Here is a 115,343-nt window from a genome sequence, read left to right as displayed (position 1 = left end):
CAGAAACGCCAGCCGCACCGATAAGTGGGTTGATGTCTTCTTTTGAGAACTTGTTCAGCAACTTAGCCATTAGCACACCAGCACCCGTGCCAATACTAAACGCAACCGCACCAAGCCCTAGAATGCCTAATGTTTCTAAGTTCAGGAATTGATCCGCTTGCAGCTTCGAGCCAACCCCTAAGCCCAAGAAGATCGTCACGATGTTGATCAGCTCATTTTGTGCGGTTTTCGATAGACGATCGACCACACCCGCTTCACGCATTAAGTTACCAAGACAGAACATACCGACAAGAGGCGTTGCTGAAGGTAGGAAAAGAATCGTCATGAGTAATACTGCCATCGGGAACAATACCTTTTCCCATTTACCCACGTGACGCAGTTGCGCCATTTGAATCTCACGTTCTTCCTTAGTGGTTAGCGCCTTCATGATTGGCGGCTGAATGATTGGCACTAAAGCCATGTAGCTGTACGCGGCTACAGCAATCGCACCAAGCAGGTCTGGTGATAACTTACTTGCTAAGAAAATCGCCGTTGGGCCATCCGCACCACCGATGATGGCGATAGACGATGCATCCGCCATGGAGAACTCCATACCAGGTACATAGTTGAGCAAAATAGCGCCAAACAGTGTCGCAAAAATACCAAACTGAGCTGCCGCACCTAGCCACAACGTTTTTGGGTTTGCGATCAAAGCACCAAAGTCGGTCATCGCCCCCACACCCATGAAGATCAACAACGGGAACACACCCGATTCAATCCCAATGTAGTAAACGTAGTAGAGCAAGCCGCCAGGCTCAGTAAAGCCAGCATTTGGAATATTCGCCAAGATAGCACCAAAACCAATCGGCAATAACAGTAAAGGCTCAAAGCCTTTTTTGATTGCCAAAAACAGCAAGGTACAACCAACCAGCATCATACAGATTTGGCCGAACTCGAAGTTAGCGATCCCTGTTTCTGCCCAAAGGGTTAACAATCCGTCCATGATACTCCCTTACGCCAGGCTCAACAGAGGCGCACCTACTGTGACAGCATCGCCTTCTTTAACGTTCAACTCTTGGACAACACCACCACGCGCCGCACGCACTTCTGTTTCCATCTTCATAGCTTCAAGGATGAGTAGTACATCGCCTTCAGCCACTTCAGCGCCAGGCTGAACATTCACTTTAAAGATGTTACCGGCAAGAGGAGCAGGCACCGCTTCAGCAGATGCGCTAGAAGGAGCGCTAGGTGCCGTCGATTTTGCAGGCGCCGCAGAAGGAGCGACAGAGGTTAGCTCGCCTTGAGGACCAACTTCCACCTCATACACCTGTCCGTCAACACGTACGCTATAAGTTTCTACGCCGCCAGTTGCTGGTTGCGCCGCAGGTACGGCAGGCTTCGCGGCTTCTAGCGTTGGTGCAGGTTCAAATGCTTCTGGGTTGTCACGATTCTTAAGGAACTTGAGACCAACTTGAGGGAAAAGCGCATAAGTAAGTACATCATCAACACGCTCACTTGCTAGCTTAATACCTTCTGATTTCGCTTTCTCCATCAGATCAACAGTAAGCGTCTCCATTTCAGGCTCAAGCAAATCGGCAGGACGACAAGTAATAGGCTCTTTGCCATCAAGTACTTTAGCTTGCAGCTCTGCATTTAACTCGGCTGGCGCTTGACCGTATTCGCCTTTCAATAGACCAGCGGTTTCCTTAGTTATGCTCTTATAGCGCTCGCCAGTAAGCACGTTAATCACGGCTTGCGTCCCGACGATCTGCGAAGTTGGAGTCACCAATGGAATGAAACCAAGATCTTCGCGTACACGAGGGATCTCTTCTAAGACTTCATCAATGCGATCCGCAGCGCCCTGTTCTTTCAACTGGCCTTCCATGTTGGTCAGCATACCGCCAGGCACTTGAGCAATCAGGATGCGAGAGTCTACACCTTTCAACTGACCTTCCCACTTCGCGTACTTCTTACGTACTTCACGGAAATACGCGGCGATAGGTTCTAGTTGCTCGAGCTTCAAATTCGTATCTCGCTCGGTTCCTTCTAGCATCGCGACTACCGTTTCCGTCGGCGTGTGGCCATAGGTACAACTCATTGAAGAAATCGCTGTATCGAGAATATCAATACCAGCTTCAACTGCTTTTACCGCTGTCGCAGTAGACAAGCCTGTCGTCGCGTGACAATGAAGTGCTAATGGCACATCACAAGACGCTTTGATACGCGTGATAAGCTCTTCCGCTTCATAAGGCTTGAGTAAGCCAGACATATCTTTAATACACAGTGAATGACAACCTAAATCCTCTAGGCGTTTTGCCAAGTCAACCCAAGTGTCTGCGTTATGCACAGGGCTTGTTGTGTAAGACAGCGTACCTTGAGCATGTGCGCCAACATCGACCGTTGCTTTAACAGCCTTCTGGAAGTTTCGCACGTCATTCATTGCATCAAAGATACGGAATACGTCCATACCGTTAGCATGTGCGCGTTCAACGAACTTCTCTACTACGTCGTCGGCATAATGGCGGTATCCTAAAAGGTTTTGACCACGCAGTAGCATTTGCATTGGCGTATTAGGCATCGCTTTTTTCAGCTCACGTAAACGCTCCCAAGGGTCTTCCCCTAAGAATCGAATACAAGAATCAAACGTTGCGCCACCCCAAGTCTCTAGAGACCAGTAACCAACCTTATCCAACTCAGCTGCGATAGGCAGCATATCCTCAATACGCATACGCGTGGCAAATAGTGATTGATGGGCATCACGAAGGACCACATCTGTAATAGCTAGTGGTTTAGACATGCTCTTAAACTCCTTTTTAATCCTGGTTCGGCTACTTCGCGAATGAGGCGCGATGTTTATGAATCGCAGCCGAGATCGCCGCCACTACTTGTGGACTAACAGCTGAAGAGGTTGATTGAATATTAGTATTTGTTTTTGGTGCTGCGATCGGCTCTGGTACTTCTTCTGGTACCAATTTCGACATTAGCCAAACGAGATAAACAAGAATAGTGAGGAAAATAAATACGACCGCCATCCCCGTTAGCATCAGGGTGGCCGCATCTACTAGCAGGCTTCCTATATTAGTCATGTTGCTTCCTTTCTTTGTCATCCTGACAACGTGCAGGACTTTAATAGCGTCAAATCCCGACCAATGGATTATCTCGATTGGTTAAATTTTGTCAATTTTGTTTAAGGAAGGTTTGTAATAATCCTGATAAATGATTATTTATTCACTACCCAGATCACAGTTCATGACAAAATAATTACTGCGAATCTGCTATCTCCTTACGAACAGAGTAAAGGAGGACATAAATAAAAACTGCGATTTGGATTTCAAAACCAAATCGAGATTTACACATAAAAACTAATAAAAACAAAAGGATGCCATTTTATAACAATTAATAAACAAATAAAAAACAAAGAAGTTACATACAAACAATTGAAGTGAAAGAAACGGAAATTAATATACAGGAGAGATAGTAAGGATGGATTCACAAACTACAGCAGAAACTTTATTCCAAATTGCTTAGATAAGCACATATTCGCTTTTGGAAAAGAAGGGCCTCGCCTCTAACAACTCTAGGCTATAGTTCCTGATGTCCAGATACAAAAAAAGCCTCGCAATTGCGAGGCTTTTTTTGTAAGTGGCGCGTCCTGGAGGATTCGAACCTCCGACCGCCTGGTTCGTAGCCAGGTACTCTATCCAGCTGAGCTAAGGACGCGCAGTTTTCGATATCGACTTTCGTCAACATCAGGGCAATACCCTTTAATAAGTGGCGCGTCCTGGAGGATTCGAACCTCCGACCGCCTGGTTCGTAGCCAGGTACTCTATCCAGCTGAGCTAAGGACGCGCAGTTTTCGATATCGACTTTCGTCAACATCAGGGCAATACCCTTTAATAAGTGGCGCGTCCTGGAGGATTCGAACCTCCGACCGCCTGGTTCGTAGCCAGGTACTCTATCCAGCTGAGCTAAGGACGCGCAGTTTTCGATATCAACTTTCGTCAATATCAGGGCAATACCCTTTAATAAGTGGCGCGTCCTGGAGGATTCGAACCTCCGACCGCCTGGTTCGTAGCCAGGTACTCTATCCAGCTGAGCTAAGGACGCGCAATAATCTTATTTTACTTTGTATAACCCGTTTATCAAACGAATTATTAAATAGTGGCGCGTCCTGGAGGATTCGAACCTCCGACCGCCTGGTTCGTAGCCAGGTACTCTATCCAGCTGAGCTAAGGACGCGCAGATCTTCTTGCTAGGAAGTTGTGAAGCAAATCACATTCATTTCTTACGAAACAAAAAAAAGGCCATCGGGCCAGTCAATGAATGGCGGTGAAGGAGGGATTCGAACCCTCGATACGGGATAAACCGTATACTCCCTTAGCAGGGGAGCGCCTTCAGCCTCTCGGCCACCTCACCGTTTTCATTGTTATATCTCAGAAGAGATATGGCGCGTCCTGGAGGATTCGAACCTCCGACCGCCTGGTTCGTAGCCAGGTACTCTATCCAGCTGAGCTAAGGACGCGCAATAATCTTATTTTACTTTGTATAACCCGTTTATCAAACGAATTATTAAATAGTGGCGCGTCCTGGAGGATTCGAACCTCCGACCGCCTGGTTCGTAGCCAGGTACTCTATCCAGCTGAGCTAAGGACGCGCAGATCTTCTTGCTAGGAAGTTGTGAAGCAAATCACATTCATTTCTTACGAAACAAAAAAAAGGCCATCGGGCCAGTCAATGAATGGCGGTGAAGGAGGGATTCGAACCCTCGATACGGGATAAACCGTATACTCCCTTAGCAGGGGAGCGCCTTCAGCCTCTCGGCCACCTCACCGTTTTCATTGTTATATCTCAGAAGAGATATGGCGCGTCCTGGAGGATTCGAACCTCCGACCGCCAGGTTCGTAGCCAGGTACTCTATCCAGCTGAGCTAAGGACGCACTTTTTTGTTGATTTCTCAACATTGCAAGAATGGCGGTGAGGGAGGGATTCGAACCCTCGATACGGGATAAACCGTATACTCCCTTAGCAGGGGAGCGCCTTCAGCCTCTCGGCCACCTCACCGTCTTGCGGAGGCACATATTACGTTTTACCGAAAATATGTCAAACACTTTCTTTGAAAAAATCCACGAAACTGACTTAACCGTTGCTGATTTAATCAAAGTGACTATTAAACGAACTTTACCACTCTATTATGATGAAAAAAAAGAGAGTCTTCTCTGAAAAAAAGACATTTATTTTCAAACAACTTCCTGGTGTTCGATTCAACAATATTGACGGATTCGCAGCCACACTCAACACAATGGTTTCCGCAAATCTTCAAAAACATTAAAGACTAAAAAGGCCAACCCTTCGGTTAGCCTTTTTCATTCAAACTAAGCTCTGTAAACAGGAGCGACTTAGTAGTTACCTGAAGCAACGTTGCCATTGCCTTTTTCAGCTTGAATGCGCATGTAGATTTCTTCACGGTGAACTGAAACCTCTTTCGGAGCGTTAACGCCGATACGTACTTGGTTACCTTTCACACCTAGTACAGTTACAGTCACTTCATCACCAATCATCAGTGTTTCGCCTACGCGGCGAGTCAAAATTAGCATTCTTTGCTCCTTGAGTAATCTCTAAATTTTCTTGCTACAAAGCTATTATCCAACAAAAGTTATATTTTCGTAAACTACCTTGTTAGCGAAAATCAGCCTAAAAAGGCATGTTTTTGTTGAATGTTTAATGCTTCACTAGACGTAATGTAAGCATCATGCAGAATGTTTGCTGCTGTATCCACACATTCGGGTGCTAAAACTAGCATCATAGTGAGTGCATTCGTTGCGCTGAAATTGATCTCAATATCTCGCTTTGCCAACAAATCGCATGCGTGCTCTACCATTCCATTGGCCTCAAGCCCCACTGCGGTCAACAGGCTTACCACTTCACTATTACGGATTTTGTCGCTGAACACCAGATCGAACTTGGCACATGCATCTTGTTTTATCATGATACCTGCCCGTTCTGCTTCCTCGATCACATTCCAAATGTCTATACCCAGCATCTGACATTGTTTTGTAGCACTAGATAAATGTTCTTTATCGACTTCGATAATGGCAAGGTCACGTTGAATGGCTATACCAGAGACGGCTTGATTGCCTGACTCCCCCTTTACCAAACTGCCTTCATTAACATCAAATGTCGAAAGCACGCGTAGTGGCACATTATTCTTCCATGCAAATTGCACTGAAGGTAAATGTAATACTTTTGCTCCTCGGCTTGCCATCGCTTCCATTGAAGGAAAATCGATAACCGCCAATTTGCGCGCATTTTTCACTACACGTGGGTCACAAGTATAAATACCATCAACGTCGGTAAAGATTTGACACTCGTCAGCGCGCAATGCGCCCGCCAGTGCCACAGCGCTCGTATCTGAGCCACCTCGACCTAATGTGGTGATATCCCCGTTCTCATTCACACCTTGAAAGCCCGCAACAATCACGATTTGGTCTTGCTCAAGCAATCCCATAATTGTCGTGGTATCAATGTGTTTAATCGTTGCGTCATTGTGTTGATTATCCGTCACAATATTCGCCTGTGCTCCGGTAAGCGAGCGCGCAGCATGACCCATTTTATTCAAAGTCATGGCTAACAGTGCCATTGACACTTGCTCACCAGCAGAGAGCAAAACATCAAGTTCTCGAGCTGTAGGTACGCTATCTATCTGTTTAGCGAGATCCATCAGTCTGTTTGTTTCGCCTGACATTGCAGACACGACAACAACAACTTGATTGCCATCATTTTTCGCCTTAATGATGTGTTCAGCGACTTGGTGGATTCTTTCAATTGAACCCACAGAGGTTCCGCCAAACTTTTGCACGATAAGGGGCTTTTTCACCAGTCTTCACCTTCCCAAGACCGAAGTCTCTTTAGAACTGCTTACATCTTAAATATTTCCTTTGAGAAAAATTATATAAGCAGTAGTTACAACAAAAACCAAGCAGCTTAAATGACTCGGTTAACTTTTGGTCAATAAAACCACTTGGTTGCTAAAAAAAATTACGCTCAATCAAAGAAACTTGATTGAGCGTAATTTTATTAGTTAAGAGCTTATAAACGCTCTTCTAGCCAAGGCTGAACTGTTTTGATTGCCTCTGGTAGTGCTGAAACATCAGTACCACCGGCTTGAGCCATGTCTGGACGACCACCGCCCTTACCACCGACTTGCTCTGCAACCATTTTAACCAGATCACCTGCTTTTACTTTACCAGTGAGATCTTTAGTCACACCAGCAATCAAGCCAACCTTGTCACCCGTTACGTTTGCAAGCAGTACAACACCAGAACCCATTTGATTCTTGATGTCATCAACCATGGTACGTAGGTTCTTGCTATCAGCACCTTCAAGGGCCGCAACTAGAACTTTTGTGCCATTTACTTCAACCGCTTTGCCCATGATGTTAGCGCTTTCTGCGGCTGCCATCTTATCTTTTAGCTTCTGCACTTCTTTCTCTAGTGCTTTTGCTTTCTGTGCAGATTCTGCCAGTTTCTCTTCGTACTTCGCATTTTGAGCTTCAATGGCGTCTAATGCCGCCTCGCCTGTTACCGCTTCAATACGACGAATACCGGCTGCAATACCGCTTTCTGATGTGATTTTGAATAGACCAATATCACCCGTGCTTGATGCGTGAATACCACCACAAAGTTCAGTGGAGAAGTCGCCCATAGACAGTACGCGAACTTCGTTATCGTACTTCTCACCAAACAATGCCATTGCGCCTTTCTTCTTGGCAGACTCAATGTCCATCACATTGGTTTCAATCGTGTGGTTACGACGAATTTGTGCGTTTACTAGACGCTCAACTTCTTTCAGCTCTGCTGCAGTTACCGACTCTAGGTGTGAGAAATCGAAACGTAGGCTGTCAGCTTTCACTAGTGAGCCTTTCTGAGTTACGTGCTCACCAAGAACTTGGCGTAGTGCTGCGTGTAGCAAGTGCGTCGCTGAGTGGTTAAGAGAGATAGCTGCGCGACGCTCTGCGTCAACGATGGTTGCCACTTCGTCACCTTTCGCTAGCACGCCTTCTGCCATTACACCGTGGTGTGCAATTGCGTTACCGAGTTTTTGAGTGTCTTCAACGCGGAACACACCAGACTCAGTACGGATTTCACCCGCGTCACCACACTGACCGCCTGACTCTGCGTAGAATGGCGTTTCACCAAGCACGATGATGGCTTTATCGCCTGCAGATAGTGAATCTACTTCGTTGCCTTCAACAAACATCGCAGCGACTGAACTAGAACCTTTAGTACCAGTGTAACCACAGAATTCTGTTTGCGTATCAACTTTGATTGCTGCGTTATAATCTGTACCGAATTGACCAGCTTCACGCGCACGTTGACGCTGCTCTTCCATCGCTTTTTCGAAACCCTCTTCGTCGATCGCGAACTCACGCTCACGTGCAACGTCGTTAGTGAGGTCTGCTGGGAAGCCGTAAGTATCGTAAAGCTTGAATACCGTTTCGCCGTCTAGCACTTTGCCATCTAGGTTATCTAATGCTTCGTTAAGAATTACCATACCGCGCTCAAGTGTACGACCGAAGTTTTCTTCTTCGATACGCAGCACTTTTTCAACCACTGCTTGTTGACGCTTCAGCTCTTCGCCTGCTGTACCCATCACTTCTGCTAATACGCCAACAAGCTTATAGAAGAATGCACCTTGTGCACCTAACTTGTTACCATGACGTACAGCACGACGAATGATACGACGTAGTACGTAACCACGACCTTCGTTTGAAGGCATCACACCATCAACAATCAAGAATGAACATGAACGGATGTGGTCAGCAATAACGCGTAGCGATTGGTTCGATAGATCTTCATAACCAATGACTTCAGCTGCTGCTTTGATAAGAGTTTGGAATACATCGATTTCGTAGTTTGAGTGAACGCCTTGCATGATTGCAGAGATACGCTCGATACCCATACCAGTATCTACCGATGGTTTTGGTAGCGGTTCCATAGTGCCGTCTGCGTGACGGTTGAACTGCATGAATACGTTGTTCCAGATCTCGATGAAACGGTCACCATCTTCTTCAGGCGTGCCAGGACGACCACCCCAGATGTGTTCACCGTGATCGTAGAAGATTTCAGTACATGGACCACAAGGACCAGTGTCGCCCATTTGCCAGAAGTTATCAGACTCGTAAGGCTTGCCACCTTCTTTGTCACCAATGCGCACGATACGATCAGCAGGCACTCCAACTTTTTTGTTCCAGATGTCGAATGCTTCGTCATCGGTTTCGTAAACGGTTACCAATAGACGATCCGCAGGCAGTTTAAGAACTTCGGTTAGGAATTCCCAAGCAAATGAAATCGCATCTTCTTTGAAATAGTCGCCAAAGCTGAAGTTGCCTAGCATTTCAAAGAATGTGTGGTGACGAGCGGTAAAGCCAACATTTTCCAGGTCGTTGTGTTTACCACCAGCACGTACACAACGTTGAGCCGTAGTCGCTCGAGTATAGGCTCGTTTTTCTAAGCCTAAGAAACAATCTTTAAATTGGTTCATACCTGCGTTTGTGAACAGCAGGGTTGGGTCGTTATGTGGAACTAACGATGAACTTTCTACGATTTGGTGTCCTTTGCTTTCAAAGAACTTGAGGAACGCGTTACGAACCTCGTCAGTGCTCATGTACATGCAGCTCTTCCTGAAAATAGTCGAGTTAGAATTTTGCCGTATTGTAGATCATGCAAACAGCTGAGACTAGTTTTCTTGAGGAAAAGAGGGAGCAGAAGAAAAAATTTGAAGCAAAACAAAAATCAGCGCAATTGGATCAACGCTAATCTTGGTCTTCAAAGGCAAGCGCATAGCTAATTTGGTCGAAACTGTAGCCTCGGTATTGTAGAAAACGGACTTGTTTTGCGTATTCTTTTTGGTCCTTGGCTTTGACGCCTTTGAATTTCTTTTCTGCCGCCTGCTTAGCAAGTTCAAACCAGTCTTGTGGTTCTTCAGCCATGGCTTGCTCAATCACTGATTCCGCAACACGTTTCTGGTTTAACTCTTGGCGAATTCGACGCTCTCCATGTCCTTTGTATACATGCTGCCGAATTTGGCTCTTCGCATAACGTAAATCATCTAAATAGTTATGGTCTAAGCAAAAATTAATCGCGATTTCGATGTCTGATGCTTCATAGCCTTTCATCGACAGTTTTTGGTACAGCTCATACTGACCATGATCGCGACGGCTAAGCAGTTGGATAGCCGCCTCTTTGCTCGATAATGTTGGTGTCTGGCGCTTTTGGTACATGGTGATCCTAAAAGTATTTTTGCTGTACAGACTCTCAATGGCCTTTGTGATGATTCGATTTTTGATGTCAATAAATACAACAAAGCCCCGCATTGCAGGGCTTTATCACTTTTTAATCTGTGAAGGGATTAAAACTCTTCAGCTTGCTCAGGCGCCTCGCCTGCTTCAGGAGCTTCCGCAAGGGCTGGCGCTAACAACATTTCACGCAATTTAGTATCGATGGTTTTAGCCACTTCAGGATGCTCACGTAGGTAGTTGCATGCGTTCGCTTTACCTTGACCAATCTTATCGCCTTGGTAGCTGTACCAAGCACCAGCTTTTTCAACCAGCTTGTGCTTCACGCCTAGATCTACCAGCTCACCTTCGCGGTTAAAGCCTTGACCGTACATGATTTGCGTATTGGCTTCTTTAAACGGTGCAGCAATCTTGTTCTTAACCACTTTGATGCGAGTTTCATTACCAACGACTTCGTCACCTTCTTTGATTGCGCCAGTACGACGAATATCAAGACGAACAGAAGCGTAGAATTTAAGTGCGTTACCACCCGTGGTCGTTTCTGGGTTGAATGTATGATTACGTAAAGCGAGTAATTCTGTTCAAGTCGGTAATGAAAGACTACAACACCTTACAAAAGAAATCCACTCAGCTTCCAATTGCAATCAAAATCTATTCAGAACATATACCCACTCACTGAACAACTGACTAAAAATCAAACAATGGTCAAACAGTTCAGATTACAACCCCCTTACTAAAGTGTAGTATTTACAGTTACACAACAGGAGGTTCCATGGCTGTAAAAGAAAGATTAATAGACATTTTTAACAGTAAGGCGGCAGGCCCATTCCTTTTTCTTGGTTCTGGATTTTCAAGAAGATATTTAGGCTTGGAAGATTGGAAAGGTTTACTTAATCGCTTTTGTGTTGCTGGAAAGCCATTCGAGTACTATCTAGCTTCTGCCGATGGAAATTACCCCAAAATAGCAAGCTTACTAGCGAAAGATTTCAATGAATATTGGTGGACTGCTCCACAGTATTCAGCAAGTGTTGAAAGGTACAAGTCAAAGATCGTCGATCAAACTTCAGCCTTGAGAATTGAAATAGCAAATTACTTATCAACATTAAACCAAGATAGAGCAAAAGAATCAGGATATCAGCAAGAGGTTGAACTACTAGCCAACCTTAATGTTGACGGCGTCATCACGACCAATTGGGATATGTTTATTGAACAGCTTTTCCCTGAATATACCACTTATGTTGGTCAAGAGGAGCTGCTTTTCTCTAATCCTCAAGAGATTGGAGAGATCTATAAAATCCACGGTTGCTCGACTAACGCTAACTCTCTCGTATTAACAGATTCAGATTATGTTGATTTTAATGAAAAAAACACATATCTCGCTGCAAAGTTGATCACGCTATTCGTGGAGCATCCTATAGTCTTCATTGGTTATTCTATTTCCGACGAAAACATTAGCAGCTTGTTGAAGGCAATCTCAAATTGTATCGGTAAAGACAATATAGAAAAACTGCGTCAAAACTTAATTTTCGTACAACGTTTAAATGCCAATGAAGAACCAAACATTTCTGATACTTACCTGTCAATTGATGGTATACAGATACCGCTTATTTTGGTTAAAACTAACGACTTTTCTCCAGTTTATGAAGCTATAGACGCAACAAAGAGGAAAATACCTGCTAGGGTTCTCAGGTATTGTAAAGAGCAACTTTATGAACTTGTCCAGTCGTCTGAGCCTGAGAAAAAAATATGTGTCGTTGATATTGATGAAATAGAGAGCAAGGATGATGTTGAGTTTCTCGTTGGGGTTGGTGTTGCATCAACAGAACCTGTCGGGCCATCGAGTCTTGGCTATGAACAACTATGTGCCGCCAACTTATATAGAGATATTCTTCATGGTGATTGTGAGTATGATAGTGAACAAGTACTCAAACATGTTGCACCGAGAGGTTTAAAAAGTTCACCAAATATCCCCGTATTTAAATACCTGAACCAACTGGGCATAACTACGCAAGCTGATTACGAAGCATCAGGCTATGCTTTAGGTAAAGCTATAAGTAGGGACTTCAAAAAGCTTGGAGTCGCCTCATATAAAAAATCCTTTTTTAGAAACTATCGTCACTCTTCCCTACAGGACATTATCGATAAATGTACTGTCGAAAATGCTTCAGCTTACATTCCTTACCTATCATCGGATAAAATAGACTTAGATTTACTACATCAGTTTTTACTCGATAACGAAGAAAAGCTTGATTATAAGGTTTCTAGTTACGCTAGCAACTTCAAGAAGCTAGTTTGCTTATACGACCGTTTAAAGTGGGGGTGGAAGTGATCTACAGGATGGCGTAAGTAATGTAGAATCTGCAAAGGTGGAGGGTAATACGTACACCTTTGCAGTGTTTAACTTACGGTTTAGTTTACTCGCCATAAAGGAGCCTAAAGTGGAGGAATTTGTTCGGTATATTGATAAATTAAACTCTGAAGACAGAATGAACTTGTTTCATGTAGTAAATGCCAGCCTTGGTGAAAAAGGGTGTGAGCTAACTTTATCTATAAAATCGTCAGAACCAGAGTTATCTAGCGATTGGTTGATTTCGTGCAAGGACTGCTTGAAGGTGAACATAGATAGAACAAATATGCCTGCCCATGAGATCACTATCAAATATGGGATAATACTAATCGGAAGCTCTTATATAACAGGCTCTTATTTTAAAGCTGTAAAACTACACACATCCCACATGTGATTGCTCAGCTCACACCGCTAGCAATGAAAGAAAATGCAGATAGTCTATTGACATTTCATGGAATAGTTATAAGTAATCCCTAGGCCGCGAGTGATATTTACTAACTCTAGGGTATCTTCAAACTCACGCTTTGAGGAATTCACCGAAAAAGAATCTCTTCTAATTAAACGCACAAGCTTATGGCCTTTTATTCCTTCTCCTCCGTACACAGCCCCTGCAATGTACTTGCTATCTGTAGCCCTTACATCATATTCCTCAGCAATATCACTAAACTTTGAACGCACAAAAATCGTTCCCTTACTAACAAATGCTGTATATAAACCATCAGTGGTCAAGCATGAGTTAGGATAACTCTCGTCATTAGCTAGAGCTGACATGGCAGCAAAGCTAAACAATGTAAGCAAAACTAGTTGTTTCATTTATTCTCCTTCGGATTTTATTTTAATGTGCTTGCCAAATGGTTGTTATATTTTGATTTTTGATAGCTATACACTCCCCAAAGTTCGACCGCTTTCTAACTTAAAGATCAATTCGATAACGCCTTCAAAAGGGCAAGGTTCACAGTTCGTCAAAAGACAATAACCTTGTAACTTTTCCGAGGAGAGACCTAGTTCTGAAGTCAATTCAGAGACATTATGTTGATTGATTAGATCGCAAATAATTTTATCTGACTGAACTTGAAGTAGTTTATTAAGTCTGCTCATTGTTTGTTCTCCTTAAGCTAATAAACCGAGAATACTCCTATAGTATGGTGAGACGCTTTTATCTTACCGCAAAGCACTAATCATATTCTTCATGATTTTAAAAGGTTACCTCCAGTCGGAAGCTTACATGCATCCAAGTTATTGCTCAGCTCACACTGCTAGCAATGAGAGAAAATACTCGGATAGCCCTATCCGAAACTGTCGAGTCGAATTCGCCGCATTTTTGTAAATACTGCCTTTAGCATCCAACTCCATTACCGAGCACCTTTTCCAGTGTGAAGCGTTCTTGCTGTAGTCTAGCTGGCCTAGCTCTTTACCTGCGGTACTTAATTCGGTTAGTGACGCGCCATTGTTCACTAAGTGATGGATTGTGAGGCCTATTGCTTGCCAAACTTGAGGAGATAAATGGTAACCAGAGCGATTATGCACAAACGCTTCCTTCAATGGTTCAAGCCAAGCTGCTAAGAAGGTGGCAATATTACTTACATAACCTTCTGATAATATAGATGAAAGACTATCGCCACTCGATAAAGTAACGTCTTTCGACATCTTACTGTACTCTTGTGTTCCTCCCCCAGCCACGGCACCAACAATTAATTTGAACAATATATACTGTGTGGTGATGCTGCTCTCTGATACTTTCACATGCTTAGAATTAAAGTTAACACCACCATAATGTTCAATCTTCGCTTCTTTTATTAGCTGATTTATATAATCTTTTAGTGGGAAGTCATCATTCGGTAGTAAGTTTTTTCCTTCACTCAGATGAGGCAGGTTCAATGATGAGTCAAAAATGCTACTTTTTTTAAACAGGTCGATAGCATGACTGGCTTCCAACCCCTTCTCGTCATCAAATACAACTCGTACCTCCACGTTTTCCATAGCTAGGCGCTGCCTAAGCTCGCTCTTCTGATTAGCCTCTTTAACACTTAGCCTTGAGCTAAACAAAAACGTTTTTAAGCCCAGAATCTTACAGATTGCTACCAGCACTAAAACGTTCCCCACAATATGAGTATCCGAGGGGTTGTAACTCAGTGTGGGCAGAGAACGAGCTGCATGATGAAGGTGTGGCTTTCCGATAACCGCGAATGTTAGTGACAACGGCATGCATACCGATTTATCAAACAGGATACTCTCTAGCTCAGCTTGAATTTCATGAACCTTGTCAGCGTTTTTAGCATTAACAGCGGCATCGGCTGCCCATTTTAATTCGGGCAATAAGTTTCCTACCGAAAAAAAAGCGGCGACTTCAAACACAGGCATAGTTGCAATTAGTGTTTTTTGCGTTCGTCCTTCCGAAGAGAGCAATATCCCACTGATTTTTTTATCCGAAAGTATCAAGTTTTTTCATCCAGTTATCTGAAAAGCGCAGTCTAAAACAAAATTAAAATTTGATCCGACATGCATGTCGGATCAATAATGGTAATTATCTAAGGCAGGTGAATGCCTAGTCATTATATTGCCACAAGTAATACAGAGAGGTCGCAAATGGCAGATAACAAAGAAAACGCATTTGATGAAATATCAGATCAGGAATTAGAAACATCGATAGTTGACACGTTGGTAGATAGATATGATGACAAAGAAAGCTCTAGTTATTTAGCAAGTTCTAAAAAACTTTTAGCTAATTCCAGCTCTGTTCTATCGTCCGACCAACTTAAAGATATTTTTAAGTCCAACGCACGCTACTACTCCGGGGTAAAACAAGTAGAAACGAGTCTAAAACACACGGTCATTTACATCACACCTCAGTTAGCCAGAGACATGTTGAAGTTTTCTCGGCGCGGAGCCATAAATGACAACAATAAAAATAGAAAATTGAGCAAGGCAAAGATCAGGAAATACGCGGAGGCTATGGCGAAAGGCCAATGGTGCCTTACTGGTGAACCACTCATTTTCTCTGATGAGGGAGAAATTTTGAACGGACATCATCGTCTAGAAGCATCCTATGAATCAGGGGCTGGATTTATTGCGCCCGTAACCTATGGAGTCACTGACGATCTGTCCTTCGCGCACATCGATGTAGGCAACCTGAGATCTAGATCTCAGGTTTTAGAAATGGCGGGGGTTAAGGTCAACGCGAACGTATTGTCTCGAGTAGCGATGTTAGCGAAGGCATTTGATAAAACATCTAATCCTTATGCGTTTAGGGGGACTCAAGGAACCTCATTTCAACCCGCTGAGATTTTGGCATATGTGGAAGAAAATGAAGAGCTAGCGTTATCGGTGCATTTTGTTGCAACTGTAGTAAAGCGCCATCGACTGGAGAGCCAAGTTTCTGAGGCAATTTATGCGTTTGCACACTATCTGATTACGCAAAAACTCAAAGAAACTTCACTTAATGATACTTTGCCTATGACACCAGAAACTTATCTTACTCGTATCATTTCATCATTGGGTTTAGAGTCGGAGGATGACATCGAGTATCAGGTACGGAACTATCTTCAGTCACTCGTTCATGAGTCCACCTCGTACTCACTGTTGTGCAAATTATCTGCAATTTTCAAGGGGTGGAACATGAATCTTGGTATTGCGGTTACAGGAAACAAAATTAGCGTGCGAAGGGTTGCACGATACAAAAAAGATGCGGATGGAAACAAAATCCAACTTCCTGCTGCTGGTAATATTAATGAGGCCTTTACTATTCCTTGCTTACCTAAAGGAAGGACGCCAAAAAACATTCAAAAACAAGGTAATGTTCAGCTCAAGAGCGCTTGATAAAAGTAAGGGGTGAGCATGTCCGCTCACCTCTGCTTCCCATTCTTTCCTCTACCTTTGAACCATGCGTTTATCCAACCACAACACCGCCACCTAAAGTACGAATATTGCCAAGGAAAAATACGTGTTCGTTACGTATTTTTCCTCTTCTTTAGTGATAGAATTACAGCAACAAACATAAATAACAATGAAACTCCTTTTTTGCTAAGTCACTGAATCTTTGATTGTAAACATTAGCTAATGTTGGTTTCGATTTGATATTCACCATTATTCAAGAGCAAGTAGTAAATGCCCCATACTAATATTAGTCAAGATGCAATAAACAAAGCCGTCTGGGCTGCCTGTGATACTTTCCGAGGCACCGTTGATCCGTCGATTTACAAAGACTTTATCCTAACCATGTTGTTCTTAAAGTACATTTCCGATGTACATAGAGATAAAGTAGCCGAACTAACGGTTGAATACGGGGATGAACCAGAGCTGATCGCAGCAATGATGGAGAGCCAGTCTTTTAAAGTTCCAACAGGCGCAACTTTTTGGGATCTATACGAAGCTCGTCATGAAGCAGGTAACGGATCACGTATCGACCAAGCTCTGCACGCTATCGAAGAAGCCAACGGCACCAAGCTAAAAGGCGTGTTCCAAGACATCAGCTTTAACACCGATAAACTTGGTGATGAAAAGCAAAAGAACGAAATCCTTCGCCACTTACTGGAAGATTTTGGTAAAGAGACGTTAAACCTTCGCCCTAGCCGTGTTGGCTCATTAGATGTGATAGGTAATGCCTACGAGTATCTAATCAAACACTTCGCGGCAAGTAGTGGCAAATCGGCTGGCGAGTTCTATACACCACCAGAAGTCTCTGATTTACTCTCTATCATCCTTGAACCACAACAAGGCGACAGTATTTGTGACCCCGCCTGTGGCTCAGGCTCACTATTGATGAAGTGTGGTAAGCAAGTTCAAAAGAACTTTGGCGGTTCGAAGCAGTATGCTTTGTTTGGTCAGGAGGCAATTGGTTCAACTTGGTCGTTGGCGAAGATGAACATGTTCCTGCATGGTGAAGATAACCACCGTATTGAGTGGGGGGACACCATACGTAACCCTAAGCTACAAGATCAGGAAGGTGGATTACTGCACTTTGATGTGGTTACCGCCAACCCTCCATTTTCCTTAGATAAATGGGGATACGACATCGCGAGCAATGATCACTTTGGTCGTTTCCGTCGTGGTGTACCACCAAAAACCAAAGGTGACTATGCGTTTATCTCGCACATGATCGAGACGTTAAAACCACAGACTGGTCGTATGGGTGTCGTTGTACCTCATGGCGTGTTATTCCGGGCATCATCAGAAGGTAAAATTCGTAAACAACTGATTGATGAAAACTTGCTAGATGCCGTCATTGGTTTACCTGAGAAACTGTTCTTTGGTACAGGTATCCCAGCCGCCATCCTGATCTTCAAAAAGCAGAAAAACGATAACAAGGTACTGTTTATTGATGCCTCTCGTGAGTTCAAATCAGGTAAGAACCAGAACCAGCTAACTCCTGAGAACATTCAGAAGATTGTAGATACCTATAAAGCTCGTCAAACCACCGACAAATACTCATATCTCGCTTCTCTCGAAGAGATTGCTGAGAACGACTACAACCTCAATATTCCTCGTTATGTCGACACGTTTGAGGAAGAAGAAGAGATAGATTTAGTTGCGGTACGAATTGAACGTCTAGCATTGCAGAAGGAGTTAGCCGATCTAGAAGTAGAAATGGCAGGTTACCTAGAGGAGCTGGGTTATGGTGCCTAATGGTTGGGAGCGTAAACCTCTTGAGAAAGTAGCTGAGATTAGAACTGGCGTAGCAAAGGGGAAAAAGGGATTAAAAGATCCTATTGAAGTACCATACCTTCGGGTTGCTAATGTTCAAGATGGGCATATTGACCTTTCAGAAGTGAAGACGATAAAAATAGAACGCCACCAACTAGAAAGATATTCACTACAAGTTGGCGATGTCTTAATGACTGAAGGGGGAGACTTCGATAAGTTGGGGCGTGGAGATGTTTGGCAAGGTCAAATCACACCATGCCTAAATCAAAATCATGTTTTCGCTGTACGTCCCAATAACCAAATATTGCTTCCATATTTTTTGGCTGCTTTATCTGGGAGCAATTATGGAAAAACATATTTTTTAAGCTGTGCAAAGCGAAGTACTAACCTTGCAAGTATAAACTCTACTCAGTTGAAAGAGTTCCCTGTTCTGCTTCCCCCACTCCCAGAGCAACGCAAAATCGCCAAAACCCTATCAACATGGGACAAAGCGATTGCTACCACAGAAAAGCTAATTGAAACCAGCAAGCAGCAGAAAAAAGCCCTAATGCAGCAGCTTTTGACGGGCAAAAAGCGTTTGGTGAATCCTGAAACGGGTAAGGCGTTTGAGGGGGAGTGGGAAGAGGCAACTATTGCATCTCTGTTTAATATTTCCACTGGAAAATCTAAGTCTAAGTTCATTTCTGAAGAAGGGAAATTTTTAATCGTAGACATGGGGTCTATTTCAAGAGAAGGAAAGTTAATTGCCTCCAAAAAAACATCTCACGAAGGTGACTTTTTATCACTAGGTCAACTCGTTATGCCAAAAGATGATATTGGTGGAGGGCAAATCATTGGTCGAACCGCTTATATTCCAGAAAACGGGCAGTTTGTTTTATCTGATCACGTCTATTTATTAACACCTAAATCAGTTAATTCGTTATTTGCTACATATCTCATTAATAGCTGGGGAATTAACAAGCAATTAAGAAGTAAAGCAAATGGGACAGCACAACTCGGTCTTGGAAAAAAAGATGTAGAGAAACAAAAATTAGTAGTACCTACGCTACTACAAGAACAACAAAAAATCGCCTCAGTGCTAACCGCTGCCGATAAAGAAATCGAAGTGCTTGAAGACAAACTTGCTCACTTTAAACAAGAGAAAAAGGCACTAATGCAGCAATTGTTGACGGGTAAGCGTCGTGTAAAAGTTGACGAAATGGAAGCCGCATAATGAATAAAAGACCTCGCACCATCCAGATTTTTCTACCTAGTGGAGATCCGTCGGGTATTCGCATTGCCGAACAAACCACTTCAATAATTCGCTTGATTGAAGTGCCGCGCAGTGAAATGGCCGAGTTTGTTAAAATGCCAGAATCAAAGCAAGTTGGTTTGTATTTTCTTGTTTCTGGTGACAACAAGGAAGAATGTTATATCGGTCAATCTGGTGATGTAGGGTCTCGGTTAATGCAGCACCATAAAGATGAGAAAAAAGATTGGGAACGAGCCTTAGTTTTAATTTCTCTTACTAATAATTTGACTCAGACCCATGTGCTGTATCTGGAATCTCTTTCGATTGAAAAAGCAAAGTCCTGCCAGCGTTATGACCTGCTCAATGGAAATGGTGGGCAAAAACCTCATACTCCTATCCCTTTAAAAGCAGATTGCGACGAAATCCATGATATTGGTAGTCTGCTATTGGCAACATTGGGTTACCCGATTTTCGAACCGCTTACTGAACCAACAACGGAAAAGGCGGAACAGACCTTTATCTGTAATCGCGCTGGTGTTGATGCAAAAGGTATCTACACAAGTGAAGGGATGGTCATCTTAAAAGGCTCGTCGGCACCGATGACGACAAAAAGAAAAACCGATCAACGCTTTTACGATAAGCGTGATGCATTACTCGCCAAAGGTATCGTGATAACTGATGGTCAACGTTTTGTCTTTCAACGCGACTACCTATTCAGAACACCAAGCGGTGCATCCATGTTCCTGTTGCTCGCCACTTCTAATGGCTGGGTAGATTGGAAAACAGATAAAGGTGTCACCTTGCATGATTATCAAGGACGAACGCTTGAATCAGCCAGTGAACAAACGATGAATTAAAACTAAAAACAAAGGCTAGGCTTTATGAACATCACATTTAATGAGCGAGATGAATTTCAACGTAAACAGATTGCAGAGAAAGCCATTCAACTACTAAGAGCAGACATAGATATCTCACCTATGGTGATTGATGGCAGTTGGGGAACGGGGAAAACGGAGTTTTGCCATAAGTTAATTAACCTTATGGCTGAAGATGAGACACATCACTTGATCTATGTAGATGCCTTTCAAGCGGATCATGCTGATGAGCCTCTCTTAACTGTACTAGCAGAAGTTATTAATATTCTACCTTCAGAAGAAGCTCAAGAAAGCTTTATTCAGAAAGCCATACCTGCGGCAAGATACGGTTTGAAGACTCTAGCAAAAGCTGGCGTAGCGCATCTACTTCGCCAAGATGCCGCCGATGTAGTTGACGACTTCGACAAAGAAATTCAGCAAGCAGCCAATAAGGCCATTGATGCATCGGTAGAGTCGGTACTGAAAGATCACGTAAAGGCATCTGAAAGCCTAAAAGCGCTTCAAGAGACACTGCAAGAGATAGCTCAGGAAAAACCTATTATACTGTTTGTCGATGAACTAGATCGCTGTAGACCAGACTTCGCAGTTAACATGTTGGAGATCATCAAGCATACATTCAACGTTGAAGGTGTACAGTTTGTATTAGTAACCAATACTCAACAGCTTAGGTCTTCTATCAATCACTGTTATGGCAAGGCTGTTGATGCGCAAAGGTACTTGGATAAATTTCTCAAGTACTCCTTCAGCTTACCTCAAACACAAGGGCTTAACACACACCAAGAAACCGCTGTGTCATTGAGCCATTACAAAAATTTAGTTAGAACCAGCGATGTACTCAATATATTAAACTTACACGAGTGCGGTTCAGTTCGAATTATAGAACAAATAATAAAAATCAATAACTTATCGTTAAGGGAAGTTGAAACCCTTGTGCGTCACCTAGAGGTATATGCAATACTCTCTCAGCAAGGGTATCTGGGTAATCGAGCAGTATTCGGCTACAAAGTTCTTACTGTTCTCGCCATTGCAATCTATTCAATAAGACCGACGTTAGGCAATTCCATTCTATCTCAAACATTTGATGCAAAAGATGTTGGAAGTATTTTAGGTAAAACAGAATTATCCGTAATCAATGAGCGGACTCACCCAGACGAGATGGAACTTTTGTGCTATCTGATATGCTCAAATAATTGTAAAAACTCAGATCTCTTTACTCCTGAAGAAGAAAATAAAAGGTCATGGGAGCATGTTGCCGGAGAATACTTTAGAGGAAGTTACTTCAGACCACATGAGGGCTATGTATCGATTTGCAAAGAAGCATTAAGAGTAATGTCTCTTCACTAAAGGTGCTGAAAATATGAACTCTAATTTACCTAATTTTCGCGAAGAACAAAGTGCAAAAATCCCAGCCCTTACGTTACTTACCAATCTTGGATACAAGTTCATTCCTCCGAGTGAATGCCTAGTCAAACGTGGTAGCCTTTCAACGGTCATCCTACCGGATATCCTGCGTAGCGTACTTCGTCATAAAACTTACTCGTTTATGGGGAAAGAGCATACGTTATCGGAAGCTGCTATCGATAAAATCATTCACGAGCTGGCTAACCCAGCCATGAATGAAGGGTTAAAAGCCGCCAACGAAAAAATTTATGATGCTTTAACTTATGGCATCGGTGTTACAGAGTTTATTGATGGCAAAAAAGCCAATCCAACCATCAATGTGATTGATTGGCAAACTCCAGATAATAATCAATTTCACTATACTGAAGAACTGATCGTAGAAAACGCTCATGGCACCGCAAATCGTATTCCTGATATCGTCTGCTTTGTGAATGGCTTGCCTTGGGTAGTCATAGAAGCCAAGCGCCCAGACTCATCTCATGAGGGTAAGCCAACGGTAGCTGAAGGTATTTCTCAAAACATTCGCAACCAAAAAGTGGATGAGATCCCACATCTTTTCGCTTATAGCCAATTATTACTGTCAGTGAATGGGCACGATGGCTTATACGGAACATGTGGCACCCCTGAAAAATTCTGGGCTAAGTGGAAAGAAGAAGAGATCACTGAAGCGACCTTTGAGCGCTTGAAGAATACTCCACTTACTCAAGATGAATTGGATCTTATCTTTAATCACCGTCCTGCTAAGGTTCAAGATGAATACCTTTCGCTTATCGCAGGCGGTAAGCTTGTAGTCACCGATCAAGACCGTCTATTGGTGTCGTTATTGCGCCACGACCGTTTACTCGAAATGACTCAGCTATTTACTTTGTTTGATAAGAAAGTTGGTAAAATTGTTGCTCGTTATCAGCAAGTTTTTGGTATTAAAGCCTTGATTGAACGGGTAACTTCTTTTGATGAAAAAGGTGCTCGCAACGGCGGCGTGATTTGGCACACTACTGGCTCTGGCAAATCTTTTACCATGGTGTTCTTATCTAAGGCTCTGATTTGGATAAAAGAGCTAGCTAAGTGCCGTGTTGTGGTCGTAACCGACCGTGTCGATTTGGAAGATCAGCTCTCTAAAACATTTGCCTCTGGAGGGGCACTATCTGAAAAAGATCGTGAATCAGCAAAGGCAACCACAGGCCGACGCCTAGCCGAGCAAATAGGTAAAGGAAACGAGCGGATTATATTCTCTATTATCAACAAATTCGGCACAGCGATTGAGTTGCCTGAGTGTTATAACGATAGCCCAGACATTATCGTTCTGGTTGATGAAGGTCATCGTAGCCAAAACGGTGAGAATAACATTCGCATGCAACAAGCTTTACCTAAAGCAGCTTATGTTGGTTTTACGGGTACACCACTGTTGCAAGATGATAAGACCGAGAATAAGTTCGGTAAGATCATTCACTCTTACACGATGCAGCAAGCAGTGGAAGATAAAACTGTTACTCCACTGTTATATGAAGAGCGTATTCCAGATCTCAGTACCAATGACAAAGCAATTGATGCATGGTTTGACCGCATTACCGATAAGCTCTCAGAAAAACAGCGTACCGATTTGAAAAGAAAATTTTCTCAGAAAGGTCAAATTTATCAGACAGAAGGACGCATAGAGCTTATTGCGCATGATATCTCTGATCACTTCCAAAACTTTAAGAACCAAGGTCTGAAAGGGCAACTTGCGTGTGACTCGAAAGCTTCAGCTATTCAGTATAAGAAGCTGTTAGATCAAATTGGCAAGGTAACCTCTGTGGTTGCCATGTCGCCACCGGATACCCGTGAGGGGCATGATACGATAGATGGTGAGAGCAAAGACATCGTACAAAATTGGTGGAAGGAAAATGTAGGCAACCAAGACGAGAAAGCTTACACCCAGCACATTATCGATGAGTTTGGTAAAGACGATGGCCCAGACATCATGATAGTAGTGGACAAGCTACTCACTGGGTTTGATGAGCCGAAAAACACCGTGCTTTATATCGATAAACCACTTAAGCAGCATAACTTGATTCAAGCCATTGCCCGAGTAAACCGCCTGCATCAAAAGAAGCAGTTTGGCTATCTGATTGATTATCGAGGCATCTTGAAAGAGTTAGATGCATCTATTGCGAGTTATCAGGAACTAGAGGAACGCATCAAAGGTGGTTTTGATATCGATGATCTGAAAGGTCTCTACAGCCGCATGGATACCGAGTACAAGAAGCTTCCGGGTTTCTACAGTGATCTGTGGGCGATTTTTGAAGGCGTACAAAATAGGCAAGACGGTCAGGCGCTACGCCAAGCACTTGCACCTAAGATTGATACCATTGATGGTCAGCTAACTGATACTAACCAAAAGAAACGTGAAGACTTTTATTCAGCTCTCACCGCATTCTCAAACTGCCTGAAAGTGGCTTTGCAGTCTGCAACTTATTTCGAAGATAAGAGCTTTGACGACAGGCGCGAACTCTACAAAAAGACGCTGAAATCCATGTCTGAACTGCGTAAGCAAGTACGTGAAGATGCAGAAGAGACTGTCGACTACGATGAGTATGCAGAGAATATTCGCACCATGCTGGATAAGCACATTGGTGGTGTCGAAATTCAAGAGTCAAAAGGCGCGTACCTTGTCGGCAATATGGGTAAGAACGTTAAGCCAGAAGAGTTGACGGACGATGAAGCACGCAACAAGAAGGATGCTATCACTGGTCGTGTCACTAAAATGATTGAACAGGACTTGGCAGACGACCCATATGCTCAAGAATACTTTTCAAAGCTACTTAAACAAGCGATTCAGCAAGCTAAAGATATGTTCGATGCGCCTGTAAAACAGTACCTTCTATTTGCCGACTTTGAAGAGCAAGTAAAGGAACGCAATATCGATGGTATACCCACCGACCGCTTCGCTGAACTCGACCCTAAGGTTAAGCGACATGTTCAGGCGTACTTTGGGCTGTTCTTAAAACACTTGTCAGATGTAACGAGTCTCAGTGAAGAAGATCGCTTCAACTATGCGATGCAAATTGATGAGGTAGTAACGGCTTCGGTTGCGGAGTTCTCAATTAACCCACAAGAAATTGAGAACCAAATTCGCCGTAAGTTGTTGCCTGTTTTATTTAAAGCCATTGGCATGGATACAGCCAAGCTCATCATCGCTGACGTTATCCAAATTACTCGCCTTGGCGTTGCAGGTCATCACTAATGACGGCAGTTGTATCTACTGAGCACAACAAAGAGGAATACAGCTTTGTCTATGGGGATGAAGCTGTCACTTACGAAGTTGTGCGAAAGGCTCACCCTGAAGGTAAGAAAAGGAAAATTACCATCAAGGTTCATCCTAACTGTGATGTCATCATTTCTGCGCCAGAAGATGCCGAGCGTAGCGATATTCATGAAGCTGTTATGAGGCGTGCTAAATGGATTTATGACGCACTGAAAGAGTTTCGTAGTCATTTGGAGTACGTGCAGCCAAAGCACTATGTCAGCGGTGAGATGCAGTTTTACCTTGGTCGGCGCTATGTCCTTAAAATCGTAGAGGACGCTGAAGCTTTGCCAACTGTAAAAATGACTCGCGGCAAGCTACTTGTTACCTTGACTCGGTTTAACAACGACAAGACAGCCATGGTTAAAGCTTTAGTGCGCAACTGGTACAAGGTTCGCGCTGAACGCATTTTCCATGAACGTTTGTCTGAGCTACTGCCTCAAGCTACATGGGTTGACGGAATACCTAGCTTTCGAGTTTTACCCATGAGCAAACAATGGGGAAGCTGCTCTGCTAAGGGCACTTTGATGCTCAACCCACACCTAATCAAAGCACCTAAAGAGTGTATTGATTACGTGATATTGCATGAGCTTTGCCACATCGCTGAGCACAACCATAGTGACAGGTTCTGGCGGTTGCTAACCAGCGTAATGCCTAACTGGAAAGAAGTGAAAAGCCGTTTGGATGGAATGGCGGAGTTGTATTTGAATGAGTGAGGACAACTTCCCAACTTTTGCAATATCAGCTACACAATAACAAGTTTGTCAGCGCTGTTGACCACCATTGACCACGCATGGTCAATGGTGGTCAATACTTAAATATGTAGTCTGCAAGACGGCGGACTTGATAACAAGCCTCTATAGAATATCTTGGGATACACTCCCTGACAGACGCATCTTCAATTCATCATTCTCTCGTTTGAGTCTGGCTATTTCATTTTCTGCATCACTTAGCTCACATTTCAACGTTGCTGGATTTTCCATTTTCGCTAAATTTAAATCCCTTAACGCATCTAGGTAATGTTTACGTATAGTCGAGCCATCAGACTTACTAGAGTGCCCAGCATGCTCAGATAATAACAAGAGTATATCACCTTCACCAAGACCTTGATTCAAAAGCCCCATAGCCATTTCCGAAAGAGAGAGCATTCGGTTTAAATGTGGGTTAATGCCATACTCTTTAAAAATCCCATTAACTGAAGTTCTTGTGAGCGCCTTACCCGTTTTCTTTGATGGAAATACAGGGTCTGTAGGAGATGGTTGCAAACCCTTCATTGCTTTTGGGAGTATTTGCTTCCTGAACATCTTGATAAATCTTCGGATCTGCTTATCAAGCATTGCAGGAATCTCTACATACCTACGCACCTTGTGTTTACCCTTTGTCTCTGATGTTCGTATCCAGACCTTGTTGCCTTCTATGTTGTATTCAGGCTCCCCTTCAAACTGAGATAACTCAAGAGTTATATCCTCGATATTTCGCAGAGAGCCTTCCCTCATAACTCTCAGGATTAACAAATTTCGAAAGTGTAGCGCCATTTCTTTAGGAGTTGCTGAAGAATCCCTTTTGATCTGTAGATTTGTGTACGCATCATCGACCTTCTTTTTGACTCCGTAGCCATTCCTCCTACCTTGATCTTCCTTGTTTAACTGATGAGGGTTACTGTATTCATGGTACTTGTTTTTTTTAGGCTCTAAGGCTACCGAGAACTCGTTATCACCATGAACACCGCGATCATTAATTCCCGTTAGCCAACGACTGTATTTTTTCTTTTCTGCCCACCAAAGAAATGCAATAAAGTCACCCATCTTGCGATTTGTCGTGGAGTTTAGATTTGGGCTTGTCTGCTCGCTATTATTTAGCATTAGAGAAATTAAGGCGTCTGACGCTGATAGCCACGTTCTGTGAAAATCATCGCCATAAAGTTCAAAATCAAAACTCAAGTCAAGCTCATAGTTCATAAAGGACAATGCATTTTGCACTCGTTCCTCTTCTTCCTTTTTCTGTCCAATTTTATCGGTTGAGATGAAGGTTTGACTTAGTTGATTAAACTGGCTTGCAATATTTCTAGCAGCAGCAAGAGCCGTAGTGGAGTCATTCTTTTTATTGAATACATGGTACTCTCGTAGAAACCTGTTGATTATCACATGAGGGTTTCCATATTTATCCATGACAAATGGAAACTTAGGTAATTTCTTTCCGTCTAACTCAAAATCTGAGGACAACGGCATTACAACCAATTCGTTCATGCGGCTTACCCCTTCGGGTTAAAAGGAACGACATCAGCTTTACTCTGAAGCTGATCATGTAATCGCTTATTGGCTTGCTGACTTGCTTCTAGCATACTTTTGAGGCGTGACACTTCGCGGCTAAGCTTCTGGTCTAATTTATGATTCGCCTCCATTAGGTTAGTATTAATTAACACAAGCTCATCAATCCTTTCATTAAGTGCGCTAATCTCACCATCCATCTGTTTAGGATTTTTGATGCGCTTAAAGAGGCCGTTAAGCCTCTTTTCAAACTTATCAATGTTCCACTCTTGGTAATAGGTTCCACGACTAAATGTCATCGACTCCAGATCAACATCACCCACAATCCAATCGTTGCTATCAGTGAACTCTTTGAGCTTGGTAGGAAGCCCTTCCATGCTGGCCAATCTAGTTTCTCGTTCACTGATGAGATTTTCAAGAAGGCTGATACGTTTATCAATGCGAGCTGTAGCCGCCGCTTTTTTCTCTTCCGAGTTATCGACATTCTTGTGACCTTTATTGACCTTCTTGTCTGACATCTTATCCAGCCTTCTGTGTTAAGTTTTTCAATATCGCAGACTCCCCGCATGCTCTCATTGGCCTCATCTCGCCCTTGGCTATCTCTGGGACAGTTACTTGTGCAGGGCAACCTTCGCACATCTCACTAGAAGCATCGTGCTGCATTACAAAGCCATCTCTAAAGCAGTTGCAGCGTTCAGAGAGCCAAGGAGTGTTGCCAAGACACAGGCCACTTGGAATAAAGTCAAAGACAAGGTTGTTGGCCTCAACAGTCTCGATGGCAATTTCACGCATCATCTCGGGCATAGATGAGACAGTTTCTTCAAGCTTTTCTTTAAGCAGGGGAAAACCTTCACCACCTAAGTCATCTCTAAGCGAATAGTCAACCAATCTATTCGATCGAGCCTTGTTATATTGTTGATGTAGTTTCCTAAGAGCAGCTCCTGTTTTTTTCTCGATAAGATAGCGGACGGTCATGCTCCAGTCGACGTGTGCCAGTTCATGCATAAGGGCATCAGCGTCAGCTTTCTCATAGCGGTAATAAAACATGATCGCGAAGAAGCGACGGAACTGGTGCTCTGATAATTTCCAATGCTTACCGTCATTACCACGCTCTATACCAATGAAATCGAAGAAGTCATCCGCAATTCGGTTGATTGTTCTCATTGTTGTAGGTGGGCGGTCAAAGGTGTCGTCAAATACGAAAATAGAATCCGAATTCTTTTGTTGGCGCCCCTTCTCGCTCAACCGTTCAAGTATGGAGACCGCTTTTTCAACCAAAGAAACAGTTGTGAAATCATCGTGTTTCTGCAAGGTTTTTGCGACAAAGCTGTTTAGCCATAGCAAGCCGTCTAGGTCTTTTTTGATGCACCCAACCTGTAAGCCAAACACCTCGGATTCCCGCCTTGCTGTTAAGGCGAAAATGATGATAACGCAACAAAATGGTAGGAAATGATATAGAGCTTTATGCAGCGAAATTTTCTTAGTCTTGTTCGCTAAAATAGACAGCCTTATTGAGTTGTATTGTCCACGGGTTAACTTAAAATCTTCCATGGACTTTTTCCGTGAAACCCCAACTGCCATGTTGTTAGCTATGGCTTCGTAGACATTATCAGAATGTTTACGGTTGCCCTCTCTATTCTGGGCATGTTTATAAGCAGACATCGGGAAAGGTGAGTGCAACCTATCATCGTCAGTCCTGTAGTTCCTGACTAGTTTATTCGTCCGTTTACCAGCCTGATAGTCATCACCCTGAACCAAGTCAAGTTCACGGTTGTATATAGCTTTAAAGTGCTTTTCAGCTTCAAATAAATCGTCAGCGTAGTCCAAGACGAAACGAGCTGCACCATCCATCATGTCTAAAAAGAGCATGGGAGGTATATCTCGTGTTCGCTCCGCCAAATCCAACATCTCATTGAAGTCGGGGTATTCGTAATTGGTATCTGCCTGAATGTCTTCGACGTCAAACGGAATGAAGTTGTAATTAAACAAACTACCGTAAACAGACTTAGCCTGAGAGTATGCTTTCAGCGTGGCTAAATAGTCCTTGTAAGACTTTTCATGCCCCATCTTCCTTTCATTTTCCTCAGTTAAAGTTTGGGAGTATAAAACCTCAAATCTTTCACTACTGTAGTGCCTTTGCAGTTCAAGACTTTTTAGTGCGACGACTCTTTTGGCGCTTTCGTAGTTGTTGAAAGCGTACTCATTGATTCCCAATTCCTTGAATATTGAAGTTGTGTCTATTTTAGTTGGCTGCTTCTTACCTTTACTTCTAAGTATAGGAATTTTATATATATCCATATCTTCAAAGTAATCTTCCAGTATCTCAACGTACTTCAGGTTGTAGCCAAGTTTGTTGCCAGCGTTTTGAATTAAGTCGAAAAAATCACCATAAGATAAATCTTCAAGGTTGGTGATATACGGAGTTGAGAGAGCCTCAGAGACATAACGCTTAAGAGAGTCAACAAAGACTTTAACACGACTGTTTGATCCTAGGGTTATTGTATTATTGAAGTTGGCAGTAATTGTAATGGCAACAAGCAACTTCATATCATCAATAAGCCTTTGATTGTCTGACAGACGACCTCCGCCTAAAACGACAGTATCAAAGTGGACGTTTAGTTCCCCTGATGGTCTCTTTGAAGCAGAATCCTTGTTCGGCATAGATACGCGCCAAATGTTTTCTTTATAGTCATTCAGTAGCCAAGCGTAGTCATGATCAATTAAATCAGAGGGCTTTGTAAATCCGCCAGCCGCTAACAAAGACTCCTTGTCTGTTGGACTAAGGGAAAGGTAATCAGTAAGCGATATTTTGCTTGAAAGCATCAACTAATCTCTTTGAAATCAATTAATAGGTATGGATTATCGTGTTTTGACTTTTGATTCTTTGCATCTTCGACCAGCGCCTGTTTATTCTCAACAGGAGAGTCAGTCAATCGCGACAGCATGGTCTGAATAAATTTGAACCAAAAGTGCCAGTTCAAGTCCGTTGCATCAATTTGGTTCTCATCATTGGCTTTAGTTAGGGCTTCTTCCCACATAAGCAGGTGCATAACATTATCGACCGTTTCAATAAACACGTGCTCTTTGCTCTGGCAGGTTAGGCAGCGACCTACCTTTGTGCATAACTCACCTTCTTCAACATCTGGTTGCGTTCCACCAGTTGGATTAGAGCAAGCTATTCCACCAAAACCAGAATCAATAATTTGTTCCAAACGCTTCTGGTATTCGTTCGAATCTACACCTAGCTTTTCTGCTGCGTTGTCAATACGCATAGTGATTAAGGTTTGTAACCACTCCTTAAATTCTCGCATAACTGCGTCATGCTTAGCCTTCATGGCCGCTCGGTCGGCATAGGTTGTAGAAGTCTTGCCTTTCTTGTGCTGCGCTTCATCTTTGAGTTTTGATACACCACCATTCATGGCTGACAGAAGTAGAACACTCTTCCTCACCATTTCTGCTGTTGCAAACCATTGACCATGACTTATTTCGGAAAGAGTGGCTTTCATCTGCTCAGTAAAAGTTTGATCATCTGGTTTTCTAGGGAGCATGTCATCTACTCTCTTGTCCATAGTATTTGCATACGACAAGAACAGCTTTTCCTTGTCATCAGGCATGATATCCATATCCCTGTATGGCTGAGTCACCCTTCTGACATGCCGAACAACATCAAAACTCGATACTTTGAGCTTGCTGCTTATCGCTTTAAATAGATTACTTTTGGCTCGGCGCTTGTACCATTGAATCTCATGACCATTAACTATTTGTTGTTTCTTTATACAGTCTAGGGGAAGGTTAGTTGCAGACGAGACATTCATACTGTTGTCAAAGATTAACAACAATGCTGCTGGGGCGTATAATCGTGATGTGCAGCCAAGGCGATCAGCAAACCATAAGTCATTCCAGCCATAGACTTTTACATCCAAGCCTTCCTTTTTCCGAAGTTCGTTTAACCGCTTAGCCGCTGTACGATAAATATTCCCGTCTTTGTCCTTTAATTGAATTTTACCGTTGTGATACCAGAACCAAGCAAGAAGCCCATTCCGAAGTTCGTCATAAGTAAGATTTCGAATGTCTTTTAGCCTTGGGCTAGTTCTGCCACTGCCACCTGCAAAATTAAGGTATTCATCGATAAGAGGGCACAAGTGGCGATGGTTACGAATGGCAACAAGCCCCTTGGCTCTAATTTCCCTAGCCTCAAGAAACTTACCTTCAAGCGCCAGCCTTATCCCAGACAAGCGTTTTGTTAACAGCCACTCTGCTTTTTTATCAAGTGCGAGTTCATTGAAATGCTCAGGGAGTTGATATAACCCCATAACCTCAACAGCTTTCACGTTTGCAATTAGCCGACTCATTTCAGAGTGGTTGTCTTTCTTGGAGCCTCCAATTGCATCAAGAACATAAGGGGGCAACATCGCGTCAGCAACGGTAGCTGGCTTCTGGTCACCACTACCTCCACCGAAAGAGTTCAATTGATAGAGCCTAGGAATCTTGTTTTTATGCGCAAGCAGACCCGTCCAAAAATTCATTCCAGATAGATAATTATTCTTGTTCGACGGTGATTTGTAAGTTTGATCTACATATTCACGAAAGGAGATCATTGCCGACTGCCAGTGCTCGAAAGAACCATAGTCATTGAAAGGGGAGTCAGTATGGAGGTGTTCGAAAAGAGAATGGTTAATTCCCTCAATATGTTTAAGGAAACTTTTGAGAGCCATCCAGTTGATATTAAAGGTGCTTTCGCTGACCTCGGAGAACTTAGTTAGCCAGCACAGAGTATCGATAAACTCAGAGTGGTAATGGGCGGTGAACCCATCTTTATTAAAACAATATTCACCGCCATACAACATGAAGTTGCTTCGCATCATTAAAATGCATCATCCTCAGCAACATCTTCTTTTTCGGTTTCTTCTGGCTTTTCTACTACTGGAGTTAATAGCAACTCACGCAACTTCGCATCAAGCTCCTGAGAAATATGACTATTTTCTTCAATAAACCGACACGCATTCGCTTTACCTTGACCAATCTTGTCGCCATTGTAGCTATACCATGCACCAGCTTTTTCTACAAGTTTGTGTTTCACGCCTAAGTCAATCAACTCACCGAAACGATTAAAGCCTTTACCATACAAAATTTGAGTATTAGCTTCTTTAAATGGGGCTGCAATTTTATTCTTAACCACTTTGATGCGAGTTTCGTTACCTACAACCTCATCACCTTCCTTGATAGCACCTGTACGACGGATATCAAGACGGACTGAAGCGTAGAATTTTAATGCGTTCCCGCCTGTCGTTGTCTCGGGATTCCCGAACATCACGCCAATTTTCATGCGAATTTGGTTGATAAATATGCACATGCAATTTGAGGCTTTCAGGTTACCTGTAATCTTACGCATAGCCTGAGAAAGCATACGTGCCTGAAGACCCATATGACTATCACCCATCTCACCTTCAATTTCTGCTTTTGGAGTCAAAGCTGCTACCGAATCGACAACCATCACATCAACAGCACCAGAGCGAGCTAGAGCATCAACAATTTCTAGGGCTTGCTCACCAGTATCTGGCTGAGAGACTAATAACTCATCAATATTAACACCAAGCTTTTTAGCATAAATAGGATCGAGAGCGTGCTCTGCATCGATAAAAGCACAAGTTTTACCAGCTTTCTGAGCAGCAGCAATAGCTTCAAGAGTGAGGGTTGTTTTACCGGAAGATTCTGGGCCGTAGATTTCAACAATACGTCCCATAGGCAAACCACCTGCACCTAACGCTATATCTAAAGCAAGAGAGCCAGTTGAAATAGTTTCTACGTCCATTGTGCGATTATCGCCCAACTTCATTATGGAGCCTTTACCAAACTGCTTTTCAATTTGACCTAGTGCAGCAGCTAGTGCTTTTTGCTTATTCTCGTCCATCGTATACCTTCAATTCTTTGAAATTTGTAAACTGATTATTAGGTTCTTTGCCAACCCTTTGTCAAATCTTAATTCCAGACCAAGACAAAAAGCACCGACTCAAACTGTTCGCATCGGTATTATCATTAAAAACCGCTTTAAATACAATAACAATACCGATACAAACAATTATGCAATAGCACATTCGGGATTACCGAACATCACACCAATCTTCATACGGATTTGGTTGATGAAGATACACATACAGTTAGACTGTTTTAGGTTACCAGTTAGCTTACGCATCGCTTGAGAAAGCATACGTGCTTGAAGACCCATGTGGCTGTCGCCCATTTCGCCTTCAATTTCTGCTTTTGGTGTTAGCGCCGCAACTGAGTCAACAACCATTACGTCGATAGCGCCAGAGCGAGCTAGTGCATCACAAATCTCTAGTGCTTGCTCACCAGTGTCTGGCTGAGAAACCAAGAGCGCATCGATATCAACACCAAGTTTCTTCGCGTAGACAGGGTCCAAAGCGTGCTCTGCATCGATAAACGCACAAGTTTTACCTTCACGTTGCGCAGCAGCGATAAGCTCAAGCGTTAGTGTTGTTTTACCTGAAGATTCTGGACCGTAGACTTCTACGATACGACCCATTGGCAGACCACCTGCACCCAAAGCGATATCAAGAGAAAGAGAGCCTGTTGAAATCGTTTCTACGTCCATTGCGCGGTTATCACCAAGGCGCATGATAGAGCCTTTACCGAATTGCTTTTCAATTTGACCTAGCGCAGCGGCGAGCGCTTTCTGTTTGTTCTCGTCCATTACTTTCTCCGATTTATTCATCTTCTTTGGGCGACGAATAGTAATTCATTTTTCTTAAGCAGCTAACCTGCTCAGCAATGAAAGTTATTATACTGTTGATTCATACAGTGTCTATACCTGTATAGAAAAAATTTAGTTAACTGCTTCTAAGGATTGGCTCTAACCCTTATCAATTCTGGGCTAAGACAGTGTAAGAAATTCTAAATTAAATGTTGATGCAATCGAGTCAATGCATGCATCACCGCTTGTTGACGAACTTCCGCCCTGTCACCAGAAAAATGCATGGTCTCAACAAAGAGCCAGTCGTGCTTATCCGCAAAAGCAAAGCAGACGGTTCCAACCGGCTTTTCATCACTGCCTCCTCCCGGTCCAGCAACACCACTGATGGAAACCCCAATAGTGGCATTCGAGTGTTGAAGCGCACCTTGCACCATTTCAATCACAACAGGCTCACTCACGGCACCATGTTCCTCTAAGGTTTCCACTCTCACACCCAGCATTTCCATTTTGGCTTCGTTGCTGTAAGTGACAAAAGCTCTATCTAACCAACCTGAACTGCCTGCAATATCAGTAATAGCGGTCGCAACACCGCCACCCGTGCACGATTCTGCCGTTGTTAAAACATGACCATACTTTGCCAATAATGCGCCTAAATCTGCGCTCAATTTTGTTGTTTTTTCCATAGCCAAAATGCCCTTTTTCTCTTTTTACTTGATAGGGATTCACGTATCCTAAGCCGCTACGGAAATAAACAAAAGAACTTACCTGTGAAAGCTGAACAAAAACACACTCCGATGATGCAGCAATACCTCAAGCTAAAAGCTGAGAACCCTGAGATTTTGCTGTTCTACCGCATGGGCGATTTCTACGAACTCTTTTACGATGATGCAAAGCGAGCGTCCCAACTGCTTGATATTTCGCTAACTAAGCGCGGTTCGTCAGCTGGAGAGCCTATTCCTATGGCGGGAGTGCCATTTCACGCAGTAGAAGGCTATCTAGCAAAACTTGTTCAGCTTGGTGAATCAGTCGCAATCTGCGAACAAATTGGCGATCCAGCCACCAGCAAAGGTCCGGTAGAACGTAAAGTTGTGCGTATCGTGACACCAGGTACTGTGACGGATGAAGCACTGCTTTCTGAGCGTGTCGATAACTTAATCGCAGCAATTTACCATCACAACGGTAAGTTCGGTTATGCGACGCTGGATGTCACTTCTGGTCGCTTCCAACTGACAGAACCAGAAACCGAAGAAGCGATGACAGCCGAGCTTCAGCGTACCGCACCACGTGAGCTACTATTCCCAGAAGATTTTGAACCTGTACATTTAATGGCGAGCCGCAACGGTAACCGTCGTCGCCCAGTATGGGAATTTGAGCTTGATACGGCTAAGCAACAACTCAATCAACAGTTTGGCACTAAAGATCTGGTTGGTTTTGGCGTAGAACATGCGTCCTTAGGGTTATGTGCTGCTGGTTGTTTGATCCAGTATGTGAAAGATACGCAACGCACTGCTTTGCCTCATATTCGCTCTTTAACGTTTGATCATCAGGACCAATCCGTCATCCTTGATGCCGCTACCCGACGCAACCTGGAAATTACTCAAAATCTAGCAGGTGGAACCGATAACACACTCGCTGCAGTACTCGACCATTGTGCGACGCCGATGGGCAGCCGAATGCTTAAGCGTTGGTTACATCAGCCTATGCGTTGCATTGAAACGTTAAACAATCGTCTTGATGCGATTGGTGAGATTAAAGAACAAGCGCTGTTTGCCGATCTTCAACCAACATTAAAACAAATTGGTGATATTGAACGTATCTTAGCACGCCTCGCACTACGTTCTGCTCGCCCTCGCGATATGGCTAGACTTCGCAATGCCATGCAGCAGCTACCAGAGCTAGAATCTGTCACCGCTTCTTTGACCCATCCATATCTAGCAAAACTGGCGCAATACGCAGCTCCGATTGACGAAGTATGTGATCTGTTAGAGCGTGCAATTAAAGAAAATCCGCCAGTTGTTATTCGTGATGGTGGCGTGATCGCTGAAGGCTATAATGCCGAGCTCGATGAATGGCGCAAATTAGCAGACGGTGCAACAGAATACCTTGAGCAGCTTGAGCGAGATGAGCGTGAACGACACGGCATCGATACGCTTAAAGTCGGCTACAACAACGTACATGGCTTCTTTATTCAAGTGAGCCGTGGCCAGAGCCATTTGGTTCCACCGCACTATGTACGTCGCCAAACACTAAAAAATGCCGAACGCTATATCATCCCAGAGCTTAAAGAGCACGAAGACAAAGTACTTAACTCGAAATCGAAAGCGCTGGCACTTGAAAAGCAGCTGTGGGAAGAACTGTTTGATCTATTGATGCTAAATCTGGAGAAGCTGCAGAATTTAGCTTCTGCTCTGTCTCAACTCGATGTACTACAAAACCTAGCAGAGCGTGCAGATTCGTTGGATTACTGCCGACCAACGCTTGTGAAAGACGCTGGCATTCACATTCAAGCGGGTCGTCACCCAGTCGTAGAGCAAGTAACAACAGAACCGTTCATCGCGAACCCAATAGAGCTTAACCCAGCACGTAAAATGTTAATCATCACCGGTCCAAACATGGGTGGTAAATCCACTTACATGCGTCAAACTGCGCTGATTGCATTGATGGCACATATCGGCTCTTATGTACCTGCAGAATCTGCACAAATTGGTTCTTTAGATCGTATATTTACTCGTATTGGAGCGTCAGATGATCTTGCATCTGGTCGTTCGACCTTCATGGTAGAAATGACGGAAACCGCTAATATTCTGCACAATGCAACTAAAAACAGTTTAGTGCTAATGGATGAAATCGGTCGCGGTACCAGTACTTACGATGGCCTATCTTTAGCTTGGGCAAGTGCGGAATGGCTCGCAACACAAATTGGTGCGATGACACTATTTGCAACTCACTACTTCGAATTGACAGAGTTGCCAAACCAACTGCCAAACTTAGCGAACGTTCACTTGGATGCCGTAGAACATGGTGACAGCATTGCCTTTATGCACGCAGTTCAAGAAGGTGCGGCAAGTAAGTCTTACGGCCTAGCTGTTGCGGGCTTAGCCGGCGTACCAAAAACGGTCATCAAAAATGCGCGTAACAAACTATCTCAGCTAGAGCAACTAGGGCAAAACAGTGACGCACCACGTCCAAGTGCAGTAGATGTGGCTAACCAATTGAGTCTAATTCCAGAACCTAGCGAGATCGAACAAGCCTTATCTGGTATTGATCCTGATGATTTGACTCCACGCCAAGCACTTGAAGAGTTGTATCGTTTGAAGAAGATGCTTTAAATCGATTCACTTAAGCGAGCACAAAAGAAAAAAGGCTATGGATAACCATAGCCTTTTGCATATCTACTGAAGTACGGATTATTTAATCATCTTCGACGTTAAATAAGTTTTCCATATTCAAACCTTGCTTGATTAAAACCTCACGAAGACGACGTAAACCTTCTACTTGGATTTGACGTACACGCTCACGTGTCAAACCAATCTCTCGACCAACTTCTTCAAGCGTCGAAGGCTCATAGCCTAGAAGACCAAAACGTCGTGCAAGTACTTCTTTCTGTTTTGGATTCAACTCTTCTAACCAATGAATCAGCGATGATTTGATATCGTCATCTTGAGTCGAGACTTCTGGATCGGAGTTGTTTGCGTCGGGAATAATATCCAACAGCGCTTTTTCACCGTCACCACCGATTGGTGTGTCGACAGAACTGATACGCTCATTGAGACGTAGCATTTTGCTTACATCTTCGACTGGAATATCTAACTGAGCAGCAATTTCTTCTGCGGTAGGTTCGTGATCGAGCTTCTGAGAAAGTTCACGCGCAGTACGCAGATAAATGTTCAGCTCTTTCACGACATGAATAGGTAGACGGATCGTACGAGTTTGGTTCATCAACGCACGTTCGATCGTTTGTCGGATCCACCAGGTCGCATAAGTAGAGAAGCGGAAACCACGCTCTGGATCGAACTTCTCGACCGCACGGATCAAACCAAGGTTACCTTCTTCAATCAGATCGAGTAGTGCTAGGCCGCGATTACTATATCGACGAGAGATCTTGACCACCAAACGTAGGTTACTTTCGATCATACGTTTACGTGCCGCTTCGTCGCCACGCAGGGCTCGTCGAGCATAAAGCACTTCTTCTTCGGCAGTAAGTAGAGGTGAGAAGCCAATTTCACCTAGATACAACTGAGTTGCGTCTAAGCTTTTACTGCTCGCGTCAAATTCTTCACGCGCAGCCGTTTTGCTTTCTGTGGATGATGATTTTTCGAGTTCGTTATCAATGGTCTTCACTGACGCATTGTCAAATGCAAACTCTTCAACTTTGGTTACTGTGTTGCTGATACTCATAACGCCTCCCCCTGGCGAGTTAGCAAGACATGACAACTCAATATGTCGCTAAATGATGTCGCAAGTTGTTTTTCAAAGTTTTAAGGCAAATAGCGTTTTGGATTCACCGATTTACCTTGATAGCGAATTTCAAAGTGTAGCTTGACTGATTTTGCACCTGAACTACCCATGGTGGCGATTTTCTGTCCGCTTTTTACACTTTGTCCTTCTGATACCAGCAGTTTGTCATTATGTGCATAGGCGCTTAAATAATTGTCGTTATGCTTTACTATAATTAAGTTGCCATAACCTCGTAGCGCATTGCCTGAATAAACAACGGTGCCGGCTGCGGTTGAAACGATAGGTTGACCACGCTGTCCTGCGATGTCGATACCTTTATTTCCCTGTTCTCCCGCCGAAAAGTTCTTGATTACTCTCCCTTTTGTTGGCCACAACCACTTAGAAACTTTATCACTCTTCGCCGTGGTAACTGGCGCTTTTTGCTTCACTTTTTGGTTATCTTTTGAACCAACATACTCCTTTGTTTTCGATTGTTCAACCTTCTTTGGAGGCTGTTTTTGTACGACTTTAGGCTTAGTCTCTGTAGGTTTTTGACTAGAGTTTTTACTTGAATTTTTCGGTTTAGAGGCTGTTGATGTTTTCGTCACTGGGGCTGGTGGCGTCGTAACAACAGGAACCACAACGGGTTCAACTTTTTGGCCATATTTAGGGGCGACATATTTCGGAGCCCAAAGTTTTAGCCTCTGTCCAGGGTAGATGGTGTAAGGCTGAGTTAACTCATTGTAACGGACAAGATCATTTACATCTTTATCTGTGACATAAGCTATGAAGTAAAGTGTATCGCCTTTTTTTACCTCATAATAACTCCCTCTGTAACTTCCTCTTTCAAGGCTTGAATAGTCTTTCTTTAAGCTAGAGACAGGTGCAGGAGAATGCGCTGCACAACCAACTAGTCCTGCAGCAAACACAAAGCTAATACCAATATGACGTAATAACTTACTCACCTATCCCTAACCCTTAAGCTAAATCACCCGCAACCAGAGGTACAAATCGAACCATTTCCACAACAGTAGAGAGATATTCATCTCCCTTACGTTCAATTTTTAGTAACTGTTGCTCCTTATCTCCAACAGGAATCACCATCTTACCGCCATCTTTTAATTGTGCGAGAAGTGCTTGGGGGATCACTTCTGCAGCTGCAGTAACAATGATGGCATCGAAAGGACCACGAGCTTCCCAGCCTTGCCACCCATCAGCATGCTTGGTTGAAACATTGTAGATATCCAATTGTTTCAGACGGCGTTTTGCTTCCCATTGCAACGATTTAATTCGCTCAACGGAGTATACATGGTCAACAATTTTCGCCAGTACTGCGGTTTGATAACCGGAACCCGTTCCGATTTCCAGTACGTGACTCGTTGGCTCTAGTTCGAGTAACTCGGTCATACGAGCAACAATATAAGGTTGAGAAATAGTTTGTCCCTGACCAATCGGTAACGCATTGTTATCGTAGGCTTGGTGCATCATCGCTTGAGAGACAAAGCTTTCTCGTGGTAAGCGTTGGATAGCATCCAGAACTCTTTGGTCTTTGATGCCACTGGAGATAAGAAACGCTATCAACCTGTCAGCATGTGGGTTACTCATTACTTCTCTTCCTTTAACCAACTATCCATTGCACGCAGCGACTCATGAGCAGTGAGATCAACTTGCAGAGGCGTCATTGAAACTCGACCATGTTCAATCGCATAAAAGTCAGTGCCCTCCCCCGCATCTTGCTCTTTTCCTGGAGGCCCTAGCCAATAAATATCATGACCTCTCGGATCTTTCTGCTTAATCATATTCTCTGCGTGATGACGCGCACCTAAACGCGTGACTTCGATTTTGCCCAGGTTTTCTGCTGGTAAGTCAGGCACGTTTACGTTCAATAACCGATTCGTTGGAATCGGAGACGCTAAATGCTGTTGCACAATTTGACGTGCAATTTTTGCGGCAGATTCGAAATGACGCTTACCCACCAGCGAAAAAGCAACCGACTGAACACCAAGGAAATGCCCTTCCATTGCTGCAGCTACCGTTCCTGAGTAAAGAACGTCATCACCCAAATTTGCACCATGATTGATGCCTGATAAAACAAGATCGGGCAAATCATCTTTCATCAGCTCATTCAGCGCGAAATGTACACAATCTGTAGGCGTTCCTTGCACTGAATAGATATTTGGGGCAATTTCAGTTACGCGTAATGGTTGCTCTAGTGTCAGTGAGTTCGAAGCACCTGAACGATTTCGGTCAGGTGCGACAATAGTCACTTCAGCGATATCTCGCAACTCATCAGCAAGTGCATGAATCCCTTGCGCATGTACGCCATCGTCGTTGCTGATTAAGACTCTTAGGGGCTTCGCGTTTAGTGAATCCTGTTCCATTAGTATTCTCTTTCTACTTCAACCTCATTAACTAACTCACGAACGATAGAGGTTGCAAAAGATCCCGCATCCAGTGAGAAAGTCAGCGTAATATTATTACCTTCAACCGCCCAAACTAAGTCTTTTGGTTTAAGTGCAATATCTCGACGGTCGTGGCGCATGCGATTACCACGAATCAGCGCCATGAGATCAGGCTCTTCATCTAAGAACGGTTGTTCTAAAGTAAGCGCATCCGCTTGAGTTGGAAGCGCATTATCACCTGCTAGGGCCGCGGTAATTGCCACTTCACCAGCAGCAAATTGTGCTTGTAGATCTGCGATATTGCTTGCATCAACCAACTGAGTGCCAGAACTTGTCTGTGCAATATCACCATCGATGAATTTATCAAACACACCATTTTCTAGACGAACAGAAACGATACGGTTGAAGATCCACGAACGCGCCGCTGATAAATACATGCTGCGCTTATTTTGATTACGGGTACGAACGTTTTCGCGTCCCCATCGACGTGCTTCTTCAAGGTTGTTGCCATCATTGCCAAAACGCTGACTACCAAAGTAGTTTGGCACACCAACTTGTTTCACTTTTTCAAGGCGTTGCTCTACATCTTCAACGTCAGTCACTTCAGACAAAGTGACAACAAACTCGTTCCCTATTAAGTCTCCAGGACGCAGTTTTTTGTTGTGTCGATCAGTCGCTAAGATCTCAATACTCGGATATTGAGCTAGGAATGCCGAGAAGTCCGGCGTTTCCCCTTTCGGTAAATGGACACTCAGCCACTGTTCCGTCACCGCATGGCGGTCTTTAAGGCCTGCCCAGCTAACGTCTTTCGACTTTACTCCACAAGCTTTCGCCAACTCATTCGCAACAAAACTGGTATTTTCTCCAGTTTTTCGAATACGCACCATTAGGTGCTCGCCTTCGCCCGTAAAGGCAAAACCTAAATCCTCACGAACCTGAAAATGTTCTGGTTGCGCTTTGATTTTTGCCGATGCAACAGGCTTACCCGTTAGATAAGCCAATGAAGATAAAATATCTGACATGATGTTTTTCCGCTGTTTACACAGCATTAAGGAGCAAGTTGGTTAATTATTGCTTGAACAGAAGCACCACGGCTTCCGTTGCAATGCCTTCTTTGCGTCCAGTAAAACCGAGACGCTCTGTCGTCGTCGCTTTTACGTTAATGTTACTAATATCGGTTTCTAGGTCTTCCGCAATCGCCGCACACATCGCGTCAATATGAGGTGCCATCTTAGGTGCTTGTGCCATGATGGTGACATCGGCATTACCAAGGCGGTAGCCTTGCTCTTTGACACGACGATAAACGTCTTTCAACAATTCGCGGCTATTAGCCCCTTTCCATTTATCGTCGGTATCCGGGAAGTGACGACCAATATCACCCGCAGCAATCGCGCCGAGTAGCGCATCAGTCAAAGCATGAAGAGCAACATCACCATCTGAGTGGGCTACTAAGCCCTGCTCGTAAGGGATAGCAACACCACCGATAATGACCGGGCCTTCACCACCAAATTTATGCACGTCAAAACCGTGACCAATTCGAATCATTTTTTATCCTTTCTTTTTTAGCCGCGCTCACGGCTCAGATAAAACTCGGCTAACGCGAGATCTTCTGGCTGAGTAATTTTTATGTTATTCGCATTACCCTGGACTAAAGCAGGCGTTTCGCCCAACCACTCTAAAGCCGATGCTTCATCCGTGATGGCTACGCCTTGTTCTAATGCGTCAGCCAGTGCTCGAGTCAGTTGTTGAGTTTTAAACATTTGTGGAGTTAATGCATGCCACAATGCTTCTCTCTCTACCGTATGACCGATATCTTGTGCTGCATTTGCTCGCTTCATTGTGTCTCTCACTGGAGATGCGAGGATGCCACCCGTTGGGTGAGCGCAGCAAACATCAATCAAACGGTCAATGTCGGATGTTAATACACATGGCCTTGCAGCGTCGTGGACCAATACCCACTCGCTTTCCAGATGTTCATTGACATAGTTTAGCCCTGAAAGTACGGAATCAGCGCGCTCTTTGCCACCCGCGACTTGAATTACATCGGGATGGTTCGCGATGGTTAACTCAGGGAAATAAGGGTCACCTTCGGTAATGGCGACAACCACTTTCGAAATTCGTGGGTGCGACAGCAACTTTTCTACAGTGTGTTCCAGCACCGCTTTTCCGTCGATCAATAAATATTGCTTAGGGCGGTCAGCCTTCATTCGACTACCGATACCGGCAGCAGGAACAATTGCGACATGCGATGAGTTCACATCCAACATTTTAATGGTTTTCCTCACCTATAATGCGGTAGAAAGTCTCGCCATCTTTAACTAAACCAAGCTCATGACGCGCACGTTCTTCAATCGCATCAAGACCTTGCCTTAAGTCATCAATCTCAGCAAACATTTCATTATTGCGAGCTTGTAGCTTGCTGTTCACTTGTTGCTGAACTTCAATTTCATCTTTTACTGTGTAGTAGTCAGACACTCCGTTTTTACCAAACCATAGAGTGTATTGAAGCAAGCCAAACAGTAGCGTAAGGGCTATAACAAAGATTCGCATATCGCTGCTAACATTCTGTACCGGAAGGAATTAGATAAGGTGACATATATAGCATAAATGCGAGGTTGCCTCTAGGGGAGAAAGGGAGACTCACACGCTCCTTACAAGAAATAAGCAGCAAAATGGAACAAAGACATATGAAGCTATTCTTAGCACTCACCAAAGTAAAACCAAGAAATACAAGCCTATAGATACAAAAACACCCCGCAAAATCAGGGTATTTCAAAGCTTCAACCTAAGCGGTTAATCCAATGAAGAACTAAGCTTGAGCTTCTTTAAGACCGCTTCTTTGAAACATGGAGGAGCGTGCTCACCTAGAGCTTCCTCGATGCAGATAAATGGGTTGCTTTCTTTAGGTATGGCAGCAACACGGCCAGAACGGCTCATCGCTCTTAAATAAAAAACGCCCCACCGAAGTGGAGCGTTTCTAGAAAGCTATTTAGCTAAACTTATTCAATTAAGAATTAAGCTTGACCTTTAACTTCTTTAAGACCGTTGAAAGGAGCGCGCTCACCTAGAGCTTCCTCGATACGGATTAGTTGGTTGTACTTAGCAACACGGTCAGAACGGCTCATAGAACCAGTTTTGATTTGACCTGCAGCAGTACCTACCGCTAGGTCAGCGATAGTTGCATCTTCAGTTTCGCCAGAACGGTGAGAGATTACTGCTGTGTAACCTGCGTCTTTAGCCATCTTGATTGCAGCTAGAGTCTCAGTTAGAGAACCGATTTGGTTGAACTTGATAAGGATAGAGTTAGCTACGCCTTTCTCGATACCTTCAGCAAGGATCTTAGTGTTAGTAACGAATAGGTCGTCACCTACTAGTTGAAGTTTGTCACCTAGTAGTTCAGTTTGGTGCTTGAAGCCATCCCAGTCAGACTCGTCTAGACCGTCTTCGATAGAAACGATTGGGAATTGGTTAGCTAGCTCAGCTAGGTAGTGGTTGAACTCTTCAGAAGTGAAAGTTTTACCTTCGCCTTTCATGTTGTAGATGCCAGCTTCTTTGTCGAAGAACTCAGATGCTGCACAGTCCATAGCTAGAGTAACGTCTTTACCTAGTTCGTAACCAGCAGCTGCAACAGCTTCTGCGATAACTTCTAGAGCTTCAGCGTTAGATTTAAGGTTAGGAGCGAAACCACCTTCGTCACCAACTGCAGTGCTGTAGCCTTTAGACTTAAGAACTTTAGCTAGGTTGTGGAATACTTCTGCACCGATACGTAGACCTTCTTTAAGAGTCTTAGCACCAACTGGTTGGATCATGAACTCTTGGATGTCAACGTTGTTGTCTGCGTGCTCACCACCGTTGATGATGTTCATCATTGGTAGAGGCATAGAGAACTGACCAGCTGTACCGTTTAGTTCAGCGATGTGCTCGTATAGAGGCATGCCTTTAGCTGCAGCAGCAGCTTTAGCGTTTGCTAGAGAAACAGCTAGGATAGCGTTAGCACCGAATTTAGATTTGTTTTCAGTGCCGTCTAGTTCGATCATTACTGCGTCGATTGCAGCTTGGTCTTTAGCGTCTTTGCCAACTAGAGCTTCAGCGATTGGGCCGTTTACAGCTTCAACTGCTTTAAGAACACCTTTACCTAGGAAACGTGCTTTGTCACCGTCACGTAGCTCAAGAGCTTCGCGAGAACCAGTAGATGCGCCAGATGGAGCTGCCGCCATACCTACGAAACCGCCTTCTAGGTGTACTTCAGCTTCTACAGTTGGGTTACCACGTGAGTCGATGATTTCACGACCTAGAACTTTAACGATCTTAGACATTAATGTTTCCTCTCGTTTCAAATATAAATGTCAATTTTAAAGGGCAGCAGCACAACCTTCGCCGCCGCCCGTATCCTTTTACTTCTCGAATTCGCCGCGTGCGTTTTGGCCCGCAGCCTTAACGAAACCTGCAAACAATGGGTGGCCATCGCGAGGAGTCGATGTGAATTCTGGGTGGAACTGAGCCGCTACAAACCATGGGTGAGCTGGGTTCTCAATCATTTCCACTAACTTCTTGTCCGCTGATAGGCCAGAAACTTTCAGACCTGCTTTTTCGATTTGCGGACGAAGCACATTATTCACTTCGTAACGGTGACGGTGACGTTCATGGATCGTCGCGCTACCGTAAAGTTCACGAGCTTTCGTCCCTTTCTCTAGGTGACATAGCTGTGAACCAAGACGCATCGTACCACCTAGGTCAGACTTTTCAGTACGCTCTTCTACGTTACCTGACTCGTCTACCCACTCTGTGATCAAACCTACCACAGGGTACTTAGTCTCTTTGTTAAATTCTGTTGAATGTGCACCTTCCATACCCGCAACGTTACGCGCGTATTCAATTAGTGCAACTTGCATACCCAAACAAATACCTAGGTAAGGCACATTGTTTTCACGTGCATATTGAGCCGCACGGATCTTGCCTTCAATACCACGATCGCCGAAGCCACCTGGAACTAGGATCGCGTCTAAGCCTTCTAGCAGCTCAACGCCTTTTGTTTCGATATCTTGTGAGTCTACATACTTAATTGTGACACTTAGACGGTTTTTCAAGCCAGCGTGTTTAAGCGCTTCGTTCACAGACTTGTATGCATCTGGCAATTCAGTGTATTTACCAACCATACCGATGGTTACTTCACCAGTAGGATTTGCTTCTTCGTAAATAACCTGTTCCCACTCAGAAAGGTCAGCTTCAGGAGCTGTGATGCCAAAGCGAGCACACACAAGATCATCTAGACCTTGAGACTTGATCAATTGAGGAATCTTGTAGATAGAATCTACGTCCTTCATTGAAATTACTGCTTTTTCTGGAACATTACAGAATAGTGCGATTTTCTTACGTTCATTCGCTGGAATAACGCGGTCGCTACGGCAAACTAGGATATCTGGCTGAATACCGATAGATAGAAGTTCTTTTACAGAGTGTTGAGTCGGCTTAGTTTTCACTTCGCCCGCTGCCGCTAGGTAAGGAACAAGTGTTAGGTGCATGAACATTGCGCGCTCACGGCCTAGTTCAACGGCTAGCTGACGAATCGCTTCCATAAATGGTAGTGATTCGATATCACCAACGGTACCGCCAACTTCAACGATAGCCACATCATGGCCTTCAGAGCCAGCAATTACACGGTCTTTGATCGCGTTAGTGATGTGAGGGATAACTTGAATAGTTGCGCCTAGGTAGTCACCACGACGTTCTTTACGAAGTACGTCGGCATAAACACGACCTGCAGTAAAGTTGTTACGCTTGGTCATCTTGGTACGGATGAAACGCTCGTAGTGACCAAGGTCAAGGTCAGTCTCTGCGCCATCTTCTGTAACGAACACTTCACCGTGCTGAGTAGGGCTCATTGTGCCCGGGTCAACGTTGATGTAAGGGTCAAGCTTCATCATAGTCACTTTAAGACCACGAGCTTCTAGAATAGCCGCAAGAGATGCTGCTGCAATACCTTTACCTAGAGAGGATACAACCCCGCCAGTAACAAAAATGTAATTTGTCGTCATGTTTAACCTGAAATTGGTTGAATGAGGGAAATGGAGTGCTTCTGGACGGGAGATAAATATACCAGAAGCTCCTTACCGCCACAACGTGAAATCTATCACACCGTAATTTTTTATTTTTTGCTTCAAATCAAAGTGAGCAAAGACAAACCAAAGTCCGTTTTCGTGTTAAGAGGCAAACTGGCCTCATATTGTATATTCCGCTTATTTCCCCCTATCTCGACTCTTCTCGCTTTACTTCATCCCAGAAATCGTCGAGCTCTGATAAAGAACAATCTGTAAGCGCTTTGCCTGACTGCTGGACCTTTCCTTCAACTTGCTTAAAACGTCTCGCAAACTTTAAGTTTGCTTTACCTAGTGCGACTTCTGGATTTTTATCAAGATGGCGTGCCAAATTGACGGTCGCAAATAGCAAATCGCCGAGTTCCAACTCCACTTTTTCTTCATCAGGCTGAACTTGTAGTGCTTCTTCCATGACTTCATCAATTTCTTCTCGCACCTTATTGACGACCGGGCCAAGAGAGTCCCAGTCAAATCCATATTTCGCACATTTTTTCTGTATCTTTGTAGCACGAGAAAGTGCCGGCAAAGAGTTTGGTATTGAGTCTAGGATACTTTCTTCCGCTTTGCCTACCTGCGCTTTTTCTTTTGCTTTTTCCGCTTCCCAGTTGGCGTTGATTTCCTCGTCCGATTCAAACTCAACATCTGAAAAAACATGAGGATGACGGCGAGTCAGTTTTTCATTCACGGTTTCGACGACATCCGAAAAGTCGAACAACCCTTGCTCTTTCGCTAGCTGACTGTAAAAAATCACCTGAAACAACAAATCCCCTAGTTCTTCTTTTAGATTGGTCCAGTCTCGATTTTGAATCGCGTCCACCACTTCGTAAGTTTCTTCGATGGTGTGCGGAACGATGGTGTCAAAGGTTTGTTTTAAGTCCCAAGGGCAACCGTTTTCTGGGTCACGCAACTTCGCCATGATTTGTTCTAATTGTTCAATTGGATGACTCATTTTTTGTTCCTTTAAACCTTTCTACTAAAGAAAAAGGTGAGCAGCCAAAACCACTCACCTTCTACATTATATTTTCTCAGCAGCTTTCACTAAGTAATTGTTACTTTGACAAGGCAACAAGTTTTCGCGACTCCTGAGCATAGCTCGCCTATGTGATGGAGCAAGAAAACGCAGTTAACGCAGTAAAAGTGACAAGTACGACGTGAAAGTTAGCCGAGGCGTTTCACCGTCATGACATCCTTTATTTGTTCTACCCGCTTCGAAACACGAGAAAGCACCTCAATATTGGTGACTTCTAGGTCAAAGTCCATGATGGCAAGTTGACGTCTGTAATCGACTCGGTTCTTCATACTGGTCACTTTGATCTTTTCGTTGGCGAACAGTGTCGTAATGTCTTTGAGTAGACCACCTCGCTCCATCGCTTCAACACGGACGGTGAGGATGTATGACCCGACGAAGCCGCTGCCCCAGACAGTATCGATGATACGCTCTGGCGCGTGATGGCGCAGTTCTTCTAGCTGTTCACAGTCACTACGGTGTACTGAAATCCCTCGGCCTTGCGTGATGTAACCACAGATATCGTCACCTGGAATTGGCTGACAGCAACGCGCTAGGTGCGTCATTAGATTATCGACACCTTCTACAACGACGGCGTCTTTTTTCGGTCGGCTTTGCGCTGGTGATTTGTGCTCTGCTTCTTGCAGTTTTTCCAGTGCTTGCTGGTCTTCTTCTTCTGCCGTTGGCTTGTTAACGAGCGCATTAATATGGTTAATGATTTGGTTGATACGCAAATCACCGCTACCAACACCAACGTAAAGCTCATCTGGTGTTTTGACGTTAAACCGTTTGAGAGCGTAATGCTCAGCATCTTTTAACGTTGCGCCAATTTTTGCTAACTCATGTTCAAGAATTTCACGACCCGCTTCGAGGTTCTTCTCACGGCTTTGCTTTCGGAACCAGGCGTTAATTTTGGCACGCGCGCGGCCAGAATGAACAAAGCCTAATGATGGGTTTAACCAGTCTCGCGATGGGTTAGGCTCTTTCTGAGTGATAATCTCAACCTGATCACCCATATGTAGTTTATGAGTAAACGGTACGATGCGGCCTCCGACTTTGGCGCCGATACAACGGTGTCCCACTTCGGAGTGAATATGGTAGGCAAAATCTAGCGGCGTTGCCCCCATTGGCAAATCGACAACATCACCACGTGGTGTAAAGGCATAAACACGGTCATCAAAGACTTGGCTACGTAGCTCATCAAGCATTTCGCCAGAATCTGACATTTCTTCTTGCCAATCCAGTAGCTTACGCAGCCACGTGATCTTCTCATCATAACCGCTTCGGCTGCTTGCCCCTTCTTTATATTTCCAGTGCGCGGCAACACCCAGCTCCGACTCTTCATGCATTTGCTTGGTACGAATCTGGATCTCGATGGTTTTGCCTTCTGGCCCTAGAATTACGGTGTGGATCGATTGATAACCGTTTGGTTTAGGGTTAGCAACGTAGTCATCAAACTCGCTCGGTAGGTGCTTGTATTTGGTGTGAACTACACCCAAAGCCGCGTAACAGTCTTGCAGTTTGTCTGCGATGATACGTACTGCTCGAACATCAAACAGCTCATCGAATGCCAAACTCTTCTTCTGCATTTTTCGCCAAATGCTGTAGATGTGCTTAGGTCGACCACTCACTTCGGCGTTAATACCTGACACTTCCATTTCGTGCGTAAGGTCTTCAACAAAGTCTTTGATGTACTGTTCACGAACGATGCGTCGCTCAGAAAGCTGCTTGGCAATTTGTTTGTAAGTTTCCGGTTGTTGGTAGCGGAAAGCGTAATCTTCAATTTCCCATTTAAGCTGACCGATGCCTAATCGGTTTGCTAGCGGCGCATAGATGTTGGCACACTCTTTTGCCGCCGCACGTCGCACTTCATCTGGCGCTTTTTTAACTTCAATAAGATTACAAATTCGTTCCGCGAGCTTGATAACCACGCAGCGGAAGTCATCCACCATGGCAAGCAGCATGCGGCGTACGTTATCTACCTGAGATGACGCCGCACTGCCTTCCATGTTGACATTGAGTTGGCCAATAGCCGCCATCTCTTCAACGCCATCAATTAATTTTATGATTTCTTTGCTGTATTTCTCTTCCAGAATTTCTCTGTTAAAAGCACCACTTGAAACCAAAGGAAACAGTTGTGCAGCCACTAAGGTGGCCTGATCCATAGACAAGGTGATCAAAATTTCGATCATTTCTCGTCCACGCCACAACAACAGTTCCGCTTGCTCGTTATCGGCTAATACCGTCTGGCAATCTCGATATACTTCGATTAAGCGTGAGGCTGTGTTTTTCTCTTGTCCCAGGCTAGCCACCCAGTTTTCGAGTTCAAACTGTTCATCTTGGTTTAAATGCGCGCTTCTTACCGCAACCATCTCATCATCCTAATTATTATATTCGTGTGGTTTGACTAACACCGTCCAGGTTAGTTCTTTTACCTGCGCGTAAACGCTGGCTTTATGACCACCCACCACAAATAAGGGGCCAAAGTCCTAAAGTTAGGACTTTTCAAACAATGCCATCGATTCTAGATGACTGGTATGAGGGAACATGTCCAGCATACCTAATTTAGTTAATTTATAGCCTTGCTCCATCAAGCTTTGGCTGTCCCTAGCAAGGGTAGCAGGATTACAAGAAACATAAACTACACGCTGTGCGCCAAGCTCAGAAACTTGATCGATGATCCCACTTGCCCCCGCGCGTGCTGGGTCTAACAGCACTTTATCAAACCGTTCTGCCGACCAGACCTGCCCTTCAAAATCTTGCTCAAGGTTAGCGTGATAAAATTGCGCATTATTGATTTGGTTCAAGGATGCATTATTTGTGGCTTTTTCGACCATCTCTGCAACACCTTCAACCCCAACCACGTGCTTAGCTAACTTCGCAATCGGTAAACTGAAGTTGCCTACGCCGCAGAACAAATCTAACACTCGGTCACTCTTTTGCGGGTCTAACCACTCAACCGCTTGCTTGACCATTTTTTGGTTTACGGCTTGGTTCACTTGAATGAAATTATTTGGCGCAAAAGGAATTTTCACGCCAACTTCTTGATAAAAAGGCATATCACCTTCAACAAGGTTTAGCTGATCTGTTGCTGGCATTAAGTACAGCGATGCATTACGACGTTTTGCCAGCTCCATTAGAGATTGAGTTTCACTCGCTGTCAGAGCACTCAAGTGACGCAACGTAATACACGGCCCATTATCACCAAGTACCAGCTCTACATGGCCCAATTGCTCCGGCTTTTTAAACGCTTTTAGTGCTGAATAAATCTCTGGAAGCAGAACGTTCAGTTCCGGCGCCAGCACTGGGCAGTCAGTCACTTGCGCGATTTGCTTACTCTGCTTTTTACGGAAACCAAAATGTAGCTGACGTGTTTTTTTATCGACAAATAAGCTCACTCGCGCACGACGACGATAGGCCAGTGAATCCCCTAATAATGGCGCATCAAGCTCGATATCATTGCCTGAAAATTTTCGCATCAGCTGACGCAGTGTTTGCTGTTTGTACGTCAATTGTTGGTCATAATCTAGATGTTGCAAATCACAGCCGCCACACTCGTGGTAATGCGGACAAAATGGCTCCACGCGAGTGTCACTCGGCTTGAGAATCTTAATCAGTTTACCGCGAGCAAATTTACTTTTTTCTTCCACTAATTGTGTGACGACTTCTTCTCCCGGCAATGCGCCATCAATAAACAGCGGTTTTTTCTTTAGGTAAGCAATACCTGCGCCGTGGTGATCTAAACGCTCCACTTGCACCGCTTGATGACGAGTATTGAGTTGGGTTTTCTTTTTCGGTTGAAAGATACGTGCCATGCTCTATGCCTGATTTATGTCTAATTGCTCTTCGGCTTCACTATTCTTGATTGCAGCCGTTGTGTGATTCGAGTGACTTGATTATGCTTACCGTTTATTAGGTGACGTCACTTCTTTGCTCAACGCCTTATCGTGCGCTTGAGAAATAATGCGTTATTTTCCCATATCCAGACTCCGATGTAATTAGATAACATGACCAGATATGGCTTACGAGCACGTGTAATTACACTGACTCTCGCTCCCACTCTCATCATTGGTTTATTACTGAGCGGTTTTTTCTCATTTAATCGCTACCAAGACCTTGAGAAACAAGTTATCACCACTGGTAACAGCATCATTGAGCCGTTAGCAATTGCCAGTGAAACTCATCTACTATCAGAAAGCCGAGAGGCGGTACGTCGCTTGATAAGCTACGCCCATCGCAAAAACTCTAAACTGGTTCGTAGTATCGCGGTGTTTGATGAACATCATGAGCTCTTCGTGACATCTAACTTTCACCCTAATTTCGAAGCCTTGATGTTCCCCAAAGATAAACCGATCCCGCAACTGGGCAATTCGGAAATCTACGAAAACTCACTGATATTGCGAGTACCTATTTTGTCCGAGGGTCACTATTTAGCTGAGCTGTCGAACGAAAGCCAAGGAACCAAAGCAATTGGTTATATTGCCGTTGAGTTAGATCTCTCCTCTTTAAGGCTGCAACAGTATCAAGAAGTTTTCTCTGCTTTTTTAGTTCTTATACTCGGTCTTGGCTTGGCAAGTGTGTTTGCTTCACGTCTGATGCACGATGTTACCCAGCCTATCACCCACATGAAGAATGTCGTTGACCGCATCCGCCGTGGTCACCTAGACGTGCGTATCGAAGGTAAAATGCATGGTGAGTTAGACCAACTGAAAAACGGTATTAACGCCATGGCGGTATCGCTATCGGAATATCACGTGGAGATGCAGCACAGTATAGACCAAGCCACATCAGACTTGCGTGAGACGCTTGAGCAACTAGAGATTCAGAACGTTGAGTTAGATATCGCGAAGAAACGCGCGCAAGAAGCGGCCAGGGTTAAATCTGAGTTCTTGGCGAACATGTCGCACGAACTGCGTACTCCGCTCAATGGGGTTATTGGCTTTACTCGTCAAATGCTTAAAACGCAGCTTTCTAACAGCCAAACTGATTACCTACAGACGATTGAAAAGTCGGCGAACAATCTTCTGAACATCATCAATGACATTCTCGACTTCTCGAAACTTGAGGCGGGTAAGCTGGCGCTGGAAAACATTCCGTTTGACTTCCGAGAAAGTTTAGAAGAAGTGATTAACCTACAAGCCACGAGTGCACATGAGAAAGGGTTAGAAATCACCCTAAAAGTGGACCCTAAAATTCCACCGGGTTTAGTTGGGGACCCACTACGTATCCAGCAAATTTTGACGAACTTGGTCGGTAACTCAATCAAGTTTACCGAGCGAGGCAACATTGATGTTAGTGTTGAAATGCGCTCTCAATCTGGGGACTCCGTCGAACTGCAATTCATGGTGCGCGATACCGGCATTGGTATTTCTGAACGTCAGCAAGCGCAATTATTCCAAGCATTTAGCCAAGCGGATGCCAGCATTTCACGTCGCTACGGCGGCACTGGGTTAGGTTTGGTTATCACGCAGAAATTGGTAAGCCAGATGGGTGGCGAGATCAGCTTAACCAGCCGCCTACACCAAGGTTCGACGTTCTGGTTTACGGTGCGCTTGCACTCAACAGAAATGCCAATGAGCGAACTGATTGAAGTGGAGCTTCTAACGGGCAAACAGTTGCTGTTGATTGAACCAAACATGCAAGCCGCATCCGTAACCCAACAGATTCTAAGTCAAGAAGGTATCTTAGTAACCTACCGCTCTTCGCTACCGAAAAACGAAGAACAATATGACTATGTATTACTGAATTTAGCGGCGAATCAAACGCATGATGCAGACGTCATTACACCTTGGATAGAACAAGCGAAACGCATGGCTCCGAGTGTGATCCTAGGGACGCCGAGTACCGAACTGGCACTTGCCGACCAAATTATGACAGAGCATCACGTCCAATGCCTGACGAAGCCGTTGTCTCGCCGTAAACTGCTGCAAAGCCTGATTAGCGAACATGTCGAATCACCACCAACATTGAGTGCTCCAATTACGCCAAGCGAAGGGGAGCGTTTACCTCTGACGGTGTTAGCGGTGGATGATAACCCAGCGAACTTGAAGCTGATTTCCGCTCTGCTCCGCGAACGAGTAGAAACCGTCACCGCCTGCAGCAATGGCCAGCAAGCGGTAAACCTTGCGACGGAGAAAAAGTACGACTTAATCTTCATGGATATCCAAATGCCACAAATGGATGGTGTGACCGCTTGTCAGCACATTAAAGAGTTGGAGTTAAATAAAGACACGCCAGTGATTGCGGTAACTGCGCATGCCATGGCGGGTGAAAGAGACCGCTTGCTCTCGGCTGGAATGGATGATTACTTAACCAAACCTATTGAAGAGCATGTGCTACAACAGGTTTTGGTTCACTGGAACCCAAATGCTTGTACAGAGAGCATTGGCAAAGTCGCCCCTTCATACGTTGATGAGCCTGAAGGGAGCGCACCTCAATCCGTTTCTTCGCCTCAGCAGGATGTGATTATTGATTGGCAAGCTGCCTTAAAACAGAGCGCGAATAAAGAGGATCTCGCCAAAGACATGCTGCGCATGTTGATTGAGTTCATCCCTGAAGTAGAAGCAGTCGTTGACCAAGCTCTGGAGCAAGAAGATATCTCCCGTGATGACCTAATTCATGTCATCCATAAGCTGCACGGCAGTAGCTCATATTGCGGAGTGCCTAGGCTGAAATCACTCTGTGCGACGCTTGAGCAAGCACTGCGCTCAGGGATCAGTCTTGAGGAAGTTGAGCCTGAAATGTTCGAGCTGCAAGATGAAATGATTAAAGTCACAACGACTGCAAAATTATACCTTGAACAGTAATCTGCTCGAGAGACAAGAAAGCCAGAGCATCTGCTCTGGCTTTTTAGTATTTTGTTTAAGACTTACAAGCTAGGATTCAAAAATGACCGTCGCCACAGCGTAATGACGCTCATCGGAAATGGACAGGTGAATGTGGTTAACGCCCATCGCATCCGCTATTTGCTTTGCTGTGCCCGTCAATGCGAGCACTGGTTTTCCAAGCGCATCGTTCGAGATGGAAAAATCGTGAAACGTGACCCCTTTTGCGATCCCTGTCCCCAATGCTTTTGAGGCCGCTTCTTTGACCGCAAAGCGCTTAGCAAGATAACGGCCTTGCAGCTTAAGCTGTGAAAATTTAGCCATTTCTTCTTCTGAAAGAATACGCTGAGCAAAAGGCTCACCACTACGAGCTAACGCTTTTTCAATACGCTCAATTTCTGCAATGTCGGTGCCTAACCCTATAATCGCCATCTAGATAGCCCTATGACTGGCGAGCCTCAATCATCAGTGCTTTCATGTCCGCAACCGCTTTATTCAAACCATCAAATACCGCGCGACCAATGATTGAGTGACCAATGTTGAGTTCGTAAATTTCTGGTAATGCAGCAATTGGCGCGACATTGTGATAAGTCAGGCCATGCCCGGCATTAACAATAATACCTAGGTCATGAGCATAACTCGCACCAGCGGCAATCTTCTTCAGTTCAGCTTGTTGTTCGTCTTCTGTCGTCGCATCAGCATAATGACCCGTGTGTAGCTCAATAAACGGAGCACCACACTTTTTCGCAGCTTCAATCTGTTGACGGTCAGCATCAATAAAGAGTGAAACTTTAATGCCTGCATCTGTCAGCTTTTTCGTCGCAGCTTTAATTTTTTCAAGCTGCCCCACAACGTCCAAGCCACCTTCCGTCGTCAGTTCTTCACGTTTTTCAGGCACTAAGCACACAAACTCTGGTTGAGTTTGCAGCGCAATCTCAACCATTTCGTCTGTCACTGCCATCTCTAGATTCATACGCGTTTGAATGGTTTCACGCAGAATACGTACATCACGATCCAAAATATGGCGACGGTCTTCACGTAAGTGAATTGTGATACCATCCGCGCCTGCACGCTCAGCAATTTCTGCAGCGTGAACAGGATCAGGGTATTTTGTACCACGTGCATTGCGTAGAGTGGCAATATGGTCGATATTGACGCCTAAATAAATTGAGCTCATTTTCCGTTACTCCGTGCTCTGGGGGTCTGAATGAAAAATTCACGACTTTTTAAAGGTTTGCCGCCAAGATACGGCTTTAAGGCTATACGTGTAAAGCGTTTTGCCGCTTTTAGCTGCTCTTTAGTGACGAACCGCCGCTCACTGATAGCAATCAGTTCATTCCCTAAAAACGTGAGGTTATCGCGCCTAACCGAAGCTATGAAGCCTTTTTGTTCCCGGTAACGATACGTCATCTCTGGGTCGACGGGCTCGCCAGTACCTGCACAGTGCAAGAAATCTACGCCATATCCCATCGCAGATAGCAATGCTAACTCAAAACGACGCAGTGCTGGCTCAGGGTTCTTGTTGTGTGCCAACTCTGTTAACGCATGCAAATAATCATGAAATAGCGCTGGCATTGGCACTTCAGCCATCAAGATACGGCCAATCAGTTCATTGACGTACATGGCTGAGTAGAGATTAATGCCCGTTAACGGTAAACCTAGGCTTATCGGCTCAGCTTGACGCAAAGTCTTCATTGAACCTTTTCCCGACCATTTAAGTAACAGCGGAGTAAAAGGTTGCAATGCGCCTTTTAAGTTCGAACGCTTACTGCGCGCGCCTTTGGCCATTAAAGTCATTCGGCCATATTCCTCACTAAATACATCAAGGATTAAGCTCGATTCACTGTAAGGGCGGCGATGTAAAACAAAACAGCGCTGTAAACCTTCGGAAGACAGATTACTCATCTAAGTCATTGTGCCTAAAAAGTGTGAAATAAAAAATAAGGAGCCGAGCGGCTCCTTATTTTAATCGATACTGAGTTTTCATCGATGTTGGAGCGAAGCATCTTCGCAGCCAAGATTATAAGTCGTCGATATAGCCCAACGAGCGCAGTGCTCGTTCGTCGTCTGCCCAGCCAGATTTCACTTTTACCCATGTTTCCAGGTAAACCTTACGACCGAACAACTCTTCCATATCTAAACGCGCCTCACGACCAATGGTCTTGATCTTCTCGCCACCTTTACCAATCACCATTTTCTTCTGGCCATTACGCTCAACAAGAATCAAGGCATTGATGTGGAAACCGTCGGTTTCTGGGTTGTAATCAAAACGTTCAATCTCGACCGTTACCGAGTATGGCAATTCTTCACCCGTGAAACGCATTAACTTTTCACGCACAATTTCAGATGCCATAAAGCGCTGGGAGCGATCAGTCACGTATTCTTCTGGGAAGTGGTGCGTTGCTTTAGGTAAGTGATTACGAACGTGCTTACGCAGTACATCAATGTTCTTCCCTTGCTTCGCAGAGATTGGCACAACGTCCACGAAGTCCATCTTCTTAGACATCTCAGCCATGTGTAGCATAACTTCGTTACGATCTTGCACGTTGTCGACTTTATTGACACAAAGCACAACTGGGAAGTTCGATTTTTGAAGCTTAGTTAGCACCATCTCATCGTCTTTGGTCCAATGCGTACCATCGACTAAGAAGAACACTAGGTTTACATCACTTAGAGATGAGTTAGCCGCACGGTTCATCAGGCGGTTAATCGCACGCTTTTCTTCAATGTGAAGTCCTGGCGTGTCGACGTAAATCGCTTGGTAATCACCATCCGTGTCCACACCCATAATGCGGTGGCGTGTTGTTTGCGGCTTACGTGAGGTGATCGAAATCTTCTGACCCAAGATTTTGTTCAGAAGTGTCGACTTACCTACGTTTGGGCGACCAACAATAGCAATGAAGCCACAGTGCTGGTTTTCTGGCGAGCTTGGCTCACCTTGTGATGCGAAAAACGCATCGATATCGAATTCGTTATCAGCCATTTGTTAATTGCTCAAGTGCTGTTTCAGCAGCCGCTTGTTCTGCCTTGCGGCGGCTGGTGCCTTTCCCGATTACAGGCTTGTCCACACCTGCTACTTCACACTCAACCGTAAACTCTTGGTTGTGCGCTTCACCTTTAATATTAGTCACTGTGTACACAGGCAGCGGTTTTCTTCTGCCTTGTAGGAACTCTTGTAGGCGAGTTTTCGGATCTTTTTGTGAGACGCCAGGTTTAATGGCTTCAAGGCGTGAGTTGTACCAACTCAATACAATGCCTCGCACGACTTCAAGATCGCTGTCTAGGTAAATTGCGCCAATAATGGCTTCAACCGCATCGGCTAAAATAGAGTCTCGGCGGAAACCGCCACTCTTCAATTCACCTGGACCTAATTTTAAATAATCTCCTAGATCGAATTCACGACCCAGTTCCGCCAATGTATGTCCGCGAACCAAAGTAGCACGCATACGGCTCATGTCACCCTCGTTCACTTTCGGGAAACGATGGTACAGATCATCAGCGATGACAAAACTTAAAATTGAATCGCCCAGAAACTCAAGACGTTCATTATGCTTACTGTTGGCGCTGCGGTGAGTCAGCGCCAAGTTGATAAGCCCGGCATCTTGAAACTGGTAGCCGAGCTTTCTCTCTAGTTTATCAATTGGAGAATTCATACTCTCTCGATATAAAATGGTTAGTGAATACCACCGATGCGGTTAAAACGCACACCAGTTGGAATCCATGAAGGTAGAACGCTATCTGCGCCACGATCAAACTCGAAGCTGATCCAAATGGCGACAGCTTTGCCGACTAAGTTTGCTTCAGGAACGAAGCCCCAGTAACGGCTGTCAGCACTGTTGTCACGGTTATCACCCATCACAAAGTACTGACCTTGTGGTACAACCCACTCTGTCGTGCCGCTACGTGGGAAGTATTGCTCCACACGGTTACGAACAAGAGGGTTAACCAAAATATTGTGCTCCACGTTACCCAATTTTTCATCCAGTTGGATCATTGGAATACCGTTCGAGCTAAACTGACTTTCTTCAACATTGCTCAGTTTAACTGGTTTACACGCCGATTCACCTTGGCTTTGCACGCAAAGCTGCTTATCACTTGAATAACGCACGATATCACCAGGCAAACCAACAACACGCTTAATGTAATCCACACTTGGTTGTGGCGGGTATTTGAATACCACGATATCACCACGCTCAGGTTTACCTGTTTCAACTAACTGCGTGCGCCATACCGGATCTTTCAAGCCATAGGCGTATTTTTCTACCAAGATAAAGTCACCCACCAACAAAGTCGGCATCATTGAGCCTGATGGGATTTGAAATGGTTCGTAGATAAAAGAACGTAATACTAAAACGAACGCAATCACAGGAAAAATTGAGACGCTATTTTCAACCCACCAAGGCTGACGCTCAACTTTTTGCAAGGTCACTGCATCCAAACCATTAGACGTCTGAGCTTGAATCTCCGCCAGTTTTTCCTGACGCTTTTTCGCGAAAACCAGCTTTTCCAATAGCCAAACCACGCCAGTTACCAAAGTCGCAATAACCAGCATCAGTGAGAATGTATTCGCCATTAAATTCCCTTATCTAAAAATACGAAAGTGAAAGAGCCGAAACCCTTTCACTTATTTTAATATCTAACGTCTTAAGACCGACAAGTGTGAGACAAAGTTCAACTTTAGTCTTTACCTACGTGAAGGATGGCTAGGAACGCTTCTTGAGGCAGCTCAACGTTACCGATCTGCTTCATGCGCTTCTTACCTTCTTTCTGTTTCTTCAGAAGTTTCTTCTTACGACTTACGTCACCGCCGTAACATTTCGCGATTACGTTCTTACGCAGCTGTTTTACAGTTGAACGTGCGATAATGTGGTTACCAATCGCTGCTTGGATTGCGATATCAAACATTTGGCGAGGGATAAATTCTTTCATCTTCTCTACCAGCTGACGACCGCGAGTCTGAGACTGGTCTTTGTGTGTGATCATCGCCAATGCATCAACGGTGTCACCGTTCAGAAGAACGTCTACACGTACCATATTCGACGCTTCAAAGCGCTGGAAGTTGTAATCCAAAGACGCATAACCACGAGAGGTCGATTTCAGGCGGTCGAAGAAATCCAGTACCACTTCGGCCATTGGAATATCGTAAGTCACGGCAACCTGGTTACCGTGGTAAACCATATCGACCTGAGTACCACGCTTTTCAACACACAGCGTGATCACGTTACCTAGATACTCTGAAGGTACCAGGATATTACAACGAGCGATCGGTTCACGAATTTCTTCAATATCATTGATCGCTGGTAGTTTAGCAGGGCTATCAACGTACAGCAGTTCACCATCGGTCTTTTCAACTTCGTAAACTACCGTTGGTGCCGTGGTGATAAGATCTAAGTCGTATTCACGCTCTAGACGCTCTTGGATGATTTCCATGTGCAGCATGCCAAGGAAACCACAACGGAAACCAAAGCCAAGTGCCGCGGAGTTTTCTGGTTCGTAGAATAGCGATGCGTCGTTTAGGCTTAATTTGCCCAGCGCATCACGGAAGTTCTCGTAATCGTCAGAAGATACCGGGAACAGACCTGCGTAAACCTGAGGTTTTACTTTCTTAAAACCTGGTAGCGGTTTTTCACAGCCATTCTTAGCCATAGTCAGCGTATCACCAACTGGTGCACCAAGGATGTCTTTAATACCACAAACCACCCAACCTACTTCACCAGTACGAAGGATGTCGGTATCTACTTGTTTTGGTGTAAAGATACCAAGGCGGTCTACACCCCAAACTTGGCCCGTACTCATCACTTTGATCTTATCGTTCTTCTTCAGTTCGCCGTTTTTAATACGCACTAGAGAAACAACGCCAAGGTAGTTATCAAACCATGAGTCAATGATCAGCGCTTGTAGTGGCGCATCTGGATCACCTTCCGGTGCTGGAATCGCTGACACAATGTTCTCTAGAACGTCATCAACACCGATGCCAGTCTTCGCAGAACAGCGGGTTGCTTCCATTGCATCGATACCAACGATTTCTTCAATTTCTTCCGCTACACGCTCAGGATCAGCTGCAGGTAGGTCAATCTTGTTCAAGATTGGCACAACCTCTAGATCCATTTCGATCGCGGTGTAACAGTTAGCCAGTGTTTGAGCCTCAACACCTTGACCCGCATCTACAACCAATAACGCACCTTCACAAGCTGCTAGAGAACGTGATACTTCATATGCAAAGTCAACGTGCCCCGGAGTATCGATGAAGTTCAGCTGATACGTTTCACCGTCTTTAGCGGTGTAGTTTAGCGTCACACTCTGAGATTTAATGGTGATACCACGCTCACGTTCAAGATCCATAGAATCCAGAACCTGTGCGGCCATTTCACGATCGGTTAACCCGCCACAAACTTGGATTAGACGGTCTGATAGGGTCGACTTACCATGGTCGATGTGGGCGATAATCGAAAAGTTACGAATGTGCTTCATAGATTTAGGGTGACTAACTCTTTACAAATAGGGACAGTAAGAAACGCCATCTACTGACGGCATTTCAATCAAGTTGGCAGATTCTACCGAATTTCGTTAACGGGCGCACGTAATTTAAAGTACATACCCAAATAACCTTAAGTGGAGGGGGACAGCGCTTACTGGATTGGCTCCCCAAGTACCCTAACAAGGGTAACTTGGCGCTTGGATTCATCCTCTAACGGACGAGAAACACGTTTTGCGATCCACATTCCACCAGCTGCAAATAATACTGATGCCAATATGATGATACCTTCCCCGCCCGCGGTCAGCGGCGCTAATAGGAAGTGACCAAACATCGCACCGATAATCAAACCAAACAACGGCAGTAAATAAACCGCCATTGCTGATTTTATCAGACTCGACTCAGGAAAGCCTATCTCAACGACTTGACCTATCTTCACTGATTTATCCGTGCGCAGGTGCCAAGATAAACTCTTGTTACCAATGGCTTTAGTCACAACGCCCGTTCCACAGCTTTTCTGTGAAGAGCAACTACTGCAGCTGGTCTGCTGTTCGCAGCTTAAATCAATTTCGTATTGTTTACCGCGACGATGTACGTCTGTCACAGTAGCCAACGCGGTCATCATTGTTGTTTACTCTTTGTTACATTAAATGTGACAGATTGAGCGATACGCTGTGCTGTGGTCGGCGGAATGTCTCCAACTACGGAGATTTCATGTTGACCGCTCACAAAACTATGCAGCGTTCTTCGGCCTTGGCGAACCAACTGACCTTTTAACGAATGCTCATCTTTGTTTGCTACGTAAACAGAGAAGCTAAATAGACCGTCAGAGTACAGCTGACTCTCCACCATTTGATTGGTAACAGCCATGCGGTAGCGGTTCAGCTCGTTCGGTTCGAAACCTTCAGGGATCCAACCTACCTGCCAATTGCTGGTTCCAATATCGCCTTTTGGCATGGTGAGAACAGCTGGTAATTGAACATCTTGTAGGCCACTCATTAACTCTGCGATTTTTGGATTCACCGTGTAAGAAATAGTGCGATATTGTTCAAGCATCTCACCATCACGGTCCACAAGGTCGGCACGTAACGGCAATTTACTCTTTTCATCGATCCATAGTACGTATGAATAGCGCAGACCGTCTTTAGGGACGACACGCAGCACTTGTGTTGCTACACCTGCTTCACGAGCTCTACCCACTTTTACATAGTCGTAATACAAGTTTAGCTCATCGATATTGGTGTTGAGCATAGGCATGGTCGGAGCGACCATTTTACCTGACTCGATGGTGAATGGTTCTAAACCCGTTTCGATATAGCTTACTTCTGTGCCACGACGAATCACTTCGCGCACAGGGCCACTTAAATAAACAAGATGAGCATATTGATCGTCACCATGCGTCGCATGACGATACAGCAACGGCTCAATGCTGTTCTTTTTGATAAGGATATAAGAGAGTTCGTAACTTAAATTCTTACTCGCCTCGCTCATTTGATGCAATAAAGCCTCCGCTGGCTTATCACCAGCAAAGGCTTGAGAAGACATCATACTGAACAGAGCGCAAGCGCTGATCAGAAATTTTTTCATTCAATATCCGGATTCAGATTTGCATCTTGTTGAGATGCATCACTGTTAATTCGTAACTGCAATTCATAGTCTCGCAGCATAGCATGAACACGCTTACGTTGCTCTTGCATATTTGCTTCACCTACAGAACGCTCAACAGACTCACGAGTTAAACTCACAGGCTCTGCGCTGCCAGCAAACGGAACTGTCTGCAACACAGGCAATTGGTCTGTTTGCGGCGACATTGAATCGCTACCACCGTACTGCTGTACACCTAAAATAACGACAAGCGATACACATGCAGCAACAGCAACTTGACCAAACTGTGTCAACCAACCTGGCAACTGACGTTTTGCTTTTTGCGGTTCTGGTTGCGACTCTTTTGGCGTATCAGCAATTGAGATAACATTTGCACCGTGCGAATCAAACGCACGATGTGCAGGTTCATCTTCTAACGCTAACGCCACGCTTTCAGCAATATTCCACTCAGGTTTTGCTGGCGCTTCGCCTCGCATCACATCACCAATCAGGTGATAGTTCTGCCAAGCATCACGGCTCTCTTGGTCTTGCTCTAACTCTTGAATTAAAGCCTTATCGACCAATTCTCCATCCATGAGAGCTGAAAGTTTTTCTTTGTCAGCCATTATTTTCACCATAGTTATTACTTGTACTAGCGTTGCAAAAGAGGTCTGATTTTCTTTTCCACCGCCTCACGAGCACGGAAGATACGCGATCGTACCGTTCCTACCGGGCAATCCATCACTTCTGCAATTTCTTCATAACTCAAGCCATCGAGCTCTCGTAATGTCATTGCGGTTTTTAAATCTTCAGGTAAAGCTTCGATTGCACTGAACACCACCCGTTGCAATTCTTTGGACAACGTTAAGTTCTCAGGGTTCGATATTTCTTTAAGTGCACTACCTGTTTCGTAAAATTCAGCATCTTCAGCATCGACATCTGTCGCTGGAGGTCTACGCCCTTGAGCAACAATGTGATTTTTCGCAGTATTCACTGCAATGCGATACAGCCACGTATAAAACGCACTCTCCCCACGAAAGCTGGGAATAGCTCGGTAAGCTTTAATAAACGCTTCTTGTGCTACATCTGGTACATCGCCAGGATTACTAACGTATCTGGAAATAAGATTACATACCTTGTTCTGGTACTTCGTTACCAGCAGGTTGAATGCTTGCTTATCGCCATTCTGAACTCGCTCAATCAATACTTGATCGGTCAGTTGCTCGTTCATTCGAGCGGATACTCCTATTTGTTATGCCCCTACTCTTCTCAGATATGGGTACTAATTATGCAAAACGTAGTATTGACACCACTGCTTACTTGAGCACTATTGTGACCCTAACGTGAATGAGAAAGTTCCATGGTTTCTCAAGTTTTTTGTCATTGTTTTTTCACAGTGTGATGTCTATACCCAAATGACCACCGTTGCCTGACTTTAGTCTAAGTTTGACAAGCGAGCATCTTGAGGGGAAATGGGTATAATGAATGATCTCTGTCCCAGATTGTGCTGGGTCGAGCATGGAAAAGCAATGGCATTGACAAACTATTACTTTTCATTTGCATGGCTAATGGCTATCTGAACACCGCGTTACAAATATAACTTAGGAAGCATGCTCATGCTCTGCATGAAAAAGAAGAGTGGCTCAGTCACCGCAGTAACACGGATGTCGATAGGTCTCCCAACTTAGCCCTTGCGACAGGTGTCGCGATAATGGAATGCACATGGTGTGCAAATAATACACAAGGTGACTTTGTTACCTTAGCTTGGGATTATAAAAGTTATATGAACACAAATCGTGAACATGAGTGTGATGTGTTAGTGGTAGGGAGTGGCGCGGCTGGTTTGTCGTTGGCTTTGCGCGTTGCTAACCACTGTAAAGTGATGGTGCTGAGTAAAGGGCCGCGCAGCGAAGGGGCGACCTATTATGCCCAGGGTGGTATTGCTGCTGTATTTGATGAGTCAGACACCATTGATTCACACGTTGAAGACACGCAAATCGCCGGCGATGGTATTTGTGACGAAGATACCGTGAGGTTCATTGCTGAACATTCAAAAGAGTGCGTACAGTGGTTGATCGACGGTGGTGTCCCATTTGATCGTGAAGAGGATGACTCTGACGATGAGCCTCGTTATCACTTAACTCGTGAAGGTGGCCATAGCCGTCGTCGTATTCTTCACGCGGCAGATGCAACAGGTATGGCGATGCAAACCTCTCTGCAAGATAACGCTCACAACCATCCAAATATTCATGTTCTCGAACGTCACAATGCGCTGGACTTAATCACCGAAGACAAAATTGGCGGTGATAAAAACAAAGTTATCGGTGCTTATATTTGGAACCGCAACGAAGAGCATGTCGAAACCGTGCGGGCCAAATTTGTGGTTCTCGCTACAGGTGGCGCTTCAAAAGTTTATCAATACACCTCTAACCCAGATGTTTCGTCTGGTGATGGTATTGCCATTGCTTGGCGTGCAGGGTGTCGTGTGGCAAATATGGAGTTTAACCAGTTCCACCCGACGTGTTTATACCACCCCGAGGCGCGTAACTTCTTGTTGACCGAAGCGTTACGTGGTGAAGGTGCTTACCTGCGTCGTCCAGATGGTTCTCGCTTTATGCCAGATTTCGATGAACGTAAAGAGCTTGCTCCGCGTGACGTCGTGGCTCGTGCTATCGACTTCGAAATGAAGCGTTTAGGTGCCGACTGTATGTATCTCGACATCAGCCATAAGCCTGCGGACTTTATTACGAAACACTTCCCAACCATTTACTCACGCTTGATGGACTTGGGCATTGATATGACCAAAGAGCCAATCCCAATCGTACCTGCTGCGCACTACACTTGTGGCGGTGTCATGGTGGATAGAAATGGCTGCACCGATCTTAAAAACTTGTATGCGATTGGCGAAGTCAGCTATACAGGGCTGCATGGTGCTAACCGCATGGCATCAAATTCACTTCTCGAATGCGTGGTTTATGCTTGGTCTGCGGCGAAAGATATTCTAAAACATCACACTAACGTGGAGCTTCCTTCACAGGTGCCATGTTGGGATGAAAGTAAAGTGACCAACAGTGATGAAGAAGTGATCATTCAGCACAACTGGCACGAGCTTCGTCTGTTTATGTGGGACTACATGGGCATTGTACGAACTGACAAGCGTTTAGAACGCGCCTTGCGCCGTATCCAACTGTTGCAACAAGAAACGCATGAGTACTACAGCAATTTCCGTGTCTCGAACAACTTATTAGAACTGCGTAACCTTTTACAAGTAGCAGAGCTGATGGTTCGTTGTGCGATGCAGCGTAAAGAGAGTCGAGGTTTGCACTACACGCTTGATTATCCGAACCAACTGGAAAACAGCGGACCAACGATTTTGGTTCCAGCTAAACAGCTTTAATTCGACAAAATAAACTATTACATCAACAGGGAGCATTGGCTCCCTGTTTCATTTCCCACTGGCGTAATACCAAAGATAATTGACGGTAATGCTGATCGTCACAGCTATCACGCCAAATCGTGACGCTACGGCCAGACTGCAATCGAAATGTTATCTTGAATGGCAATGTCGATGTATCGATTCGTTGTAACTGATCCTTTTCAGGCTCAAGAGCCGCCGAACATTCACTATACTCAAGGGCCTCAAACCTAACCGAGCCATCGCAATGCACATACCAATAACCCTGACTTGTCGGTTTAACAAAGCCTTGGCTCAATAGTGCCTTAACAATCATTAATAACAAATAAATCGATAATACGAGAGGGATGCTAGAGAGGGTAACGGCCCAAGTCATCAGTAAGAAAAGTATTACATTGAGAACTCGGGCAGTCAGAGAGGGAGAAGCGGTAAAATTAACGAACTTTGCTGAGGTTATGGGCGACAATTTTATCAACCATTGCAGCATGACCTAAGTTTTCGCTGCGGCCATGCCCCATTATCCAAGTAAACAGATCAGGATCATCGCATTCAAGTAAAGAAACAAAGTCACGCTGCTCTTGTTCACTCAGAGTATCAAAGCACTCTTCAAAAAACGGCATAATTACTACGTCAAGCTCAAGCATGCCTCGACGACAAGCCCATTTAATACGCGCTTTTTCTTCCGGAGTGTACATTCACTATTCCTTCATAGATGTCTTGTTGTTAGTGCGGAGTGTAACAAGGGATGTGCTACGTCACTAGTGTGCGGGTCACAATACGATAGTGAAAGCAGACAAATGTTGATTCGTAAATCGCTCCCCTAGTATCTCAAGGTTATTTGGGTATAACATAGCGGAAAAATATCTTCAAAAGGCATTGTAATTATGGAATGGCAAACTCGTTTTTCAGCACTACCTCTCTCAACTCAAGACGCACTTCCAGAGTTATCTATCTCGCTGCTGGACAATTTCGGCATGATCACCATGGTCGGTGACGATAAAAAATCATACTTACAAGGTCAGGTTACCTGCGATGTCGTTTCTTTAGAACAAGACCAATCAACATTAGGCGCACATTGTGATGCGAAAGGTAAAGTGTGGAGTGTGTTCCGCCTTTTCCATCACCACGATGGCTACGGCATGATCCAACCAAAATCGGCGATTGACGTAGAACTTAGCGAAATAAAAAAATACGCCATTTTCTCTAAAGTAACGATTGAAGCTTCTGATGAAGTTATCTTAGGTGTTGCAGGCGTCAAAGCCGACGAGCTTATTTCTTCAATGAGCAAAACGACTGGCAGCGTTCGCCCTGTTGAAGGCGGCACCGCGGTACAAGTTTCACAAAGCCGCTGGCTACTGATATTAAGTGCGTCAGCTGCGCAACAAGTCGTTGAAAATACAGATGCTGCCCTTACGACAAATGAGCTTTGGAATCGTTTCGACATTGAAGCTGGTTTACCATTTGTCTCTGCATCCGCGCAGAATGCTCACATTCCACAAGCACTCAACGTGCAAGCTTTAGGAGGCATTAGCTTCACAAAGGGCTGCTACACAGGACAAGAAACGGTAGCACGAGCTAAGTATCGCGGTACAAATAAACGTGCGATGTACATCGTAAAAGGGGCAACTTCTGCTCCATTTAGTGACGAGCCAATTGAGCTCGAACGCAGCGTGGGTGAAAACTGGCGTTCAGTGGGTGCTTTATTAAACCACTACCAGTTCAGCGACAATCAAGCGATTGGCCTGATCGTACTGCCCAATAATCTCGATGAAGACACTCGTCTTCGTTTGGTTGCTCAACCAGAATGTGAATGGACAATCGAATCACTGCCTTACAGCCTTGATGATGAGTAATACAATCAATACTCCTTTGATGCAATTTCTCACAGACCAACACATTCCGTTTCGTCTGTTACCGCATCAAAGACCAGCAACCACTATTGAGGATGCCGCGCAACAACGCGGCATTCGCCCTTCTCAAATGGTAAAAGCGATCTTGCTACGAGACATGGGTAATCAATATGCTCTCGCCTGTGCGCCTGGTGATCGTAGTGTCGATCCCAAAAAAGTGCGCTCGTTACTGCAATGCCGCCGGGTGACTTGCGTTGATCAAGCCGACGTTGAGGCCATCACGGGTTACAAAATTGGTACTGTCACTCCACTATTACTCAAACGACACATGCCGATCGTGTTCGATCCTAGCTTACTAGAAGAACAGGAAGTCACGATCAGCAGTGGCGATCGTATGGCTGGACTGGCGCTTTCTATCCAAGATCTTATCCAATTGTGTCAGCCGACCGTAGCTGAGATCTGTCGTTAGTCGTCTAAAAATAATGTAATAGCACGTAGTTTTTCTATCACCACGTGATCTCGCTCATATCTATAAAAATAGACGAGAGAATTTTTAATCACATATAAAACATAAATAGTCACAAAGATAAAACTCGTATATGCTGAATTTGTTGGTTAAGTTTCAAACAAGCACTTAACCAACATAAAGTGAATCAGCTGACTGAATGACAGTATTCATGCCGTCAGCTGTCCACTTTTGTGTAATGCATCTGTGACTATTCGCCCGCTGAAGCGGGCTTTTTTTTGTGCGGAACTTTTTTCTCTTCCTCTTTCTCTAACCGTTAGGACGTAAAGTTTGTTCTGTTGGATACCACCTCAATAGAAACAATTAGCAAACAATCATTTTCGTTCTATTCTTAATTCTGTAACAAAACTATTGCTTAATGCGTCACGTAAAAAGGAGTGTATTGTTGTAAGGGTTCCTTGAACGGTGATTTTTTGGGGTAATCCTCACGCTATTTAAGAGATGACACTGTCAAATTGTCTAAGACAACACAAATCTCTGACGCAACACCCTACATCTGTATTTAATACTATGGCTGTCACAATAATTTTCGCGTCCAAAACGTAGAATACCTAGGCTAGGTTAGATAAAAGGAAAGTAAATATGAGACTGTTTAAGCGCTATACACCAAGTATGATTGCTAAACATATAAGTCGTCTTTTTAAAGGAAGAATTTATATTTACGGGGTCGGTAGATTCGAGTTTGATAACGGCAAGTTAATACTGCCGGAGAAAGCAGAGCAACGCCATTTCCGAGCGGTCAAAGAGATCAACCAAGAAATAATGAAACTCCGATGCGCATATGCTTAGCAAAACGTTGATAAAACAAAGGCTGGATTAACCAGCCTTTTGTGTATTTGAAGTTCGCTTTACACCTACTGACGTGCCAGATCAGGCAGATGACCTTTTAGACCAAGCGCACGCTTCATGATCTCATCTTTCGCTCCCGGCAATTGACCCGCTAAACTCAAACCAATGCCACGAACCAGCTTCTTAGCAGGATTCTCTCCAGAGAACAGGTCTCGGAACCCTTGCATTGCAGCGATCATCTTTGCTGCTTCCGCTTTGCGCCAACGCTCATAACCTCTTAGATTGCGTTTGCTGCCAATATCTTGGCCTTGCTTCCATAGCGCTAACACCTCTTGAGCGAGGCTGGCTGCATCTAATAGACCTAAATTTACCCCCTGGCCCGCTAGAGGATGAATGGTATGGGCCGCATCACCAACCAATGCGACTCGCTCCACAACAAAATCTCGCGCATAACGCATTTTCAGAGGAAACGCGGCACGCTCTCCCACGACTTCACATAGACCAAGTCGTGTATCAAATTCGCTCGTCAATGCTTTGTTGAAATCATGCTCACTCATTGCCAATAGCTGCTCTGCACGATTTGGCTCAGTGGACCAAACAATAGAGCACATATCTGGTTGCGACATTGGCAAAAACGCCAATGGCCCTTGAGGAGTAAAAATCTGTCGTGCAATGCTCTTGTGCGGAGCAGCGGTTTTAACATTCGCGACCAGAGCATGATGTCCATAATCCCAATGCGTTAACGGAATATCCATTTGATGACGAAGCCACGAGTTTGCCCCATCGGCTCCGACCACTAACTTAGCCGTCATGGCTTGACCATTGTCGAGCGTCAACCAACTTTCTTGTTCGCCCACCGCTAAGGTCTCGCAACGTGCAGGCATGAACATCGTGACGTTATCGAGCTTTTGGACTTGTTCGAGCAGTGCGAGTTGAATCACTCGATTCTCAACAATATGCCCTAAATCAGGTTGTGCCATGCTTTGTGCATTGAACTCAATACTAGCAAAGCTATCTTGCTCCCACACTTCCATACCGTAGTATGGTGAAGCTCGGCGTTGCTCTATCCCCTGCCAAGCGCCAAGCTTACGCAAGATCGTCTCACTAGAACGGCTCAACGCAGACACACGCACATCAGGTAACTCTTTCAACGACTCATCTGGCACCTTGCCTTCTATTACGGCGACACGCAGATCGCTGTCCTTGAACGCGGCAGCAAGTGCCAACCCAACCATCCCTCCGCCGATGATGGCGATATCTACACTTTGCATCATTGCTTTTTATTACCTAATTCAGTGCGGCCGTTCATCGTTTTACCAAACCAAGCGTATGGCGCAGTAGCGGCTGCTTAAAAATAGAAAGGTTATCCATCGCTGCTAAGGCCGTATTTCGCCCAATTCGCATCGCGGGTAAATCATTTGAAAAAATATGCACTAAGGCACTGGTTAGCCAGATCGTTTCGCTTCGATCTGCCTCTCTACGCTGACTAAAGCGCATCAAGCCTTGATAAAGACCAACATCATCGCTTTGCTGCACGATTTCTTCTGCTAGCGAGACAACGTCGCGAATACCAAGATTAAAACCTTGTCCAGCTATCGGATGCAGCGTTTGCGCGGCATTCCCAACAATCGCAAAACGATGAGAGATATTTTGCTTTCGATGGCGAAGAAGCAATGGGTAACTCGCACGTCGTCCCACTTTTTTCATCGCGCCCAAACGCCAGCCAAAATCTTGTTGTAAACGTTGGAGAAATGCTTGGTCAGATAACTCAAGAACTGCTTGGGCTTCCTCAGGGTGCAGACACCAAACTAAAGACATTCTATTGTCACTCATTGGCAATAAAGCAACAGGGCCATTTTCAGTAAAACGTTCAAAGGCTCTACCTTGATGAGGTTCTTGAGTCACAATATTGGCAATGACAGCCACTTGTTCAAAATCTTGCTCAGAAAGCTCTAAACCAATTTTCTGACAGCAGGTTGAAACAGCACCATCGGCTGCCACCAACAGTTTTGCTTCAAGCTTCCCACCGCTTTTCAACGTAATATGGGTACAGTCTTGCTCGCGCTCGATATCGGTAACAGAGTCAGGGCAAAACAGCGTAATGGATGCGCTGCTATCTAATAATTCTTGATATACACGACCAACATCGGCTAATTCGACAACATACCCTAGTGCTTCAACGCCAATCTCTTGCTTGGTAATTTCCGTCATCCCAGCATGAGAGCGGTCAGAAACGTGGATATGTTCAATGGGTGTGACAAACGGCTCTATCGAGGTCCAGAGCTGTAGTTGACGCAACAGATTGACAGTACCGTAAGACAATGCGATTGAGCGAGAGTCAAAACCAGGGTGCATATCTGACTGCGCTTTAAAAGGCTCAACGACGGCAATGCGGAGCTTTCCCTGAGACAAATGGTCAATTGCTAATGCCAACGTTGCCCCTGCCATGGCACCACCAGCAATGACTACATCATATTGCTTCATGCTAACCTCTGGACCATCTACGATTAATGAATAGTAGGCTTTTTATCGCTACTTTCAGGGCGAACACCAAACTCAGCATGAATCGTTAGTACGCAAGCTTTGATGTGTTCAATCACTTGTTCTAGCAATTGCGCTTGTTCACCGAGGTCATCATCTTCATCAATGCCTAATTTGGCAATCTCTTCTAAGTCAGCCAATGCTTCTTTAGCGTCATCTGACGCTTTATTTAGCGCAACACCTGCTAGACCTAAACCAGAAATAAAGTGGTTTACGAAATTGGACACGCTGTCAGCCAACGCGAATAAGCCTTCTTCTCCCGGCTCATCTGGCAATAATAAAGACAGCTCCATCGACGTGCCCGTGAGTTCATTGACAGTAACAGTGAATACGCTTTGAGCAAAAGCTAGCGCGGTAGAAGGCCAACCCATACCATCATTGGTGTAGTCAAACAGAATAGGCTGCCAAGTTTGATCATTAATCGCCAATCCACCACTTAACATGCCGACAAATAAGCCATGTAATTCCGCAGGTGTTACTGCTAGGCTTGCAGATTGCAGTTCAGCAGCAATAGATTGGTATTCAGGAAGGGTGATTTCACTCATAACTTGGCTCATTCTTGCATAATAATGTATTGGTATATCCTACCATCAAGGTTAGTGGTCTGAAACGGCTATCAAATTCAATTTTGAACAGCATTTGCTCAATTTGCCCAATTCCTGTGTGATCTCGTCATCATTTCTCTTTCTGTGATGGGAAATGCTTGAATCTTAATAGCGGTTTTCCTATAGTTTGCTCCTCGGTGGTTGTATGAAGCAACACCTTAGATAGCGCGAATATAGAGTTTATTCATCATGAGCAATCAAGCGATCGACGTTGAAATATTAGGCAAAGTTACACGAGTGAATTGTCCGACAGGACAAGAAGAGTCTCTTGTTGCAGCGGCAAAAGATCTGGATCGCCGATTGAAAGAAATGAGCGAACGTACTAAGGTAACCAATGAAATCCAACTGCTGACCTTCGCTGCATTGAATATTTGTTATGAGTTGCACACCAAGTCATACGAATCAAACGGTCAACAGCAAGAAATTACTGAGCGAATGGAAAAGCTCACTGCGTCTCTTGAGAACGCACTAAGCAAAGTTACGCAAGGACAGCAGTAAATACAAAATTTACCCTGGGGTGTGCGTCAGCAGGATTTAAGTCCCTGAGCCGATAAGCAATACCTAAGGGTTAGTATTTGGTAACTATTGAGCAAGCTCGGCATGCACCGAGAAGCCTACGGTTGTCATTGCTGATCCGCCTTGAACCAGCTGGTTCAAGGGCCACAATCCTCAACGGCACCCTGGGGTATTCTCTCTATGTCAGACCTCTCTCGACAAGACTTCCGCAAACTGATTCGTGAAAAGCGCAACGCATTGTGTAGCGACACGCAATTCCAAGCGGGGATCGACCTTGTCACTCAGTTCTCTCAACTTCCTGAAATCCAGCAAGCACAGCATATTGCTATTTATCTTTCTGCTGACGGTGAACTTGATACCAAGCCGCTCATTGAGTGGTTGTGGCAACAGGGAAAATCGGTTTATCTACCTGTCATCCATCCGTTTGCCAAAGGTCAGTTACTGTTTCTTCTGTACGTAAGTGATGATCAATTGGTCTACAACAAATACGGCATCTTAGAGCCCAAACTGGACATCCGCCATCTCAAGCCCGTTCGTCAACTTGATATCATTTGTACACCTTTGGTTGGATTCGACAGCATCGGCCACCGCTTAGGCATGGGCGGAGGGTATTATGACCGTACCCTGTCTCATTGGTTTATAACCGGAGAAGGTGCCAAGCCTGTTGGTATCGCTCACGACTGCCAACATGTAGAACGCTTACCAATCGAAAGCTGGGACATTCCATTACCTAAGATCGTGACCCCAAGCCGAATATGGCAATGGGAAAGTGGCAAGTAAGCCGCTATAATCACGCCCGCAAACGTTAACGAACATCTATTCAGGAGATTGGCATGACTCAAGATGAAATGAAAAAAGCGGCTGGTTGGGCAGCACTAAAATATGTTGAGAAAGGCAGCATTGTCGGTGTTGGTACTGGCTCTACCGTGAATCACTTCATCGATGCACTAGGCACTATCAAAGACGATATTAAAGGTGCAGTGTCTAGCTCTGTCGCTTCAACTGAGCGCCTTAAAGAGCTTGGTATTGAAGTATACGAGTGTAACGACGTAATGAAGCTGGATGTGTATGTTGATGGCGCAGACGAAATTAACCCAGCACGTGAAATGATCAAAGGCGGCGGCGCGGCTCTGACTCGTGAGAAAATTGTCGCAGCAATCTCTGATAAGTTTGTATGTATTGTTGACGGCACCAAAGCAGTTGACGTACTAGGTCAGTTCCCACTACCTGTAGAAGTGATCCCAATGGCACGCTCTTACGTTGCGCGCGAATTAGTAAAACTGGGTGGTGACCCGGCTTACCGTGAAGGCGTTGTGACTGACAACGGCAACGTAATTTTGGATGTACACAACATGCAGATTACTAACCCGAAAGAAATGGAAGACAAGATCAACGGTATCGCGGGTGTGGTGACTGTGGGTCTTTTTGCTCACCGTGGTGCTGACGTCGTAATCACAGGTACACCAGAAGGTGCAAAAATTGAAGAATAAATAACAGCTCAAATCGACCTATCTGGTTCACTTTTCTGTTATTTCATTACATACGGTGCTGCAAGGCACCGTTTTTTATTCCTTTCTCTAAGAAAATTATCTCTTATTCCGTAATTTTCTTACCCAAAGCAATTTTTTTTTGTTACTTTATTGAACAGAAGACGCACAAGGAAACGTTTGTCCTCCTACAAAACTATCAATTATCCCCTTTTTAATAGTTTTGCCCAATGTGCGCCACATTAGCCCACCTTTCCATTTTAAGGACGAGAAAAATGGCCAAAGTTTCACTGGAAAAAGAAAAGATTAAGATCCTCTTGTTAGAGGGACTCCACCCTTCTTCAGTTGAAGTTCTTCAAGCAGCTGGTTATACCAACATTGAGTACCATAAAGGTTCCCTTCCGGAAGAAGAATTGATTGAAGCGGTTAAAGACGTGCACTTCATCGGTATTCGCTCCCGTACGAACCTATCCGAAGAGGTAATCAATGCGGCGAATAAACTGGTTGCAATTGGCTGTTTTTGTATCGGTACTAACCAAGTAAACCTAGACGCAGCAGCAAAACGCGGCATTCCTGTGTTTAATGCACCGTTCTCTAACACACGCAGTGTGGCTGAGCTAGTGCTTGGTCAAATCCTACTACTTCTGCGTGGCATTCCTGAAAAGAATGCGCTTGCACATCGCGGTATTTGGAAGAAAAGTGCAGACAACTCTTACGAAGCACGTGGCAAACGTCTTGGCATTATCGGATACGGCCACATTGGTACGCAGCTAGGTATTATTGCCGAAAACTTAGGTATGCGCGTTTACTACTACGACATCGAGAACAAATTGTCCCTTGGTAATGCGACGCAAGTACATACCATGAGTGAACTACTAAACAAGTGTGACGTAATTTCTCTGCACGTTCCTGAAACGCCAGAAACAAAAAATATGATGGGTGAAGCTGAGTTTGCTCGCATGAAGCCAGGCTCAATCTTTATTAATGCAGCACGCGGCACTGTCGTGGATATTCCAGCGCTTTGCCATAGTTTAGAAGCAGGTCATATTGCGGGCGCTGCGATTGATGTATTCCCAACAGAACCGAAAACGAATGCCGACCCGTTCGAATCTCCTTTGCAGAAGTTCGATAATGTCATTCTCACTCCGCACGTTGGTGGTTCAACGCAAGAAGCACAAGAGAACATCGGTGTTGAGGTCGCAGGAAAACTGGCGAAGTACTCTGACAACGGCTCTACGCTTTCAAGCGTAAACTTCCCAGAGGTGTCACTGCCAGAGCACGGTGGTGAATGCTCTCGCTTGCTTCACATCCATAAAAACCGTCCTGGTATTCTTACTCAGATCAACACCATCTTCGCGGAAGACGGCATTAACATTGCCGCACAGTACCTACAAACAGCCGCTGAAATCGGCTACGTAGTGATCGATGTTGAAACCGAGCGCTCAGAAGAAGCACTAGCGAAACTGAAAAGTATTGAAGGCACAATCCGTGCTCGTATCCTTCACTAATCACTAATTTGTGAAGCAGAAATGACAAAGGCAGGGAATACCCTGCCTTTTCTTTTTGCACCCAGCCTTATTTCAGCTTGTAAATCACGTCAACTTGATCGCGAATAATCATGGTAGAATCTTGGTAGCTGTTTGCCCCTTCTTTACTGTCCATCGCCATCGAGCGCATTAGAACTGGCTGAACGTGCATCTGTCTGTAATTGATCTGCCAAACATCACCCAATTTTTTCTCAAAGCCAGTAGCCAGTGACGCTGCTTTTTCTCGCGCATCCTGGATAGCCGCCATGCGTGCCTTTTGCTGATACTCAGCCTGGTTGCTTACCTTAAGTTGAATATTATCAACCTGATTAATCCCTGCTTCTAACGCCATATCTAGGTACTGGTTTAGGTTTTTTAGATCCGTAACCGTCACATCAATGCTACGAGAAGCGCGATAACCAACGAGCTCTGCTTTACCAGATTTAGGGTAGTGGTATTGAGGCGCAAGGTATAAATTCGAGCTGGTAACATTGTCTTTTGATAAGCCAGCATCGGACAGATTTTTCAGAAATTGCTCAACGGTTTTGTCTACTGACTGCTTGGCCTGTTCAGCAGTCATTGTCGTGTCTACCACTTTTACAGAAAACGTCGCCATATCTGGTGTAGCAATAACTTCACCATAACCTGTCGTCGTTACGTGAGCAAATTCAGGCGAGTTCGCCAACACTGAAGCACTAGTAAGGCTGAGTGCAGAAGCCAGCAAAAATGAATACAGTCTCATTCAATAAATCCATCCATACAAAAATAAAGTACTTACTCTCAGCAGAAAGGCTCAAAATTCAGACAAAACTATCACTACTGAGAAAGTGTATGGTTTCATAATAGAAACTTCTGTCGATTATCCAAGCACTCAGAATGACTTCTAACACAACTTTGACTATGTAACATTGGCGTAATTTTTCAACGAAACACTCTGTCGGCAATGAACCCATCGATGCGACAATGAACTTATTGAGGTAAGTGTCGCTGAGCATACCCGACTATCGCGTGTGAGATTTCTTGTAGAACCCCCGTTTCCAGTTGCCAATGATGCCAATAAATCCGATGGGACATTAAAAAACCGGGAGTAACATCAACCAACGCGCCACGCTCTAGCTCGTCGGTAATTTGCAAACGAGGGATTAAGCAATAGGCTACACCAGCTAACGCCACTTTTAGAAACGCTTCAGAGCTGCTGATGTTATGGTGAATGACGCTATCAGGGCTGACATTGAAATGCTCGGTAAGAAAGGTTTTATGTAGGTCATCATATTGATCATACGAAACGGCCGGCGCCTTGGCCAACGTCTGGTTATTAACGCCTTGAGCAAAGTAACGCTGATAAAACTCCGGGCTCGCGACACAAACGTAATCAACACGTCCCAAGTAATCCGCTCTACAGCCAGGTATCGGCTGGGATTCTAAGCTGATCGCCCCCGTCACTTCGCCACTTTTTAGCTTTTCGATGGAACGAGATTCACCGTAGATAGTGAGTTTGAGTTCAACCTGACGCTGCTTCATGACATCTTGCAGTGCAGGCAGTAGCCAAGTAGCAAGGCTATCAGCATTGGTCGCCAAAGAGAGTTGTACAGGTCGAGTACTGGTATCATTCTTGAGTTCGGGCAGAATTTCATGCTCGAGTAAGCGCACTCGACGATAAAGGCCTAATAACTTTTTACCAATCGGCGTTGGCTTGGGTGGTTGACTACGAACCAAAACGGGTTGTGCGAGAAACTTTTCTAATTGTTTAATACGTTGAGAAATAGCTGATTGCGAGACAAATAAATGTTCGGCTGCACGCTCAAAGCTCCCCTGATAAACCACGGCATCTAGTGCCTCAATCCATTTATAGTCCAACCCTCTCATCCTACTCTTCCTCTCCTGATAAAACACCAACCCTTAAATTAGCCTAGCTAATATAATATTAAAATCATTAATTATACTTATTTAGATAAACTCTTTATCTTTCACTCTTCTGAGAATTTATTGGTTATTTTGAAGTGAGGTGAAGTGTGAGCTTGTGGGTTCTATTGCAAGGGTTTGGTTTAGGGGCATCAATGATCATTCCGATCGGCGCACAAAATGCGTATGTCTTAAATCAAGGCATAAAGCGCAATCATCACCTGACGACTGCCACTATTTGTAGCATCCTAGATATGATCTTCATTTCTCTAGGTATCTTTGGTGGTGGTGCGATTCTGTCTCAAAACGAAATCTTACTAACATCGGTGACGCTTGGTGGTATTGCCTTCCTGAGCTTTTATGGATTACTGTCACTTAAGAGTGCGTTTAAGTCAGACAGTGAGTCAGAATCAAAAGGTGAAGTCGTCGCTCGTGGTCGTCGAACGGTCATATTAGGCGCGTTAGCCGTCACAGTACTTAACCCACACTTGTACTTAGATACAGTCGTTATTCTGGGCTCTATTGGTGGGCAGTTTGAAGGCCATGACCGAATTGCTTTTGCACTAGGTACGATGATGGCTTCCTTTGTTTGGTTCTATACCTTGTCGATAGGAGCCGCAAAACTAGGCCCTACCCTATCAAAGCCAAGAGTGAAAAAAGGCATCGACATCGCGGTCGCAGTAATGATGTTCACGATAGCGTACATCTTAGCGAGTGAACTTATTGAAAAGTACTGGTAATCAACAGGACAACAAAGACATGGAGTCACTAAAGCGTATCTATGATATCAATAGAGAGCGACTCAACGCGCTCTCTATTCCTTTTCGGGAATGGCAGCATGAAGCCATCTTAGACTTTGACACGGATATAAGAATTGCGTCCGAGCTTGGATGGACAGGCACGCACACCAAAAGCCTCTTCTTAAAACTTAAAGGACAAGGCTACGCAATTTATCTAACAGAAAAAGACTCTCGCCTCGATGCCAAACAAATAAAAGCCGTCACAGGCAAACGCCCCTCAATTTGTGACGACGATGAAATGGTCGAAGTGTTAGGTTGTTTGCCTGGAGCGGTATGTCCGATTGGCTTACCTGAATATGTCACGCTCATTGTTGATACAACCCTGTATCAACACGAAGAGTTGCTCTATACGCCAGGATTGCCTGAATTCACCTTTGGCTTTGCCGGTAAACATCTAAAACGTCTATTGCTTGCCGGTAATCACATTCTTTATGAGATATAAAAAAGCGAGGCCAATTGGCCTCGCTTTCGAATATCTACCGCTTGTATTAAGCGTCGATTTTGTTCAGATGAACATCCATTTGTGGGAATGGAATTTCGATACCATTTTCATCCAATGCTTCTTTAATACCTTGCATTGCATCAAAGTATACGCCCCAGTAATCTGCAGTTTTCACCCATGGGCGAACCACAAAGTTTACTGAAGAGTCTGCCAGCGTAAGTACGCCGATTGTGATATCAGGATCTTTCAAGATACGCGGATCTTTTTCTAGCGTCTCGCGAATTACTTTCTTCGTTAGTTTAAGATCCGCTTTGTATGACACACCAATCACTAGGTCGACACGTCGCGTTGCATGACGAGAGTAGTTAGTAATTGCACCACCGATTACTGACGAGTTAGGCACAACAACCATCTTGTTGTCTGGTGTTTTTAGAACAGTTTGGAAGATTTGAATTGCTTCAACACTACCCGCTACACCGCCAATTTCTACGTAGTCGCCAGATTTGAATGGACGGAACGCAACAATGAGTACACCAGCTGCAAAGTTTGATAGTGAACCTTGTAGCGCAAGACCAACAGCAAGACCTGCCGCACCGATTACAGCCACGACTGAAGCGGTTTGAACGCCTAATCGACCAAGAGCTGCGATAAGTACGATTACAAATAGCAAGTAACGAACAAGACCGTGAATAAATTCAACGACAGCCTTATCCATGTTTTTCTTTTCTAGTACTTTAGAGACACTACCAGCGACTGCTTTAACGATAATATTACCGATAAACAGAATAAGCAGCGCAGAGATAATGTTCACACCGTACTGAACCAGTAGATCTGAGTTGTTTGTCAGCCAAGTTTCAGCCTGAGTTAGACCATCCGTTAAAGTGGTATCGATACCCACCGATTCACCTGCCATAATTCTTATCCTCAAAAATAAAGATATATAAATCCAATTGCCGTTAATTTATGAACCTTGTTTTTTAAAGGCTCTTTTCTAAAACAACATCCCTATTGCCCCACTGAACAGTGTCAGATTTTTGGCACAATATCCCAACTTTGACTTTTTTCAAAGTCAGAGTTTCGCAAAGATATGCAAAACAAGACTTTATCAGAGTTTTCTGATATTGGCTTGTTACAGGTTACGCAATGCACTCTTATTTCGCCACTCCTATGACTGATATTCCTATGTTTTTATTTAAAAACGTTAAAGGGGGAACATCCCACCAGAAAATACAACCTGACGCATAAATATATCAATAGGAAAACAGGGAAAGAAACATAGGGGCAAAATGATAGACATAAAAAAACCCGCTCAAAAAGCGGGTTTTTAAGTAACTTAATCAGTAACGATTATAGTACGTCAACTGCGTTTAGGTCAGCAAATGCTTGCTCTAGACGAGCTACCATTGAAGCTTGACCAGCACGTAGCCATACGCGTGGATCGTAGTACTTCTTGTTTGGTGCATCTTCACCAGTTGGGTTACCGATTTGACCTTGTAGGTAATCGTGGTTTTCAGCTTCAAACTTACGGATACCATCCCAAGTTGCCCACTGTGTATCAGTATCGATGTTCATTTTGATAACACCGTAACCGATAGACTCACGGATTTCTTCTAGAGAAGAACCTGAACCACCGTGGAATACGAAGTTTAGAGAGTTCGCTGGAAGACCGAATTTCTCAGAAACGTGCGCTTGAGAATCACGTAGGATAGTTGGAGTTAGAACAACGTTACCTGGCTTGTACACGCCGTGTACGTTACCGAAAGATGCTGCGATAGTGAAACGGTGGCTGATTGCGCTTAGTTTCTCGTATGCGTATGCAACGTCTTCTGGAGAAGTGTATAGCTCAGACGCATCCATATCAGAGTTGTCAACGCCGTCTTCTTCACCACCAGTACAACCTAGTTCGATTTCTAGAGTCATGTTCATTTTAGCCATGCGCTCTAGGTACTTAGCAGAAATTTCGATGTTCTCTTCTAGAGACTCTTCAGAAAGGTCGATCATGTGAGAAGAGAATAGTGGCTTACCAGTTTGCGCGAAGTACTCTTCACCAGCGTCTAGTAGACCGTCGATCCAAGGAAGTAGTTTCTTAGCAGCGTGGTCAGTGTGTAGGATTACTGGAACACCGTAAGCTTCAGCTACAGCGTGAACGTATTTCGCACCAGCAACAGCACCTAGGATTTGAGCTTCTTGACCTTCAAGTTTTAGACCTTTACCAGCAAAGAAAGCAGCGCCACCGTTAGAGAATTGAACGATAACTGGAGCTTTAACTTTTGCAGCTGCTTCAAGTACTGCGTTTACAGAGTCAGTACCCACACAGTTTACTGCTGGAAGTGCAAAGCTGTTTTCTTTTGCAACTTCAAATACTTTCTGAACGTCATCGCCAGAGATAACACCTGGTTTTACGAAGTCGAAGATCTTAGACATGGATGTAATCCTATTTATCTGTCGTTTTTAAACAAAACTTGTTAAGTTGAAAATCTTGCAAACGTTTGCTCACAACTGAGGCTATTCTAGCAGAGTTCCTCACACGTTGCAGCAAACAAGAAAGCGGGAGAATCACTCCCCCGCTTTGCTTTAATTACTTAGCGCGTGCTTCTAGCATTTCTACTGCTGGAAGAACTTTACCTTCTACGAACTCAAGGAAAGCGCCGCCACCTGTAGAGATGTAAGAAACGTCAGCTTTGATACCGAACTTGTCGATAGCTGCTAGCGTGTCACCACCACCTGCAACAGAGAAGCCTTCAGATGCTGCGATAGCTTCTGAGATACCTTTAGTACCTGCTTCGAAGTTCTTGAATTCGAATACGCCTACTGGACCGTTCCATAGGATAGTCTTCGCGTTCTTAAGGATTTCTGCTAGTTCAGCTGTTGAATCTGGGCCAAGGTCGAAGATCATGTCGTCGTCTTGTACTTCAGAAACGTGTTTAATTTCTGCTTCTGCGTTTTCGTCGAATGCTTTCGCACATGCAACATCAGTTGCTACTGGAATTGCACACTCATCCATTAGCTTCTTAGCCGTGTCTACTAGATCCGCTTCGTATAGAGACTTACCAACGTTGTGGCCAGCAGCTGCGATGAATGTGTTAGCAATACCACCACCAACAACTAGTTGGTCAGCGATTTTAGATAGAGACTCAAGTACAGTTAGCTTAGTAGAAACTTTTGAACCACCTACGATAGCAACCATTGGACGAGCTGGGTTGTCCATTGCTTTACCTAGCGCTTCAAGCTCGTTTGCTAGAAGAGGGCCAGCACAAGCGATAGGTGCGTGCATACCAACACCATGAGTTGACGCTTGAGCGCGGTGAGCCGTACCGAATGCATCCATTACGAATACGTCACATAGTGCTGCGTATTTCTTAGATAGCTCTTCGTCGTTTTTCTTTTCGCCTTTGTTAAAGCGAACGTTTTCTAGAACAACAAGTTCACCAGCGTTTAGCTCTAGGCCATCTAGGTAGTCTTTTGCTAGCTTCACTTCACAATCTAGTGCGTCGTTTAGGTAGTTAACAACTGGTTGTAGAGAGAACTCTTCAGCGTATTCACCTTCAGTTGGGCGACCTAGGTGAGACGTAACCATTACTTTAGCGCCTGCTTCTAGGCAGTGCTTAATAGTTGGAAGAGATGCGATGATACGTGCATCTGAAGTTACTTTACCGTCTTTTACTGGCACGTTTAGGTCGGCACGGATAAATACACGTTTACCTGCAAGATCCAGGTCAGTCATCTTGATTACAGACATGATGTGTCCTCTCAAATATTGATAATTAAAGTTTTTGAAAACTCGGCAACCCTGCCAAGCCTGTTAATTCTTCAAACTGGTTATAGATGATATGGAGATATCATGGGTTTATTTCAAGGCTTGAAATAAAAATTCTCCATCACTTCTTCGTCATTACTGCTCCACTTGAGAAGAAGCTTGCATTGCTAAGGCAGTATCCAGCATCCGGTTAGCAAAGCCCCATTCGTTGTCGCACCAAACGAGCATTTTTACGAGTTGCCCGTTACTCACTCTAGTCTGGCTTCCATCTACAATCGCACTATGGGGGTCGTGGTTAAAGTCGATGGAAACGAGTGGCGATTCAGTATAGTCAACAATGTTACGTAATGTACACTGAGATGCGTTAACAATGGTTTGATTTACGTCATTAACTTTCACATTTGTATTAATTGTGACACTTAAATCCATTGCGGTGACGTTAACGGTTGGGACACGAACAGAAATTGCTTCGAATTTGTTGGAAAATTTCGGGAAGATTCTTTCAATCCCCTTATGCAACTTGGTGTCAACCGGAATAATAGATTGGCTCGCAGCGCGGGTACGGCGTAGATCGTTATGGTACGCATCGATTACTTGCTGATCGTTCATGGAAGAGTGAATCGTGGTAATGGTACCGGACTCAATACCGAAGGCTTCGTCTAACACTTTAATGATTGGAACGATACAGTTGGTGGTGCAAGAGCCATTGGAGACAACACGGTGTTCGTCTTTCAGAGTTTCGTGGTTCACACCATAGATAATCGTATTATCTATGTCGTTTGCGCCCGGGTGTGAAAACAGCACTTTCTTCGCGCCAGCTTCTATATGCGCTTGCCCATCGGCTTGTGAACCAAACACGCCAGTGCAATCCAAGACAATATCGACTTCTAAATCACGCCAAGGAAGTAGTTCGAGTTCAGAGAGGTGAAGAATGCGAATAGAGTCATATTCGCCGCTATCATGATGAACATGCAAGTGTTCTTGGTCGTGGGAGATTTTTTTACCGAAGCGACCATGACTAGTGTCATATTGCAGTAGGTGCGCCATCGCTTCTGGCTGCGCTAATTCGTTAACCGCCACAACCTTGATCTGCTGATGTTTTCCGCTTTCATATACGGCTCGCAGAACATTACGACCTATACGTCCAAATCCATTGATCGCAACCTTTAGCATTTATCCTTCGCCCTACCAAAAATTTCGTGTCACAGATACTACCTGATCAGGCTGAAAAACGCACCTGTTGAATCATAGTAAAGCAGGATTAAAAAAGGCCGAGACAATGCTCGGCCTTATTACAACAATAATTAAAATGCGACGTCTAAACCTAACCAGTAGCGACGACCATCTTCGACATATCCGTATTCTTCGTAACTGATTTCCTCATCCAGCAAGTTATAGATCGCGCCTTTAATACGAGTATTATCGGTTAACTGGTATGTCACACCAGCGTCCACAAAGGTATAAGCAGGCTCTACAATACTGTTTCTTGATGGGCCAGTAACCGGATCCATTTCTTTACCTCGGTAAGTGACTTTAGCCCAGCTTTCTAGATCTGTTGTTGTTTGCCAAGTTACATCCACATTAAACAGATGCTTTGGTAACTGTTGCAGCGGCATGCCTTTGTATTCACCTGTTTTTTGCTCTGAGTCGGTAAATGTGTAGCTCGAGCTGAGGTAAATGGTTTCCGTTAATGGCGATGCTAAGGTCGCTTCAATACCTTGTGTGACCGCTTCGTCCACGTTAATGCGGTACGTTGGATCTGCCCCCCATTGGTTTGGTCCATCTGTACAGATGGTATCTGGACAAACAACACGTGTGATCTTGTCTTTGAACTCATTATGGAACGCAGTCAAAGAGACATCTAAACCAGAGTCACCTTGATACAAGACACTGATTTCTTTGTTTAGCGACGTTTCAGGGTCAAGGTCTGGGTTACCGTAGATATTACCGCCGCCACTGACTTGCGCCCAACCAGGAGTAATTTCACGTAATTGCGGAGAACGGAAACCTGTTGCCACGCCACCTTTCACAGTCCAAGATGGGTCAACTCGCCATACACCATAGACACGCGGACTAAAGTGCGCACCATAGTTTTCGTCATGATCTAGACGACCACCAAGCGTAACGCTAAACGGATCGGCGATTCTCCACTCATCTTCAATGAAAACAGCCCACTGCGTATTCGATGTTTCGGTCTTCGATGACGCTTTATTGGAAGTAAAATCTTCAAGCTCGGCGTGAGTAGCATCCACACCGGTTGTCAGCGTATGGTTTCCAATACCAGTCACTAAGCTCGATTTGAACGTGGTGTTGGTGATCGTCATCTCGCGAGATTTGTTCTCGCTCTCTTCACGTTGTAAGTAAGTATCTGAGATGCCAACCGAGTCCCAGTCGCCATTGTGACTTAGCGTTACATAATTACGACGATATTCGTTGAGTGAATCCTCACAACCTCTTCGGCAACCCGTCGTTGGTACGGAAAGGCCAACGTTACCGCGGCGACTTTGTGCCGATGTGCCACCCTCTAGCTGCACAGAATGGCGGTCATTAATCTGGTAGGTCAGTTTTGAAGAGATACTTTGCATATCTTTATCTTCATAACCGTATTCAATATCGTCTTCTTCTCTTGCGGTATACTGACCGTATACTTGGAGAGATAGATTTTCGGCTAGCGGCCCATTGACGAAGAAATTCGCGCTCTGCTCTCCGCCCGAGCGACTGTTTTCTTGCAGAACCGTGCCTAGCTGAACATTACCTGTCCACTCCATCGCGTCTTTTCGCGTGATCACGTTAATTACACCACCAATCGCATCAGAGCCATAAAGCGTCGACATTGGACCACGGATAACTTCAATTCGCTCAATCGCTTGAAGAGGGGGTAACCAGCCTTGTTCGATACCAGGGCCGTCACTATTTGGGCGAGTTTCACGTGTGCTTTGACGTTTACCATCGACCAGTATCAAAGTGTATTTAGAACCCATACCACGGATACTGATATCGGTAGTGTCACCACCACCTGTTACGACGACACCAGGCACGCTTTTTAGTGCATCAGTCACATCGCGGTAATAACGAGAGTCCAACTCCTCACGTGAAATCACACTAATACTTGCAGGCGCGTCCGCTTGAGATTGCTCATAACTTGATGCAGTTACAACCACTGTTTCCATTTTAGAAACCGCATCATTGGCAAACACATGAGGGACACTGACGAAGGCTAAAATACCAGTTGCAGTAATAACTGGCAGTCTAAGAGTAGACATCTACATCTCCATAATTGATAATGATTATTATTTTCGAAAGTGAATTATTCACAAATAGAATGAGATGCATAGTGAGAGTTATGGAACGGTTTTTCCCATTTATGGAACCCGTGCATAACGCAGTAAGGAGTAAATGAAATATGCACGACTTAGCATCAATTAGAGCCTTTGATGCGCTCAATCAGCATAAGAGTTTGACCGCCGCTGCCAAGGCCCTTAACCAGCCTAAATCAACGCTGAGTCGTCGCTTAGCACAATTAGAAGAAGATTTCGGTCAGGCTCTAACCGCAAGACAAGGTAACCGATTAGTTCTGACAAGAGCGGGAGAAATTTTTGCCCACTACAGTCGCCAGATTCTTGAGCTAAGTGAAGAGAGTTATGACGCGCTTCAAGGTTTAACAAACCAAGTTTCAGGGCCGCTGCATATTGTTTGTCACACAGCATTAGTTAGAAGTTGGCTAGGTGGTGTGCTCAACGGTTTTCTTGCCGATAATCCTGATGTTAGGGTTCAGCTTACCAGTGACTTTTCTGAAGCACACCATGACCCAGATTTGTTCATCTGGCTCGGTGAGCGTAAAGATCTCGATTGGCGCAAAGAAGTATTAGGCTCATTTCGTTACACGCCCTTTGCCTCTCCAGCTTATCTTGATAAGCACGGTTCGATCCTGCACCCCAAAGAGCTTGAAGCGCATCCGTGGATCGATTTTGGCTCGGTACAAGAAAATGGATTGATGCTCACACACCCTCAACACGGTGAGTTCTTTTTAGAGCCATTTGTGAGTCGCTTATACAGCGACAACATCGCAATGCAGATCGACAGCATCGCGAATGGTCATGGTATAGGACTGCTGCCAACTTGGACAGCAAGCGGCTACGAGAAACATCATCCGGGTCGAATCACACCTTGCTTAGAAGGTTGGCTTTCAGAGCCCATCTCCATTAACTGCTATACGCCTGCAGGAAGACCGCCATTACGCTTATCCGTACTTTTAGACTGTATTCACCAAAGCATTCCACAAGGTTGGAAAACCTGACAAAAAAGGCCATCGCAATGATGGCCTTTCCAACTTTATTATCTAACAGTCGTCCTTTACGTTCGACTATTGAGACAATCTAGCAGTTACACTAGCAATTCTTTTGCTGTGTTCACTACGTTTTCAGTCGTGAAGCCAAACATCTCGAATAGCTGACCAGCAGGTGCAGATTCACCAAATGTCGTCATGCCGATGATGCGACCATCGAAACCAACGTACTTGTACCAGAAGTCTGCGATGCCCGCTTCGATAGCGATGCGTGCTGTTACGTCTGATGGCAATACTGCTTCACGGTAAGCGGCGTCTTGTTTGTCGAATGCATCCGTTGATGGCATTGAAACAACGCGTACTTTCTTACCTTCTGCCGTTAGTTGAGTCGCAGCTTCTACTGCTAGCTCAACTTCAGAGCCTGTTGCGATAAGGATTAGCTCTGGCTTGCCTTCGCAATCTTTCAGGATGTAAGCACCTTTCGCGATGTTCGCTACTTGCTCAGCTGTACGATCTTGTTGCGCTAAGTTTTGACGAGAGAAGATAAGTGCTGTTGGTGCATCTTTACGTTCAATCGCTAGTTTCCATGCTACGGCAGACTCAACCTGGTCACACGGACGCCATGTGCTCATGTTTGGCGTTACGCGTAGAGATGCCATTTGCTCAACAGGTTGGTGAGTTGGGCCATCTTCGCCAAGACCAATCGAATCGTGCGTGTACACTTGGATGTTCTGAATTTTCATCAGCGCAGCCATACGCATTGCGTTACGAGCGTATTCCATGAACATTAGGAATGTTGCGCCGTAAGGAACGAAACCACCGTGCAATGCGATACCGTTGATGATAGCGGTCATACCGAATTCACGTACACCGTAGTGGATGTAGTTGCCAGAGAAGTCATCCGTTTCTAGAGACTTAGAACCAGACCACATGGTCAGGTTAGAAGGCGCTAGGTCAGCAGAACCACCCATAAACTCAGGAAGCATTTGACCAAACGCTTCTAGTGCATTTTGCGATGCTTTACGTGATGCAATATTCGCTGGGTTTGCTTGAAGATCAGCAATGATTTGGTTCGCTTTTTCTTCCCATTCCGCTGGAAGTTCGCCGTTTAGACGACGTTTAAGCTCTGCTGCTTCTACAGGGTAAGCTGCTGCGTATGCTTCGAACTTTTCATTCCAAGCCGCTTCTTTCGCTGCACCTGCTTCTTTTACGTCCCACTCAGCGTAAACATCTGCCGGGATCTCAAATGGGCCGTACTCCCAACCTAGGTATTCGCGAGCCGCTTGAATCTCATCGTGACCTAATGGTGCACCGTGACAGTCGTGTGAGCCAGACTTGTTAGGAGAACCGAAACCGATAATTGTTTTAGTACAGATTAGAGTCGGGCGAGGATCCGCTTTAGCCGCTTCAATCGCTGCGTTGATTGCTTCAGGATCGTGACCATCTACCGCTGGGATTACGTGCCAGCCGTAAGCTTCGAAACGCTTAGGTGTATCGTCAGAGAACCAACCTTCAACGTGACCATCGATAGAGATGCCATTGTCATCCCAAAACGCGATCAGTTTGCCTAGACCTAGCGTACCTGCTAGAGAGCATGCTTCGTGCGAGATGCCTTCCATTAGACAGCCGTCACCCATGAACACATACGTAAAGTGGTCAACGATGTCGTGGCCTTCTTTGTTGAACTGTGCCGCTAGTGCTTTCTCTGCGATAGCCATACCAACAGCATTAGTGATGCCTTGGCCAAGAGGACCCGTTGTTGTCTCGATACCAGGCGCGTAACCGTACTCTGGGTGACCTGGGGTTTTTGAGTGCAATTGACGGAAGTTTTTCAGATCGTCAATAGATAGCTCATAACCGCTTAAGTGCAGTAGAGAGTAAATAAGCATTGAGCCGTGACCGTTTGACAGCACAAAGCGATCGCGGTCGGCCCACTCTGGGTTTGAAGGGTTATGGTTTAGGTGAGAACGCCAAAGAACTTCAGCGATATCAGCCATACCCATTGGTGCGCCTGGGTGGCCTGAGTTAGCTTGTTGAACACCATCCATGCTTAGAGCACGAATTGCATTGGCAAGATGTTTACGAGACGACATGTCTGCTCCTGAGTACATTAAGCGAAACGAAAAGTAGGTCATAATTCTCTCAAAGCCCTGTTGGGTGTGCAAACGTTTTCCAGTCCAAAACCTCACAAATATTGCACCTTTCGCGCCAAATCGTTCGAAGTTCTTAAAATTATCAATAAATCAGGCAAACGTTTGGTTATAACAAAAACCAAAAAAGAGCTTGTAATTCGAGCAATCAAATTTAGAATAGACGTCTAGATGTAGATACACCTACAAAAATTAGTATTAATTTGCGCTGGAGAGTTTATCATTCCCCAGTTTTAAACCAGATATAGTGGAGCTAACATGGCTAAGCACCTGTTTACTTCTGAGTCAGTATCAGAAGGTCATCCAGATAAAATTGCAGACCAGATTTCTGATGCGGTTCTTGACGCGATTCTAGAGCAAGATCCAAAGGCTCGTGTTGCATGTGAGACTTACGTTAAAACCGGTATGGTAATGGTGGGTGGTGAAATCACGACTTCAGCATGGGTAGACATCGAAGAGTTAACTCGTGAAACCGTTCGTGAAATCGGCTACGTACATTCAGATATGGGCTTTGACGCAGATTCTTGTGCGGTACTAAACACAATCGGTAAACAGTCGCCAGATATCAACCAAGGTGTTGATAAAGCTGACCCTAAAGAACAAGGTGCAGGCGACCAAGGCATCATGTTTGGTTACGCTTGTAACGAAACTGAAGTACTAATGCCAGCGCCAATTACTTACTCTCACCGTCTTGTTCAAAAGCAAGCAGAAGTTCGTAAAAACGGCACACTACCTTGGTTGCGTCCTGATGCAAAATCTCAGGTAACATTCCAATACGATCAAGGTAACATCGTTGGTATCGACGCGGTTGTTCTTTCAACTCAACACTGTGATTCAATCTCAACTTCAGACCTGCGTGAAGCGGTAATGGAAGAGATCATTAAACCAGTGCTACCTTCTGAGTGGATCAACAAAGAAACAAACTTCTTCATCAACCCAACGGGTCGCTTCGTAATCGGTGGTCCTATGGGTGACTGTGGTCTAACAGGTCGTAAGATCATCGTAGATACTTACGGCGGCGCAGCTCGTCACGGTGGCGGTGCGTTCTCTGGTAAAGATCCATCAAAAGTTGACCGTAGTGCAGCATACGCAGCACGTTACGTAGCGAAAAACATCGTAGCGGCTGGCATGGCTGACCGTTGTGAGATCCAACTTTCTTACGCAATCGGTGTTGCTGATCCAACGTCTATCATGGTGGAAACGTTCGGTACTGAGAAAGTATCTCACGACATCATCATTGAAGCAGTTCGTCAATTCTTCGACCTACGTCCATACGGCCTACAAGAAATGCTTAACCTTCTTCAACCTATCTACAAGAAGACAGCGGCTTACGGTCACTTCGGTCGTGAAGAATTCCCGTGGGAAGCGACAGACAAAGCTGCACTTCTACGCGATTTCGCTGGCATCAAATAATCAAGCCAAGCAAGAATCAATCAAGCCCTCGCCTATGGCGGGGGCTTTTTATTTTCAGCAACGTTTATCCAGCCATTTCAGCTCATACCGCCCTGCCCCACAAAGCAGTCCTGTTTCTCCCTCATTTTTATACCGAATAAATTTTAAGCAATTATTTGTAAATTATCCCATCTCCGCCAATAGTTAAAATATTGTTAATTCCAATTTAAATAGAGACGTCGGATGCTGGCGACTGTGGAAGCAACACTTAAGTAAAGACATGAGTCAGGCATCTTTATGGCCGATACCAAACTAAGCCAATGCTCAGATGTAAACTTGAAAAAGTCGCTTCAAGTTTGACTGAACAAAAACCGCTGTCAGTTGGTATAAGCGGATAATGTGGGAATAAATCAAGGAGGAGTTATGCCTCGAACTGTTAATCCATCGGACTTCCACAACAAGCGAAAGGAAGTGCCAGACAACGAATACGCCAGAACCATACCGTGCAATACGGTCAATCTTTCTGCACCTTTTCATTGGCTCGCATTAGGTCTGCATGATTTCGTGCGAATGCCGCTTATTAGTGCTTTCTATGGCATCTGTTTTATGGCAGCTGCCATAGGCATTGTTTTGCTCGTTCAGTGGCAAGGCACACACTTGGTCGTCATGCCCAGTTTGATTGTTTACATGTTAATCGGTCCGTTTCTCGCGCTCGGCTTGTATGATGCCAGTTGGGAGAGAGAGCGTGGACACAAAGCAAGCTTGTTCCATTCAATGAAAGCGATCGGTCGTAATTCAACATCTCAATGGGCATTCGCCGTGTTACTCGCAGTGTGTATGATATTTTGGATGCGTATTGCCGCTCTACTTCATGCGCTTTACCCTTCTGTTCAAGGGGCATCTTTAAGTGAGTTCCTACCCTTCCTTGTGATAGGATCTTTAGTTGGATTTGTTTTGGCTTGTGTGGTGTTTAGCATTTCAGCCTTTTCTATTCCGCTTATGATGGAGCGTCGCGTAGACATGATGACCGCTGTATTTACCAGCTTTAATGCCGTGAAATCCAACATTCCAGCGATGATTGTTTGGGCGGCGATCATCTGCGGCGGTATTCTTATCGGCTTTGCGACCTACGGGATCGGAATGTTGTTTACCATGCCAATTCTAGGCTACGGTACATGGCATGCTTACCATGCCACCATCAAGAAAAAACACACACCATAATTAACTGATGCTATGATCTGGCCCTCGCAAATGCGGGGGCTTTTTTATTTGATTTATCGAGGTGAATTGTGGATATAGAACTAAGCTATAAAGCCAAGCAAGTGATGGCGGACTGCATCGCGATGGCAGAGCAAGCTTTCAAACGTTCTTTCCCTATTCCAACAATCACCTTCAACGTCCGCGGGAAAGCGGCAGGAAAAGCCTACCTTCAATTGAATCAAGTGCGCCTGAATCCCGTTTTATTTCGCGAAAACACCCAAGAATTCTTAGATGAAGTCATTCCTCACGAGGTGGCACACCTGATTACTTATCAGGTTTACGGACGAGTTAGGCCTCACGGCAAAGAATGGCAAGGTGTCATGGAAGCCGTATTTAAAGTGCCCGCCAAAACCACTCACAGCTTTGAAGTAAAATCCGTTCAAGGTAAAACCTTTGAGTATCGTTGTGGCTGTATGACCTACCCTCTATCGATTCGCCGTCATAATAAAGTGCTGCGCAAAGAGGCGACGTACTCTTGTCAAAAATGCCGCCAACCACTTAACTTCACGGGCGTTCAGTTATCGTAATCTATATCTCATAGTGTTACTTGCGTTCCCAAAATAAAGATCGAGTTTATCAAAACCTTCCCTTCGCCACTTATTGTTAACTTACTCATCACTAAAGCCATTTTATGCGTGTTATCATGAATAAAGTCATACTTTATAAAGACTTTAATCATGAAATACCTATTCTCTCTGTTACTTATCGCGCTTTCTAGCACTGCGGTTGCCGCGCCACCAAGTTCATTCTCTGCCGCCAAACGTGAGGCGGTAAAAATTTATCAAGACCATCCAACGAGCTTTTACTGTGGCTGCAACATTCAATGGCAAGGCAAAAAAGGCTCCCCAGATTTAGCCTCTTGCGGTTACCAAGTCCGTAAACAGGAAAAGCGGGCCGCACGAATCGAATGGGAGCACGTTGTACCTGCGTGGCAATTTGGCCACCAGCGTCAATGCTGGCAAGATGGCGGACGTAAAAACTGCAAGAAAAAAGACAAAACCTTTCGCTTGATGGAAGCAGACCTGCACAACCTAACCCCTGCTATTGGTGAAGTAAACGGTGACCGTTCGAACTACAACTTTAGCCAATGGAACGGCGTCGATGGCGTGAGTTATGGTCGCTGTGAGATGCAAGTGAACTTTAAGCAGCGTAAAGTCATGCCACCAGACCGTGCTCGAGGTTCGATTGCTCGTACCTACCTATACATGAGCAAAGAGTACGGCTTTAAATTATCAAAACAGCAAACGCAGTTGATGAGTGCTTGGAACAAAACCTACCCAGTCGATAAATGGGAATGTGAGCGTGACGAGCGCATTGCCAAAGTACAAGGCAATCATAACCCATTTGTTCAAAAAGCCTGTCGCGCACTCTAGTGCTCCTCTACCTTGAAGCGTTTCAATAACTGATATTGAAACGCTTCTTGCCCCTTGTTTTTTCGGTTTAAAGCATCCATGTTAGGGTTTAAGTTTATTCTCTTGCTGGAAATCTCATGCGTATCCCTCGAATTTATCATCCAGAAACCATTCATCAACTTGGCTCACTTGCTTTAAGTGACGACGCAGCAGGCCATATCGGCCGTGTTCTGCGCATGAAAGAAGGCCAAGACGTTCTCCTATTTGACGGCAGCGGCGCAGAATTCCCAGCGGTTATCAGTGAAGTCAGCAAAAAGACGGTTTTGGTTAACATTACCGAGCGTGTAGAAAACAGTATTGAATCCCCTTTAGACCTGCACCTTGGTCAAGTTATTTCACGTGGCGATAAGATGGAGTTCACTATCCAAAAGTCAGTGGAACTTGGCGTCAATACCATCACACCTCTGATTTCCGAACGTTGTGGCGTCAAGCTTGACCAAAAGCGCTTTGAGAAAAAACTCGCGCAATGGCAAAAAATCGCCATCAGTGCCTGTGAGCAGTGTGGACGCAATGTCGTTCCAGAAATTCGTCCAATTATGAGCTTGGAAGAGTGGTGTAAAGAAGAGTACGATGGCTTAAAGCTCAATCTTCATCCTCGTGCTAACTACTCAATCAACACACTGCCAACACCTGTTGAGAAAGTGCGCCTACTGATCGGCCCTGAAGGCGGTTTATCGTCTGAAGAGATCGAGATGACTCGAGAATATCAATTTGAAGAAACGCTACTCGGCCCTCGCGTTCTGCGCACCGAAACAGCGGCTCTGACAGCAATTACAGCCTTACAAGTTCGTTTCGGCGATCTTGGTTAAACGGAGAAAAATAATGATCAAACTCGGCATTGTGATGGACCCAATTTCGTCCATTAACATCAAAAAAGACTCTAGCTTTGCCATGATGCTTGAAGCGCAACGACGCGGCTATGAAATCCACTACATGGAAATGAATGATCTGCATCTCGATCAAGGCGTTGCTATTGCAGATACTAAAGTGGTGGAACTAAAAGAAGATCCAAACGGTTGGTACGAGTTCAAATCAGAGCAAACGATCAAACTGTCTGAGCTAGACGCTGTACTAATGCGTAAAGATCCTCCGTTTGACACAGAATACATCTACGCGACTTACATCCTTGAGCGTGCAGAAGAACAAGGTGCACTGATCGTTAACAAACCTCAAAGTCTACGTGATTGTAATGAAAAACTGTTTACAGCGTGGTTCCCTGAGCTGACACCAACGACAATCGTGACGCGAAAAGCAGAGAAAATTAAAGAGTTTCGTGAAAAACATGGTGATGTCATCCTAAAACCGCTTGATGGTATGGGCGGCGCATCTATCTTCCGCGTAAAAGAAAACGACCCTAATGTCTCTGTAATCATCGAGACACTGACCAACCACGGTCAAAACTACGCAATGGCGCAAACCTTCGTGCCAGATATCAGCAACGGTGACAAACGTATCTTAGTCGTAGATGGTGAACCAATGCCTTACTGTCTAGCTCGTATTCCTGCAAAAGGTGAAACGCGCGGTAACCTTGCAGCTGGTGGCACAGGTGAGGCTCGACCACTAAGCGAGACCGATATTAAGATTGCTCAAACTGTGGCTCCTACACTGAAAGAAAAAGGCCTTATCTTTGTTGGCCTTGACGTAATTGGCGATAAGCTAACGGAAATCAACGTCACCAGCCCAACCTGTATTCGTGAAATTGAAGCGGCTTTTGACATCTCAATCACTGGCAAACTGATGGATGCGATTGAGCGTCGAGTAAAAGGCGAATAACTCAAACTGTATTACAGTTAATAGAGAGCGTAGTACATTAACTTAAGCAAACTCATGCACATACCTAGATGGTAAACTGTATGATGTTTGCTTAGGGGCATTTACGAGAGTTAAGGGTCAATATGAGTATGAATCTCACAAATCACTTTTTAGTTGCCATGCCTGGGATGAAAGATCCGTACTTTCAAAACAGCGTGATCTACGTTTGTGAGCACAACGAAGACGGCGCTATGGGGTTGATGATCAATGCTCCTGTTGATATCACCGTCGGCAACATGCTCAAGCAGGTGGAAGTTCAGCCAGTACACCCGCGCCTATTTGAAGCCAGCCTAGATAGACCAGTCTACAATGGCGGCCCAATCTCGGAAGATCGTGGTTTTATTCTGCATAAACCTAAAGATTACTACGAGTCCAGCGTTCAAATGACCGATGACCTCGCGGTAACCACTTCACGTGATATTCTTTCGGTGTTAGGAACAGAAGCAGAACCAAGTGATTACTTAGTGGCACTTGGCTACTCAGGTTGGAGTGCAGGCCAATTAGAAAATGAGCTGGTCGAAAACTCTTGGCTCACCATTGAAGCGACGCCTGAAATTATCTTTAATACACCAATCAACGAGCGTTGGAAGAAAGCGGTCGAAAAGCTGGGCATCGACCCCAGTCATCTTTCAGCAGACTCTGGACATGCTTAGTCCGAAATACAGTTACATTAGATAGAGACACCTTATGTCACGCACAATTATGGCTTTTGACTTTGGAACCAAAAGCATTGGTAGCGCTATTGGCCAAGAAATTACTGGTACAGCTTCCCCATTAAAAGCCTTTAAAGCCAATGACGGTATTCCAAATTGGGACGATATCGAAAAGCAAATCAAAGAGTGGCAGCCAGATTTGCTAGTGGTCGGTTTACCAACTGATCTTCATGGCAAAGACCTTGAGACCATAACCCCTCGTGCACGAAAATTTGCTAAGCGTCTGCAAGGCCGATACGGCTTACCTGTTGAACTGCATGATGAGCGTTTATCTACAGCAGAAGCTCGTGCGGAGTTGTTCAGCATGGGCGGCTACAAAGCCCTATCGAAAGGGAATGTGGACTGCCAGTCAGCGGTGGTGATTCTAGAAAGCTGGTTTGAAGCCCTCTGGGGTGAATAAAACACAATACTCAAAACAAGAAAAGGTTGGCAAGTGCCAACCTTTTTTCGTCTAAACACGCTTAATCCATATCGATCTGAACGTTAGCAAGACTGCCCGTAGAGAATGCTTCGCCACGCTGTGTTTTCAACATCAAGCGCAAATCATTCGCCGAATCGGCACTGTGCAGCGCATCTTCTTCGCTGATCTTACCTTGCATCACCAACTTATAAAGAGATTGATCGAACGTCAGCATACCAAACTCATTTGAGCGAGCCATGGTTGACTTCAACTCATGCAAATCTCCGCGACGGATCAAATCAGATACTCGTGGGCTATTTAGCAAGATCTCAAACACACCATGACGCCCCTGCCCATTCTTATCTCGGATCAGCTGCTGACCAACCACACCTTTTAGGTTCATCGACAAATCAAACAAGAATTGTTCTTTTTGATCTTTCGGTACCAAGTGAAGAATGCGCTCTAAGGCTTGGTTGGCGTTGTTGGCGTGCAAAGTTGCCATACACAAATGGCCTGTTTCAGCGAATGTCATCGCGTATTCCATTGTTTCACGGCTACGGATCTCTCCAATCAAAATCATATCTGGCGCTTGGCGCAGCGAGTTTTTAAGCGCAACTTCATAGCTTTCCGTATCTAACCCAACTTCGCGTTGAGTCACGATACAGCGCTTGTGCTCATGCACGAATTCGATCGGATCTTCGACCGTCAAAATGTGTCCCGTCTTGTTGCTGTTTCGATAGCCCGTCATTGCCGCCATTGTGGTGGATTTACCTGACCCAGTAGCACCAACCACCAGCACCAAACCACGCTTGGCTATCGCTAAATCTTGCAACACTAACGGTAACTTTAATTGCTCAAAGTTGGGAATATTGGTTTCAATACGACGAATCACTGCGCCTGGTAACTCGCGTTGAAAAAAGGCACTAACACGGAAGCGGCCACAATCTCTCACAATGGCAAAATTCGACTCACGACTTTTACGAAATTCCTGACGCCGATCTGGCTCCATAGCACTGTCGAGTAATGCCGCTACATCACTCTCGGTGAGTTTTTCACCTTGTGGTCGCAATTCGCCATCCACACGAAATAGAATTGGCGCTCCAACCGTGATGTAAAGATCCGACGCTTTCAGCGCCAGCATGCCTTCGAGAAATTTATCTAGATCCATCTTCCGTGTTCACCTACGTATTACGAGAATTGCTGCACTTCTAACCCGATCTTACTATCGACCTCTTCACGAGCGACCATACCTTGTGCCATTAACTGACGAGCATTTTGCTCCATGGTTTGCATGCCGTGAGCCGCACCAGTTTGAATGATCGAATACATCTGCGCGACTTTGTCTTCGCGGATCAAGTTACGAATCGCAGGCGTTGCCATCATGATTTCATGGCATGCAATACGGCCACCACCATTACGTTTCAATAACTTTTGCGCGATAACCGAACGAAGGGATTCAGAAAGCATCGAGCGCACCATGTCTTTATCACTGCCAGGGAACACATCGATAATACGGTCAATGGTTTTTGCCGCTGAGCTAGTGTGTAACGTGCCGAACACTAAGTGCCCCGTTTCCGCCGCCGTTAACGCAAGACTGATGGTTTCTTTGTCACGCATCTCACCAACCAGAATAACATCCGGGTCTTCACGTAATGCGCTGCGCAGTGCGTTTTGGAAACTATGCGTATCACGGTGTACTTCACGCTGGTTGATCAAACATTTATTGTTGTTGTGAACAAATTCAATCGGATCTTCAATTGTGAGTACGTGCTTGTTGTGATTACGGTTAATGTAGTCAACAATGGCTGCTAAGGTCGTCGATTTACCAGAACCTGTTGGGCCAGTAACCAGAACTAAGCCTTTTTCAGCGTTCGCAATTTTTTTGAAGATCTCGGGAGCTTCCAGCTCTTCCAAAGTTGGAATGCTACTTGGAATGGTACGGAATACTGCCGCACAGCCACGAGATTGGTTGAAAGCGTTGACACGGAAACGACCAACGTTATGCAACTCAAAAGAGAAGTCGACTTCGAGTTTTTCTTCGAACTCACTGCGTTGGGCATCGTTCATGATTTCGAAAACCAAACGATGCACTTCTTGGTGTGTAAACGCTGGAATGCCTAGTTTTCTCACATCCCCATCAATACGAACCATTGGTGGGACACCTGCAGAAAGATGTAGATCCGAGGCATTATGTTTTACACTAAAATCCAGTAACTCAGTGATATCCATTTAAAATCCTTAAGTCTAAAGTACAGCTATGAGTAGTATTCAACAAAATATTGAACATATCACCTCTCAAATTCGATATGACGAGCAAAAATGTGGTCGAACTCCAGAGTCAGTGCAACTTCTAGCGGTAAGCAAAACTAAACCTGTCGAGGCAATTCTCGAAGCCTACCAAGCGGGACAAACCGCCTTTGGTGAAAACTACGTCCAAGAGGGCGTCAGTAAAGTTCAGCACTTTGCCGAGCATTATCCAGATAATCGAATCGAATGGCACTTCATTGGCCCGATTCAGTCGAATAAATCGCGACTTGTTGCCGAACATTTCGATTGGGTTCACACCATAGATCGAACCAAGATTGCTCAACGCCTGAATGATCAGCGTCCAAGCGAACTTAAACCGCTACAAGTTCTGATTCAGGTTAACACCAGTGGTGAAGCATCTAAGTCTGGTGTCACCGAAGCGGAAGTATTCGAGCTGGCGGAGTTGATTTCTCGCCTACCCAACCTCACTTTAAGAGGGTTGATGTCGATTCCTGCCAACGTGTCTGACTACGAATCACAACTTCATGAGTTTCAGAAGTTGGCCACATTGAAGCAAACACTCGAAGCTCAGTTCCCAGAAATCGATACATTATCAATGGGAATGAGTGGTGATATGACCGCTGCAATCGAAGCTGGTAGTACAATGGTTCGTATTGGAACCGCTATTTTCGGCGCGCGAGACTACAGCTAAATCAACAAAACGCTCACTAGCGACATAAATTCGTCGTTAAATTAAAGAGTAAATCGCGTAATCATCTTACTCGCCAATAGGAGCAGTAAGTAACAGCGGCGCCATTATACACCTGAGCGCACAACAAACTCTAAATATCATGATGGAAATCAGACAAATGGAACATAAAAAAATCGCCTTCATTGGTGCTGGCAACATGGTAAGAGCCATTGTTTCTGGCTTGGTTGCTAACGGATACCCAGCGCAAAACATTACCGCGACAGCTCCTTCAGAGGCTCGCCGTCTTCCGCTAGAACAAGATTTTGGCATCCGTACCACCAGCGATAACATCCAAGCAGCGACCGAAGCGGATGTGGTGGTATTGTCTGTGAAACCGCAAATGATGGCTGATGTTTGTAAACCACTGCAAGCGATCGATTTCACTAATAAACTGGTGATTTCTATTGCCGCTGGCATCAACTGTTCACGATTGGATGATATGCTAGCCACCAAATTGAACTTGGTTCGTGTTATGCCAAATACGCCATCACAACTTGGGTTGGGCATGAGTGGTTTATTCGCACCAGCCCATGTAACTGAGCAAGACAAAGCTTTTGCTGCAGAGTTAATGGAAGCGGTCGGTAAAGTATGTTGGGTTGAGCAAGAGTCTGGCATCAATAATGTGATTGCCGCAGCAGGCAGTGCTCCGGCATACTTCTTCCTGTTTATGGAGGCGATGCAAGCAGAAGCGATTGCTCAAGGTTTTGATAAAGACACCGCTCGACTATTGGTTCAGCAAGCTGCATTGGGCGCGGCCAGTATGGTGGTTAGCAACCCAGAAACTGAGCTATCGACCCTGCGTGAGAACGTGACATCGAAAGGTGGGACAACGGCAGAAGCACTGCGTACATTCAACGAACATCAACTTTCAGATATTGTTGCTAAAGCCATGCAAGCTGCTGTGGCTCGCGCGGAAGAAATGGAAAAACTGTTTTAATTATTTGGATGAACTCCGTTTAGTATCATCCATCACTTGTTAAGGGTACCTTATGAATTCAATGAGTTTTCTCATCTCAACCCTATTTGACCTGTACATCATGGTCGTAATTTTGCGAATTTGGTTGCAAGCTGCACGCGCAGACTTCTACAACCCATTCTCGCAATTCATAGTAAAAGCGACTCAGCCGGTCATTGGTCCACTGCGCCGCATTATCCCATCCGTGGGGAATATTGACCTAGCAACACTGTTGTTTGCCTACGTGTTGTGTGTGCTTAAATTTGTCGTTCTGATCCTGATAGCTTCGAACGGTTCCGTCTCTTTCAGCGCTGATTTCTTGTTCTTGGGCTTGTTATCATTAATCAAAGCCGCTGGAGGTCTGCTGTTCTGGGTACTATTGATCCGTGCAATTTTGAGCTGGGTAAGCCAAGGTCGCAGTCCTATCGAGTACGTATTCCATCAATTAACCGAGCCAATGTGCGCACCAATCCGTCGTATTATTCCGGCTATTGGTGGTCTTGATTTGAGCGTACTGGTGCTGTTTATCGGCTTGCAGTTCGCGAACTTCTTGATGGGTGATATCATTGGTCCAATTTGGTTCCAGTTATAATGTCAGCCGCAGTTTGGCAAGATGGCGAGGACATCATCCTAAAGCTCTATATTCAACCTAAAGCAAGCCGCGATAAAATTGTTGGCTTGCATGGTGAAGAGCTCAAAATCGCCATTACTGCTCCACCTGTCGATGGCAAAGCTAATGCGCACCTAACTAAGTTCTTAGCCAAGCAGTTTAAAATCGCTAAGGGTTTGGTTCACATAGAAAAAGGTGAATTAGGACGGCACAAACAAATTCGGATAGAATCGCCTACCCAGATACCGACAGAAATTAAAGCCATCTTATGATGGCTTTTTATTTACAATTTTGTACCACACTTACTAGTACCAATGACTGAGTTCGCATTTTTATCCCGTGACCAAGGTAAATTGCGGCTATGGTTGTTTTATAACAAGTGCTTTGAGGAAGTAACAATGAGCAAATGGATTACCGCATTACTGATCAGCCTATTGTCGTTACCAAGCTTCGCCGATCAGTTTAAAAATATGAAAGATATCGAAGTACACTATGTCGCGTTTAACTCGACATTCTTAACACCGAAAGTCGCACGTAGCTACGATATCAAGCGTAATGGATACCTCGCTGTGGTTAATATTAGCGTGCTAGATAGAGCTTCATTGGGTAAACCTGCATTAGAAGCAAAAATTGCTGGACGCGCGAAAAACCTCATCGGCCAAACTCAGACCTTGTCCTTTCGTGAAGTCAAAGAAGGCAATGCGATATACTATTTAGCCGAACTGCCAATTACCCACGAAGAAACTTTTACTCTCGATATTGACGTAAAAGCTGGAAACAAAGGCTCAGGTAAGCTTAAATTCACCCAGAAGTTTTATGTTGAAGAGTAATTGGGTTGTGATGATCCAAAAGCTTTTGGATCTAAGCAGGCTAAAAACCACTTATTAGTTAAAGAATATCTAGAGGAGAACGATTTGTTCTCCTCTATCACTATTAAAAGAGATTCCCATGAAAAAAATTGTGCTAGCAACTGGTAACCAAGGCAAAGTTCGTGAAATGGCAGATTTGTTGTCTGACTTCGGCTTTGAAGTATTAGCGCAAAGTGAATTCAATGTATCGGAAGTAGCTGAAACGGGCACAACGTTCATTGAAAACGCAATCATTAAAGCTCGCCATGCCGCACAAGAAACAGGGCTTCCTGCCATTGCAGACGACTCTGGATTAGAAGTCGATTTCTTAAAAGGCGCTCCGGGCATTTACTCTGCACGTTACGCAGGCGAGAGCGCATCTGATCAAGAGAATCTAGAAAAATTGCTAGCGGCAATGGAAGGCGTACCAGAAGCAGAACGTACAGCACGTTTCCACTGCGTATTAGTCCTCATGCGTCACGAGAACGACCCAACGCCTATCGTCTGTCACGGTAAATGGGAAGGCCGAATTCTAACTGAAGCACACGGTGAAAATGGCTTTGGCTACGACCCAATCTTCTTTGTTCCTGAAAACAACTGTGCGTCAGCCGAACTTGAACCTGCACGTAAGAAACAACTGTCTCACCGCGGTAAAGCGCTCAAGTCGTTGTTTGCTCAACTGTCTGAGCAAGTGTCTCAGTAATCACGAGCGAATTAGACCATGTTAACGCCCCCAGCACTCAGCTTGTATGTACACATCCCTTGGTGTGTACAAAAGTGCCCGTATTGCGACTTTAACTCTCACGCGCTCAAAACCGAGATTCCAGAAGAAGAGTACATCAATGCTCTTCTAGAAGATTTAGATACTGACATTGAGAAATACCGCCTTAACGAAGTGCCACGTCCACTGCATTCAATCTTCATTGGTGGTGGTACGCCGAGTTTGATTTCGGCAGAAGGCATCGAGCGTCTACTTAAGGGCATTGAAGCGCGTATTCCGTTTAAGCCAGAAATTGAGATCACCATGGAAGCTAACCCAGGCACCATCGAAGCAGAGCGTTTTGTTGGCTACCGCAAAGCTGGTGTAACGCGTATCTCTATCGGCGTGCAAAGCTTTGAGCAACAGAAGCTTGAGCGTTTGGGGCGCATTCACGGCCAAGACGAAGCCGTCAATGCTGCTAAGCTGGCGCACCAAATCGGTTTGAACAGCTTTAACCTCGATCTCATGCACGGCTTACCAGATCAAAGCATCGAACAAGCCTTGGCAGATTTGGACAAAGCGATTGAGTTGGCACCGCCGCACCTGTCTTGGTATCAGCTGACCATCGAGCCAAACACCATGTTCTACTACAAGCCACCAACGCTACCTGACGATGATGACTTGTGGGATATTTTCGAGCTCGGACACCAAAAACTTTCAGCCGCGGGTTATGTGCAATATGAAATCTCGGGTTACAGCAAGCCGGGCTATCAGTGTCAGCACAACCTCAACTACTGGCGCTTTGGCGATTACCTTGGTATCGGTTGTGGCTCTCATGGCAAACTCAGTTTTACCGACGGACGTATTATTCGAACGACAAAGGTAAAACACCCGCGTGGCTATTTAGCGGCTTATAAAAATATGGTCAAACCTTATCTGCATACGGAACATGTCGTCGCGGATGAAGATCGTCCATTCGAGTTCTTTATGAACCGATTCCGCTTAATGGAAGCATGCCCGAAGCAAGATTACGTGGACACCACAGGCTTGCCGCTCAGTACGATTCAAGAAACGATTGATTGGGCGTTAGAAATGGGCTACTTGAGTGAAACCGCCACTCATTGGCAAATTACTGAAAAAGGGAAGCTCTTCCTTAATGACTTGCTCGAAGCCTTTATGGCCGAAGAAAGCGAAGAGTAACGCAGCCCAAAAACAAAAAAGCCTCTCAATTGAGAGGCTTTTTATATAGAACATTCAACATTAGAAAATCGAACGGCCAATTCGCTCCGATAGCAATTCAAGCGCCTTAGTACCAGCAAGGGAGTTACCTGAAGGGTCAAGCTCTGGAGACCATACTGCAATGGTCATTTCACCAGGTACTACCGCGATAATGCCACCACCAACACCAGACTTACCAGGCATACCAACGCGATAAGCAAACTCGCCCGCGCCATCATACAAGCCACACGTTGCTAACAGTGCATTAAGTTGTTTGGTTTGCACAGGAGAAACAACGGGCTTACCCGTTTGTACCGATGTGCCCTTATTTGCCAAATAGCTAAACGTTTTAGCCAAGTCGACACAGCTCATCTTCAGTGCACAAGCGTGGAAGTAGTTTTGCAGCACTGGAATTACTTCATTTTCGAAGTTACCAAACGAGCGCATGAGATATGCAATCGCCGCATTCCGATCACCATGCATCATTTCGGATGCCGCGACGACTTTGTCATACACAATATGAGTATCACCAGAAAGCTGACGTACAAATTCCAATAGGCGCTGACGAGGTGCAGATAAGCGAGTTTGCAACAGATCCGCCACAACTATCGCTCCAGCATTAATAAAAGGATTGCGAGGAATACCTTGCTCCATTTCTAGCTGGATTAGCGAATTAAATGCCTGCCCCGAAGGCTCTTTTCCCACTCGAGACCAAATTTCTTCTTGCTTGTACAAGCACATCGCTAACGTCAAGCTCAATGCTTTTGAAATAGATTGGATAGAGAAAGGTTCATCGGCATCGCCCGCCTTAATAACCTCACCTTCGTTGGTGTATACCGCAATACCTAACTTGTTGCTGGGTACTTTTGCCAGAGCAGGAATGTAATCAGCCACTTTGCCTTGGCCGATTAAAGGGCGCACTTCCGCCAAAATATCTGTCAAAATTTCCACTGTCGGTTTCATTCTCTACCTTCTATTTACAAGAGAACTCGTTGAGCTCAGAGGTAAAAAAAGCCAACGTGTCGTTGGCTTTTCCATAGGGTTCGTTCGACTCAAGTCGATTATGGTTTTACTGCCACAATAATATTGCGGTTGATAGATTGATCAACACGGTGAAGATAACCGATGTAAGGCTCTTCTGAAAGTACCTTCCAACCTTGCTCTTCAAATAATGCCGCGACGTCTTTCCATTTCAACGTAAATTCATTGAAAGACAACACCACTGAACCTTGTTTTTTCAGTACCACTTTCCATGCAGGCAGAGCCTCTTTTAAAAGCTCTAGTGGGCTGCGGTTCAGTTTGCTGTCCTTGGCATTTTTGCTGCCGTGCTGCACACCATAAGGCAAGTCAGACACCATCACATCAACTGAGTTCTTTTTCACGACTTGATCAGCGATACGAGTATCAGCCGAATACAGCTTCATAAACTGAAGATTGCCTTGGTTGTAATCTTCTTTATTTGCTGCAGCTTCAACCACGAAACCATCCGCCACTTTCTTGCCACCCGCAGTGCGCTTTTCTTTGCTCACTTTGTGCTTAAAGCGGCCATTCTTCATGAACTTAACGATAAAGGTCTGGATCTCTTGCACCCACTTGGCATTGATCTCTACCCCCACCACGTTCAAACCATGGATCAAGCCTTCAAACAAGGTTGTACCTTTACCACACATTGGATCCATTAAGGTCAGTTGTTTACTTCCCGTATTGGACGCACTAATGCCGATATTCACCATCAAGCGAGTAAACTGCTCGTTTGTTTTCCCGGTATAACGCAGAATCTGACTCATGCTTTCCGGGAAAGTATTGAACGCTGGCGCTTGAATTGGTCGAAGTAAACCATCTTCGCGCACTTCAAATAGTGCATAGTAAATCGAAGAGGCTGCGATTCTTCGCGTCTGCTCATCGCTTAGAGCTTCCTGACAAGAAAACACCAACGCTGCAGGTAAGCCAACCTCTTTACTACCAATTTCTGTCACATCCACGCCTTGTGAAGCTAAAATTGCTTTTAGCTCTGAACAGGCAATGGTCATTGCGCTATCAAAGTAAATTCGGTTATGACCCGGATTCGCTAATATCGCGTAATGGTACATCCCATGAACTCCTCTAGTTACGCGATACGCTTATATTTGATATCCCACACACCGTGACCAAGACGGTGACCACGAGCTTCAAACTTCGTTAAAGGACGGTCGTCTGGACGAGGAACGAAATCACCATCTTTAGCAATGTTTTCGAAACCTGGCGCTTGGTTCATCACTTCAATCATGTGCTCTGCGTAGTTTTCCCAGTCTGTCGCCATGTGGAAAATACCTTCATTAGGGATCAGCTTCTCACGAACCATTTCAGCAAAACCTAATTGAACGATGCGACGCTTGTGGTGACGTTTCTTGTGCCAAGGGTCTGGGAAGAACAACTGCAGTGTCGATAGGCTGCCGTTTGGAATCATGTGTTCGAATACTTCTACCGCATCGTGACACATCACACGCAGGTTAGTAACTCCCGCCTCACGCGCATCCGCAAGACAAGCACCAACACCCGGGCTGTGTACTTCGATACCAATGAAGTTCTTCTCTGGTGCATTCTTTGCCATTTCAACCAATGAAGCACCCATACCAAAACCGATCTCTAGTACAACAGGGTTGTCGTTACCAAACACTTCTTTCCAATCGAGAAGTTCAGCTTTGAAGTCAATACCCATCGTTGGCCAGCATTCATTCATCGCGCTCTCTTGACCTTTAGTCAAACGCCCTTCACGGCGCACAAAGCTGCGGATTTTGCGGATCAGCTTTCCGTCTTCGTTGTATTCGTTAGTGGTTACTTCACTCATTGATTTTGCCTGCACATTGATTAATCAAAGCGGGGATTATCCAAAGAATTTACTGAGGTGCAAGTATTTGTTGAGCTCTTGGCCTATGGCAGCCCAAAAGCAATAGCACACCTCTTTATATCCCTACTGTTTATCCGTTGTACTTCTTGCCCATTATGTGGTGCAATTTTGCACCTAACCAATAATAGAATACAGAGCAAGTCGTGACACCTTTCGCCAATGCCATCCTAGAATGGTATGACGCATATGGAAGAAAAGATCTTCCGTGGCAACAAAATAAGACCGCATACAGTGTCTGGTTGTCTGAAATCATGCTTCAGCAAACTCAGGTCACTACGGTTATTCCGTATTACCAACGTTTCTTGGAGCGTTTTCCAACCGTGATCGATCTTGCCAATGCTGAGCAAGATGAAGTCCTGCACCTTTGGACTGGCTTAGGGTATTACGCCCGAGCCCGTAACCTTCACAAAGCAGCACAAGAGGTCGCCTCTACATACAATGGTGAGTTTCCTCTTGATATAGAGAAAATGAACGCCTTACCGGGGATTGGCCGCTCTACCGCAGCCGCCGTTTTATCGTCTGTGTATAAACAACCACATGCGATTCTTGATGGCAACGTGAAGCGCACCCTATCCCGCTGTTTCGCAGTCGAAGGATGGCCAGGACAAAAAAAGGTTGAAAACCAGCTGTGGGAAATTGCCGAAACGCATACCCCACAAACGGACGTAGATAAGTATAACCAGGCAATGATGGACATGGGCGCAATGGTCTGCACACGCAGCAAACCCAAATGTAGCCTCTGCCCTGTTGCGGATCTGTGTGTGGCAAAACAACAAGGCAATGTGCTCGACTACCCGGGTAAAAAACCGAAAAAAGACAAGCCAATCAAGCAAACTCGTTTTGTAATGCTTCACCACAACACCGAAAATGGTCATGAAGTGTGGTTAGAACAAAGACCACAAACAGGCATTTGGGGTGGCTTATTTTGCTTCCCACAAACCGAACATGTAGATGTAGAAAGCGACATTGAATTGCTACTGGATCAACGTGGCATTCAAGCCAGCAATATCAAGCAGCAGCAAACCCTGATTACCTTTCGCCATACCTTTAGCCATTACCACCTCGATATCACGCCAATTTTGATTGATTTATCAAAGCAACCGGACGTGATAATGGAAGGCAACAAAGGTCTTTGGTATAACTTATCTAAACCTGAAGAAGTCGGTTTAGCCGCGCCAGTAAAACTATTGCTGGAAGCGCTACCCCACGAACTTCGTTAATTGAATACAAGGAGTCATTATGAGCCGCACTGTATTTTGTGCTCGACTAAAAAAAGAAGGCGAAGGTCTAGACTTTCAACTTTACCCTGGTGAACTAGGTAAACGCATTTTCGACAACATCTCGAAAGAAGCGTGGGCTCAGTGGCAACACAAACAAACCATGTTGATCAACGAAAAGAAACTCAACATGATGGATCCAGAGCACCGAAAACTGATCGAAACAGAAATGGTAAACTTCCTCTTTGAAGGAAAAGACGTTCATATCGAAGGTTACACACCGCCGAGCGAATAAAGTCGCTTGAGTTAAAACAATGACATCACAACCACTTGTGGTGTCATTTTTCTATTACCTTCAATAGCCCTGATACTTATGAAAAAAATTGTCTTTATTGCTGCCGCACTTTTAATGGCTGGCTGTAGCCGTGAATTCGTCGAAAAGATTTATGACGTCAACTACGAGCCCACAAACCGTTTTGCCAATAACTTAGCTGAGCTACCTGGACAATTTGAAAAAGATACCGCCGCGTTAGATGCCCTGATCAATAGTTTCTCTGGTAATATTCAAAAGCGCTGGGGTAAAAAAGAAATTAAGTACGCAGGCAAAAGTAATTACGTCAAATATATCGATAACTACCTTAGCCGTGCCGAGGTCGACTTTCGCAAAGGCGTGATCACGATTGAAACCGTATCACCTACCGAGCCCCAAAAGCACCTCAAAGAGGCGATTGTCACTACCTTACTCACGCCAGACGATCCAGCTCACGTCGACTTGTTCTCCTCAAAAGGAATCACGTTAGAAGGGCAACCATTTCTGTATAAACAAGTTGTCGATCAAGACAATAAGCCAATTCAGTGGTCTTGGCGGGCAAACCGATTTGCGGAGTATCTCATCGCAAACAAGATCAAGACCAAAGACGTTGATTTCAAGAAAGCGTATTACGTCGAAATCCCCATGGTTGAAGACCATTTTTCAACACGCAGCTACCAATACGCCGATATCGTGCGCCGAGCTTCTAAGAAATACGATATTCCAGAAGATTTGATATACGCCATTATTAAAACCGAGAGCAGCTTCAACCCGTACGCAGTAAGTTGGGCAAATGCGTATGGCTTAATGCAAGTTGTACCTAAAACCGCCGGTCGGGACGTATTCAAGCTCGTGAAAAAGCGCTCAGGCCAACCAAGCCCTGAATATTTGTTTAATCCAGAAAACAACATCGATACCGGTACTGCGTATTTCTACATCTTAAAAAATCGTTATTTAAGAGAAGTCCATCACCCTACCTCTCTCGAGTACAGTATGATTTCCGCTTACAATGGTGGTACTGGAGGTGTTTTAAACACATTCCATCGCAGCGATCGCAAACGCGCAATGCAAGATCTTAATTCGTTGCAACCCAACCAAGTTTATTGGGCACTAACTAAGAAACACCCGAACGCAGAAGCACGTCGTTACCTAGAAAAAGTTACAAATTTCAAAAAGGAATTTAACTCAAAGCAAACTTTGTAGTGATAGTTGAATAAAAAGCGTTCGAACAAGCACTTTTTTGAAATTATTTAAAAAAAGTGGTTGACGCAAAGCGGGAAAATCCGTTTAATAGCGCTCCGTCGCCCGGATAGCTCAGTCGGTAGAGCAGAGGATTGAAAATCCTCGTGTCGGTGGTTCGATTCCGCCTCCGGGCACCACAATTTGATTTGTTGGTGTCTTAACGAAATGTTATAACACGGACAAAAGCACAAAGAATAAAGTGTGCCGACTTAGCTCAGTAGGTAGAGCAACTGACTTGTAATCAGTAGGTCACCAGTTCGATTCCGGTAGTCGGCACCATTCTTTTGCCTCGATAGCTCAGTCGGTAGAGCAGAGGATTGAAAATCCTCGTGTCGGTGGTTCGATTCCGCCTCGAGGCACCATATTTGGTGCGCTTGCTTAATTTTAAATCATTGGCAAGACACAAAACAGAATAGTTCCTCCTTAGCTCAGTTGGTAGAGCGACGGACTGTTAATCCGCAGGTCACTGGTTCGAGTCCAGTAGGAGGAGCCAACTTCAAGAATTTCATATGAATGAGATTCTTAAAACGAAGAGTTCATCTCTTCTAAAAAGAATAAAGTGTGCCGACTTAGCTCAGTAGGTAGAGCAACTGACTTGTAATCAGTAGGTCACCAGTTCGATTCCGGTAGTCGGCACCATTCTTTTGCCTCGATAGCTCAGTCGGTAGAGCAGAGGATTGAAAATCCTCGTGTCGGTGGTTCGATTCCGCCTCGAGGCACCATTATTTGGTGTCATTGCTAAACACGATACACGAATAATTCCTCCTTAGCTCAGTTGGTAGAGCGACGGACTGTTAATCCGCAGGTCACTGGTTCGAGTCCAGTAGGAGGAGCCATTTTTAAAAAGCCGCATCTTTTGATGCGGCTTTTTGGCATCTGCCCTACGTTCATTTCATTTTCTCTGTTTCTCTGTTTCTCTGTTTCTCTGTTTCTCTGTTTCTCTGTTTCTCTGTTTCTCTGTTTCTAGCATCGCAAAATATTAAGCCCAATCTCTAAAAAACACTTATTTTACGCTAAAAATTTAATCCTCATCATAATTTCAATACGCACTAGTATGCGCTCATATTCATCTTCACTAAGATGCCCGAGTTATTACATTTCTTCTTTTAGCTATGCCTTGCATAGTGATGACACTTTATTTGTGAGCCAAATATGAAACTAAAAACTCAAGCCTATTTATTATCTGCGATCATATTGCTAGCACTCCTAGCACTGACCGCAACGGGCTTATGGACACTTCGCGTCGCAAGTAACCTTGATAACAAAGCTCGGGTTACTGAGCTATTCAAAAGTGCGTACAGCATTCTTACCGAAGTAGAAAAAATGGCTATCGAAGGCAAAATGCCAGAGGACGAAGCGAAATCATTAGCCACTCGCCTACTTCGTAATAATATCTACAAAGACAACGAATACGTTTATGTCGCAGATGAGAACATGATTTTTGTTGCAGCTCCGCTTGACCCTCAATTACATGGAACAAGCTTTCACGACTTTCGTGATGGAGATGGCAACAGCGTCGGCCAACTTATCTTAGATGTTTTGGGGCGCAAAACAGGTCAAATCGTCGAATATACTTGGAGTCAAAAGCAGGCCGACGGAAGCATTGAAGAAAAACACTCTATTGCCGAGAAAACACCACATTGGGGCTGGGTTGTAGGTACAGGGATCGGTTTTAATGAGGTGAATGCTCGCTTCTGGGCTACCGCCCAATGGCAGCTTGTACTGTGTTTAGTTATCGCGGGGAGTATTCTCGGTGGCCTGATTATCTCGATTCGCAAGATGCTCAATCTACTTGGTGGAGAGCCAAACGATGTGCGCAAAGCCGTTCAAGCTGTCGCACAAGGCGACATTCAGACCAGTTTTGATGCAGTGGCGCCGAGAGGAAGTATCTATCGTGCGGTGCAAGATATGAGTCAATCACTAGCCACCATGGTGACAAACCTTGAGAAATCCATGCACGCACTGCGCGCTGAGTTATCTGCCGTAGAATCACGCTCAAATACGATTGCCGATCTCACCGTATCCCAGCAGCAGTCAACAGCAATGATTGCCACTGCTATGACTGAAATGGCATCTTCAGCCAACCATGTTGCCAACTCGGCAAGTGATACAGCAAACAACACAGACGAAGCCGATAAACAAAGTCAGCATACTCAGAAGCTGATTCACAGTACTGTTGAAAACATTCAAGGTTTGGCTTCTCAATTAAATACTGCAAGTAAAGCGGTCGCCGATCTAGATCAGGATGTAAATAGTATAGTGAAAGTGCTCGATGTAATTGGCGATATTGCAGAGCAAACAAACTTACTCGCACTCAATGCTGCCATTGAAGCAGCACGTGCCGGAGAGCAAGGTCGAGGCTTTGCCGTTGTTGCCGACGAGGTGCGTAACCTGGCAGGCCGAACACAAGATAGCACTAAAGAGATTCAGCATATGATCTCCAACCTGCAAGAAGGTTCCCGTAACGCTATTCACACAATGGAAGTGTGTGCAGAAACCAGTGAGGGCACAGTAACAGAGTCTAAGAATGCCTCTGAAGCTCTGCAGCAAATTGTAACGGCGTTAGAATCTATCACCGCAATGAGTCAGCAGATCGCGACTGCAGCAGCCGAACAAACTCAGGTTAGCGATGATATTGCGCTTCGCGTCAATCTTATCGAGGAAAGCGGAAGCCAGCTCAACTCTGTGGTAACGGAGAGTCAATCAAGCACTCAAAGTTTAGCTTCGCTGGCGGATGAGCTAGAAGGTTGGGTAAACAAGTTCTCTGTAAAGCACTAGGTTAAAGTCAATTGTTTAGTATAAAGCACGTTTTCAAGCGTGCTTTTTTTGTTTTTATCCATTTACTCTACTTTCAAGCTCCTATTTCTCCATTAAAGAAAGCTTAGTTGATGGCGGATTTTTATCAAAAATGCATAAAAACAGCCCACTCCGAGCACATTTTCATCAAACGATATTTTATTTTAATTTTATGGTTGACCTAAGAGCCGAAAAACCGTTTAATACACCTCGTCGCCCGGATAGCTCAGTCGGTAGAGCAGAGGATTGAAAATCCTCGTGTCGGTGGTTCGATTCCGCCTCCGGGCACCACAATTTATTAATTGTTGGTGCTTAGCACGAACAATAGTTAAAGAATATAGTGTGCCGATTTAGCTCAGTAGGTAGAGCAACTGACTTGTAATCAGTAGGTCACCAGTTCGATTCCGGTAGTCGGCACCATTTATTCTTTTAAAAAGACAATTCCTCCTTAGCTCAGTTGGTAGAGCGACGGACTGTTAATCCGCAGGTCACTGGTTCGAGTCCAGTAGGAGGAGCCATTTTTCAGTTAGTAAGTCGATTACTTATTAACGAAAATGTGCCGACTTAGCTCAGTAGGTAGAGCAACTGACTTGTAATCAGTAGGTCACCAGTTCGATTCCGGTAGTCGGCACCACTTATTAAAATTTGTTCCTCCTTAGCTCAGTTGGTAGAGCGACGGACTGTTAATCCGCAGGTCACTGGTTCGAGTCCAGTAGGAGGAGCCATATTAGAAAAAGCCGTATCTCTTGATACGGCTTTTTTGCATTGGTTTAAAGTCAAACTCTTTTCTACTCATGTCACTCAGGAAAGAAAATCAGAGTTTAGATCATTACCTTGAAGGCATCGCTTAACTTAGAGTGGAATATCTGCTCACCAACAACTCTGCTTTCTATCGATAGTCCCACCATAAGCAATGTTCAGCAATAAATAATAATCATAGTGGGTGGCACACATCTCCCAGATCAAAAAAGCCAGGTAAAACCCAGCTTTTTGCTTAAATCAACCAACTCAGCTTAAACCACCGAGACATATATACTTTGTCTCCAAATATTCATCGAGCCCTTGTTTCGCACCTTCTCGGCCAACTCCTGACTCTTTCACTCCTCCAAACGGGGCCACCTCAGTAGAAATAATCCCCTCATTGACACCAACCATGCCGTATTCCAAACCTTCGCTGAAAGCAACAATACGCTTGAAGTTATTCGTGTAGAAGTAACAAGCCAAACCATACTCTGTGTCATTCGCCATTCCGAGAACTTTTTCATCATTCTCAAAGGTAATAATAGGTAACACAGGCCCGAATAGCTCTTGCTGAACAATCGACATATGCTGCTTGACGCTATCCAAAAGAACGGGCTCCATAAAGCGCCCAGAGCGTTTCTGTGGAGAGTTGGCAATAGAAGCTCCTTCTTGTACGGCTTGGTCGATCACTGCCTCTAGGCGATGTTTAGAAGCCATCGTAATAACAGGACCTAATGTGACACCTTTCTCTAAACCATTACCAAGCTGTAATTTGCTTAACTTCGACAATACTTTTTCAATAAAAACTTGTTTTACACCTTCATGAACATACAGCCGATTGGTACAAACACATGTTTGCCCTGCATTACGAAACTTCGAAGCGACAAGCCCTTCCGCAGCCGCATCTAAATCTGCATCTTCAAAAACAATAAAAGGTGCATTACCACCTAACTCCATCGAAACCGCTTTGACAGAGTCACTGGCTTGTTTCATCAAAATCTTCCCGACTCGCGTAGAGCCCGTAAAAGAAACTTTCTTAATCCTAGGATCAGTACTTAGTACTTGGCCAAACTCAGCTGCCTGCTCTGATACCACCACAGGAAGCAGTTCTTTTGGGATTCTTGCCTGATAAGCTAATTCAACAACAGCAATTGCAGTAAGAGGGGTAAGCTCAGAGGGTTTAATCAGCATACCACAGCCTGCCGCCAGGGCTGGTGCTGCTTTTCTTGTAATCATCGCAATAGGGAAGTTCCACGGCGTAATTGCAGCGCATACCCCTACAGGCTGGCGAATAGCAGACAGACGTCGATCTGTCGTGGGGGCAGGTATAACTTCGCCATAAGCACGTTTGGCTTCTTCTGAGAACCACTCGACAAAAGAGGCGCCATACATCACCTCTCCTTTACTCTCGGTTAATGGTTTTCCCTGCTCTAAGGTAATAACTGTGGCAATGTCTTCTGCATTATCAAGGAGTAATTGATACCACTTTTTCAAGCGACGAGAGCGCTCTTTGGCACTTAACTTTGCCCAACGAACTTGCTCAGTTTTGCACTGACCAATGAGAGTATCTAACTCCTCTAGACTACTAGGCTTTAACCGAACTAACTCTTGCTCAGTTGCAGGGTTGATGACCACAATTCCCTCTTCGGAAGACCATTGCTTAAATACGGATTTCAAGGTTTCATTTTTTATTTGTTGCATCATCAAACTTACTCCTACGAGAACTCCTCTTAGGTTAATCGTTACTAGCAAGATCAGCAAAGAAAACAAAGTTTTCTAAAAGACATGAATGTTCGAATGACTTTACTCTCTTAACAGTCTAGACGCTCATTCTCTTCCAATGACTAAATCAGACTAGCGGTAACAAACTCCAGCAATCCATTCTCCTAGGGACTATCAAGAACACTAGAACGATGAATATTTGCGAAGTAGCAGTAGAAAACTCTTATTAGAGAGGAGCGTTAACGAAATACGCAGTGACAAGAATGCAGACTACGAGCTAGCTCATGCGGATTCATCGGTCTCCAGCATTTACTATAGGCTCGAATCTGTAGAGAAATGGGCAAGATTACATTCAACTAGAATTGTGCAACTCGGTTACAGAGAAAGCTGGCACTACAGATACCAAAAGTCTTAGTCTTTCAAAAGTGGCAGCGGATCCGGGCTACGAGTAGGCCTTCTGCGGGAGTCATTCGAACGAAGGGAGAAATATACTTGCATTAACGAAAAAGCCCCAGTCTTTCGACTGGGGCTTAATATAAATGGCGGAGTGGACGGGACTCGAACCCGCGACCCCCGGCGTGACAGGCCGGTATTCTAACCAACTGAACTACCACTCCGCAGTGGTATCACTCGCTTGTAATCAGCAAGTGTCCAAAATTTAAAGCCT

Annotated in this window: 99 protein-coding genes, 24 tRNA genes, 1 other RNA gene and 2 pseudogenes (1 of these 126 running past the window's edge); 53 read left to right on the top strand and 73 right to left on the bottom strand. The window is 44.7% G+C overall.

The genetic code is table 11. The annotated features are described in order from the left end of the window. From D8S93_RS00650 to recA (D8S93_RS00560), 19 genes and pseudogenes are all read right to left on the bottom strand, one after another. Window positions 1-982, bottom strand: the 5' portion of a protein-coding gene (locus tag D8S93_RS00650) for a sodium ion-translocating decarboxylase subunit beta (protein ID WP_005396706.1). It extends 149 nt beyond the left edge of the window; the window shows 982 of its 1,131 coding nt (coding positions 1-982); the start codon lies at window positions 980-982; the stop codon falls past the left edge of the window. Between the two features lie 9 nt (window positions 983-991). Next, window positions 992-2,776 carry a sodium-extruding oxaloacetate decarboxylase subunit alpha gene (gene oadA / locus D8S93_RS00645; protein WP_109169452.1) on the bottom strand — a complete coding sequence of 595 codons (1,785 nt, stop codon included), beginning with the start codon at window positions 2,774-2,776 and terminating at the stop codon, window positions 992-994. Between the two features lie 31 nt (window positions 2,777-2,807). Continuing rightward, on the bottom strand, window positions 2,808-3,065 hold the full coding sequence (locus D8S93_RS00640) for an oxaloacetate decarboxylase subunit gamma (RefSeq protein ID WP_152811595.1): 258 nt from the start codon (window positions 3,063-3,065) through the stop codon (window positions 2,808-2,810). Window positions 3,066-3,622: 557 nt separating this feature from the next. Further along, window positions 3,623-3,699, bottom strand: a tRNA-Arg gene (locus tag D8S93_RS00635). A gap of 52 nt (window positions 3,700-3,751) precedes the next feature. Continuing rightward, window positions 3,752-3,828, bottom strand: a tRNA-Arg gene (locus D8S93_RS00630). A gap of 52 nt (window positions 3,829-3,880) precedes the next feature. After that, a tRNA-Arg gene (locus tag D8S93_RS00625) sits at window positions 3,881-3,957 on the bottom strand. Window positions 3,958-4,009: 52 nt separating this feature from the next. After that, window positions 4,010-4,086, bottom strand: a tRNA-Arg gene (locus D8S93_RS00620). Window positions 4,087-4,141: 55 nt separating this feature from the next. After that, window positions 4,142-4,218: transfer RNA gene (locus tag D8S93_RS00615), tRNA-Arg, on the bottom strand. Window positions 4,219-4,303: 85 nt separating this feature from the next. Further along, window positions 4,304-4,395: transfer RNA gene (locus tag D8S93_RS00610), tRNA-Ser, on the bottom strand. A gap of 29 nt (window positions 4,396-4,424) precedes the next feature. After that, window positions 4,425-4,501: transfer RNA gene (locus D8S93_RS00605), tRNA-Arg, on the bottom strand. A 55-nt stretch (window positions 4,502-4,556) separates the two neighbouring features. Then, window positions 4,557-4,633: transfer RNA gene (locus D8S93_RS00600), tRNA-Arg, on the bottom strand. A gap of 85 nt (window positions 4,634-4,718) precedes the next feature. After that, a tRNA-Ser gene (locus D8S93_RS00595) sits at window positions 4,719-4,810 on the bottom strand. Window positions 4,811-4,839: 29 nt separating this feature from the next. Next, window positions 4,840-4,916 (bottom strand) — tRNA-Arg (locus tag D8S93_RS00590). Between the two features lie 32 nt (window positions 4,917-4,948). Continuing rightward, window positions 4,949-5,040, bottom strand: a tRNA-Ser gene (locus D8S93_RS00585). A gap of 335 nt (window positions 5,041-5,375) precedes the next feature. Continuing rightward, window positions 5,376-5,573: a carbon storage regulator CsrA gene (gene csrA, locus D8S93_RS00580; RefSeq protein ID WP_004415691.1), complete on the bottom strand. Its 198-nt coding sequence runs from the start codon at window positions 5,571-5,573 to the stop codon at window positions 5,376-5,378. Between the two features lie 92 nt (window positions 5,574-5,665). Next, window positions 5,666-6,853, bottom strand: a complete 1,188-nt coding sequence (locus tag D8S93_RS00575; protein ID WP_005393869.1) for an aspartate kinase — start codon at window positions 6,851-6,853, stop codon at window positions 5,666-5,668. Between the two features lie 212 nt (window positions 6,854-7,065). Beyond that, the gene (gene alaS, locus D8S93_RS00570) at window positions 7,066-9,648 is read right to left on the bottom strand and encodes an alanine--tRNA ligase (protein ID WP_152811591.1); all 2,583 of its coding nucleotides are present in this window, start codon (window positions 9,646-9,648) and stop codon (window positions 7,066-7,068) included. 142 nt (window positions 9,649-9,790) lie between these two features. Continuing rightward, window positions 9,791-10,258 (bottom strand): recombination regulator RecX, encoded by a 468-nt coding sequence (gene recX / locus D8S93_RS00565; RefSeq protein WP_005393871.1) that lies wholly within the window; start codon window positions 10,256-10,258, stop codon window positions 9,791-9,793. A 128-nt stretch (window positions 10,259-10,386) separates the two neighbouring features. Beyond that, a pseudogene (recA, locus tag D8S93_RS00560) lies at window positions 10,387-10,821 on the bottom strand (recombinase RecA); the annotation flags it as partial. Window positions 10,822-11,045: 224 nt separating this feature from the next. On the opposite strand from recA (D8S93_RS00560), the gene D8S93_RS00555 reads away from it, so the two are divergent. Next, window positions 11,046-12,602 carry an SIR2 family protein gene (locus tag D8S93_RS00555; protein WP_152811589.1) on the top strand — a complete coding sequence of 519 codons (1,557 nt, stop codon included), beginning with the start codon at window positions 11,046-11,048 and terminating at the stop codon, window positions 12,600-12,602. Window positions 12,603-13,058: 456 nt separating this feature from the next. Here the strand turns inward: D8S93_RS00555 and D8S93_RS00550 are convergent, their stop codons facing one another. The 3 genes from D8S93_RS00550 to D8S93_RS00540 all read right to left on the bottom strand — a co-directional run bounded on the left by D8S93_RS00550 (window position 13,059) and on the right by D8S93_RS00540 (window position 15,059). After that, window positions 13,059-13,433, bottom strand: coding sequence for a hypothetical protein (locus tag D8S93_RS00550; RefSeq protein WP_053306639.1), 375 nt, complete (start codon window positions 13,431-13,433; stop codon window positions 13,059-13,061). A 66-nt stretch (window positions 13,434-13,499) separates the two neighbouring features. Then, on the bottom strand, window positions 13,500-13,718 hold the full coding sequence (locus tag D8S93_RS00545) for a hypothetical protein (RefSeq protein ID WP_042780757.1): 219 nt from the start codon (window positions 13,716-13,718) through the stop codon (window positions 13,500-13,502). Window positions 13,719-13,868: 150 nt separating this feature from the next. Further along, window positions 13,869-15,059 (bottom strand): hypothetical protein, encoded by a 1,191-nt coding sequence (locus D8S93_RS00540; protein WP_152811587.1) that lies wholly within the window; start codon window positions 15,057-15,059, stop codon window positions 13,869-13,871. A gap of 147 nt (window positions 15,060-15,206) precedes the next feature. Here D8S93_RS00540 and D8S93_RS00535 point away from each other — a divergent pair, with 147 nt between their 5' ends. The 7 genes from D8S93_RS00535 to D8S93_RS00505 all read left to right on the top strand — a co-directional run bounded on the left by D8S93_RS00535 (window position 15,207) and on the right by D8S93_RS00505 (window position 25,766). After that, window positions 15,207-16,436 (top strand): chromosome partitioning protein ParB, encoded by a 1,230-nt coding sequence (locus D8S93_RS00535; RefSeq protein ID WP_152811585.1) that lies wholly within the window; start codon window positions 15,207-15,209, stop codon window positions 16,434-16,436. A 288-nt stretch (window positions 16,437-16,724) separates the two neighbouring features. Next, a complete protein-coding gene (locus tag D8S93_RS00530) occupies window positions 16,725-18,242 on the top strand; it encodes a type I restriction-modification system subunit M (RefSeq protein ID WP_152811583.1) in 1,518 nt (505 codons plus the stop codon). Beyond that, window positions 18,232-19,473 (top strand): restriction endonuclease subunit S, encoded by a 1,242-nt coding sequence (locus D8S93_RS00525; RefSeq protein WP_152811581.1) that lies wholly within the window; start codon window positions 18,232-18,234, stop codon window positions 19,471-19,473. Before D8S93_RS00530 ends, D8S93_RS00525 begins: the two co-directional genes overlap by 11 nt. Then, window positions 19,473-20,348: a GIY-YIG nuclease family protein gene (locus D8S93_RS00520; protein ID WP_152811579.1), complete on the top strand. Its 876-nt coding sequence runs from the start codon at window positions 19,473-19,475 to the stop codon at window positions 20,346-20,348. Before D8S93_RS00525 ends, D8S93_RS00520 begins: the two co-directional genes overlap by 1 nt. Window positions 20,349-20,372: 24 nt before the next feature. Next, window positions 20,373-21,710 carry a P-loop NTPase fold protein gene (locus tag D8S93_RS00515; protein WP_152811577.1) on the top strand — a complete coding sequence of 446 codons (1,338 nt, stop codon included), beginning with the start codon at window positions 20,373-20,375 and terminating at the stop codon, window positions 21,708-21,710. A 13-nt stretch (window positions 21,711-21,723) separates the two neighbouring features. Beyond that, window positions 21,724-24,990: a type I restriction endonuclease subunit R gene (locus D8S93_RS00510; protein WP_152811575.1), complete on the top strand. Its 3,267-nt coding sequence runs from the start codon at window positions 21,724-21,726 to the stop codon at window positions 24,988-24,990. Next, complete coding sequence (locus D8S93_RS00505) at window positions 24,990-25,766, top strand: M48 family metallopeptidase (RefSeq protein ID WP_152811573.1); 777 nt, start codon at window positions 24,990-24,992, stop codon at window positions 25,764-25,766. The genes D8S93_RS00510 and D8S93_RS00505 overlap by 1 nt, the downstream gene beginning before the upstream one ends. A gap of 141 nt (window positions 25,767-25,907) precedes the next feature. On the opposite strand, the gene D8S93_RS00500 is transcribed toward D8S93_RS00505, so the two are convergent. From D8S93_RS00500 to pncC, 7 genes and pseudogenes are all read right to left on the bottom strand, one after another. Beyond that, window positions 25,908-27,296, bottom strand: coding sequence for a site-specific integrase (locus D8S93_RS00500; RefSeq protein WP_152811571.1), 1,389 nt, complete (start codon window positions 27,294-27,296; stop codon window positions 25,908-25,910). 5 nt (window positions 27,297-27,301) lie between these two features. Further along, window positions 27,302-27,835, bottom strand: a complete 534-nt coding sequence (locus tag D8S93_RS00495; protein ID WP_152811569.1) for a hypothetical protein — start codon at window positions 27,833-27,835, stop codon at window positions 27,302-27,304. 1 nt (window position 27,836) lies between these two features. Next, window positions 27,837-30,140, bottom strand: a complete 2,304-nt coding sequence (locus D8S93_RS00490; RefSeq protein ID WP_152811567.1) for a tyrosine-type recombinase/integrase — start codon at window positions 30,138-30,140, stop codon at window positions 27,837-27,839. Beyond that, the gene (locus tag D8S93_RS00485) at window positions 30,140-32,182 is read right to left on the bottom strand and encodes a hypothetical protein (RefSeq protein WP_152811565.1); all 2,043 of its coding nucleotides are present in this window, start codon (window positions 32,180-32,182) and stop codon (window positions 30,140-30,142) included. The genes D8S93_RS00490 and D8S93_RS00485 overlap by 1 nt, the downstream gene beginning before the upstream one ends. Then, window positions 32,182-33,228, bottom strand: a complete 1,047-nt coding sequence (gene recA / locus D8S93_RS00480; protein WP_152811563.1) for a recombinase RecA — start codon at window positions 33,226-33,228, stop codon at window positions 32,182-32,184. The genes D8S93_RS00485 and recA (D8S93_RS00480) overlap by 1 nt, the downstream gene beginning before the upstream one ends. Before the next feature lie 183 nt (window positions 33,229-33,411). Beyond that, window positions 33,412-34,029 (bottom strand): annotated as a pseudogene (gene recA, locus D8S93_RS00475) (recombinase RecA); the annotation flags it as partial. A 200-nt stretch (window positions 34,030-34,229) separates the two neighbouring features. Continuing rightward, window positions 34,230-34,712: a nicotinamide-nucleotide amidase gene (gene pncC, locus D8S93_RS00470; RefSeq protein ID WP_104970950.1), complete on the bottom strand. Its 483-nt coding sequence runs from the start codon at window positions 34,710-34,712 to the stop codon at window positions 34,230-34,232. 84 nt (window positions 34,713-34,796) lie between these two features. On the opposite strand from pncC, the gene mutS reads away from it, so the two are divergent. Next, on the top strand, window positions 34,797-37,358 hold the full coding sequence (gene mutS / locus D8S93_RS00465) for a DNA mismatch repair protein MutS (protein WP_319802942.1): 2,562 nt from the start codon (window positions 34,797-34,799) through the stop codon (window positions 37,356-37,358). Between the two features lie 82 nt (window positions 37,359-37,440). On the opposite strand, the gene rpoS is transcribed toward mutS, so the two are convergent. The 13 genes from rpoS to rlmD all read right to left on the bottom strand — a co-directional run bounded on the left by rpoS (window position 37,441) and on the right by rlmD (window position 51,784). Continuing rightward, a complete protein-coding gene (rpoS, locus tag D8S93_RS00460) occupies window positions 37,441-38,427 on the bottom strand; it encodes an RNA polymerase sigma factor RpoS (protein ID WP_005393877.1) in 987 nt (328 codons plus the stop codon). 80 nt (window positions 38,428-38,507) lie between these two features. Then, on the bottom strand, window positions 38,508-39,431 hold the full coding sequence (locus D8S93_RS00455) for a peptidoglycan DD-metalloendopeptidase family protein (RefSeq protein ID WP_114323632.1): 924 nt from the start codon (window positions 39,429-39,431) through the stop codon (window positions 38,508-38,510). 13 nt (window positions 39,432-39,444) lie between these two features. Then, window positions 39,445-40,071, bottom strand: a complete 627-nt coding sequence (locus D8S93_RS00450; protein ID WP_005393881.1) for a protein-L-isoaspartate(D-aspartate) O-methyltransferase — start codon at window positions 40,069-40,071, stop codon at window positions 39,445-39,447. Further along, window positions 40,071-40,847 carry a 5'/3'-nucleotidase SurE gene (surE, locus tag D8S93_RS00445; protein WP_152811561.1) on the bottom strand — a complete coding sequence of 259 codons (777 nt, stop codon included), beginning with the start codon at window positions 40,845-40,847 and terminating at the stop codon, window positions 40,071-40,073. Before surE ends, D8S93_RS00450 begins: the two co-directional genes overlap by 1 nt. Continuing rightward, window positions 40,847-41,890, bottom strand: a complete 1,044-nt coding sequence (truD, locus tag D8S93_RS00440) for a tRNA pseudouridine(13) synthase TruD (RefSeq protein ID WP_152811559.1) — start codon at window positions 41,888-41,890, stop codon at window positions 40,847-40,849. Before truD ends, surE begins: the two co-directional genes overlap by 1 nt. A 46-nt stretch (window positions 41,891-41,936) precedes the next feature. Next, window positions 41,937-42,413 (bottom strand): 2-C-methyl-D-erythritol 2,4-cyclodiphosphate synthase, encoded by a 477-nt coding sequence (gene ispF / locus D8S93_RS00435; RefSeq protein WP_005393886.1) that lies wholly within the window; start codon window positions 42,411-42,413, stop codon window positions 41,937-41,939. A 17-nt stretch (window positions 42,414-42,430) separates the two neighbouring features. Further along, the gene (gene ispD / locus D8S93_RS00430) at window positions 42,431-43,135 is read right to left on the bottom strand and encodes a 2-C-methyl-D-erythritol 4-phosphate cytidylyltransferase (RefSeq protein WP_152811557.1); all 705 of its coding nucleotides are present in this window, start codon (window positions 43,133-43,135) and stop codon (window positions 42,431-42,433) included. Between the two features lies 1 nt (window position 43,136). Beyond that, window positions 43,137-43,418 (bottom strand): cell division protein FtsB, encoded by a 282-nt coding sequence (ftsB, locus tag D8S93_RS00425; RefSeq protein WP_005380907.1) that lies wholly within the window; start codon window positions 43,416-43,418, stop codon window positions 43,137-43,139. Between the two features lie 464 nt (window positions 43,419-43,882). Then, window positions 43,883-45,184, bottom strand: a complete 1,302-nt coding sequence (gene eno, locus D8S93_RS00420) for a phosphopyruvate hydratase (RefSeq protein WP_005383785.1) — start codon at window positions 45,182-45,184, stop codon at window positions 43,883-43,885. 78 nt (window positions 45,185-45,262) lie between these two features. Continuing rightward, entirely contained in the window at window positions 45,263-46,903 is a 1,641-nt protein-coding gene (locus D8S93_RS00415) for a CTP synthase (protein WP_005393892.1), read from the bottom strand. A 211-nt stretch (window positions 46,904-47,114) separates the two neighbouring features. Next, a complete protein-coding gene (mazG, locus tag D8S93_RS00410; protein ID WP_152811555.1) occupies window positions 47,115-47,912 on the bottom strand; it encodes a nucleoside triphosphate pyrophosphohydrolase in 798 nt (265 codons plus the stop codon). 209 nt (window positions 47,913-48,121) lie between these two features. Then, on the bottom strand, window positions 48,122-50,341 hold the full coding sequence (gene relA, locus D8S93_RS00405) for a GTP diphosphokinase (RefSeq protein ID WP_005393896.1): 2,220 nt from the start codon (window positions 50,339-50,341) through the stop codon (window positions 48,122-48,124). A 123-nt stretch (window positions 50,342-50,464) separates the two neighbouring features. Beyond that, window positions 50,465-51,784, bottom strand: coding sequence for a 23S rRNA (uracil(1939)-C(5))-methyltransferase RlmD (rlmD, locus tag D8S93_RS00400; protein WP_152811553.1), 1,320 nt, complete (start codon window positions 51,782-51,784; stop codon window positions 50,465-50,467). A 192-nt stretch (window positions 51,785-51,976) separates the two neighbouring features. Between rlmD and barA the strand changes: the two genes are divergently transcribed. Beyond that, the gene (barA, locus tag D8S93_RS00390; protein ID WP_005393899.1) at window positions 51,977-54,775 is read left to right on the top strand and encodes a two-component sensor histidine kinase BarA; all 2,799 of its coding nucleotides are present in this window, start codon (window positions 51,977-51,979) and stop codon (window positions 54,773-54,775) included. Window positions 54,776-54,844: 69 nt separating this feature from the next. Here the strand turns inward: barA and acpS are convergent, their stop codons facing one another. The 11 genes from acpS to rpoE all read right to left on the bottom strand — a co-directional run bounded on the left by acpS (window position 54,845) and on the right by rpoE (window position 64,083). Continuing rightward, window positions 54,845-55,225, bottom strand: coding sequence for a holo-ACP synthase (gene acpS / locus D8S93_RS00385; RefSeq protein WP_012841407.1), 381 nt, complete (start codon window positions 55,223-55,225; stop codon window positions 54,845-54,847). A gap of 10 nt (window positions 55,226-55,235) precedes the next feature. Beyond that, the gene (gene pdxJ / locus D8S93_RS00380) at window positions 55,236-55,970 is read right to left on the bottom strand and encodes a pyridoxine 5'-phosphate synthase (protein WP_152811551.1); all 735 of its coding nucleotides are present in this window, start codon (window positions 55,968-55,970) and stop codon (window positions 55,236-55,238) included. Next, window positions 55,967-56,698 (bottom strand): DNA repair protein RecO, encoded by a 732-nt coding sequence (recO, locus tag D8S93_RS00375; protein WP_151515119.1) that lies wholly within the window; start codon window positions 56,696-56,698, stop codon window positions 55,967-55,969. The genes pdxJ and recO overlap by 4 nt, the downstream gene beginning before the upstream one ends. A gap of 115 nt (window positions 56,699-56,813) precedes the next feature. Further along, window positions 56,814-57,776 (bottom strand): GTPase Era, encoded by a 963-nt coding sequence (gene era / locus D8S93_RS00370; protein WP_006743309.1) that lies wholly within the window; start codon window positions 57,774-57,776, stop codon window positions 56,814-56,816. Then, a complete protein-coding gene (gene rnc, locus D8S93_RS00365; protein WP_005393907.1) occupies window positions 57,769-58,446 on the bottom strand; it encodes a ribonuclease III in 678 nt (225 codons plus the stop codon). The genes era and rnc overlap by 8 nt, the downstream gene beginning before the upstream one ends. 20 nt (window positions 58,447-58,466) lie before the next feature. After that, window positions 58,467-59,366, bottom strand: a complete 900-nt coding sequence (lepB, locus tag D8S93_RS00360; protein ID WP_005380933.1) for a signal peptidase I — start codon at window positions 59,364-59,366, stop codon at window positions 58,467-58,469. A 104-nt stretch (window positions 59,367-59,470) separates the two neighbouring features. Further along, the gene (gene lepA, locus D8S93_RS00355; RefSeq protein WP_005393909.1) at window positions 59,471-61,264 is read right to left on the bottom strand and encodes a translation elongation factor 4; all 1,794 of its coding nucleotides are present in this window, start codon (window positions 61,262-61,264) and stop codon (window positions 59,471-59,473) included. A 158-nt stretch (window positions 61,265-61,422) separates the two neighbouring features. Next, on the bottom strand, window positions 61,423-61,893 hold the full coding sequence (locus tag D8S93_RS00350; protein WP_005384575.1) for a SoxR reducing system RseC family protein: 471 nt from the start codon (window positions 61,891-61,893) through the stop codon (window positions 61,423-61,425). Further along, window positions 61,890-62,855 carry a sigma-E factor regulatory protein RseB gene (rseB, locus tag D8S93_RS00345; RefSeq protein ID WP_005393918.1) on the bottom strand — a complete coding sequence of 322 codons (966 nt, stop codon included), beginning with the start codon at window positions 62,853-62,855 and terminating at the stop codon, window positions 61,890-61,892. The genes D8S93_RS00350 and rseB overlap by 4 nt, the downstream gene beginning before the upstream one ends. Next, window positions 62,852-63,478 (bottom strand): sigma-E factor negative regulatory protein, encoded by a 627-nt coding sequence (locus D8S93_RS00340; protein ID WP_046875100.1) that lies wholly within the window; start codon window positions 63,476-63,478, stop codon window positions 62,852-62,854. Before D8S93_RS00340 ends, rseB begins: the two co-directional genes overlap by 4 nt. Before the next feature lie 26 nt (window positions 63,479-63,504). Continuing rightward, on the bottom strand, window positions 63,505-64,083 hold the full coding sequence (rpoE, locus tag D8S93_RS00335; protein WP_005380946.1) for an RNA polymerase sigma factor RpoE: 579 nt from the start codon (window positions 64,081-64,083) through the stop codon (window positions 63,505-63,507). 552 nt (window positions 64,084-64,635) lie between these two features. Between rpoE and nadB the strand changes: the two genes are divergently transcribed. Continuing rightward, window positions 64,636-66,249: an L-aspartate oxidase gene (gene nadB, locus D8S93_RS00325; RefSeq protein WP_031780368.1), complete on the top strand. Its 1,614-nt coding sequence runs from the start codon at window positions 64,636-64,638 to the stop codon at window positions 66,247-66,249. Between the two features lie 22 nt (window positions 66,250-66,271). Here nadB and D8S93_RS25340 read toward each other — a convergent pair whose 3' ends face one another. Continuing rightward, window positions 66,272-66,754: a protein YgfX gene (locus tag D8S93_RS25340; protein ID WP_319802941.1), complete on the bottom strand. Its 483-nt coding sequence runs from the start codon at window positions 66,752-66,754 to the stop codon at window positions 66,272-66,274. Continuing rightward, window positions 66,702-66,962 carry a succinate dehydrogenase assembly factor 2 gene (locus D8S93_RS00315; RefSeq protein ID WP_005393925.1) on the bottom strand — a complete coding sequence of 87 codons (261 nt, stop codon included), beginning with the start codon at window positions 66,960-66,962 and terminating at the stop codon, window positions 66,702-66,704. The genes D8S93_RS25340 and D8S93_RS00315 overlap by 53 nt, the downstream gene beginning before the upstream one ends. Window positions 66,963-67,151: 189 nt before the next feature. On the opposite strand from D8S93_RS00315, the gene ygfZ reads away from it, so the two are divergent. From ygfZ to D8S93_RS00300, 3 genes are all read left to right on the top strand, one after another. Next, window positions 67,152-68,120, top strand: a complete 969-nt coding sequence (gene ygfZ / locus D8S93_RS00310) for a tRNA-modifying protein YgfZ (RefSeq protein WP_104974800.1) — start codon at window positions 67,152-67,154, stop codon at window positions 68,118-68,120. Continuing rightward, window positions 68,113-68,586, top strand: coding sequence for an aminoacyl-tRNA deacylase (locus tag D8S93_RS00305; protein WP_152812050.1), 474 nt, complete (start codon window positions 68,113-68,115; stop codon window positions 68,584-68,586). Before ygfZ ends, D8S93_RS00305 begins: the two co-directional genes overlap by 8 nt. 639 nt (window positions 68,587-69,225) lie before the next feature. Then, complete coding sequence (locus D8S93_RS00300) at window positions 69,226-69,432, top strand: DUF1107 domain-containing protein (RefSeq protein WP_005380970.1); 207 nt, start codon at window positions 69,226-69,228, stop codon at window positions 69,430-69,432. A gap of 65 nt (window positions 69,433-69,497) precedes the next feature. Here the strand turns inward: D8S93_RS00300 and D8S93_RS00295 are convergent, their stop codons facing one another. From D8S93_RS00295 to D8S93_RS00285, 3 genes are read right to left on the bottom strand one after another with little or no spacing between them, the layout of a single operon-like run. Then, window positions 69,498-70,706 (bottom strand): FAD-dependent 2-octaprenylphenol hydroxylase, encoded by a 1,209-nt coding sequence (locus D8S93_RS00295; protein WP_152811549.1) that lies wholly within the window; start codon window positions 70,704-70,706, stop codon window positions 69,498-69,500. 31 nt (window positions 70,707-70,737) lie between these two features. Beyond that, window positions 70,738-71,916, bottom strand: a complete 1,179-nt coding sequence (gene ubiH, locus D8S93_RS00290; RefSeq protein ID WP_047008827.1) for a 2-octaprenyl-6-methoxyphenyl hydroxylase — start codon at window positions 71,914-71,916, stop codon at window positions 70,738-70,740. 23 nt (window positions 71,917-71,939) lie between these two features. Continuing rightward, window positions 71,940-72,518, bottom strand: coding sequence for a YecA family protein (locus D8S93_RS00285; protein WP_152811547.1), 579 nt, complete (start codon window positions 72,516-72,518; stop codon window positions 71,940-71,942). 249 nt (window positions 72,519-72,767) lie between these two features. Here D8S93_RS00285 and D8S93_RS00275 point away from each other — a divergent pair, with 249 nt between their 5' ends. From D8S93_RS00275 to serA, 5 genes are all read left to right on the top strand, one after another. Beyond that, entirely contained in the window at window positions 72,768-73,076 is a 309-nt protein-coding gene (locus D8S93_RS00275) for a cell division protein ZapA (protein WP_005393932.1), read from the top strand. Between the two features lie 8 nt (window positions 73,077-73,084). After that, window positions 73,085-73,269, top strand: a non-coding RNA gene (gene ssrS, locus D8S93_RS00270) — 6S RNA. Between the two features lie 5 nt (window positions 73,270-73,274). After that, complete coding sequence (locus D8S93_RS00265) at window positions 73,275-73,874, top strand: 5-formyltetrahydrofolate cyclo-ligase (protein WP_047008829.1); 600 nt, start codon at window positions 73,275-73,277, stop codon at window positions 73,872-73,874. A gap of 53 nt (window positions 73,875-73,927) precedes the next feature. Continuing rightward, window positions 73,928-74,584: a ribose-5-phosphate isomerase RpiA gene (gene rpiA / locus D8S93_RS00260; RefSeq protein WP_005380982.1), complete on the top strand. Its 657-nt coding sequence runs from the start codon at window positions 73,928-73,930 to the stop codon at window positions 74,582-74,584. 272 nt (window positions 74,585-74,856) lie between these two features. Beyond that, window positions 74,857-76,089, top strand: a complete 1,233-nt coding sequence (gene serA, locus D8S93_RS00255) for a phosphoglycerate dehydrogenase (RefSeq protein WP_005393937.1) — start codon at window positions 74,857-74,859, stop codon at window positions 76,087-76,089. A gap of 67 nt (window positions 76,090-76,156) precedes the next feature. Here serA and D8S93_RS00250 read toward each other — a convergent pair whose 3' ends face one another. Together D8S93_RS00250 and D8S93_RS00245 are read right to left on the bottom strand one after the other, a co-directional pair. Beyond that, on the bottom strand, window positions 76,157-76,849 hold the full coding sequence (locus D8S93_RS00250; RefSeq protein WP_005393939.1) for an oxidative stress defense protein: 693 nt from the start codon (window positions 76,847-76,849) through the stop codon (window positions 76,157-76,159). Window positions 76,850-77,076: 227 nt separating this feature from the next. Then, the gene (locus D8S93_RS00245) at window positions 77,077-77,973 is read right to left on the bottom strand and encodes a LysR family transcriptional regulator ArgP (protein WP_046875104.1); all 897 of its coding nucleotides are present in this window, start codon (window positions 77,971-77,973) and stop codon (window positions 77,077-77,079) included. Between the two features lie 146 nt (window positions 77,974-78,119). On the opposite strand from D8S93_RS00245, the gene D8S93_RS00240 reads away from it, so the two are divergent. Both D8S93_RS00240 and D8S93_RS00235 read left to right on the top strand, forming a co-directional pair. Continuing rightward, the gene (locus tag D8S93_RS00240) at window positions 78,120-78,749 is read left to right on the top strand and encodes a LysE/ArgO family amino acid transporter (protein ID WP_012841398.1); all 630 of its coding nucleotides are present in this window, start codon (window positions 78,120-78,122) and stop codon (window positions 78,747-78,749) included. Between the two features lie 19 nt (window positions 78,750-78,768). Further along, entirely contained in the window at window positions 78,769-79,251 is a 483-nt protein-coding gene (locus D8S93_RS00235) for a YbaK/EbsC family protein (protein WP_074191803.1), read from the top strand. 46 nt (window positions 79,252-79,297) lie between these two features. On the opposite strand, the gene mscS is transcribed toward D8S93_RS00235, so the two are convergent. The 5 genes from mscS to D8S93_RS00210 form a co-directional block, all read right to left on the bottom strand. Further along, window positions 79,298-80,164 (bottom strand): small-conductance mechanosensitive channel MscS, encoded by an 867-nt coding sequence (gene mscS / locus D8S93_RS00230; RefSeq protein WP_005393946.1) that lies wholly within the window; start codon window positions 80,162-80,164, stop codon window positions 79,298-79,300. A 434-nt stretch (window positions 80,165-80,598) separates the two neighbouring features. Continuing rightward, entirely contained in the window at window positions 80,599-81,675 is a 1,077-nt protein-coding gene (fbaA, locus tag D8S93_RS00225) for a class II fructose-bisphosphate aldolase (RefSeq protein ID WP_005393947.1), read from the bottom strand. Window positions 81,676-81,829: 154 nt separating this feature from the next. Beyond that, window positions 81,830-82,990 carry a phosphoglycerate kinase gene (locus tag D8S93_RS00220; protein WP_005393948.1) on the bottom strand — a complete coding sequence of 387 codons (1,161 nt, stop codon included), beginning with the start codon at window positions 82,988-82,990 and terminating at the stop codon, window positions 81,830-81,832. Between the two features lie 153 nt (window positions 82,991-83,143). Further along, entirely contained in the window at window positions 83,144-84,181 is a 1,038-nt protein-coding gene (gene epd / locus D8S93_RS00215; RefSeq protein WP_006743084.1) for an erythrose-4-phosphate dehydrogenase, read from the bottom strand. A gap of 131 nt (window positions 84,182-84,312) precedes the next feature. Then, complete coding sequence (locus D8S93_RS00210; RefSeq protein WP_005393952.1) at window positions 84,313-86,271, bottom strand: ligand-gated channel protein; 1,959 nt, start codon at window positions 86,269-86,271, stop codon at window positions 84,313-84,315. A gap of 140 nt (window positions 86,272-86,411) precedes the next feature. Between D8S93_RS00210 and D8S93_RS00205 the strand changes: the two genes are divergently transcribed. Next, on the top strand, window positions 86,412-87,305 hold the full coding sequence (locus D8S93_RS00205; protein ID WP_104969806.1) for a LysR family transcriptional regulator: 894 nt from the start codon (window positions 86,412-86,414) through the stop codon (window positions 87,303-87,305). Window positions 87,306-87,391: 86 nt separating this feature from the next. On the opposite strand, the gene tkt is transcribed toward D8S93_RS00205, so the two are convergent. Beyond that, a complete protein-coding gene (gene tkt, locus D8S93_RS00200; RefSeq protein ID WP_152811545.1) occupies window positions 87,392-89,386 on the bottom strand; it encodes a transketolase in 1,995 nt (664 codons plus the stop codon). Between the two features lie 315 nt (window positions 89,387-89,701). On the opposite strand from tkt, the gene metK reads away from it, so the two are divergent. From metK to ruvX, 8 genes are all read left to right on the top strand, one after another. Further along, entirely contained in the window at window positions 89,702-90,856 is a 1,155-nt protein-coding gene (gene metK / locus D8S93_RS00190) for a methionine adenosyltransferase (RefSeq protein ID WP_005381027.1), read from the top strand. A 402-nt stretch (window positions 90,857-91,258) separates the two neighbouring features. Then, a complete protein-coding gene (locus D8S93_RS00185; protein ID WP_005393959.1) occupies window positions 91,259-92,056 on the top strand; it encodes a DUF2189 domain-containing protein in 798 nt (265 codons plus the stop codon). 68 nt (window positions 92,057-92,124) lie between these two features. Then, entirely contained in the window at window positions 92,125-92,622 is a 498-nt protein-coding gene (locus D8S93_RS00180; protein WP_005393961.1) for a SprT family zinc-dependent metalloprotease, read from the top strand. A gap of 150 nt (window positions 92,623-92,772) precedes the next feature. Beyond that, window positions 92,773-93,468 carry a deoxyribonuclease I gene (gene endA / locus D8S93_RS00175; protein WP_005393967.1) on the top strand — a complete coding sequence of 232 codons (696 nt, stop codon included), beginning with the start codon at window positions 92,773-92,775 and terminating at the stop codon, window positions 93,466-93,468. A gap of 116 nt (window positions 93,469-93,584) precedes the next feature. Then, window positions 93,585-94,316 carry a 16S rRNA (uracil(1498)-N(3))-methyltransferase gene (rsmE, locus tag D8S93_RS00170; RefSeq protein WP_005393970.1) on the top strand — a complete coding sequence of 244 codons (732 nt, stop codon included), beginning with the start codon at window positions 93,585-93,587 and terminating at the stop codon, window positions 94,314-94,316. Between the two features lie 13 nt (window positions 94,317-94,329). Continuing rightward, window positions 94,330-95,280, top strand: coding sequence for a glutathione synthase (gene gshB, locus D8S93_RS00165; protein WP_005393972.1), 951 nt, complete (start codon window positions 94,330-94,332; stop codon window positions 95,278-95,280). Between the two features lie 128 nt (window positions 95,281-95,408). Then, window positions 95,409-95,972, top strand: a complete 564-nt coding sequence (locus tag D8S93_RS00160) for a YqgE/AlgH family protein (RefSeq protein WP_005393973.1) — start codon at window positions 95,409-95,411, stop codon at window positions 95,970-95,972. Window positions 95,973-96,006: 34 nt separating this feature from the next. Further along, a complete protein-coding gene (ruvX, locus tag D8S93_RS00155; protein ID WP_005381017.1) occupies window positions 96,007-96,432 on the top strand; it encodes a Holliday junction resolvase RuvX in 426 nt (141 codons plus the stop codon). 61 nt (window positions 96,433-96,493) lie between these two features. Here the strand turns inward: ruvX and D8S93_RS00150 are convergent, their stop codons facing one another. Both D8S93_RS00150 and D8S93_RS00145 read right to left on the bottom strand, forming a co-directional pair. After that, a complete protein-coding gene (locus D8S93_RS00150; RefSeq protein ID WP_152811543.1) occupies window positions 96,494-97,600 on the bottom strand; it encodes a PilT/PilU family type 4a pilus ATPase in 1,107 nt (368 codons plus the stop codon). A 20-nt stretch (window positions 97,601-97,620) separates the two neighbouring features. Then, window positions 97,621-98,661, bottom strand: coding sequence for a type IV pilus twitching motility protein PilT (locus D8S93_RS00145; RefSeq protein WP_005381015.1), 1,041 nt, complete (start codon window positions 98,659-98,661; stop codon window positions 97,621-97,623). Between the two features lie 28 nt (window positions 98,662-98,689). Between D8S93_RS00145 and D8S93_RS00140 the strand changes: the two genes are divergently transcribed. From D8S93_RS00140 to hemW, 7 genes are all read left to right on the top strand, one after another. After that, a complete protein-coding gene (locus tag D8S93_RS00140; RefSeq protein WP_054575409.1) occupies window positions 98,690-99,391 on the top strand; it encodes a YggS family pyridoxal phosphate-dependent enzyme in 702 nt (233 codons plus the stop codon). 157 nt (window positions 99,392-99,548) lie between these two features. Further along, a complete protein-coding gene (gene proC / locus D8S93_RS00135; RefSeq protein ID WP_047008834.1) occupies window positions 99,549-100,367 on the top strand; it encodes a pyrroline-5-carboxylate reductase in 819 nt (272 codons plus the stop codon). A 52-nt stretch (window positions 100,368-100,419) separates the two neighbouring features. Next, window positions 100,420-100,977 (top strand): YggT family protein, encoded by a 558-nt coding sequence (locus D8S93_RS00130; RefSeq protein ID WP_152811541.1) that lies wholly within the window; start codon window positions 100,420-100,422, stop codon window positions 100,975-100,977. Beyond that, on the top strand, window positions 100,977-101,267 hold the full coding sequence (gene yggU, locus D8S93_RS00125; protein ID WP_005393980.1) for a DUF167 family protein YggU: 291 nt from the start codon (window positions 100,977-100,979) through the stop codon (window positions 101,265-101,267). The genes D8S93_RS00130 and yggU overlap by 1 nt, the downstream gene beginning before the upstream one ends. A 126-nt stretch (window positions 101,268-101,393) precedes the next feature. Next, window positions 101,394-101,825: a DUF4426 domain-containing protein gene (locus D8S93_RS00120; protein ID WP_152811539.1), complete on the top strand. Its 432-nt coding sequence runs from the start codon at window positions 101,394-101,396 to the stop codon at window positions 101,823-101,825. A 118-nt stretch (window positions 101,826-101,943) separates the two neighbouring features. Then, a complete protein-coding gene (locus D8S93_RS00115) occupies window positions 101,944-102,546 on the top strand; it encodes an XTP/dITP diphosphatase (protein WP_085342619.1) in 603 nt (200 codons plus the stop codon). Window positions 102,547-102,564: 18 nt separating this feature from the next. Next, window positions 102,565-103,743 carry a radical SAM family heme chaperone HemW gene (hemW, locus tag D8S93_RS00110; protein WP_152811537.1) on the top strand — a complete coding sequence of 393 codons (1,179 nt, stop codon included), beginning with the start codon at window positions 102,565-102,567 and terminating at the stop codon, window positions 103,741-103,743. 60 nt (window positions 103,744-103,803) lie between these two features. Here the strand turns inward: hemW and glsB are convergent, their stop codons facing one another. The 3 genes from glsB to trmB all read right to left on the bottom strand — a co-directional run bounded on the left by glsB (window position 103,804) and on the right by trmB (window position 106,588). Further along, the gene (gene glsB, locus D8S93_RS00105) at window positions 103,804-104,724 is read right to left on the bottom strand and encodes a glutaminase B (RefSeq protein ID WP_005393987.1); all 921 of its coding nucleotides are present in this window, start codon (window positions 104,722-104,724) and stop codon (window positions 103,804-103,806) included. Between the two features lie 98 nt (window positions 104,725-104,822). Next, window positions 104,823-105,851 (bottom strand): TRM11 family SAM-dependent methyltransferase, encoded by a 1,029-nt coding sequence (locus tag D8S93_RS00100; RefSeq protein ID WP_047008836.1) that lies wholly within the window; start codon window positions 105,849-105,851, stop codon window positions 104,823-104,825. Window positions 105,852-105,868: 17 nt separating this feature from the next. Further along, entirely contained in the window at window positions 105,869-106,588 is a 720-nt protein-coding gene (gene trmB / locus D8S93_RS00095; protein WP_006743099.1) for a tRNA (guanosine(46)-N7)-methyltransferase TrmB, read from the bottom strand. Window positions 106,589-106,791: 203 nt separating this feature from the next. Between trmB and mutY the strand changes: the two genes are divergently transcribed. From mutY to D8S93_RS00015, 16 genes are all read left to right on the top strand, one after another. Then, the gene (gene mutY, locus D8S93_RS00090) at window positions 106,792-107,868 is read left to right on the top strand and encodes an A/G-specific adenine glycosylase (RefSeq protein ID WP_074191812.1); all 1,077 of its coding nucleotides are present in this window, start codon (window positions 106,792-106,794) and stop codon (window positions 107,866-107,868) included. 19 nt (window positions 107,869-107,887) lie between these two features. Then, window positions 107,888-108,160: an oxidative damage protection protein gene (locus D8S93_RS00085; protein ID WP_005381002.1), complete on the top strand. Its 273-nt coding sequence runs from the start codon at window positions 107,888-107,890 to the stop codon at window positions 108,158-108,160. 78 nt (window positions 108,161-108,238) lie between these two features. Next, the gene (gene mltC / locus D8S93_RS00080; RefSeq protein WP_005393998.1) at window positions 108,239-109,378 is read left to right on the top strand and encodes a membrane-bound lytic murein transglycosylase MltC; all 1,140 of its coding nucleotides are present in this window, start codon (window positions 108,239-108,241) and stop codon (window positions 109,376-109,378) included. A 100-nt stretch (window positions 109,379-109,478) separates the two neighbouring features. Then, window positions 109,479-109,554: transfer RNA gene (locus tag D8S93_RS00075), tRNA-Phe, on the top strand. 66 nt (window positions 109,555-109,620) lie between these two features. Beyond that, a tRNA-Thr gene (locus D8S93_RS00070) sits at window positions 109,621-109,696 on the top strand. A 7-nt stretch (window positions 109,697-109,703) separates the two neighbouring features. Next, window positions 109,704-109,779 (top strand) — tRNA-Phe (locus D8S93_RS00065). A 55-nt stretch (window positions 109,780-109,834) separates the two neighbouring features. Next, window positions 109,835-109,910, top strand: a tRNA-Asn gene (locus tag D8S93_RS00060). A gap of 70 nt (window positions 109,911-109,980) precedes the next feature. Beyond that, window positions 109,981-110,056 (top strand) — tRNA-Thr (locus D8S93_RS00055). 7 nt (window positions 110,057-110,063) lie between these two features. Continuing rightward, window positions 110,064-110,139 (top strand) — tRNA-Phe (locus D8S93_RS00050). A 38-nt stretch (window positions 110,140-110,177) separates the two neighbouring features. Continuing rightward, window positions 110,178-110,253, top strand: a tRNA-Asn gene (locus D8S93_RS00045). Window positions 110,254-110,569: 316 nt separating this feature from the next. Then, entirely contained in the window at window positions 110,570-112,195 is a 1,626-nt protein-coding gene (locus D8S93_RS00040) for a methyl-accepting chemotaxis protein (protein ID WP_046875116.1), read from the top strand. 233 nt (window positions 112,196-112,428) lie between these two features. Continuing rightward, window positions 112,429-112,504: transfer RNA gene (locus D8S93_RS00035), tRNA-Phe, on the top strand. Window positions 112,505-112,557: 53 nt separating this feature from the next. Then, window positions 112,558-112,633: transfer RNA gene (locus D8S93_RS00030), tRNA-Thr, on the top strand. 22 nt (window positions 112,634-112,655) lie between these two features. Next, window positions 112,656-112,731: transfer RNA gene (locus D8S93_RS00025), tRNA-Asn, on the top strand. Window positions 112,732-112,771: 40 nt separating this feature from the next. Next, window positions 112,772-112,847, top strand: a tRNA-Thr gene (locus tag D8S93_RS00020). A gap of 15 nt (window positions 112,848-112,862) precedes the next feature. Next, window positions 112,863-112,938: transfer RNA gene (locus tag D8S93_RS00015), tRNA-Asn, on the top strand. A gap of 283 nt (window positions 112,939-113,221) precedes the next feature. Here the strand turns inward: D8S93_RS00015 and D8S93_RS00010 are convergent. Beyond that, complete coding sequence (locus D8S93_RS00010) at window positions 113,222-114,658, bottom strand: NAD-dependent succinate-semialdehyde dehydrogenase (RefSeq protein ID WP_193621559.1); 1,437 nt, start codon at window positions 114,656-114,658, stop codon at window positions 113,222-113,224. A 558-nt stretch (window positions 114,659-115,216) separates the two neighbouring features. After that, window positions 115,217-115,293: transfer RNA gene (locus D8S93_RS00005), tRNA-Asp, on the bottom strand. Between the last annotated feature and the right edge of the window lie 50 nt (window positions 115,294-115,343).

Source organism: Vibrio sp. VGrn 2 (genome assembly GCF_009361695.1).
Lineage (GTDB): Bacteria > Pseudomonadota > Gammaproteobacteria > Enterobacterales > Vibrionaceae > Vibrio > Vibrio diabolicus.
The sequence above is the reverse complement of the archived record's forward strand: the minus strand, read 5'-3'. Positions and strand labels throughout refer to the sequence as shown.

What these genes read in the sequence shown, in the direction of transcription:
- oadA (WP_109169452.1), bottom strand. Translation starts at nt 2,776, where the DNA reads ATGTCTAAACCACTAGCTATTACAGATGTGGTCCTTCGTGATGCCCAT.
- D8S93_RS00640 (WP_152811595.1), bottom strand. Translation starts at nt 3,065, where the DNA reads ATGACTAATATAGGAAGCCTGCTAGTAGATGCGGCCACCCTGATGCTA.
- csrA (WP_004415691.1), bottom strand. Translation starts at nt 5,573, where the DNA reads ATGCTAATTTTGACTCGCCGCGTAGGCGAAACACTGATGATTGGTGAT.
- alaS (WP_152811591.1), bottom strand. Translation starts at nt 9,648, where the DNA reads ATGTACATGAGCACTGACGAGGTTCGTAACGCGTTCCTCAAGTTCTTT.
- recX (WP_005393871.1), bottom strand. Translation starts at nt 10,258, where the DNA reads ATGTACCAAAAGCGCCAGACACCAACATTATCGAGCAAAGAGGCGGCT.
- D8S93_RS00555 (WP_152811589.1), top strand. Translation starts at nt 11,046, where the DNA reads ATGGCTGTAAAAGAAAGATTAATAGACATTTTTAACAGTAAGGCGGCA.
- D8S93_RS00550 (WP_053306639.1), bottom strand. Translation starts at nt 13,433, where the DNA reads ATGAAACAACTAGTTTTGCTTACATTGTTTAGCTTTGCTGCCATGTCA.
- D8S93_RS00545 (WP_042780757.1), bottom strand. Translation starts at nt 13,718, where the DNA reads ATGAGCAGACTTAATAAACTACTTCAAGTTCAGTCAGATAAAATTATT.
- D8S93_RS00535 (WP_152811585.1), top strand. Translation starts at nt 15,207, where the DNA reads ATGGCAGATAACAAAGAAAACGCATTTGATGAAATATCAGATCAGGAA.
- D8S93_RS00530 (WP_152811583.1), top strand. Translation starts at nt 16,725, where the DNA reads ATGCCCCATACTAATATTAGTCAAGATGCAATAAACAAAGCCGTCTGG.
- D8S93_RS00525 (WP_152811581.1), top strand. Translation starts at nt 18,232, where the DNA reads ATGGTGCCTAATGGTTGGGAGCGTAAACCTCTTGAGAAAGTAGCTGAG.
- D8S93_RS00520 (WP_152811579.1), top strand. Translation starts at nt 19,473, where the DNA reads ATGAATAAAAGACCTCGCACCATCCAGATTTTTCTACCTAGTGGAGAT.
- D8S93_RS00515 (WP_152811577.1), top strand. Translation starts at nt 20,373, where the DNA reads ATGAACATCACATTTAATGAGCGAGATGAATTTCAACGTAAACAGATT.
- D8S93_RS00510 (WP_152811575.1), top strand. Translation starts at nt 21,724, where the DNA reads ATGAACTCTAATTTACCTAATTTTCGCGAAGAACAAAGTGCAAAAATC.
- D8S93_RS00505 (WP_152811573.1), top strand. Translation starts at nt 24,990, where the DNA reads ATGACGGCAGTTGTATCTACTGAGCACAACAAAGAGGAATACAGCTTT.
- D8S93_RS00500 (WP_152811571.1), bottom strand. Translation starts at nt 27,296, where the DNA reads ATGAACGAATTGGTTGTAATGCCGTTGTCCTCAGATTTTGAGTTAGAC.
- D8S93_RS00495 (WP_152811569.1), bottom strand. Translation starts at nt 27,835, where the DNA reads ATGTCAGACAAGAAGGTCAATAAAGGTCACAAGAATGTCGATAACTCG.
- D8S93_RS00490 (WP_152811567.1), bottom strand. Translation starts at nt 30,140, where the DNA reads ATGCTTTCAAGCAAAATATCGCTTACTGATTACCTTTCCCTTAGTCCA.
- D8S93_RS00485 (WP_152811565.1), bottom strand. Translation starts at nt 32,182, where the DNA reads ATGATGCGAAGCAACTTCATGTTGTATGGCGGTGAATATTGTTTTAAT.
- recA (WP_152811563.1), bottom strand. Translation starts at nt 33,228, where the DNA reads ATGGACGAGAATAAGCAAAAAGCACTAGCTGCTGCACTAGGTCAAATT.
- pncC (WP_104970950.1), bottom strand. Translation starts at nt 34,712, where the DNA reads ATGGAAAAAACAACAAAATTGAGCGCAGATTTAGGCGCATTATTGGCA.
- rpoS (WP_005393877.1), bottom strand. Translation starts at nt 38,427, where the DNA reads ATGAGTATCAGCAACACAGTAACCAAAGTTGAAGAGTTTGCATTTGAC.
- D8S93_RS00450 (WP_005393881.1), bottom strand. Translation starts at nt 40,071, where the DNA reads ATGAGTAACCCACATGCTGACAGGTTGATAGCGTTTCTTATCTCCAGT.
- surE (WP_152811561.1), bottom strand. Translation starts at nt 40,847, where the DNA reads ATGGAACAGGATTCACTAAACGCGAAGCCCCTAAGAGTCTTAATCAGC.
- truD (WP_152811559.1), bottom strand. Translation starts at nt 41,890, where the DNA reads ATGTCAGATATTTTATCTTCATTGGCTTATCTAACGGGTAAGCCTGTT.
- ispF (WP_005393886.1), bottom strand. Translation starts at nt 42,413, where the DNA reads ATGATTCGAATTGGTCACGGTTTTGACGTGCATAAATTTGGTGGTGAA.
- ispD (WP_152811557.1), bottom strand. Translation starts at nt 43,135, where the DNA reads ATGTTGGATGTGAACTCATCGCATGTCGCAATTGTTCCTGCTGCCGGT.
- ftsB (WP_005380907.1), bottom strand. Translation starts at nt 43,418, where the DNA reads ATGCGAATCTTTGTTATAGCCCTTACGCTACTGTTTGGCTTGCTTCAA.
- eno (WP_005383785.1), bottom strand. Translation starts at nt 45,184, where the DNA reads ATGTCTAAGATCGTTAAAGTTCTAGGTCGTGAAATCATCGACTCACGT.
- D8S93_RS00415 (WP_005393892.1), bottom strand. Translation starts at nt 46,903, where the DNA reads ATGACGACAAATTACATTTTTGTTACTGGCGGGGTTGTATCCTCTCTA.
- mazG (WP_152811555.1), bottom strand. Translation starts at nt 47,912, where the DNA reads ATGAGTCATCCAATTGAACAATTAGAACAAATCATGGCGAAGTTGCGT.
- relA (WP_005393896.1), bottom strand. Translation starts at nt 50,341, where the DNA reads ATGGTTGCGGTAAGAAGCGCGCATTTAAACCAAGATGAACAGTTTGAA.
- rlmD (WP_152811553.1), bottom strand. Translation starts at nt 51,784, where the DNA reads ATGGCACGTATCTTTCAACCGAAAAAGAAAACCCAACTCAATACTCGT.
- barA (WP_005393899.1), top strand. Translation starts at nt 51,977, where the DNA reads ATGACCAGATATGGCTTACGAGCACGTGTAATTACACTGACTCTCGCT.
- acpS (WP_012841407.1), bottom strand. Translation starts at nt 55,225, where the DNA reads ATGGCGATTATAGGGTTAGGCACCGACATTGCAGAAATTGAGCGTATT.
- pdxJ (WP_152811551.1), bottom strand. Translation starts at nt 55,970, where the DNA reads ATGAGCTCAATTTATTTAGGCGTCAATATCGACCATATTGCCACTCTA.
- recO (WP_151515119.1), bottom strand. Translation starts at nt 56,698, where the DNA reads ATGAGTAATCTGTCTTCCGAAGGTTTACAGCGCTGTTTTGTTTTACAT.
- era (WP_006743309.1), bottom strand. Translation starts at nt 57,776, where the DNA reads ATGGCTGATAACGAATTCGATATCGATGCGTTTTTCGCATCACAAGGT.
- rnc (WP_005393907.1), bottom strand. Translation starts at nt 58,446, where the DNA reads ATGAATTCTCCAATTGATAAACTAGAGAGAAAGCTCGGCTACCAGTTT.
- lepB (WP_005380933.1), bottom strand. Translation starts at nt 59,366, where the DNA reads ATGGCGAATACATTCTCACTGATGCTGGTTATTGCGACTTTGGTAACT.
- lepA (WP_005393909.1), bottom strand. Translation starts at nt 61,264, where the DNA reads ATGAAGCACATTCGTAACTTTTCGATTATCGCCCACATCGACCATGGT.
- D8S93_RS00350 (WP_005384575.1), bottom strand. Translation starts at nt 61,893, where the DNA reads ATGATGACCGCGTTGGCTACTGTGACAGACGTACATCGTCGCGGTAAA.
- rseB (WP_005393918.1), bottom strand. Translation starts at nt 62,855, where the DNA reads ATGAAAAAATTTCTGATCAGCGCTTGCGCTCTGTTCAGTATGATGTCT.
- D8S93_RS00340 (WP_046875100.1), bottom strand. Translation starts at nt 63,478, where the DNA reads ATGGCTGACAAAGAAAAACTTTCAGCTCTCATGGATGGAGAATTGGTC.
- rpoE (WP_005380946.1), bottom strand. Translation starts at nt 64,083, where the DNA reads ATGAACGAGCAACTGACCGATCAAGTATTGATTGAGCGAGTTCAGAAT.
- nadB (WP_031780368.1), top strand. Translation starts at nt 64,636, where the DNA reads ATGAACACAAATCGTGAACATGAGTGTGATGTGTTAGTGGTAGGGAGT.
- D8S93_RS25340 (WP_319802941.1), bottom strand. Translation starts at nt 66,754, where the DNA reads ATGCTGCAATGGTTGATAAAATTGTCGCCCATAACCTCAGCAAAGTTC.
- D8S93_RS00315 (WP_005393925.1), bottom strand. Translation starts at nt 66,962, where the DNA reads ATGTACACTCCGGAAGAAAAAGCGCGTATTAAATGGGCTTGTCGTCGA.
- ygfZ (WP_104974800.1), top strand. Translation starts at nt 67,152, where the DNA reads ATGGAATGGCAAACTCGTTTTTCAGCACTACCTCTCTCAACTCAAGAC.
- D8S93_RS00305 (WP_152812050.1), top strand. Translation starts at nt 68,113, where the DNA reads ATGAGTAATACAATCAATACTCCTTTGATGCAATTTCTCACAGACCAA.
- D8S93_RS00300 (WP_005380970.1), top strand. Translation starts at nt 69,226, where the DNA reads ATGAGACTGTTTAAGCGCTATACACCAAGTATGATTGCTAAACATATA.
- D8S93_RS00295 (WP_152811549.1), bottom strand. Translation starts at nt 70,706, where the DNA reads ATGATGCAAAGTGTAGATATCGCCATCATCGGCGGAGGGATGGTTGGG.
- ubiH (WP_047008827.1), bottom strand. Translation starts at nt 71,916, where the DNA reads ATGAAGCAATATGATGTAGTCATTGCTGGTGGTGCCATGGCAGGGGCA.
- D8S93_RS00285 (WP_152811547.1), bottom strand. Translation starts at nt 72,518, where the DNA reads ATGAGTGAAATCACCCTTCCTGAATACCAATCTATTGCTGCTGAACTG.
- D8S93_RS00275 (WP_005393932.1), top strand. Translation starts at nt 72,768, where the DNA reads ATGAGCAATCAAGCGATCGACGTTGAAATATTAGGCAAAGTTACACGA.
- D8S93_RS00265 (WP_047008829.1), top strand. Translation starts at nt 73,275, where the DNA reads ATGTCAGACCTCTCTCGACAAGACTTCCGCAAACTGATTCGTGAAAAG.
- rpiA (WP_005380982.1), top strand. Translation starts at nt 73,928, where the DNA reads ATGACTCAAGATGAAATGAAAAAAGCGGCTGGTTGGGCAGCACTAAAA.
- serA (WP_005393937.1), top strand. Translation starts at nt 74,857, where the DNA reads ATGGCCAAAGTTTCACTGGAAAAAGAAAAGATTAAGATCCTCTTGTTA.
- D8S93_RS00250 (WP_005393939.1), bottom strand. Translation starts at nt 76,849, where the DNA reads ATGAGACTGTATTCATTTTTGCTGGCTTCTGCACTCAGCCTTACTAGT.
- D8S93_RS00245 (WP_046875104.1), bottom strand. Translation starts at nt 77,973, where the DNA reads ATGAGAGGGTTGGACTATAAATGGATTGAGGCACTAGATGCCGTGGTT.
- D8S93_RS00235 (WP_074191803.1), top strand. Translation starts at nt 78,769, where the DNA reads ATGGAGTCACTAAAGCGTATCTATGATATCAATAGAGAGCGACTCAAC.
- mscS (WP_005393946.1), bottom strand. Translation starts at nt 80,164, where the DNA reads ATGGCAGGTGAATCGGTGGGTATCGATACCACTTTAACGGATGGTCTA.
- fbaA (WP_005393947.1), bottom strand. Translation starts at nt 81,675, where the DNA reads ATGTCTAAGATCTTCGACTTCGTAAAACCAGGTGTTATCTCTGGCGAT.
- D8S93_RS00220 (WP_005393948.1), bottom strand. Translation starts at nt 82,990, where the DNA reads ATGTCTGTAATCAAGATGACTGACCTGGATCTTGCAGGTAAACGTGTA.
- epd (WP_006743084.1), bottom strand. Translation starts at nt 84,181, where the DNA reads ATGCTAAAGGTTGCGATCAATGGATTTGGACGTATAGGTCGTAATGTT.
- D8S93_RS00210 (WP_005393952.1), bottom strand. Translation starts at nt 86,271, where the DNA reads ATGTCTACTCTTAGACTGCCAGTTATTACTGCAACTGGTATTTTAGCC.
- D8S93_RS00205 (WP_104969806.1), top strand. Translation starts at nt 86,412, where the DNA reads ATGCACGACTTAGCATCAATTAGAGCCTTTGATGCGCTCAATCAGCAT.
- tkt (WP_152811545.1), bottom strand. Translation starts at nt 89,386, where the DNA reads ATGTCGTCTCGTAAACATCTTGCCAATGCAATTCGTGCTCTAAGCATG.
- metK (WP_005381027.1), top strand. Translation starts at nt 89,702, where the DNA reads ATGGCTAAGCACCTGTTTACTTCTGAGTCAGTATCAGAAGGTCATCCA.
- D8S93_RS00185 (WP_005393959.1), top strand. Translation starts at nt 91,259, where the DNA reads ATGCCTCGAACTGTTAATCCATCGGACTTCCACAACAAGCGAAAGGAA.
- endA (WP_005393967.1), top strand. Translation starts at nt 92,773, where the DNA reads ATGAAATACCTATTCTCTCTGTTACTTATCGCGCTTTCTAGCACTGCG.
- rsmE (WP_005393970.1), top strand. Translation starts at nt 93,585, where the DNA reads ATGCGTATCCCTCGAATTTATCATCCAGAAACCATTCATCAACTTGGC.
- gshB (WP_005393972.1), top strand. Translation starts at nt 94,330, where the DNA reads ATGATCAAACTCGGCATTGTGATGGACCCAATTTCGTCCATTAACATC.
- D8S93_RS00160 (WP_005393973.1), top strand. Translation starts at nt 95,409, where the DNA reads ATGAATCTCACAAATCACTTTTTAGTTGCCATGCCTGGGATGAAAGAT.
- ruvX (WP_005381017.1), top strand. Translation starts at nt 96,007, where the DNA reads ATGTCACGCACAATTATGGCTTTTGACTTTGGAACCAAAAGCATTGGT.
- D8S93_RS00150 (WP_152811543.1), bottom strand. Translation starts at nt 97,600, where the DNA reads ATGGATCTAGATAAATTTCTCGAAGGCATGCTGGCGCTGAAAGCGTCG.
- D8S93_RS00145 (WP_005381015.1), bottom strand. Translation starts at nt 98,661, where the DNA reads ATGGATATCACTGAGTTACTGGATTTTAGTGTAAAACATAATGCCTCG.
- D8S93_RS00140 (WP_054575409.1), top strand. Translation starts at nt 98,690, where the DNA reads ATGAGTAGTATTCAACAAAATATTGAACATATCACCTCTCAAATTCGA.
- proC (WP_047008834.1), top strand. Translation starts at nt 99,549, where the DNA reads ATGGAACATAAAAAAATCGCCTTCATTGGTGCTGGCAACATGGTAAGA.
- D8S93_RS00130 (WP_152811541.1), top strand. Translation starts at nt 100,420, where the DNA reads ATGAATTCAATGAGTTTTCTCATCTCAACCCTATTTGACCTGTACATC.
- yggU (WP_005393980.1), top strand. Translation starts at nt 100,977, where the DNA reads ATGTCAGCCGCAGTTTGGCAAGATGGCGAGGACATCATCCTAAAGCTC.
- D8S93_RS00120 (WP_152811539.1), top strand. Translation starts at nt 101,394, where the DNA reads ATGAGCAAATGGATTACCGCATTACTGATCAGCCTATTGTCGTTACCA.
- D8S93_RS00115 (WP_085342619.1), top strand. Translation starts at nt 101,944, where the DNA reads ATGAAAAAAATTGTGCTAGCAACTGGTAACCAAGGCAAAGTTCGTGAA.
- hemW (WP_152811537.1), top strand. Translation starts at nt 102,565, where the DNA reads ATGTTAACGCCCCCAGCACTCAGCTTGTATGTACACATCCCTTGGTGT.
- glsB (WP_005393987.1), bottom strand. Translation starts at nt 104,724, where the DNA reads ATGAAACCGACAGTGGAAATTTTGACAGATATTTTGGCGGAAGTGCGC.
- D8S93_RS00100 (WP_047008836.1), bottom strand. Translation starts at nt 105,851, where the DNA reads ATGTACCATTACGCGATATTAGCGAATCCGGGTCATAACCGAATTTAC.
- trmB (WP_006743099.1), bottom strand. Translation starts at nt 106,588, where the DNA reads ATGAGTGAAGTAACCACTAACGAATACAACGAAGACGGAAAGCTGATC.
- D8S93_RS00085 (WP_005381002.1), top strand. Translation starts at nt 107,888, where the DNA reads ATGAGCCGCACTGTATTTTGTGCTCGACTAAAAAAAGAAGGCGAAGGT.
- mltC (WP_005393998.1), top strand. Translation starts at nt 108,239, where the DNA reads ATGAAAAAAATTGTCTTTATTGCTGCCGCACTTTTAATGGCTGGCTGT.
- D8S93_RS00040 (WP_046875116.1), top strand. Translation starts at nt 110,570, where the DNA reads ATGAAACTAAAAACTCAAGCCTATTTATTATCTGCGATCATATTGCTA.
- D8S93_RS00010 (WP_193621559.1), bottom strand. Translation starts at nt 114,658, where the DNA reads ATGATGCAACAAATAAAAAATGAAACCTTGAAATCCGTATTTAAGCAA.